Genomic DNA, 113,644 nt, shown 5'->3' with positions numbered 1-113,644 from the left:
GGTGGTGGGGTTACAGGTGGTTAAAAAGACCTGAGCGCCCTTGTCGAGGATCCCCTGCACCAGCGGGATCATTTTCATGTCGAGGTGCATACAGCAGGCCAGGCGCACGCCGCTGAGGTCGGGCAGGGCGGCGACCTGACGCAGGGTACGCGGCATATTCTGGCTGGCCCATGCCACTTCTTTCGCTAAAGAGATTTTATTATTCACTGGGTTATGACCTTCAGTTCGCAAAAGGGGTATCCCCCTGACAGAAAAGGGATTCTATCAGTCCACGCGAGAATTCACAGCCCTGTGCCCTCTGGACGAGATTGCCCACGCTATCCCCCTGTGAAATACAGGGTTGTTAATGTAAGGTTAAAAAAAGAAAATATAAGTAATTCCTATGACCTAAGCGATAAAGCGATGTTGAGTGTCATTTCTGCGGGGCTGTTTTCACGGCTGCGGATTTTCCTTGGGCGCCTGAAGCCGCACGCGCTACCGGTGGCCCGCCGGCATATCGTGCTGGGATCCATTGGCGCCGGCACCGGGCTGGCGGTAACCAGCATGTTCAGCCACTGGCTGCTCGGCGAAGTCAATTTGTGGTTTATTGCCCCCATGGGCGCGTCGGCGGTGCTGTTATTTGGCGTGCCGAGCAGCCCGCTGGCGCAGCCGTGGTCGATTGTCGGCGGTAATGTGCTGTCGGCGCTGATCGGCGTCACGGTGGGCATGCTGGTTCCCCATCCGGCGCTGGCCTGCGGGCTGGCGGCCGCGCTGGCGATCGCCGGGATGTATTTTCTGCGCTGTCTGCATCCCCCCGGCGGCGCGGTGGCTCTGACGGCGATCCTCGGCGGCGCCGGGGTGCACAGCGAAGGCTATCACTTTGTGCTGACGCCGGTGCTGCTCAACTCGCTGATGCTGGCGCTGCTGGCCATCGTGTTTAATAACCTGGTTGGCCGCCGCTACCCCCATCCGCTGGCGGCGGAGGAGGTCAAGCCCCGGGCGGTGCCGCTGGGCATCTCGGTCACCCGGGAGGATATTCACGCCGCGCTGCTGGAAGGCCAGTTCCTCGATATTGATGAAGATGATGTCCAGGAACTGCTGGAGAATATTGAGCAGCAGGCGCGCCAGCGCATCGCGACGGCAGCCCGCCGCTAAAGGGCGCTCTTCGGGCGGCGGGTTACAGATCGCCGGTAAGATACTGCGCGACCCCGCGGCCAAAGCTCCAGTCACCTTTCTGATTACTGATAATCGACACCATCACATCATCGCCGCTCAGACCGCAGTGCTCCGCCAGCTCCTCCTGCAATAGAGCGAAGAAGCGCTGCTTCTGCGCCTCGCTGCGCGGGCTGGTATAGACCCGCACCACCACCAGATCCCGCGTGCGGGTCAGTCCGAGGCCGGTATCGTCAATCACCATATGGTGGGCTTTGTTTTCGTGAACAATCTGGTAGCGGTCGCGTTCCGGTACCTCGAAGGCGCGCAGCACGGCGCGATGGGCGGCATCCAGCAGGGTTCTGATCTCCTGTTCCGTACGGCCTTCAATCAGGTCAAATGTCAGTAATGGCATGCAGGTGTTCCTTATCGTTAGGGAATAATGACGAACTGAACAGGATGCTAGCCGATGCCGTCGCGGGCAAAAACCGCTATAGTTGAATACATTGTTTTTACTGGTGAACAATCACATGAGCGAGAGTCGTCCGGAGAGTTACTGGGCTCATCTGTACTGGCTGACGGTGCTGGAAGAGCAAAAAAGCTATACCCGGGCCGCGGAAAAGCTGGGGATCAGCAAGTCGGCCATCAGCCAGAAAATCAGCGAGCTGGAGCGGGTGACCGGGAAAACCCTGGTCCATCGCACCACCCGCAGCGTCAGCCTCAGCGACGACGGACTGCGGCTGGTGGCGGAGCTCAACGAGCCGTTTGGTCAGCTGCGGGAAATTTTCACCGGCGCCTGCGATGAGGGCGGGCCGCTGCGGGGAACGCTGCGCCTGACCGCGCCGGTGGCCTTTTCCCGCCAGCAGCTGGTCCCGGTGATTGCGCCGTTTTTGCATCAGCATCCCCAGCTGCATTTGCAGCTTGAGGTGACCGACCGGCTGGTCTCTCTGGCCAGCGAAGGGTTCGACCTCGCCATCCGCCACTGTCGGCGCGAGGCGCTCCCGGACACCCACGTCGCCTGGCCGCTGTGTCACACCGCGACGCTGATCGTCGCGTCCGCTGACTATATTCGCCGCCATGGCCGCCCGGAGACCCCCGACGATCTGCGCCACCACCAGTGCCTGACCTATCCCCGTGGGCCACAGCGTCCGCAGTGGACGTTCGCCTCCCGCCAGACGCCCGATGAACGGGTGACCATCAACGTGCAGGGGCCCTTCGCCACGAATAACAGCGAGTCGCTACGCGATGCCGTGCTGGCGGGGCTTGGGGTGGCGCTGCTGCCGGATTTCAGCGCCCGGGAGGCCATTGGCCGCGGGCTGGTGCAGGAGCTGCTGCCGGCGTGGCAGCCGGTGGAGGTGTTCGCCGATCGGCTGTATGTCATCCGGCCATATACTCCGCGCGTGTCGCGCGCGGTGGAAACCTTCAGCCGCTACCTGAAAGCGACCTTCAGCGAGCCGCGTCCAGCTCTCGCGCCAGCGCCTCGCTAAAACGGGGAAGCAGATGGCGCTCGCCGGGAAGGCGCTGCGCGAGGGTGACGGTTTTGTCGGCGCAATAGACCCGCTCGCTGCCGAGCTGCGCTTCAAAGGCGTTCGCCGCCTGATGCGCCGCGGTAAGGTCAGCGTCAATAAGGATCACCGCATGGGCCAGCACCACGTGGCCGCGGCCTGCCGCCAGCGGCCGCCAGTACTGGGCGGTGCCAACAATCTTGCGCGCCTCCTCGCCCTCCCCGCAGGCGAGGTTATACCTGCCATCGCAAAAGGAACCGTTTACCGCCCGGGCGTGGCTGGCAACGCCGAAGCGCGCCAGGGTACGCTGCAGCACCGTGCACAGCGAGAGGTAGATGGGTTCGGCGGCCTCGCCGAGCGACTGCTGCACCGGCCAGGCGAGACTCAGGTTGATAATGCCCGGCCCCTGAGGCACCAGACCGCCCCCGGAGCGGCGAAGCCATACCGGCCAGCCGCGCGCGGCAAAATGCGCGCTGACCGCCGGCAGGTCCGCAAACTGACGATAGCTCCCGGGCACCACAAATCCCTGCGGCGCCTGCCAGAGTTGGGCGACGGCCTCCCCGGCGCTGGCTTTGGCAAACAGCGGCTGTTCCGCCTGGGTGGGGTCCTCGCAAAACTGCAGCGCCAGCGAGGAGGGGGTAAAACGGCGAGGCCAGCAGTCGGCCAGGGACAACAGAGACATGCATTCTCCTTACCGGAGGGCGCGGGTCACGCCCCCCGCAGGTGGGTCAGTGGACGGTCTGTTTTTTCATCAGCAGGGCGGTGAGCGCCGACAGCAGGCATCCCGCGGTCAGATAGAGGGCCACGCTGTGCCATGAACCGCCGGAGAAGGTGACCAGCGCCGCGGCGATAAACGGCGTAAAGCCGCCGCCGACCACGCTCGCCACCTGGTAGCCGACGCCGGCGCCGCTATAGCGATAGCTGGCGCCGAACAGCTCGGTAAACATCGGCTGCTGGACGCAGACCACCATATCATGGGCGATATTGGCCAGCATCAGGGCGAAGAACAGGATCCAGAAGACGGACTGACTCTCCATCGCCATAAAGAAAGGAAACCCGCTCAGGGTACCGATCAGCGCCCCGGTGATATAGATCCGCCGACGGCCATAGCGGTCAGCCAGCCAGGCGAAGCAGGGGATAGTCAGGCAGCTAAGCCCGCCCACCAGCAGGCCGATGTTGAGAAACAGTTCGCGCGGCAGACCGAGGTTTTGCGTGGAGTAACTGAGGGCGAAGGCGGTGACGATATACATCGTCAGCAGCTCGCACAGCCGCAGCGCAATAATCAATAAAAACGCCCCCGGATGGCGGAGCAGCGCTTCCACCACCGGTAATCGCTTCTTCTCTGGCTGAAGGTTGGCCTGGCTCTGCTGTGCTTCAAATTCCTGCGATTCCGCCATGCCGTTACGGATCCATAGCGCAATAAGGACCAGCACCACGCTGAACAGGAACGGTAAGCGCCAGCCCCAGCTGAGGAACTGCTCGTCAGTGGTCAGGCTGCTGATCAGCGAGACCAGCCCGGTCGAGAGCAGCAGGCCGACGCCGTAGCCCACCTGCACCCCACTGCTGTAAAAGGCTTTTTTTCCCTTCGGGGCGTTCTCCACCGAAAGCAGTGCCGCGCCGCCCCATTCCCCGCCGACGGCAAACCCCTGAACCGCCCGCAGGAACACCAGCAGCGCCGGCGCCCACCAGCCGATCTGGCTGAACGAGGGGAGCAGGCCGATGCAGGCGGTGGCGATACCCATCATCCAGACGGTCATCATCAGCATCCGTTTGCGCCCGAGGCGGTCGCCAAAGTGGCCAAAGATAATCCCGCCGAGCGGGCGAAAAAGAAACCCGACACCGAAAGTGGCAAAGGCGGCAAGTGTCCCCATCGCCGGGCCGATCTGCGGGAAAAATTCGCGGTTGAACACCAGCGCGGCGGTAATGCCGTAGAGAAGAAAATCGTACCAGTCGACCACCGCGCCGGCAAAACTGCCCCATGCCGCCCGCCGGGCGCGAAGCAATGAATCTGGCGCCTCGACGGGCTGCACGCTTATTGTTGAATCCATACCCTGTCCTGTCAGTCACGTAATTTGTCGTTATTGGAATGAGACGCTTTTACTATTGCGTCTGCTCTGAGACTACCGCGCAGCGGCCCTGGAGGAAAGTAGTTTGCCTGCTAAGCGGGGAGATGGTGCAAAAAAGAAGCGACGAGAAAGGCGGGCTAAATCACACCCTGTACTAAACATTCTGGCAATTTGCCAGCCAGCTTATACTTTTAATTAAATCAACGGATAACAAAGAGGGACACCTTTTAAGAATTGACGTAAATGGTTTACACTTAACATGTCTCCTTCTCTGGAATGGTGAGTTAAATGCGTCTACTTCTTGCAGTGTTATTTTGTTCTGTCATGTTGCCTTCTGCTTATGCTGAAAAACTGCCTGCGCCGACAGGAAAACCTGTACTGACCATTTCCGGAAAAATCGGGAATACGAACGTCGGTGACAAGGCCGTTTTTGACCTCGCGGCGCTGGAAAAACTGGGGATGAAGACGGTGGAAACCACCACACCCTGGTACACCGGTAAGGTTCGTTTTGAGGGCATTCCCCTTAATAAACTCATGGATTTAGTCGGTGCTAAGGGCAAATCCGCCCGCGTGTTGGCGCTTAACGACTACACCACCATTATTCCGATTGATGATTTTTATAAATTCCCGGTCATTATGGCGTTAAAAATGAACGGCGAATATATGCGTGTTCGCGATAAAGGTCCATTATTTATCGTCTACCCTTACGACAGCAGCGCTGAATTACAAAACCAGATCTATTATTCCCGATCGGCCTGGCAAGTTTCTAAGATTATTATAGAGTAAGGGTTGGATCTTGAATCGAATACTCACGGCTATTATTTTGTCGTTATTTATTGTTACCGGATATATTACTTATCTGGTGCATGAGCGACAGAGTGAGTTGCAAAAATTTACCCGCTATACAGACTCGTGGTCAATGTCGCAGATGGTGTCGGAATATATGCGACTGGAGTCTCGTCTGGCGGGAATGGCGATCGGGGCCGAAGGGGCGGACCACGATGAGGTGCGCCTGCGCCTGGAGATCATGATGAGCCAGATCGAACTCCTGCAGCAGGGCGATCTGGGTAAATTTATTAATAAAAGCGAACAGCGGAAGACGGTGGTCGCGACGCTGATTCGTAATCTTCATCTGCTTGATAAACAAGTTGATACCATGACGCCGGAGCAGGTCAAACAGATCCTGCCGGTGTTGAGTGAACTGGATGGCCCCCTGACCTCAATGGCCGCCGCCACCCTGACGCAAGATATTAATATTGTTAATATCACGCATGATAAAATCCAGCATCTTTATTATATCTATTCGGTGATCTCCATTCTGCTGATCGCCATGTGTATTACTCTCGGTCTGCTGATGCTCCGGCAGAATAATAACCTGCGTCGCGCCCATGTGCGCATGAAGACGCTGGCCAACGATCTGCAGGCCTCGAAAGAGAAGCTGCAGGTGCAGAACCGCCGACTGCAGTACGATGCCTACCATGATTCGCTGACCGGTATGCCGAATCGTCTCTCTTTCTGGCAGCGGCTGCAGGAGATTGTCAACCAGGTGCGTCCCTATCAGGGTTGCGCGGTGGTGATGCTGTTCGACCTCGACAGCTTTAAGGATGTGAACGATACCCTCGGCCATGATGCTGGCGATAAGCTGCTGCAGGATCTGGCCAGCCGTCTCTCTTTTTTCCGCAAAACCTCCGAGACGCTGTATCGCCTTGGCGGCGATGAGTTCGCGATGCTCTCTTACGATCTGACAGAAGAGATGGCTCTCGAGCGCGCCAATGTTATCCGGGAGAAGATCAGCCAGCCCTATCAGATCTACGATGCGCAGATTAATATCGACGCCTGCATCGGGATCGTTATCTCTGACGGCGAAAGCCGGACCGATTATCTGTACAAGTGTGCCGACCTTGCGCTGTACGAGGCAAAAAAAGAGGGTAGCGGTCATGTGCAAATTTTCCGGCCGGGCATGCTGCAGCGCCTGCAGGAGAATAAATCGTTCGAAGATGACCTGCTGCAGGCGCTGGCCCATGACGAATTTAAAGTCTACTACCAGCCGATCGCCGACACCGTCACGCGTGAAATCTACGGCTATGAAGCGCTGGTTCGCTGGTTCCATCCCGTGCGCGGCGCTGTGCCGCCGACGGTGTTTATTCCCGTCGCGGAGAAAATCGGCCTGATCAATACCCTCGGCGAGTGGGTGCTGAAAACCGCCTGCGCCGAAGCGGCCAGTTGGGCGACGCCGCTAAAAGTCTCGGTCAACGTTTCGCCGATTCAACTGATGAACACGTCGTTGACCGATACCATTATCGGCGTGCTGCAGCAGACCGGCCTCGATCCGCGACGCCTGGATCTGGAGATCACCGAGTCGGACGTGTTCAATGAGAATACCCGTTCGCTGGAAATTCTCAGCCAGCTGCGCGAGCAGGGCATTCAGATTTCCATTGATGACTTTGGTACCGGCTATTCTTCTCTGTCGCGTTTAAGCTACTTCCCGTTCGATAAAATCAAAATTGACCGCTCGTTTGTTATCAATATTCCGGAGCAAAAAGACGATTTGGATATCGTTCGCCTGATTATCAGTATGGGAAAGAGTCTGCATATGCGTATTGTGGCGGAAGGCGTGGAAACCGAAGAGCAGTTGACCTCGCTGCAGGCGCTGGGGTGCGACCTGGTCCAGGGGTATTTAATCGGCAAGCCGAGTCCGCTGCGCTAACAAATTTTTAACGCGTTTATTTTTATTCTCCCGGGCGATTTCAGGATCCTGAAATCGCCTTTTTTATTTTACCGCGTCGCTAATCCCTGAGAGGTATAAAAAGGAGTAGACGGTAAAATCAGCAATAAAATAATATCCTTAGCGTTTAAAAGGGGTATATGATATGCATCATATAGGCTATTTCTGACCGTCGGATTTGAGACGGTAAAGTGAGGCACAATCATGCAGCGAATCATTATTCCCACCCATTACGTTCACACCCGCAGCACGCCGCTGTGGACCAAAGAGACCGCCCCGGCCTCTATCTGGCGTCGCCATCTGGATGCTGGCACCCGGCAGGGCGTCTATCCTCGTCTCTCGGTGATGCAGGGGGCGATCCGCTATCTCGGCTATGCCGATGAAACCAGCCCTGATCCTGTTGAAACCCTGACCATTGAAGCCGGGCAGTTTGGCGTTTTTCCGCCGGAGAAATGGCACTGTATTGAGGCGCTCAGCGAGGACACGGTTTTTAATGTCGACTTTTACGTTGATCCGAAAATTCTCATCGAGGGATAACCAGAGATGAACAGTGAAAATAAAGGCTATGCCTTGGCGGTAGAGAACGGCCAGCTTCACGAAAAACGTGAAAAAATATATCTCAAACCGATGGCGCTTTATATTCCGCAGCACGCGGTGGAGGCGGTAAATAGTCTACTGAATGATCTGCCGGGTGGTAACGAAGAAGGGGAGTGGGTGTTAACCGTCACCAATAATAATAACGGCGTCTCGGTTGATAAAACCTTTTCCTCGCTGGCGGCGCTGCGCGACCCGCTCACCGCCGCTGATGCGGTGAAGGATCTGATCAATATCGTTCGCGGCTACGAGTCCGATGAAGAGACCAACGTTTGCGGCTGGTAAGCCCGCTACTCTTCCTCCGGATGGCGACCGTCACCTAATACCATCTGGCCGACCAGCCACTCCCGCAGAGCGATAATATCCGCGCGCTGCGCCGCTGCCTCGGTGGTGACCAGGTAGTAGCAGGCGCCCGGTAATGCACAGCTAAACGGCGCGGACAACACCCCGCGCTGCAGCAGATCCCGCGCCAGCAGTTCGCTGGCGATCACCACCCCCTGGCCGGCCACCGCCGCCTGCAGGGCATGGGTCTCATCGCTAAAGGTTAACCCCGCATCAATATTCAGCGTCGACGGCCCATAGCGGCGGCGCCAGTTCTCCCAGTTTGGCGAGTCGGCCGGCACGCGGCGGTTGGCGACGTGAAACAACGTCACCCGCTGCAGATCTTCATGCCGGGCGAGGCCCAGCGACGGGCTGGCGACCACGATAAAACGATCTTCATACAGCAGCGTGCAGCACAGGTCCGGCTCCGGCGTTTCACGATAGCGAATCGCGGCGTCCACGGTACCCAGTTGCAGATCCACCCGTTCGACGCTGGTGTGCAGACGCAGGTCGATAGCCGGAAAGCGAGCGGTAAAGTCCGCCAGCCGTGGCACCAGCCAGTGGGTGAGAAAATTGGAGGTGGTGGTGACAGTTAAGGATGGCGGCTGACGGGCATGAGCGATCTGGACGACGGCTTGCTCCAGGGCGCTAAAGGCGCGCTGCGTGGCGGCGTAGAGGATCTCGCCATCGGCAGTCAGGCTAACGCCCTGCGCGCTGCGTTCGCACACCCGGCACGCCAGCACCGACTCCAGCAGTTTAATCTGATGGCTGACCGCCGTCGCGCTGACGCCGAGCGACTCGGCGGCCTGTTTAAAACTGCGGTGGCGGGCGACGGCATGAAAGGCGCGCAGCGCCCCCAGCGGCGGTAGACGGGGTGTTCTCATGGCTGAGTTTTTCTCATCTATGGCTGAAAACTATGCGTTTGTGTAAGGCAATATAGTGGCGATAGGCTACGAGCATGTAAAGACAACAACATGAATTAAATTCATGCTGCTTCACCTGTCAGGAGTCAACTATGCACGTTGTAAGCCGCTACACCGCCGCGGACGCGGCGGGGATGATCGAGCCGCGTGGCCGCGCCATCGCCCTGAGCGTGGCTTTTGCCGCCGGAGTCTTGCTGTTAAACATGGTTCCCGTTATCGGCGTGACCGGCATGCTGAGTCTGCTGACGGCGCTAATCGCCGCCTTCGGCGCCGGGTGGGGATCCACACGTGGGCATTCCTGGCTTTATCGCTCGCCCCTGGCGGCGACGCGCTGGGCCTTTCTGCTGTCGGCGGCCGGCTGGCTGCTGGCGCTGGTGGCCTGGTATGGCGGGCAGGACTGGCCCGCCATGCTGCCGGGCGTGGCGTGCGGCGGGGCGGGGGCGGCTGTCGCCTGGTGGATTGCGGCGGGACGGTCGGCGCAGTGTGGGCCCAGAGTCGATGGCGCAACGGTGCTGAGCGTGGTCGTGGTCATCGTGGCGACGCTGTTGGCCCAACACACTGCCGGGGCCGGGCGCAGCGGCGTGTGCTTCGCCTTCGCCGTGCTGCTGGACCTGTCGCTGCTCGGCGCGCTGATCGTGCGTATCAGGCAGCAGGAGAGTGCGGCGTAACGGAGTCCGGCGGCAAATGAAACGAGACGGGGTAACTCACCCGGCGTGGTGACAAATTTCTTCTACACTGTTACAGGCATCACATTCCTGTGCGGTCGGCACTCCTGCCGGCCGCCGTCGGCATTCAGCCCAGGCTCGGGCCTGCAGGCTGGTTATCCTGAAAGAGGAGTCTGTAATATGGCATTTGTCACCACCCAAGACGGCGTCAACATTTACTTCAAAGACTGGGGTCCAAAGGAAGCTCAGCCGATTGTCTTTCATCACGGCTGGCCCCTGAGCGCCGACGACTGGGATAACCAGATGTTGTTTTTCCTTGCCGAAGGTTTCCGGGTCATCGCTATCGACCGTCGGGGTCATGGCCGCTCCGATCAGGTTAGCGAGGGGCACGATATGGACCATTACGCGGCGGACGTTTCGGCGGTAGTGGAACATCTGGATCTGCACAATGCGGTCCACGTCGGGCACTCTACCGGCGGCGGCCAGGTCGCCCGCTACGTCGCCCGCTACGGCCAGCCGCAGGGCCGGGTGGCGAAAGCGGTATTGATCAGCGCCGTCCCGCCGCTGATGGTGAAAACCGAGCAGAATCCGGGCGGTACGCCGATCGAGGTGTTTGACGGTTTCCGCAAAGCGCTGGCGGCGAACCGCGCCCAGTTCTATCTCGACGTCGCCTCTGGCCCGTTCTATGGCTTCAATCGTGACGGGGCAGAAGTGTCGCAGGGGACGATCCAGAACTGGTGGCGACAGGGAATGATCGGCAGCGCCAAGGCCCATTATGAAGGCATCAAGGCGTTTTCAGAGACCGACCAGACGGAAGACCTTAAGTCGATCACCTTGCCGGTGCTGGTGTTGCAGGGGGATGACGACCAGGTGGTTCCCTATAAAAATGCGGCCATCCTGCAGGACAAGCTGCTGCCAAACAGCCAGCTGATCATTTATCCTGGCTTCCCGCACGGGATGCACACCACCCACGCCGATACCATCAACGCCGATCTGCTGGCGTTTATCCGCGCCTGATCTTCCCCCTTTGCCGGGCAGAATGCCGTTAATGGCATTCCGCCAGCGCCCTGGCCGCCAGTCGCCGGGGCACGCTGGTTGACGAGCAGGGGAAATCTGCTTAACTCATGGGATACCTGACGACTATTTTCCCCCTGGCAGGATAAAACGCCGGGTTTCTCTGTAGAAACCCGGCGGAATTCTGCGCAAGAGACAAGAGAGAGACAATGAAATTAGCCGGACTTCATCCCGACGAGCAGCGTCGCCTACAATCGCTACGCTCTTCCGGGCTGTTGAATAGCGGAAAAGAAGAACGCTTCGATCGCCTGACCAGGCTTGCCCGTTCGCTGTATAACCTGCCGGTGGCGTCCATCAGTCTGGTGGGGGAAGATCTCCTGCATATTAAGTCCTGTGCCGGTCTCGATGTGGACACGGTGCCGAGAGATATTTCATTTTGCGCCCATACCATCCTGCAAACCGACCCGCTTATCGTCAACGACATGCAGCAGGACGAGCGCTTTCACGATAACCCGCTGGTCATTGCGGCGCCGTTTATCCGCTTTTACGCCGGGTATCCGGTGCAACTGCCGGATGGCGCGACCGTCGGATCGTTCTGTCTGATGGATCACCAGCCGCGTTCATTTTCCGCCCATGAAATGCAGATCTTAAGCGATCTGGCGGCGATCGTGGAGGATGAGTTCAAGGTGCTGGATGCGGCAACCTCGGATGAGCTGACGGGACTGTTTAATCGCCGGGGATTCCTCACCCTGGCCGAGTATGCCCTGCTGACGGCCCAGCGCCGCCATGAGCCGGTAAGCCTTGCCTTTGTCGACCTCGACCGCTTCAAGCACATCAACGATACCTGGGGACATGAAGAGGGCGACCGCGCGCTGATCGCCATCGCCGATTTGATGAAAGCGGCCTTCCGTGAGTCCGATATCCTCGCCAGGCAGGGTGGGGACGAATTTATCATTCTGTTCGCCAATACCAGCCGCCACGACGCCGCGACAGCGATGGAGACGCTCAGTCACAACGTGGCCCGTTTCAATCAGCAGGCGGCCAACCCCTGGCAGCTGGCGTTCTCCTGGGGCTGCGTCGAGTACGATCCCGCCAGCCACCCCAGTCTCAACGCGCTGGTGGCCACCGCTGACCGGCTGATGTACCAGGCGAAGCAGAAGCAGGGTCGCGAGCGTCGCTAACCTGGCGTGGAGGTGTTCTGCAGGTACCGCTGCGCCTGCTGCCGCTTCTGCGCATAGCTGCTGAGCAGCGCCTGCTGTGATTTGCCTTCGTTATCGTAAAACAGACCGCCTTCGTCGGCGATAAAGCGATAATGCTGTTCCAGCTGGCCTATCACCCAGTCGATACGTTGCAGGGTGAGTAAGGTACACGACTGGCCATGCAGATCGTCTTCGATATCCAGCACGTGGGAGCGGAAAGCCTCCACGGCAAATAACCGGCTCAGCGCGGCTGGGTCCGCCAGCGCCGACACCCAGCGCGCCGTTATCTGCTGAAAATGGGCCTGCACCTGCGGGGCGGCCTGTCGGGCGCGGAGCCAGGCGAGCTTACGCCGGTAGCTTTCGACCGCCAGCCGCTTCAGATCGCGATAGTGCGCCAGCTGCTGCTCCGCGCCGGGAACCTGGGTCATCAGCCAGCTAAAAAAGAAGCGGGTCTCAAAGCGCTCGACAAAGTGAAACAGCGGATCGGCCAGACCGTTGCTGTTGAATTCCCTGAGCGGATCGAAGGGATACATATAGCCAAAATCGAACAGCCACAGCTGCTCCTGACGGTCCACCAGCAGATTTCCACGACAGAGATCCCACTCCATCAGCTCCTGTTCCTCACAGGCTTCCAGGGTCGTAAATAGCTGGGCGATCAGCGGCGGGGTCAACTGGTGGATCAGCTCGCCATCGATCCACGGCGAGAGCAGGATGCCGAGGCGATAATCGGCATACAGCGTCGGAACGATGTGGGTGAAGCGCGGGGCGGTGACCGGGTTATCCTTCAGCCGCTGCAACGCCTGCCGGCGCTGCACTTCATTTAAAAACGACAGCTGGCCGTTGAGGTTGGCGACGCCGGCGACGGCGCGTCGTTTTTTTAAATTGTACTCCTTGCCGGCGATGCGCAGCCGGTAAACCTCGCCGGTCAGTCCCGAGCCGTATACCTGCACTACATAGGGTGAATCGGGGCCCAGCGCGGCGAGGGTTTCGGGTGGCAGCGGGCAGTGGCTGACGTTGCCGACGATAAGGGGTTCTCCGCTGCGATCGAACGCCTGCTGTTGCTGTTGTCTGAGGTTCATGATGCCTCCGGGTGTAACGTTAGACAGCGTGGATAATCCACGCTATCTCACCCGCAAGCGGCAGTGAATTCATCCTACTGGCGGGGGCTTTTTCAGGCTGAGCTGGGAGGCGTTCACGGAGGATACTCGGGGCGTAGGAAGGCGGCAGGGAAGGGCGTTGCACCTGAGCAAATCTGGCCTTCGCGCTACCGCTGATATCCCTCCGGCGCAACCCGGATACGGAAGCTGCGCCGCATTTTGTTTATCTGATTCGCCATAATCTTTTGAACCACAAAAAACGTTTTCTATCATCGGTCTTCTTACGACGAAATCAGTTCTCGCCTGCACACAATGCTTCCTGACCTGCGAGAAGTATCCGATGTATCAGGATGGTTGCCGTTTTACAGGTCATCACACCGCTGAAAACTGGGATCTGTCCTTCGATGGATGACGGTTTATTACGCTAAGGAAACCACCATGAATCTGATGAGTAATTGTGCACAATCCACCCTGAATGTTATATTAAAATATAATATTCGGAGGTCCTCTATGTACAAAACTCGCCTGAAAAGGGTTGGCGGATCCATCATGCTGGCGGTTCCTCCCGCCGTGCTGAAAGCGCTGGAGCTGTCGACAGACAGCGAAGTGGGTATGACTATAGATAATGGCTGCCTGATTATTGAACCGCAGAAACGGCCCCATTATTCGCTTGAGGAACTGTTGGCGCAGTGTGATCCGCACGCCGAAATGAGCGAAGAGGATCGGGAATGGATTGATGCGCCTGCGGTGGGCAAGGAGATCATGTAAATGGACAGAGGGGAAATCTGGCTTGTTTCACTGGATCCGATTGCTGGCCACGAGCAAAGTGGAAAACGTCCGGTACTCATTGTATCGAAGGCATCGTTTAACAAGCTGACCCGACTACCGGTCGTGGTTCCCGTCACCAGCGGCGGACACTTTGCACGTACAGCAGGTTTCACGGTTTCACTGGAAGAAGCGGGGACCAAAACAACAGGTGTTATTCGCTGCGACCAGCCCAGAACTATCGATATGGCGGCCCGGAACGGCAAGCGTCTGGAACGCATACCTGACGCCGTTATCAATGAGGTGCTTGCCAGGCTGGATGCGATTCTCAGTTAACGTCAGCGACGCAAAAAAGCAAAAAGCCTGCTCGAAAGCAGGCTTTTTAAATGTGGCTCCTCTGACTGGGATCGCCTTTGCCATTAACTGGCTAATAAGTAAGCTAAACCTGAATTCCCTTTCTGTCAAGACCACCATAATGACCCCCTTCCGTGAAAGCCGTAATTCAGTAGCAATGTGACTATGGTTTCAGAGAGCGCACTGAAATGTCAGGGAATTAAACGTGGGCTACTGGGTATTACCTCGCTTTTTTTCTATTCGCCTCTTGTAAAGTGTAGCAAAATGTGTGAATTGGTATCTATTTGGAGGAAACAGGATGACGACTTCAAGAACGAAAGGTCAATCTCGAGCCAAGCGTAGAACCGAAGTTCCGGGTCAGGCGTTAGGATACAGCCTTCAATTTACACGACTTACTCATTTGTTGCTTCAAGCACCCGAGGGAAGTTTGTGCAGTTTGGAGCTTCTTGACGATGTAGCCCAAGAGGATGGCGCTGGCGGCGTTATACTGGTTCAGAGTAAAAGCGCACTTACAGCTAATCCTGTGGCTGACCGAGCAAAATCACTATGGAAAACTCTTTCAAATTGGATTGAGCTTGCAGCATCACCAGGGTTTGAAGTAGACAAAGCTATTTTCGAGCTTTATGTTTCTCGCAAAGTTGTAGGGCCGATCGTTGAAAGTTTCGCAAAGGCAAATACTACTGAAAGCGCTAGATTAGCCATCGCACAAGCTCGCACTTTGTTATGGGGGAGTACTCCACATTACGATATGAAGAAAGGAGTCTCCGCAGAAATTGCTCCATACGTCGAAAAGGTGTTTACAGCCGACCCGGCGCTTTTAGAACGACTTATTTGCAATTTTCAACTGACTCAGGGCAGCGGCAGTCCTCAGGCAGATCTTGAGGCGCTAGTTCGAAGTCATCCCGTATCCCCATCTAAGGTTGGCGATATCACCAACCATCTTTGCGGTCAGGTGAAGCGCCACATCGATATGCTGCTAGAGGCGGGAAAGCCTGCTGTCATTGCACGCAATGACTTCCATGTCTGGTACACATCGTTCGTACAAAAAATTGATCGACAAACGGTTCTATCGAGTCGTGCACATCATCCCTCAGAGGAAATATCACGGGAATATCTTCCTGATAATTTCATTCGACAACTAGATATCATTGGTCTGCCATACGAAGAGAAGCTCGGAGCTGTTAGCGATTACTTAATGGCTTCCTTCGATCGGACAGATTGGGCTGTCCGGGGAGAAGTTGATGAGAGCTCTTTTGAAGATCTAAACGATGTCCTTAAGCGTTCATGGAAGAATAAACAGCGGGTTTGTAGGTTGAATTACAGAGAAAGATCCGATCAAGAGCAAGGACAATTTCTTTATTCAGACTGCATGCAGTTCGCTGCTCCAATTCAGGCAATGTCTACACCAGGGCACTTTATTCCTGGTTGCTTTCACATGCTCGCCGATGAGTTGGTTATAGGCTGGCACCCTAACTACGAAACTCATTTAAAGGGCAAGAAGGTGGCGTAATATGTTGGCAAGAGAAGTTCAAAATGTTCAGAATCCGGCACTGGGCGCTGCGATCGTTTGGCGTTTTTGTTGTGGATATGTCGAGACAAATCGCATAAGTGCTTCACCCCCTCTACCTCTTCTATTTCTAGTGCTTCCTATTATTCTTCATCAAGCAACCTCTGAATTTGTGAAACGTACCTTTAAAAGTTCTGGCTTACGGGCGTTTGCAGCAAAGTTCGGGGATTCATCTGTATCCAAACAGGACCTGTTGTTGCAAATTCAAGAGCGTGCTATCCGTTGGCGTAAGCTCAGCTTGCAGTCCATTGAGCTCGCGGTTGCGGGAAAATTGATCAAACTTGAAGAAAACGGCGAAGTGATTTCATTATCGCAGACTAAGGCGAGGTGTCTATCCGATGAGGTGAAGCAACTTATGGATTTGGCAGAAAAACTTGGCGCTTGGTTCGGTGAACTCACCGTGCATGAGGTCGTGACAACATTGAGGGTGAAGCTCTAATGTATTTTCAAATTCGAGGTATCGTGCTTTGGCCGCGGAACAAAAAATTCCAACCTCGCACGTTGCGTTTTGAACTTGGTAAGGTCAACGTCATTAGTGGCGCCTCGCGTACGGGTAAATCTGCGGTCATTCCAATCATAGACTACTGTCTCGGTGCAAGCACTTGCTCTATTCCTGTAAATACCATTCGCAAATACTGTGAATGGTTTGGCATCGTTGTGGCGACCGAGCAAGGTGACAAACTTTTGGCCCGAAAGGAGCCAGGGTCTCAGCGTAGCACCAATGATATGTTCCTGCTGGAAGCAAAGAATATAACTAAGATTCCCAGCCGTCTGAGTAAAAATACAAACGTTATAGCAGTCAAAAGGCTACTTGATGATCTAGCTAATCTGTCTAATCTTGATTTTTCTGGTGGGGAGGATGTCTCGGGGTTCGATGGGCGTCCGGCTTTTCGAGATTTGGCTGCTTTCACATTTCAACCACAGAACGTAGTTGCCAATCCGGATGTTTTATTTTTTAAGACTAACACTTACGAGCACCGCGAAAAGTTGAGGAAGATCTTCCCCTATATACTTGGTGCAGTCACATCAGCATTGATGGCTAAGCAGTTCGAGTTGAACAGAGCCCGTCAACTTCTACGTCGCAAAGAGCGAGAACTCAGGGATGCCGAAGATGTCTCCGCACGGTGGCTTGCCGACTTGAAGTCTAAGTACAGTGAGGCGCAGGAACTTGGTTTGCTCCCCAAGCTGGAGAATGAAATATCGCGAAACCAAATGATCAAACATCTTGACGAAATAATCGCTCGAACAGACCTAACTTTGGCGGTTAGCACATTAACGATCTCAGATGCCCTAAGTGAGCTGAATGACTTGGAAAGTGAAGAGCGAGTTGTTTCGCGCGAACTTACTACGCTCCGTCATCGACTGGAAGAAATGAACCGAATGCGAACTGGTGTGCAGCAGTACCAGACTGCATTATTATTGCAGAGGGGTCGACTTCAACTATCGAGTTGGTTGGTGTCGCATGCAAACGATGAATCGGATTGTCCCATGTGTGGTAGCCACAATGATTCAGCCAAACGAAAACTACGGGTTCTAGCTCATCGTCTTGAAGAAGTAGAGTTGGCTGCGGGCGCAGATAAGGAAAAAGAAGTACCTGCCGCCTTTGATCGAGAGTTTCAGCGCGTTACTGCAGAGGTTGATAGCGTGACCGAGCGACTTAAATCCGTACAAATCCGCAAAAGAGCGTTGACGAGTAGATCTAAGGAAGCTAATGACCAGCAATTTTCTGCGAAGCGTACCGAGCGTTTTATAGGCAACATTGAATCATCATTGGATCTACATCGTAAATTGGGCAGCGACAGCGAACTTGTCGATGAAGTGCGGGTGCTTAAGGAAACCGTACAAACATTGGAAGGGGAACTCCGCGAACAAGATATCGAGGCTCGTAAGCATAAAGCTCTGCGAATGATCAACAAAAACGCTGGGAAGCTTCTCCCTTCTTTAGATGTTGAGAATCCGCACGACCCGATTTCTTTAGAAATCAATGATCTAACAATCAAAGTCCTTGGGGCTGAGCGCGATGACTATCTTTCAGAGATAGGAAGTGGTTCGAATTGGCTTTCTTATCACTTGGCAGTATTGCTCTCTCTTCACCAATTCTTTCTGGGCCAACGAAGCAGCCCTGTACCAGGATTTCTTGTGCTTGATCAACCTAGCCAAGTTTACTTTCCTAAACCCACGGTGCATCAGGACATTGTATTAGACGAAGAACCTAAGGTTCGGGATGAAGACGTGGAAGCTGTCCGGAAAGCATTCGAAGTGATGGGTAGTGTCGTGCTTCAGGAAAATGGAAATCTCCAACTCATCGTTCTAGACCATGCTTCGAGTGTAGTGTGGGGGGAAATTGATGGAGTTGTTGGCTTGCCGGAATGGCGTGATGGTACCAAATTAGTCCCAATGAAATGGTTCAGTGAAATTTAGTAGCAAAATTTCTAGTTGGAAATCTTTCATTCGTGTATACGAACATAGGGTTTAACCATGATGATATGTCGGTGTTTATTCATAGAGCAGGTTTTTTAGGATGCCCACGTAGTTTCTTTCATCTTCTTTAGTCAGTTGGATATCATTTCACTATACCGCTGAACTTTAGGTTGAAACCAATTAAGTTAAGAGGCTATTTTGATCGAATCGTTGATAAAAAATTTAAATCAGGATATTGCTATTCTTCAACTTCGTGTTGAGAGAGATAAGGAGGCGGGCTTTAACGACATGTCACGCCTACTTGAGGCAATTTCTATCCAGTTATTCAAAGCATTAGGTATTGCCAATCTCAAAAGTAAGAATCAGATAAGAGTTAACTTTCCAGCCATTGATGCTGCGGATGATAACAAGAATGGCGGAATAGCTGTCCAGGTTACCTCAGTAGCTAATGCAGTAAAGATAAAAAAAACAATAGAGACTTTCGAGAAAAAGGATAAAAACGGTAAATCCTTGAGGGACAGTTACGCGGTTCTTTACATTTTTGGTTTCTGTAAGATCTCAAAGGGTGTGATAGTTCCAAATTATTGTAAGGTTGTGGATCCGGGTTTTTTCCTTAACAGGCTTATTGACTTTGATGATGAAGAAAAGATACAGGTTGTTATCGATTCTATACGTCGCCATGTAGACTATTCTTCTATCCACCCCTACGATGATATTGACTGTTTGAAAATCATATTAGGTTATGTGAGTCGAAATGCGGTCAGGCACTACATGTCCTGTGAAGGAAGTATTGAATCTATGACAAAAGGCCTCAAGGAAATCTCGGAGCTAATCGGAAAAGGTACTGTTAATGGTAGACAGAAGTCAAAGGCCCACCACGAATTTGAAGATCAGAATATCGCGAGTTTTTTGAGGCAGGTGATAAGCAAAATTGGTAGCATAATTGCGATTATCAATCATGCAAGCCGGGATGGTTTTGTCTACCTTGACGAGCATGATATGAAGAAAATTGATAATCAGAAACGGGAAATGATAATGGCAGCCCAGCATGTAGCTGTTGACTACGGTATTGATATACAATTTGGAATGCATGAAATAGATTGATTTTCGTTGGCGTATATAACAATAAGCTAAGCCCAACTCTAAAGGGGCAGGTCATCTAGATGGTTATATAATAATTTTTGTAGAGGAGAGAATGTTTTTTCTTATCCAAGAAATAGATTATTCTACCTAGGTTTCAATAAATTATAGGGTTTATCTAATGTTCTTTACTGTTATCGAAAAGAATGAAAAGGTATCATATAATAATCCATTAAAAGCGTATCTTTTAGTCGATTATTGGGATGACTGGGCAAAATACAGAACAATGTTCACCCTAATTGTAATCGATGAAAATGGGGATAAGCATACTATTGGTTCAGTAAAAATAGGGCAGAAAGGACTTCTTCCAGCGCAAAAAAAATCAGATAACCATCGCTGTCCAATGCTTGATAAGCATTTTGATATTTTAAGTGATGATTACTTTTCGCTGGGACAAAGCGAAGACTATTATGAATCACTAAATAAATTAAGTGAGTCACTTCGCACAAGAGTTTTTTCAGGATTACGCGATTGTGCAGAGAATTTAACAATATTTGAAAAATATATTAATGAAACTGTTATGGTTGAATCTTTATTGCGGGATATTCGGAAAGAAAATGTGAGAGGGAAATTAAATCGTTTGAGTCGTGGTGATGCTCAATTGACAGAGTATGCTTTCACGTATACATTCCCTGATTTTAATGAAGATAAGCAGCCTAAAATTTTATTTGAGGTCATACCTGAATCCAAACCACCTACTAACGTTCATGTTTTGATCGGGCGTAATGGTGTAGGAAAAACACGAGCTATGAAAAATATAGCTCTATCCATCCTAGGAAGAAAAACAGAAGAAAATACATCACCAGGTTTAATTGAAATGAATCATAGTAGCGCAATAGGAGAAATTGCGTTTTCAGGGTTAATATTGGTTTCATTTAGTGCATTTGATGATTTTGAGTTAAAAGCATCAGAAAAAGACAATTTTATATTTCATCAAGTTGGCTTAACATCTATCATTTCGACAGAATCATTATCCCCATCTAAAAAGGTCAATTCGATAAGCTCCGATTTTGCGAAATGCCTGCAGCGCTGTAAATCGGGTGTTAAAGCACAACGATGGATAAGAGCGATGAAAACGCTGGAGGAAGATGATCTTTTTGCGGAAGCAAATGTTACATCTTTACTAGAAGATGCAGAGTCACCAGCACAATGGCGAGTACGAGCAAGAAAATTATTTAAGAAACTCAGTTCTGGACATTCAATTGTACTTTTAACCATTACTCGATTAGTTGATCTTGTAGATGAAGGTACGCTTGTATTGATTGATGAGCCCGAAGGGCATTTACATCCTCCACTACTCTCATCTTTTGTTAGAACACTTTCAGACCTTCTGATTAGTAGGAATGGTGTGGGTATAATTGCAACTCATTCGCCGGTTGTTTTACAAGAAGTACCGCGCTCATGCGCATGGAAATTACGTCGTAGCCATGCTATTACAGTTGTTGAGCGTCCTTTACTTGAAACATTTGGTGAAAATATTGGGATACTGACGCGAGAAGTTTTTGGATTACAAGTAACCCAGTCAGGCTTCCATAGAATTTTGCGCGAAGAGGTTAATGATGGGAAAAGTTACCGTCAAATTATTCGTGATTTTGATAAACAGCTAGGCGAGGAAGCTAAAGCTATTATCCAAGCATTAATAATACAAAGAGATGGGGAATTGTAATGAGGAAACTACCGATTCCAACTATAATAGCAGTTGATATATTAAGACTATGTTCCTCAAGCATAAGAAATGAGACATTTAAAGTAAACCTTAGTTTAATTGAAGGTGACGTTGACAATGCTGAAGTGGAATATAGGGAGCACGCAATTGCAGAAGAGTTGTATTTAATTAAGCCAAGTGAAAATATTGGAGAGCATTTTACAGGGAAACAGATGGAACGTGTTTATAATAATACATTTGTTAAAAGTAAAAAAACACGTTTTATATATGATCAGCTGAAAAAAGCATGTGAAAATGACATATGCCCCCTTTGTGGGCAGGGAACTGTTTACCAGTTAGATCATTATCTACCAATTTCTTGTTTCCCGATTTATGGGGTTAGCCCAATTAATTTGATACCAGCTTGCGCAGACTGTAATAAACGAAAATCTATCAATGTAGCTGATGCAGCGAATAAACAGACTCTACATCCATATTTTGATGATATAGATAATGAAAGATGGCTTTATGCTTCTGTTATTGAAACACAACCTCCTGCGCTCCAGTTTTATATTGAGCCTCCAGCACATTGGGAGGGCGTTATATCTGAACGTATTTTAGCACACTTCAAAACATTTGGATTAGCCGCGCTTTATGCAACTCATGCTGCTGTGGAAATTACTAACATACGATATTCTCTGCAAAGAATTGCGGTTGGTGAAAATTCTGCAAAAAACGTGAGAGACCACCTCATAGACAAAGCTGAAAGCTGCATGCATGCGCGACTTAATTCATGGCAAACTGCAACTTACTATGCATTAGAAGAATCGGATTGGTTTTGCAATGGTGGGTTTAATGTTACCTAATGGAATTAATTTATTTTTAATGCTCAATTTTTCTCACAAATACTTTTATAAATTATAAGTAAAGGGTTTTTGTTATTGTTCTCATTTATGCTTATGATTTAATTTTGCTGAGTATGGATACGGTCGTTTTACAATCAACTATTAAAGAGCCACATTATTTAAAATAAAGTGACTCTTAAGTTTGAACTGTCCTTTGATTTTTATTTTCCCGGCATCAGTTTAAATATAGTATCACATATATTTTGCACGACGGTTATCAAATGCTGGCATAGTGCCTTCAAGGACATTTACGACCTTATTATTAATCAAATTACACTCTATTGCTCCTGAGGTATATGTAATGTTGTGCCCATTTTTTCGGTCAAACTCGCAGTGAATTATTTGCTCCGCATCGCAAACTACGGCAAGGTTTGGATTATGCGTAACCATAATGATTTGCCTTTTTTGCTTTGCTTCCGTTAAAACAGGTACAAGCAAACTGACAATGGTTTCGTTGTCTAAGTTTTCTTCGGGTTGGTCGAGTATTATGGGAGTATTACCTTTATCCACAAGCAAATAAAAAATTAATAATAATGCACCACGTTGCCCGGGTGAGAGTTGTTCAATTTGCGCATCCTGAAACATTAAGGTATATCTAGGATCAATATATTCTAATCCAAAAATTAGGTCATATACCTCATTGGAGGTACGATCCTTACGTAATAAGGATGCTATACCAACATTATTTTTAGAAGAAGCTTCGAGTTTACGATGAAGTTCATCTATGAAACTAAGTGTAGAATCTATATCGTTTAGATCATGTTTATCTATAAGGTCTTTAATAACTGATAAACTTTCCGACTCACCCCTAAACTCTCCAGAGGTTTGCTTAATGATAGAAAATAATTTGTTATAAATTTGATCGGCTGTGCAACTTAGTTCTGCCATGAACTGTAATTTATATTCGTCACGTATCAATGAGTTATTTTGTATTAATGATTGTACGGGTTCAAAGAGGGCTTCGCGGTTAGCTTTCTGTTCATTTAGTATTAAGAGTATTTGATTAGCTAATGATAATCTTTGTTCCATAAGCTGAAGTCGTTGGTTTGGTAAAGTATCCAATATATTTTTACGATGTTTCAACCCCTCGAGCGTATCTGGTTCATCTTTAGAACCTTGTAAAGATATGATTTTATCTTCCCATAGCTTTAGTTGTTCTTTATATTCTTGAAAAGCCTGCTGTGGTGCATTTAACTTTTCACTAAGGCTTGATTTCTGTTTTAAAAGAGATTCTTCTTCACTGTTCAGATTTATATTGATTTCTTTAATTGAGTTATCATGAACAATCAAACTATCCTCAATCTCATCGATTATGTTCTCGTTGATATCAAGACTGATTAATTGTTGAGGCTTTAAGTTGAGCAACTCTATTGCAGACTCAAACTCTGAATTGAATTGTTTGATCGATCTCTTAACTACTTCGATTCCTTCTCTTATATTTTTGCATGCCTTTTTTTTGGCTGCTATTTTTGTTTGCTCTTCGGTATTAGATTCTTTACTACTAATAGCCTTTTCTAACTGAGTTGTTATAGCTAAAAGTTTATCTGAAACTAATTGTTGCTCAGGTGATAAACTATTGGTTGGCTCAGCTATTTCTGCTGGTTTTATTTTAATGAGCTCTTCTAGAAGTCTTTCTTTTTGAACTAGTTGCTCAGCAAGAGCCTTTTGTGCTTCTTCACTCATTTGGTTTTCAAGAGTTTCGATTTGACGATTAAGTTTATGCAGTTCGCTACGGAAGCTTTCTATTCGACTTCGTAACGGACTTTCTTGTTCTTCAATTAATTGTTCGAAACTAAGTGCACCTAAGCGAATGGCATCACTAGAATGAGAGAAGATTACAGACCTGAGTTCTTTCTCAAAGGCATCTGATTCTCCAGACACGTGAGCGTTGCATAATGACTCAAAGTGCCCTTGAGGTATATATTTTACAAGTTCCACTTTCTCTAAAGCGGGGTTCTCATTCAAATTTTTTGTTAATATTTGCTCATCAGCCCAAGTCACTTTTGCTTCAAAACTTTTAGCTGGTTCACCAACTTTACCCCTAAATCTATTATTTTTAAGGAATGAAAAATGCTGACTTTGTTGGGAGTTACCTAGTAGTGCCGTAATATCAGCTAAAGCGCTTTTACCGCTTCCTTTGTTACCTATTATTGCCACAAGATCATGATTCAAAGTAATAGACGTTTGATCAAGCCATTTATCAGGTATCACTGCATCATTTTTTTTTGATATTTCAAGTTTATCAATAAAAATGCTTCTATTTTCGCTGACTAATTTACGTTTAGGTGGAAGTGCTCCTATATACGAACGTTTTGCTGGCTCTTTGATCGCTTGCTTCAAACCTTCAAATGTTGGATCTGCTTTTATCCACGTAGCTTTTCCCGATGGGTAGTCGCCATATCCTCGGCAATCATTACTGCCTTGTTTGCCATAGTATCGGTGCGCATCACTTCCTGAAACAGCAAGCCTTGGTATATTCTTTAAGGCATGCTGAAAATCTGAAATCCATTTTTTATTTGTATCAGTTTTGACTCCAGAAAAAGCAGCCCACAAATCTGGTGTTCTCGTTTCAAAAATAGGGGAGGTTTCAAATAACCCAAGGACATAGGCATAATGTTCTTGCCATTTTACATCAGCTAATCCATCGTTAGTGTTAAATGGCATAAATCCCAAAGCCATATTATCAGGAACATTTTTTATCGCTTGTTTGTAACTTTCATATGTTATTTCAGCGATTGTTGAACCAGCAAGCAATGCTGTGTCATCAACGCTTATAACTTCCGATTTTTTAAAACCTTTTTCACGTAGTAAATCTTCACCTACTTGACGTGCAAGACATTTTAACGAATATTCAGATAATGGTCGATCAATAAGTGCGACTCTCAATCCAGCAAGAAAATCTTTTAATACTTGATCATTTGTTTCATCTGAAAACAACACATGAGCATTGAGCCGACTCTCCATCGGTGACACTAATCGTAATTCAATCCCAGGGAAGACAGTTTTATTTAATTTAGGTGCGTCCGGATCTAATAAACGTTTTTTTAGGGCAAACCACCCATCAAAAGTCCAGTAATCCATGATCGCAAATACGGCAGGTTCGGCTGTATTCAATGCCTGAATCATTTCATCTATAAGCCGTATATTATCAGCTGGGTTTGGGGTGGAGTTAAATTTTTGTCCTTCCCAATGAAATGATGCAGGAGTGTGGATATGTAAGTCCCATTTACGCCATTCTGAACCACGAGAATAATCATTGCTTTTCACTTTTTCGCTCTCACAATTATTTATGGTTAATCCTAATGCTTTGCTGGTTTGATCATATTTACTTTTTTAGGTTGGTTTACTTCCACATTATCCTTACTTATAGCTGCGTAACGTGTGAACAAACATACACCCTAACTGTTGATAATGAGAAGATACTATTACTACTATATAGGTTCCAGTAGAAATTTTTTAATACATGATTTTTTTGTTGTTAATCAATTGCTTACGTGAGGCATTGGATTGAACAGAGGCGATGTCAGCAATATAGCTCTCCAATCATAGCAATTGCCGCTTCAGAACTTGGTTTTCAGTGTAGATACTGTGTCATGTCTTAAGTCGTCGCTCGTTCCATTGAAAGGCTGAGTCGTGAACATGGACCTACTACGACGATTACATTTCACCGCTACGAACCAAGGGGCGCTACGCTCGACTATGCAGGGTCATTTTTTCTCCCGCGTGATTTATCTTCCCGCATCAGCTTCCGGTTAATCGTTTCCCAACACAACCCGTCCCGCAAGGGTAAATGGCACGCATGCTGCGCCCTTGCAGGACAGAACGATGCCATGAAAGCGAACCGTCAGGCGATACGAAGACGAAAATCACATCACTAACGGAGAAAAATCATGACTATTTCCCTGCATAACAAGACTAGCGCCCCTAACACCGCAGCGGCGACCAGCTTATCCCCGCTGGAGCAGTCAGGCTCCTCAAAAACGAAATTTTCCAAAACCAAAACCGATATTTATCAGATTGTCACTGACAATATCATTTCTGCACTTGAAGCAGGAGTTAAGCCGTGGTCCTGCCCGTGGCAGCGCGCACCTGGTATGTCAGGATTACCTTCAAATTATGCGACAGGTACTGCTTACAGTGGGATGAATATTATGTTGTTGTGGGGCAGTGCGTCAGAGCAAGGATTCAATGATTCACGCTGGATGACCTACAAACAGGCGCAAGCGGAAGGCGGGCAGGTGCGCAAAGGGGAGCACGGCACAACCGCTATTTTCTATTCCACACTGGAGAAAGAAAATGATGCCGGGGAAATCGACTATATTCCGATGCTCAAAACATTCATCGTTTTTAACGTTCAGCAGATCGATGGTCTGCCACTGTTTGCTGAGACTGTGAGTACCGCTGAGACGTTCGAGCCTTTGCCTCAGGTTGAAAATCTTTTCCAGAGCAGCGGCGCAAACATCATTGAGAAAGGAAAAAACGCCTTTTTCCGCCCCACAACCGATGACGTCTGGTTGCCGGACCGTTACCTTTTTTCTGATGCCGCTAATTTCTACTCCACCGGGCTGCATGAACTGGTGCACTGGAGTGGTGGCAAAGGCCGTCTGAATCGTGAGATGAAAGGGAAATTTGGCAGTGAGGATTATGCTTTCGAGGAGTTGATCGCCGAGTTGGGAAGCGCGTTCCTGATGGCGGATTTGGGGGTTGTCGGAGAGGTCCAGCACGAAAGCTATATTGCTTCTTGGCTGAAAGCACTGAAAAATGACAAACGCTATATTTTCAAAGCCGCTAGTGCGGCATCAAAAGCGCATCATTATTTGATGGATAAAGCCTGAGGATAAGGGGAAGAAGCAGCAAAGGAATGTGGCTTTAACCTTACAGGCCATTGAGTAGAGCAAAGCTTGTTTCAGGGGGATATAATTTCCCCTGCAAATTTTCCTGGTATTTGATGCCAGGAAAATTCGCAGGCTGCAGGGCGGGCGGCAAAGAGCCCGCTCATCCCTTTAGATTAATTGGCTTAAACTTGATCTGGCAGTGTTCTCTGTTAGAACACGATTCAACCTGACAGTCGGCAGCGAGCTGTAAATTCAATTGATGGATGCAATACACCAAAGTGGTCGGTCAACATGATTTTTAGTCATGGCTCTGTTATATTCATCGGAAGTCCCTTTCTGGCCTAGCGCAGGCTAGGCTGTAAATTATCACAGAGAAGTCATATGACAGCACCTCCTACATCTATGAAATGCTGTAATATTGCTGCTCTTAAAGCATATCTTGCTGGCTTTCCGCACAAACTAGATTATAAACCTAATGGGCAGAGTATGTACGGATTTGACGATGGGCTTACGCTAAATGTGTATGACACTGGCTCAGTCGTCTTCCAAGGTGCTGGAGCCGCTGGACTACTCGCTGTTCAGATTGCTAATCTTATTAATCTGATCAATAAGCCTATTAATCCTCAAGCGCAGACACAACCCTAACTTTGCATTCAACCAGATGGCATACTGTCGGGTGTTCAACTGAAAGGTTAGGAGCTAGGAGGAGAGATGAAGTCACGTGAGCTATTGACGACACCAGTTCTTATCGTCACTCGATACACAATCGTTTCGCATCAGGATGGTAAGTTTTTGCACAGCTTTACTCCAGAGAGCACAAGTACCGTTTACCAATTTATTGCTAATCGGGAACCGGTTTTTGACCAGAACGAGCGATATAACATTGGCTATACGGTCAAAGATGGTGTGAACTGGGTGGACGTGTCAGCGTCTGCAAAGGCAGATCAGGTAGACCCACACAAAAGTTACTACGTGTCAAAACTACTTGGAGAAGAACTGAGGGAAGTCGAAACTCAAAAGTCTGACGAGAGGGTTCAACACAATGCTCGTGATGGCCGCTATCTAGGGAAGAAATACGCTTGGCGAATCTATGGTATGGCTGTTGCTCGTGACACATTTGATGCGTATATGAAAGACATCGCACATCCAGCGGTTGACTGCTTCACCGAGGGTAGCCCGTCAGTGGCATACAAGGAAGACGGACTTGAAGCGGCGATGGTAGCGCTCATTCAGTCGGCAACCAGAGTAGGCGGCAACCGTTTTAAGTCATCGCTCCTTCCATCAAAGAATTGGTTTCAAATCAAGGGTATCTCCGCCATTACTGATAAGAAGTAGGTCCAAGATAGATTGACCGCTTTTTATTACTGTCAACGCCAGTTGCTGGCCGAAAAGAGCCAGTCATCGAAGGCAGCTTTCGACTGTGAGTTCAACCGATGGATGCCACACAAAGCTGCCTATCAGATTAGGTTATACCTTGAACCATAAAAATGTTAGCTCAAATCTGAGCTAACATGCGTTTAAGGGCATTTAACCCGACTTCAACTATTATTTATTGTGCCTATCTGCATCGCCAGAACGAAACGTGGTGCTCCGTGCTGCCGCAATACGCCCCCGAGCAATTTTCACATAACCCTCTTCTCGCTCAATACCGATGAAATTGAATCCTTCCATCGCCGCAGCTTTGCCAGTGCTTCCACTGCCCATAAAGGGATCAAGTACAGTACCGCCCGGGGGCGTAACCAGACGGCAGAGGTATCGCATCAGTGCTGTGGGTTTTACACACATATGATTGTTACCCACACCACGGTCTTTTTTGCTGGCTTTTGCACAATAAAAGAACCGACTGGGACCACTAATTTCTGCTTGCTGAGTAGTATCTGGGAACATAGCAAGTACTTCATCACTGCCATCATGGATAAGATTGGCAGGCCAGCGACCATCTGGGCTTCCTTGCCTGGCGATACCGCCATCACCTTTATTTCTGCCTCGCCACATGTGGTTAGGATCGGAACCTCCCGGTCCATTTGGATAATCATAAGGTGATTCTCCTTCTGCCAGAGGGATCCTGCATTCGCTGATGTTCAGAACGCCGGTACCATACACGCCTACGTTGGATGCTATGGACCCCCTGAATGGCTTGCGGGCAAGGGTAATCGGCTCCAGTGCTGGTTTTAATGTGTGATGAGATTTAGGAAATCCAGAACCGTATACCCAGCCCAGCATTCCGTCATGTCCAAATGCTGCGTCCAGCAATTTGAGCTGATCCGGAGATAAACTTTCAATAAGGGTCTGAGCAGCATTGCTGGTCTCGTAGAGAAATACAATCATGTCACGTATTTCAAAGCCCGCATCCTCGATACGCGCTGCCATTCGGTGTTGAGTGCGAGAGCCCGCGAACGACAGCAGATGACCACCTGGTTTGAGTACACGCAGACATTCTTTCCAGATGGCTTGTGAAGGAACATCATAGTCCCATGTCTTACCCATGAATTTAATACCATAGGGTGGGTCGGTCACAATGCTGTCCACAGAGTTGTTCGGCATACTGCGCAGAACGTTAAGGCAGTCACCATGAGTCAAAATGTCATGCATGGCGTTCCCTCCCTGCATCGTCACCACATGATGAAGAGGGGGCCCCCTGTTTATCACTGATACTCCCTTCCAGTTCATCAATTGTGCGGAACAGAAACATCTCGCGGTGCTTCGCATCAAACGGAACGGGAACACTGTTTCTCATCACCGTTCTGATGCTGCCAAACAGCCTTACCAGCGATTCTTTCGTTTTATCATCCGGCATAACATACATCGCATAGTGCCAGCGTCCGGCGTCGCTGGCGGCAAGATGACTGTTAATAATGCTGATGTAACGGGCGCGGGTTTTCATCGAGCGCTCTGTTTCCACCGCAACGATGGCACCGCTGCTTAAGGTAATAATACCGTCCGGTCGGTGCCGGATACCTGGGTACCGCGCCAGAAACTCTCCCCGGTCGCCGTTAAGCCAGCCTGTGCCGCCTTTTTCCTCCAGGGCGATCCTGATCAACTGGTTTAACAGGCGATGTTCCAGCGTCGAGTGTCTGAGTTTGCCCGGCTCAAAATAGGCAGGGAAAACCTTGTCATTAGCGCTAACCACCATTGCCAGTCCCTGCATGGTGATCCCCCACAATGATTTTCTCCCGGTCAATACTGGGTATTCATGTTTAATCAGGAAGCCCATCGCAACCACTTTATTGAGCAGTTTATACATCGCATGGTTATGTTTCCCTTTATAGCCGACAACTCTTTTTAAGGTCTGGAAATCAGAGAACGTTTCCTCCTTGAGAAAATACAGCAATGCCCCCATTCTCCGTTTTGCGGCTTCATTTCTTTCAGCAACGTTATGAATAAGCATTGATAGCCTCACAGGTTAATAGAGGGTTTGCGAATCGGATTTTCTTTTTCGGTATGCGGAGGTTTTTTATGCTCAAATGAGAGCAGGTCGATATATTGTTTTTTCGCTGGAATGTGGAAAAGTTTGGTTGCCTTCGCCAGATCATTCTGGGTGAAAACAAAACCAACAAATTGGGGGAGGTTAAGCAACATATTGCTGTCTATATAATATCGTTCAGCCTGACGGATCATCCTGTCCGTTTCTATTTTCTCCGTAAGGGAGATATCCGTTTTCACTTTCCTCATTTCATCGTCTACCAGAATAGAGCCGGTCATCCTTGCCACCCAGTCTGCGGTATCCGGATCGCGAAGGCGGTAAACCAGCATAAACTTGCAGTTCTCAATGACCGAACCGGCAACGGTATCACCCTCCACATCTGCCGGGCAGTCATATAAATCTTTTACCGACTGGTGGGCCATGATGATATGGACACCTTTGTCCCTCGCAGCGCCAAGTCCTTCAAGCGCAGGGCGGGACAGGTGATACTTGAGTTCGTCAAGGAAAATAGCGACCGGACGAGGTTTGTCTTTTATCCGGTCACGGGTTTCAGCTATCTGAATCAGGCGAGTTAAAATCATTCGCTGAGCCGATATGATTTTCTGGTTACGCATCGAGCCGATGATATAACAGCAACCGCCCTCATCAAATATTTTCTTTAGTGAAAATCCCTTATTGGCATTAATGGAATTCACTAAAGCGATTTCCTCAAGCTCGCCATAAAAAGCAGGCACATCTTCATTGAGGGATTTCACAAAGTCAGTGTTGAATAAATCACGTAATGTCATTCCCTTTTCATAAATAGCCGCCGTATTTCTGGCTGCACGGCGATCGGCGATACGGTAAAAGTCAGCACCTTCGCCTTTTTTACCCAGGCTGAAACCAGCATTAAACAGTTCCTCCAGTTGTTCATGAGAAATATCAGCCAGTAAATCAAGCTGAAAATGAAGGTCATTCAGGTTAATAAGAACAAATTTTTTTCCCGTTTTCAGGCAGGCTTCCCGCAGTACATGTGGTGCCCACTCATCATTTTTAGGATCTTCGACAAATACGCCTTCACCTGAAAGTATTGCCTGATAAAGCAGTACACAGGCACTGACTCCTTTACCAGAGCCAGTGGTGCCGATAAGGTCTGCGTGCTGAGTTTGAAATTCTTCGGGGGTGATATATTGCGGCTGATCATCTTTGTCCAGCCCGATAAAGATACCGTTATTCAGGTCAATATAATCCAGCGGATTATACGCAATGCTGTTAGGCAACATGTCCCTAACTTCACGAACATCCGTTCTGACATTTCTTTCCAGTTTACTTTTTTTAATCATCCGGTGTTTCAGACTGTCGACTTCTCCGGACAGCAGCCTTCGGGCAGTAATATGAAAAGCCAGACCGGCAAGCGTAAATCCGACAGTCAGTATCCAGAGTGATAATCTGAGCAGGATGTCATTATCGAGCGCTTTAAAGAAAAAACTCAGCCCCTGAATGGTCAGCGGTGACAGAGTACCGAATATGAGAAAGAAGGTGGATACACCCACTACTGATTTTAACCAGAAGGGGGTATTTTTTCTTTCTTCTCTTGGCAGGTGAAATATAAATGGCAGCGTCAGCCCGGCAAATATGGACAATATTACCGGGTTGTGTTGCAGCCACAGCAGCAAAAAAGAAAAGGCATCCGAAAAGGCATTCAGCCTTTGCATCAGATGAGTTCCCATTGCAGTGATCTCCGGTCTGATTTCGGTGTGGCGGGCGCATCATATGGGCGTCACCGATGGACGTAAAACCCCACGCCCATACGCGACGCTCATTGATGACGCCCATAAAAGGATGAAAAGCACTGAACGCCTCCGGCGCTCATGCCCGTTATCCGCGCCTTCAGATACCAGCCGACCCGTGGTCGTCAGTCCCCTGAAACGCCCGCATGACGGGCAACAGCGTGTTTCCTTTGTCCTGGCTGTACGCCCTGACAGCCGGAAACATGGGGGCAATGTCTTCGCTGAACGCTGCGTCAAAGCCCCCAAGGTCAAGGGCGGCACACCGTCGCACGCTACGCGCGACCAACCCCTTTAAGACGCGCGTTTCGCCTGTTTTTTCTCGCAAGCTCCAAAAAACGGGAACGCTGCTTTAAAGGGGTTGGTCGCGCCTGATCGGCAATATTCCCCGCTGGGGCGGTAAATATTACCTGGCTTGACGGTGTGCGGGGCTTTGCCCCCCAAATAAACCGCTGTCGTGGGCGACAGCTTTTCGCTCGCTGGGGCGGCGAAATTTATTCGGCTCCCCCCGGCCTGCTCAATTCGCTTTGGGCGAATGTTCGCAGGTGGGCGCGGTGCCTGAAAATTGGCAATTTCTGCGAAATTTAATTTTCTGTCCGCGCTCCACATACTTATTTTACGGCTTAACAATTTCTCCGAAATTGAAGCCAAAATAAGCATGCTTTAAAATCGCCGTCTGTCAGTTTGTGGTGTCGTTCGATACATTATCAATGTTTATCATTCACATCTGTTCGCGGGCTATTTCAGCCCGACATACCCGTTCAGCGTTTAATGCCGCACGGTACGTTTCATCATCGGCTTTCGTTCCCTGACTTTCGGCATACCGCCTGAGCTTCTCTGCGTCCGATTTATTAAGCTGTGACAGATGATGCCGCAATAAACCGATAAATCGGCTCTCATATATCTCGTAATAAAGCCCACATCCATGATTGGCTTCTTTTGACAGAAAATCATAGATACACGTGACAGATATTCTGTCGTGATGCGTTGAGTGAATGTTGGCAATAAACAGGTCTTCTTTATCCACTTTTGTTTCTCCATGCAGGGAAATACATTAAGATAACGGCAGTGTTGTATTAGCCTCTGACCCTGCCAAACCTGGACAGGATTTTATTCACCGCCTCCGGGTCAGCACTGGCACATTCTCCCAATAAAGCTTTTCTGGCATTCAGTGTGTGATTGGGTAAAAAACCGTGTTTATTCTTTTTGACGATATTAAAGAAAGCACGTTCCGCAGAACGACATTCACTTCCTCCATTGTTTCCGGTTGCTTTACCATACATACAAAGCACCACTTCGCACGGGTCAGTAGCGAAAGAATAAACAGGCGTCCCGGCAGCAATGCACAGCACTGCCGCCGCAATAATAGAATATTTCATGATGACGTCCTTACGGTGAGGTAAATTTCAGGATGTGAGGGGGAAGATTTAATACGAGAAATAAATGCGGGTGTCGCTGCATGTCAGGCATCCAGAGACTAGCTGATATTCAATAACGCCTTTTGCACCATATTGACGTAGCCAGTCTTTTGCAGTAAAGAATTCTGCGCCTGATGTTGCAGCAACAACAATACGCGCAGAGTGGGCGACCGCGTAAAATACGGCGGGCGTCCAGTGTGTCTCATTAAAATTCCGTGCGTGAATGGATAATAACCATTTATCTTTAATCATTGGAGAAGGAATAATAACCGGGTTGTCTCGCCATTGCGGTAAACCGGTATTGACTGACTGGCCCGGTTTATCCCATTCAACAGGAACCGGTAGCGGGGGTGAAGAACAGCCGGAAAGTACCAACGAAAATAGCAGCATATTGATAACCTTCATCATGCTTTCATCTCCTCAAAAAAGGCGCTGCGGTGCAGTGGCCGGAAATAAATATCATTCATCCGGCGCACATTACCGTCCAGGTCGATACTCACGATAACGTCCAGACTGTCCAGTACCTTGCGTAACATGAAGGTGTATGGGAGTCGGGCACATTGCGGGTTTTCATAACAGCGGGTAATAAACCCGTCTACCGCTTCCATTGCCGAACCGGCATGGATAGAGGTCATACTGCCTTCATGGCCGGAAGCGGTTATCTTAAGAAAATCCCAGGCCTCACCGCCGCGTACTTCGGTTAATAGTATGCGGTCGGGATTCATGCGGTAATTCCAGCGCAGCAGGCTGGCGGGCGTTACAATTGACCCTTTTTCATCTGCCGATTCCGACGGATAAAAAAGGTGGACGTAGTTTTTATGAATAAATAAGGTGATTTCTGGGTTATCTTCAATAGTCGTAATACGCAGATGAAGTGGGATATAACCAATCAGCATCTTCATATAGGTGGTTTTCCCGGTACTGGTTTCCCCGGCCACCGCAATGGTTTTACCGTATTCCACACATTTCTCCATAAAGCGCGGAATGTCCTTCGCATTATATAAGGCCAGTAATTCCTGATCGCGCGTATGCGTTTTTTCCGTGCCCGTTACCCGGTTATAAAACCCGGCGGCGATATAGTCCTGATGCGGGATTTGCACCTGTGAGGGTTTACGCAGGGTAATAGACACCGTGTTACGTTCGCAGGCCGGGGGCACTATAACCTGACAACGTTCGCCGGATTCCAGCGTGGCTGACAGCCCTGGCTTGATATCTTCGATATTGTCGCCGTGATGCTTCGCCAGGCATCTGGCAAAGTTGTAGCAGCCCTCATAATCCAGCGGAACAGTATGCTGTTCCCAGATGCCATCAATTTTGGTGAATAGCTCACCCGGGCGGTTGACGGCGATCTCTGTCAGTCCTCGGTGATCCAGAAAATCGCCAAAAAATTGCTGCTTATAGCGGTCGAGAGAGAGGTTTTTCATGTGATATCCTTGGAGCGGATAAATGTGTGGAGGGAGCATGTCTAAGACGAAGGTACTGTTCGCTTATTGCCATGAAATGGGGCGCTGCTTGTCCATTGATGAAGCGCGAACGGAATTTTTTTCCAGAAAGCCGGAAGAAAGAAAGCGGTTCACTTTTTCCTGTAGCGATCGCAACTGTAATGTCACCATTAGCGGCGTTAACTATCACGTCAAAGCTGAGGATGGCGAAAAATTCAGGGCTGCACACTTCCGTTCCCCCCATCCTCACAAGTTCGGATGTGAATGGATCGCGTTCACCGAGGATGCCGATCAGGACAGACGGCCGGACGAATCAGAGGCTGATTTCACGGAAAGAAAAGCAAAGCAAAAGCTGACGGACTATATCAACTGCTTTGACCCTTCGATTGATGATCCTGAGGGTGAGCCAGCTGATCCCCTGAAGCTTGCCACTCCCGCTCATGTAAAAAAACCTGTCGGGGATGATGAAAAGTCCGGTGCAGATGAAGAGCCACGCTGGAGTCGCTATACGCGAACCAACCAGCTGCAGCGACTGATCGACACATGGCAGGAAGCGAAAGAAACGCTGCCTCAGGATGAGTTCAGGGCATTGAGACTCAGGATCATGCATCACGGTCAGGTCTATCTTCATGAATATATAACGCATATTCAGCGAGGATTGACTAACCCCTACGCGGGCGTCATCTATGGCGGTGGGACCCTGATGCATCGGTATGGCCGGGGTTTTCTTATTAATTTCTTTGATAAATATGAGGGTAAACCTGTTCGCCTGTATGTCAGTAAAGATCTGATGGCGAAAGGGCGATTTGGTCATTATATCGATGAAATTTTGGACACAGAGAACGTCAGGTATTTCCGTGTATTTCTGCTCAATCCGGTTGTTTTTGAAAGGGAAAATAGCGCAGGAAAATCCGTTATCAACCTTGAAATATCAAAGCTGCGCCAACTGGCGATTTACTACGAGCTGAACTCCAGCAGGGTAGATGATTCTCCATCCTCGGAGCAGGAGGGGGACAGTCCGGCATAGCGGGCTAATGTCGTCACAAGAATGATAATATCGGTGATGTCAGGCAGCGATATCTGCTTATGTGCCAGCCGGATATCGTCTGAGGTAAAAGGCGGTACATCCAGAGAACCTTCACCGATGGTGAGGCAGAACGTTTGTTCTTCCCCAAAGTCAATGATGAGCTCTGTCAATGTGCCCCCGGCACGATAACATGTCATGACTATTCTCCTGATCCCGGTAAGGTGTGACATTACGTCGTTGACTACGGCATTGTTGTAATCGTCCCTGACGATGACGTCTGTCGCGGTGACGCCAAACAGAAACTTTCGATTATTCACTCTTCAACCTCAGCGTATAGATGCCGGAAAAATCAATATCCCGCCCTGTGATCAGATTGATGATCTCCCCCTGATTTTTGTCGAGGGTCGGTGGGATATTGATGCTGTTTTCCAGCGTGGTACGTGCCATATCCGCCATGGCCTGACGGCTGTTTTCGGTATAGTCCGTATTACGATCTTTCTGACCAGCACTGTTGGATGCCCATGCACCAATATCAGGGAGCATACCAACCAGTAATGCGCCGCCGAATCGCTCTCTGAAATGCGTGTCGATCCAGCCGTCAACGCCAGCCTCGCCCAGTTCTCCGGCAGCACGGGTATCGACCAGCGGAATATCAAGGTAAGGGGGCTGGCGGGTACGCAGTTTTGTGATGATGAGAAAGGCGCGTTCCTGTCCGTGCGCCATTCCTGTCGCTGCGCCAGTCTGGTAAACGCCTGAAGCCGCAGTCCCTTTTTCAATCAGTTTCGTATTACCGCTTGCACTCCAGATATCTTCGGCGATCGTGCAGCGGATTTTCCCTGCCCGGTCCGAGACAAAGCGGTAATCCAGAGAACAGGGAATGGCGGTATTTTCCGGAACGTACAGGTCCGGGTTGTAAGGAATACGCTGGACCGCTGCAGGAGAGAGTTCCGGTTGTGGCGCAGTGGTATTTTGCCGGGCAGTGGATGACGTTTCTAACGGTTGTCCGTCAGAGGTTGCCTGCGTCATCTCCTGCTGGCGGCTCCGTGCCGGGGCTTGGGTCGCAGCGGCTGACCTGTCGCGACGAACCAGAAAATGAGCTTTATTAAGTTGAGGCGGCATCTCAGCCTCCGGGGCTATCGTAATGCGCGGTCTGTTTCCCGCCGGTACCGATGCTTCGGCTTCGGTATCTTGCGTACCCAGATCGGTACGCTGCCGGTAATCTGTCCGGTTCGTCTGTGGCGCAGAATCCTGCTGCTTCTCTTCACCGGGTTGCCAGAGCAGATTGCGGTATACCCAGTTGCCCGCCCATGCCAGCGCAATCAGCGCAACGGCGGCGAGCGCCAGAAAAGCGGTGGCTTTCCCGCGCCTGCGCTTTTTCAGTTTGTTGACGGCGGGTTGTAGCGGATCATTCTCTTCATCGTCCTGCTCTGTGAGAAGTGCCGCTTCACGCTTTGTACGGGCCTCGCGCTCCAGCGTGGCAATATCGTCATCCGCCTGCGCCGGAGAAGGTCGGGCTCCATCAGACACAGAATGCTGATATTCGTCATTCATCTGCATGGCTCCTTAGTTGTTAGTGGGTTGAGGTTTTTCCACCCGTTCAACCTGTGGAGAAACCGTGGCACCATCAGCGGCCTGGACCCTGCCAAATCCACGATTTTCCAGGCCGACTACGGCGTTACCGGAACGCAGGACCAGACGGGGCGTAACCTCCTGAATGACCAGTACGGTGAAGTCGCCTTTTCTGCGGACACTGCTGTTAATCACATGCTCCTGGCCGTTGAGCTCTTTCGTTACGGAGGGGATGGATTTGGCCGGAGAGAAACCCATGAACGTAAAGCGGCCATCGTCATACGCAAAATCCGGAACAATCCGGGCGCTGTCGCGCCCCGGATATTTGAGGTAGTCCCAGTTGCGTGGCGTCTGCGCGGCATTCAGGGCCTGCTGAATGTCAGTCTGCTGCTGTTTTTGCTCCCGCTCCAGCGCTCTGGCTGCTGTCTCACGGCTGGCCTTCTCCCTGTCTTCGCCCGGATAACGGTAACTCACCTGGAAAGCAGGCTGTTGCGATGACTTATCATCGATGACGTTCAGCTCGATGTTGTACAGCCGCCGGGTGGTGACTACCAGCAGGTTGGTGTGCCAGTCCCGGCTGCTGGGCGGGATAACCATCTGCGTGGTATTACCGTCCGCGCCGGGCGCGCCCTGAACGAGCGCCACCGGACGGATGTTGACCCTGTTGGCGTCCGGTGTGGCTTCCCATGCCTCCTCAAAACCGGGTCTGGCGCTGAGAACTGCCTCATCGATGTCAAAGACCAGCGTGGTCATGAAGCCAGGCCGGGTACTGACGACGGTAACGTTCAGCGGGTTATAGACAACCTGCTGAACGCGGGCATCATAGCGGCTCGCCTGCGGAATGACCGCGCTCCATGCCGTGTCGCACAGCATCAGCGCCAGTGCGATAAGGATGATGCTTTTCATTATTCACCTCCCCGGATTTCACGGTCTGCTTGCCAGCTGGTCACGGTAAAACCGAACGGGTTAATCTCTCGCTCCGTATCGCTCATTTCTTTGCCTGGGTCGGAGAGGAACGTCAGGCGGGCATCCCAGTATTCTGTGCGGGTGCTGTTGTCCGCGAGGCGGCGGATAGTCTTTTTGTATCGGAGAGTTGCGACTTTATCGGGGGCAGTGCCTTCGGTGATCTGGTTTGACAGGATGTCGATTTGCACGGTATGAGCCGCATTCTGCCAGACCTTGTCCGGGGCATCTTTTCCGGCATACAGCGCCAGGTAGTCATCGTTGACTGGGGGACTGTTAAAAACCTGTACTGTTGCATAATCGTCCTGCAGGGAAGGGTACACGTATCGTTCACGCAGTCTGACGTAGCTGGAGGTCATCGCCTTCTGATAAGCGTCCTCGGCCGTCAGGCTGGTCTTTGATACGCGGGTGACGTGCTCCACCCGCCCGGTATGATTATCCACTGTGTACAGTTCAATGACCGTTTGTTTCAGCGGCAACATCAGCACTACGGCGATAAGCGCCAGTGCGGCGAGGAGCAGCCCCGCACCGCCCACCATAAATCCGGCTTTCGTGGCACGTTTGTCCCGCTCAATCATCTGCTGCTCAAAGGTGCGGGAATCCGCAATGAGGGTTTGTTCACTCATGACTGTTTAACTCCGCCATAATCTGAGGGGTGTTCACCGGGATGCCCTGACCACTAAAGGCAGGAGGACGGGGAGACTGTGCACAGCCGGAAAGTGCGCACAGCAAAGCCAGCGCAATCAAGCGTTTCATGGGATTTTTCCTCAGTGAGATCAGTGGAACGAAAACACGGCTGTGTTTTCATAAGGGATGTAACGGGGAGATTTCGACCAGGGATGACAGATTTAACGATGGAATTTTTGAACGGCCGTTTCTCTTGATTGCGCCAGTCGCCGGGCTTCGTTGCGGGCAATCATCTGCTCAATCGCGTTTTTACGCGCCTGAGCCGCACTGTATCCCGGACCACTGCCGGGTTTACCCGCACTGGCATTTCTCCAGCCCTGAATATTGTCCTGAAGGGTGCGGGTAGTCTGCTTACCGGCCCCTGCTACCAGTTTTCCTGCACCAAACGCCGCCGCACCAATACCCACCGCCGCCAGCCCCTGCATGGAGACGGTTGCTCCGGCCCCGGCCAGCGCGCCGGCCAGTTTTGCGGAGAGGTAGACCAGTATTGCAGCACAGACACCGGCCAGACAGACCTGTGCGCCTAACTCCACAATGTTGGATTGTGCTGACAGTTGTGTTGCAATTTCTAACCGCGAGTTTAAATAATTGACGACAATGCGCAGCGACAACGCAGAAAACAGAACCGTTAAGATGGCGGCGAACACATTTTGCAGCCAGTTGTTAAACATAGGGCGTAAAAAGCCATACAGCAGACAAAAGATAAATACGGGAGCTGTAATACTCAGCAGTAAAACCATGACTTCCGCGATCATTGAAATAAAGGCGGTGATAATCATTAAAACGAATATACCGAGCCAGACATAAAATTGAGCCGTCATACCCTCATCTTTTACATAGGTTGAGTTATCCATGTCGTGTAACGTTTTACCCAATATCTTCGCTTTACCCCATAAGCTATCCAGTAACTGCCAGATATTATCGCTGCCGGAAAATCCCTCCTTCAGGCCATTAATGGCATCAATCACCCCATCGAGATAACCGCTGACATTTGCCACAAAAGACAGGATGATTGCCATCCTCATGATGTCCCACGTGACATCCTCCATTGGCGTGGACAACTTACCTGCCAGGGTCTGGTATCCACGCCACATGATATAGAGCGTGGCTGACGTTGCCGCCAGCCCCACCATCATGGAGGAGTATGACATCATCAGTCCCTTTGTGGCGTCAGTAACTCCTCCTATCAGGTATTTTTCAACACCGATAAATACACCACCGGGCATATTAACCTCACTATGAGTTCAGGTCGGGAGTGGGGGCATTTAACTGCTGAATTTGATAATGGGCTTCATTGGCGTTTTTACAGTTATCGGAGGCATCGCCGGTTTTCTGGCATTTCTCATACACCGCTTTTAGCTCATCGGGATGATCTTTGTACCACTGAGTGGTTTTGGCTTCTTCTTTGCAGCCACTGATGATGAATAATAAGGACAAGAAAGAGAGGGTTAATAAACGCATGTGAGACTCCTTTAGCCGTTTAAATCAGGGGTTGGCGCAGTTAACTGTTGCTGATTCCACTGTTTTATACGCACATCCTCCAGTGCTTTTTCGCGCTTTTCTGCTGCCTTCACGCTCATTTCCCACTGGTCAGTGAGCGTGTTCAGCATCACTGATTTTAGCTGAATACTGTTGGCAAGGTCCTGAGACTCCTTTGAGTCTTTGGATAATGCGATACGGTTCGAGAGGCCGTTAATCTCGCCCAGTGTCTGGCTGACCTGATCCTGAATCTCGTCAGTCTGCTCAAGCTGGATTGCCTTATTAATGACCAGCTGTTTGCAGGTATCAGCATAGCGTCCTGACTGTTCGGCATTGCAGGTATCGAAAACCCGGTACTTCGCATATAGCGCATCGAACTGTCCGGAGGTGCCGCCGGAAAATAGCAGATCATTGAGTGTCTGGCCTGGCTTGCGCAGTTTTTCCAGATCCGATTTCAGACTCTTCGCCTGAACCACAAAATCTGCAATATCCCGGACGCCGGTGGCCGTCGCTAACTGATTTTTATACGCCTGGATCTGGCTCTGATAATGTTGCGCGGTCTGCATCCAGCGCTGCGCTTCTTTCAGCCATTCGAGCTCACGCAGCGGGTCAGCATCAACAAGGACAGGAATACCGGCGTGCGCCAGCGGGCTGGCAATGACGCACGCGAAAATCAGGCTATGAAAACGCCTTTTCATCATGGATCTCCTTTGGTTATCAGAGTGCCTGTGCCAGGTAGGATTCCAGCCATTCATGGGGCTGCATCCCTTCACGGTACAGGGAATCAAATATTTCGAGGTTGTCGGCGCTGCCGCTCATCACTCGGGTGTATCTGCCGACACCGGAGAGGTCGAGCGTCACGCGGGCAGCAAAACGTTTTATGTCGCCACGCCTGTACTGATTTTTTACTACCACATACTGGCGGGCCTGAGGATCCAGATTTTTCACCACATCGAACACTTCCGGTTCAAACTTCATCCCGTCAACATAGTGCGCCCGGTCGGCACTGGGGTTGGCTGCCAGGATCTGCGTGCCGCACTGCTCAATAACGGCGGGCGCAATCTCATCCCTGATGATCTCCGCCGGGGACTGGGTGCCCACAACCAGCATCCCGTTGAGCTTACGAATGGTTTTCAGTCGGTTATAGGCGAAATCCTTAAAGATCGGATCCCGGAGCCATTTCCAGAACTCATCCATGAAGATAACCAGTCGTCGACCGTCGAGCAGCGTAGTGATGCGATACAGCAGATAAAAGGAGATCGGCGCACAGACATTGGCATCATCCAGAAACTCTGTGCCGTCAATGCCAAAGTTATTGCAGTGGCTGATATCGAAGGTATCCGATGTGTTATCAAACACCCAGCCAAACTCGCCACCCTGCGCCCACTGCGACAGGCGAATACTCAGGCCGTTCTCTTGTGCCTCCCGGGTGGCAGGCTCTGGCAGATTCTCCAGTAAACGGGTGATCCCATGGATGCGATACTGTGGTTCATTACTCATCACCGCCAGTACGGCGTCATTCAGTCGGCGTTCATCACGGGGCGTGATGGTCGCGCCGTTACGTGTACACAGCAGTTTCATCAACTGACTGATGAAACTGATATTACGTTTCGTGGGCAACAGCGAAAACGGGTTCCAACCCGTGGGGTCGCCATGCGTAATACGGTAGTAACGACCTCCCAGCGCCCGGATATTCATTTCCGCGCCCCGATCTTTGTCCAGATAAACGGTGGTCAGTCGTTTGGTTTTCGCATCCGGAGAAAAACTGTCCTTACGCCCGTATTTCTGCTGCATGTTTTCAAGGAAAGTCATCAGCATGGTTTTACCCGAACCGTTGGTGCCGAGAATGCAGGTACTGGCCGGATTCTTCTCGTTGAACTCGTCCTTGTCCGCCAGCGTGTTATGCAGGTTCAGATAGTAGCCATCCCCTGACGGGGTGCGCAGCAAGGCCATCGCACCCCCCCAGGGCGCTTTATCGCGCTTTCCGGGATAGAAATTGTGCAATGCGGCCAGCTCAACAAAGTTCTGACTGCTCAGCTCTCCCTTTCGGGGTCGCAGGTGATAATTGCCGGGCAGTTGTGCCATATACGCAGCTGAAAGAGAAAGCGCAGCGGGAACCGGTGTAATGCCGAGGTTGTTCAGGGCATTGCTGATTTCACTGGTATCGGCCACCAGGCTGTACAGCGAGCGGGAAAACACCATGATGGATAAATGGTGTTTTCCATAGGCGATTTTCCCCGAGGTCAGCAGGTCAAGCGCCACATCCAGATCCAGTCGCTGTGACACCGCATCATCATCCGAACTCATTAGCAGACGGCGGGTACGTTTGATGGCCTTGCGGGCTTCTTCACGTGACATGCAGGTGTACGACTGAGTGATTATGTAATCGCAGGGAGCGTACAGCAGCGAGTCCATCATCCCTGTCTCGGTCTCCTCCGGGAACTCCTTCACCTCCAGCCCCCGGAAATATTGTGTACCGCTGGCGTGGTTTATCTGCCCGAACTCGCCAGAAAAGAACAGCGCCGCCGACCCCATCATCGAATAGGCCGGAGCGCGGGTGACGCGCACCCTGCGCCACTGGTGCGTCAACAGGTACTCATAAAAGGATAACTGGGAGGAGAATACCGCGTGATCTTCGGTGAACGTGCCAAGAGGACGTGCGGCGTAGCGTGACAGTGCGGTATCGAGCGAGCCTCTGATTTCCAGCATTTCCCGCAGTGCAGCGTCCAGCTCTTTCAGTTTTTTGCCGTCATTCATGCGTCTGCGCCCGGCTTTTTCCAGGCTGACAAACGGACGGTAACAGACAGTCAGAAACAGTCGATTACGGCGAAATGGATCAGCCGCCAGCGAAGCATAATACAGACGGCTGATTTCATCGGCGTAAGCGTTGCCGGATGCCATATGCAGCGAATCGGTAAACGGCTCCCGCACGTTATGGATATAAAAGGTGACCGGCATCCCCTCAAATGAGCGGATGAGTCCGTGCAACTGGTTGCGGTCAATACTGAGGGTTTCGTCTGATTCGCAATCGAACGGGGTCCCCGTCAGTTCCCAGGTGCAATAGAGATCACTGTGTGGTGAGCGAACAACATGTTGATGAATATGCGATGAATACGGAATGTACTTCCTGAGCGTGGCACACTGATTCAGTTTCATGGCGTTGAGAAACTCCGTGATATCAACAGCATCATGCTCGACGGGCATAAATGTTGTTGCGCCAAACAGACGGTTTGCTGCCGGTTTTCCTCTTGCCCTGAGCCAGACGGCAATCAGGCTGAACCGCATGGGTTCATTCCGGGTGACGGATTTCATCACCAGAAATTCAACCGGGAGCAGGGTAAGGAAAGCGACGGAAGTCCAGACAGCGACGATGATGGTGATACCGGTGACACCCAGCAGGGGCACCATCGGCACCCCCCACAATGCAGCCGGGCGTTTCATTGCTTTGAGCAACTTTGCCATAGATGACCTCTCAGCTCATGAGCAGTGCGCCGATCTCACTGCCTCCACCAATCAGGATCCCGCCAATAATGATGTAGGCGCACTGGGACAGGCTTTCGCCTTTCCAGAGGGTCTTGTAACCCACCCAGATCACGGCCACGGTGATGGTGATCGCCGCCAGACCATGAAGACCGGTGGAGACCTTTTCCATCACGGTATTTGCGCGAGTGAAACCATCGGCAAATGCCGGAGTTGTTGAAAAAACCATGAGCACACCTACGGAAACAGCACTGACAGCGGTCTTTAGCTTGCGAAAAAGTGTCATTATTCTTCCTCACGGGGTGACTGAGAGAGGCTGCGACGTACTGACAGCGCGGAGGTCTGTGCGATGGCGATTTTCCCCTGACGGAGTTTTGCGGGGATGCCCCGGACAACTGTCCCCGGCCAGATGAGACGGGGAGGGGATGGCTTATCAGCAGGGATGGCTTCGAGGGGATTCGATGTTGTGGATTTATCCTCGCGGGTGCCCGGTACGGCATAACGGGGAGATGCCGAAACATAACCCATGCGCTGCAGATAGCTGGTCCCGGAAAAAGCCGCTTCCGGCTGTTGTCCGGTACGGAAATTGCCGGAGTAATAGCAGCTCAAGGCTCTTTCAAGAGAACCGCCACGTTGGTAGCAGTCGCTGAGAATGCGTTCAAAAACGGACAAATTGGTGCAAGGATCAAGCAGGTCAGAGGCCGTCACGCCGTAATGATGGAAATTGGTACTGGTGATTTGCATCAGTCCCACAGAGTAACGGCGGCCCTGTGTCACAAGGCGGCGAATAATGAGCTCAGCTTTGTCCCGGCTGGCGGGCTGATGGGAGATAACATTGTTATCTCCGAGGGAGCGAGTTGCCTTCGGAATTATTTCGGCGATGGCATAGGGGTTAAAACCGGATTCCACCCGTGCCACGTCGAGCGCAGTGGACGGATGAATGCTGGCGGCACACTGCATGGCCGCCGCCAGAAAGGCAGTGGTGGAAAGCATGATGGCCTCGGAATTGAAGGCAGTATGCCAGTCAATCGACCCGGCACGCTGCGGAGTATGGAGTAATAAAAAAGGGTTAAAGCGTCGTTTCGCCGGGCTCCGCATTCTGTGGCAGATTGTTATCCTCCCGTGGTTCAAGCAGGACCAGTTTGCCGGAAACCGCAATACCGGGTGTCAGGACAATATTCATACCGGGCTTGCCGTTGTGAGCAAAAGCCACGCCAACCCTGGTCCAGTAAGTGTTTTTTTCACCCAGTGTATCGGGAGGGATTTCCTGAGTGACAAATACGTGGTAGATGGGTTTTCTCATGAATTTTCCTCTCATCAGAACGACAATGAATGAAATAAACGAGTCACATCCCGATTCTGCATTCCGGTTTTAACGGGTCAGCGAGAACATTCAGCGGCACCCTGAATTGTGGTTGCGTGACAGCCCGAAACACATTTTTAAAGAGCAATGCTCGCCTTGGACGATTAAACGCCCATCAGGTGGACCATCGAGTACTGGTGTGTTGAGGATGCTATTTCAGTCAGGGAGTGGATATGTGAAAGTCAAAATGTTGATGAGAGATAAAATAAAGAAAGGGACTCATTGGGATGAGCTTTTATATATGGAGAAATATAAAGACGTGCAAAGAAAATAATTTCCTCACACGTCGTAATGATTATTTTCAGCGATTGCGGCGTTCAAGTATGGACTGACATTTAATACAGGTTGTCACCCCGGGCAATGACAGCCTTCGCTTCTCTGGAATGGGCTTACCGCAGAAACGACAGTGGGATCGTGAGGGTGTGGCAGCCGCTTTGAAACGGCTCTGTTCAATCATTTCTTCCAGTCGCTGCTCATTAAATTCTTGATCGCGGTCGATCTCATCTGGCATGCGATGTCCTCCTGTTCAGTGCTTCTTTCTCACAAAGGGTGATGCGGTTCCAGACGGCGGTGAGGGAAGGCCCTTTTTCCCGAGAAGACAATGATTCAGTGACCTGCATCATCGCTTCCAGCGCTTCAGAAGTATCAAGGTTGTCATGGCGGCTCTTTTGCCATGACAACCAGATTTCGGCATCAATAGTTTCATCAGGGATAGGCGTTCGGCCATAAGGGATAGTGACCCCCAGTAGTCGGCGACGAGTACAGACCTCATTTGAGGTGAGGCCAAAAAAATGATTCAAGAGCGCAATAGACCCTCTTAATCTTATGGCCCGATTAATCTGTTGCTGATGGTGTGCCTCCTCACGTGAAAACGTCAGGATCTGTTTTAAGGCGTCATGATGGACGGTGATTGACATAAATTCTGTGGATGCACGGATGACGATGAACAATTCGTCGACGGACAGCTGATTGAGGGTATTCAATTCGTCGAATGTGAATCCTAACGTTTCACAATAACGAAAGTTGCCTTCCTTGAGGGCGGCAAGGGCATTTGTTAATACCGCATAATTCAGTGAGGGGAACATAGGTACACCTCCCTTCAACGCGTTAAGCGGTTAGCCAATTTGAGGTTAATCCATTCATCAATTTCAGATTCGAGCCAGGCTACGCTGGCAGGCCCAATCTTTATTGAAGAAGGAAAGGTACCTTCTTTCATATACAGGTAGATTTGTGAGCGTTTCAGACCGGTTTTTACTTCCACTTGTTTCAGGCGTAATAACTGATGAGATGTCATAAATACCTCCAGTGCAGAAATGGGATATGCCCGGAGATGACAAAAAAACACAGAGAGGCGGGAATCTAAAGTTGATGAGCCCGTATTGCGGATATCAGTATCCTTAATACGGAACTCAAATTAGATAGAGAATCATTGATTCAATGGCTTATAAGAAGTGTTTGGTGAACCGCGCTCAAGTGCGGTTTTTAGTGTGTCACCACTAAGCCTGTCAGTAATCCCTTCAACTGATGCCCATTGTTCGAAAATAGATATGAGTTTATAAGGCTGTTTGATTAAGGGACTAATAGCCTCATTATGTTTGCAAGCCAGCCATAACAGACGAGAGAGGGGAGTGGATATGCGGGGGGGAGATTCTGGATTGGTTTTATTTCCGATTAATGACATTACTTTTTCGATTTCGTCCCGGCGAATGACAAAACAAGCATCTTTCGGAAAATTATAAACAGGGAAGTATTCTGGTTTGGAGTATTGATTGATGTCTGGTAAGTTAAATATTTCGTCAAAATCAATATTGATTTGATCTGATATGCAACGCAGCTGATCTTTTACTCTTTCTAAACGTGTCTTTTTTTCGAATATTTGAAAAGTATCCCCTGATATTGTTACTGTAAATCCATTGTTGATGCTATTTGCTCCTATAATTGGTTTAGGGATCCCAAGATGATGGGATAATAATTTTTGAATTAGTACATATTCATACCCAAATAAATTCGTATCAAGAACTTGCTGTTCGGGGTATGTGTTTACATCTTCGGTGCTGAAAATAAAATCTTTCCCCTTCATAATTCGGTTTCCATCCAGGAAACATATTCGACTAATGAGTGAGTTGCCAACTGAACGTAACTTGGGTTTTTTGTGGTGACTCAAAATTTTCTTCAAGATGATGGTGATTGGAAATATATAGAAAGTTGAATATCACCAATCAATGCATAACGATAAATGTCGCTCTCGCTTAATTTTTTTTACATGTAAGCTCGATAACTTCTGGTATGGTATTCCAGTCACACATCCTTTTTCTAAATTCAAAATTAGTAGTGATTTTCTTCATGGTACTATCTCCGTTTTTGAACTTAATTGATTTTTTATTGAATGCCTTGATATGATTTTATTTTCTTAAATAAAATATTGAGGCGTGAACAGGATAGACTTGTTTCTTAAATGTAATAAATAATCAGTCTCCAGTAGTGTATTAAGATGTTTGTAAGGGTATGTTTTGAATAACGTATTATAAATGGCTGACAGGTGGTTTTTATTTATTTCCTTTGCTTGGTTTGTCAGTCAAACCAAATTAAAATTTCACTCTAATGGTTTTGGTAAAAGCGGGATGCATATTGCACCCCGTAAAAGACGAACTCTGTGGATTTATTCCTGAACGAGATCAAACTTATTGCCGTCCGGATCAGCAAACGTTGTGTAGCGAAACTGCGGAAGTTCAAATTTCTGCACTAACGTCGCACCTAGCTCAAGTAGGCGTCCGGTTTCACCGTCAAGGTCGGAGGTTTTCAGATCAACATGAACGCGATTGCGCTGTGTCGGTACATCATCGATCTTCTGAAACTGAAATAGAGGGAAAGAATTAGAATCTGCCAGTTGGACGATCTGACCATAGTCATTCGCAACAGCGATCCCTAGGACATGTGACCACCAGGTGGCCAGTTTCTGTGGATGCGCTGTGTCGATGGTGATGGCGTGAATTTTCATATTTATTTCCTTAAACTGAATGGATTAGCGGCCGCTGTCGATGATGAAACCACCATCTGGAGCCAGGCTGGAGCCGGTGATAAATTGCCCGTCTTTACCGGCAAGGAAAAGCAGAACGGGGGCGATATCCTTATCAGGAATGCCATAGCGGCCAGCCACATTATTAGGAAGAGGAATATTGGCTTCGTCAGGCCAGGTCTGCGCCAGCGGTAGCACAGTGTTAACCGTGATCTTGTCGACTCCCCATTCGCGAGCTGCCGTGCGCGTAAGCGCACGAACAGCTTCCTTGGCCATGTTGTAGGGCCCAAAACCCGGTATGCCAAGAATACCGGTGGACGAGGCGAAGTTGATGACCCGGCCATGACCACTTGCCTTCAAGTACGGATAACTGGCCTGCATAAACATCAGTGTCGCGATAGGGCCGGTATCGAAGTTCTTTTGCAACTGTGTGACCGACATATCCGCGATCGATGAGTTCGCCGCGCTGAAGTCGAAAGCGTTGTTAACAAGAATGTCGATGCTTCCGTAAGCCGTCACCACAATATCGACGACATGCTTGATTTGGTCGGTTTGGCCGATATCGCAGGGAATGCCGAGTGCGGTACCACCAGCATCTATGATTTCTGCGACAGCGGCCTGCACTTGGGATGCCGTGCGTGAAACAACTGCAACCTTTGCACCTTCGGCAGCGAAGAGCTTGGCGGTGGCGCGGCCAATGCCGCGGCCAGAACCTGTGATAATGGTTACTTTGCCACTAAGACGACTCATCTTTGTCTCCACATAGTAGAGTGAAAAGGTTTAGCGTGCGGCATCGATGATTGAACCGCCGTCGGGCGTTAGGCTGGAGCCGGTGATGAACTGGCTGTCATCACTCGCCAGGAAAAGCACCACAGGCGCAACATCCTCCTCGGGTGATCCGAAACGAGCGAGTGCATTAGTTGGAGCGGGCGCATTGGCTGCGGCAGCGCCCCAGGTATCAGCCACCGGGAGAACGTTGTTGACGGTAATTCCGTCCGCGCCCCATTCCCGTGCTGCATTACGTGTCAGGGCTCGTACGGCTTCCTTGGCCATGTTGTAGGGAGCATAGCCAACCAGGCCCGTCACGCCTGCCAACGAGCCGAAATTAATGACGCGGCCTGCGCCGCTCGCTTTGAGGTAGGGATAGGCCGCCTGCATGGTGCGTAGATAAGCGATTGGCCCGACATCAAAGTTGCGCTGGAGTTTTTCTACCGTCAGATCAAGTACCGACGAGAATGGCACCGATGAATCGAAGGCATTGTTCACGAGGATATCGATTCTGCCATAGGTGTCTGCGACTTTAGCGATGGCAGCTTTGATCTGATCTGCGTCACTGATATCACAAGGCACACCGAGTGCAGTCCCGCCAAGTGCCTCGATATCGGCGACCACCGCCTGCACATTGGCGGGAGTGATCGAGAGAACAGCGACTTTAGCGCCTTCGGCGGCAAATAGTTTGGCGGTGGCACGACCGATACCGCGACCTGCGCCCGTAATGAGAGCGACTTTTCCGTTGAGTCTGGACATGGTTTTTCCTTTCAGAGTTAGGGGGTGGTTTGCTGCGCTGTCATGACAGCGCCGTACGACGAAGGGGGGTTACGTGCGACGTTCTGGGTGCTGAACGAGATGAACATGAGCACCAGGCCCAGGACGGCAGGAAGCGCACCCTTGGGCTTAAGCACGCCAAGGTGCGCCGAACCGGATAGCAATAGGTGAAAGAAGATACCGGCATATGCCAGATCGCTCAGCGGTACACTGACGCGCGACAGGATTGCGAGCGGCCCCAGCACCTTCACCACTACCATGAGTGGCACAAGGTACGAAGCCGGATAGTTCAATTCAGCAAGGGTCTGGCGTACCCAATCTTTTTTTGCCACGTACAACGTAGCAGACGCCAGATAGAGCAATGTCAGCAATAAAGTGCTAATCCAATAAGCGTAACTCGTGATCATGTGCGGCTCTCAGCTAGAGGTATATCGACTTGGCGTTAGGATGTGCGCTAACATGAAAGTCCGCAAGTAGGATGAAATAATGGTGGTTAGTATGGAAAAACAGACTATTGAGAGTGAAATCAATATGCACGAAGAGATGCGACGTGCTTTTGGATTGCTCGCCGGCAAGTGGAAACTCGAGATCATGTGGCTTCTAAATCAACGTATCTACCGCTTCGGAGAGCTACGTAAAGCCATTCCAGGTATTACACAACACATGCTGACAGCACAGTTGCGTGAGTTGGAAGAAGATGGTTTAGTTTCACGAACCGTGTTCGCGGAAGTTCCTCCACGCGTCGAGTATGAAATCACTCTCAAAGCGAAGGGCTTGGGGCCGACGATGGAAGCACTGACTGCATGGTGGAGACAATATGGCAATACCTTGCCTGTAAAACTGACTTCTCGCGGACGTCGGGCTAAGGCTGTAGAACCTGACTTATAGTTCATAAGGGCCGTTAATTTGTCATTTCATTCTAATAATTCCCATCTACCTCACTCTCGTGCAGTCTGAGGCTTGAAGAAAGCACGTTGAAGATAATCTTCATAGGGCTGTAGCCACAGTGAATCTAACGAAAGCGACGTACTGCGGGTAAAGTGATTGCTAAGTTGGCGATATCTGACACGCGCTAAGAGGAATTTAGAGCGTGGCTCAGTTCCCTTTAATAGACTCACATGTTTTCAAAATAATAAGGGTTGTCAGCGAATCGGTCCCGTTAAAGGAGTGATAGGTGATTGTTGGCCATCCCACGAGATGGTTTCACGCGTAATAGCCATAAAACCTGTTAATGCAGTATTACTTTTTAAACAAAAGATTTAGTTCTGTTGCAGATGGGCTATCAGGAAAGGCGTCGAACCGCCCGTGCTTTGCAGCTACAGCTGAACGCAGAAGTCCTCCCATTGCGGCTCTTGCAAATGCCCCGCCGACGCTAACGCGTCTTACTCCTAATCTAGCAAGCTCATCTAGCGTCAGGTCGGTATTCCCACTGATTAACACGTTGACAGGTTTAGGAGCAACTGCCGCTACAACGGTACTTATCTGTTGACGCGTTTTTAAGCCAGGAGCGTAAAGACAGTCCGCTCCTGCCTCTGCATAAGCCCTGAGACGTTGGATCGTGTCGTCTATATCAAAGTGGCCTACAAAGAAGTTTTCTGCGCGTGCTACAAGCAATGTTTCACCACCTGTAGCATCAATTGCTGCGCGAGCGGCTAGTATCCTGTCCACTGCCTCAGCCATATCTCTTAATGGGGATGTAGAATTTCCAGTTGAGTCTTCAATCGATATACCAGCCACACCAGTTGCGACAGCAAGTCTCACGCTTTCAGCTACACCATCTGCGGTTTCGGCAAATCCGCTTTCAAAGTCCGCATTCACAGGAAGGTCTGTAACGGCCGCCATGTAGCGCATATGTTCTAGTGTTTGAATGCGGTTTAATCCACCATCTGGTCGAGATAATGACCAGGCATATCCTGAGCTGGTTGTGGCAAGGGCTTTGAAACCTAATGACTCCAGCAGACTTGCACTGCCAGCATCCCATGGATTTGGCAATACAAAGCATCCTGATTGATGAAGGAGTTTAAAAGCACGACGCGTGCGTGAAATTTTATCTGAAGACATATCTATTCCTTATGATGGTGGTTAACTTACGGTTCAAGGCTACTGAACCAGTTTGACTATATCAAGATTCAAACCTTTTTATGATTTTATGAGGGTTGATGAAAATAGAGTATGACGAAATTACATCGTGTATGTATATATTATAAAACCTCTCATTTTAAGGGGGGGTTAAAAAATTTACAGCTGGCAGTAGTTGTAGCTTATGCTCTTGATTGATGAGGTTTTGGTGTTCGTGTACATTACTAACTTAATAATTAATATGAAGAACCCTTCAACAACACCGTGTACTATGTGTATAGATGGTTATGAGATTATAGGGAGAAGTGATTTAATGGTGTAAGAAGAACAATTCTCTATTGGTTTATAGTGAGTCAGTGAAAAACTCTAGTTAATTGGCGTCTTGATTATGTGCAAAAAAAAACAAGATTTTTTAATAAAATTGAAGCAAAATATAGAACTGAAAGTATGCAGTTATAAACTGAAATCAAATTTTACGAACTGTAAGGCTTGAATATGACTCCAACACTAAAAGGCTCACTGATCACGCTACGCCCATTGCATTATACAGATGCGCGGGCGCTTGTTGATGCCGCATCCGATGGTGAACTCTGGTCACTGCCATTCACAGTAGTTCCCTCTTTAGAAACCGTTGATGCTTATATAAGCAAAGCTCTGCGAGGAGAGGCTGAAGGGACTGTTATGCCTTTTGCAATTACTCTCACAGCAGATATGAGCATAATCGGTTCGACACGTTTCTGGAAAATCGATCGGGATAATCGAAAGCTTGAAATTGGCCATACCTGGTACTCGAAGTGCTGGCAAAGAACAGCTGCAAATACTGAAAGTAAACTATTACTGCTACGATACGCCTTTGAGCAGCTTAATTGTGTTCGTGTTCAGTTTACAACTGATGAGCTTAATGAACGCTCTCAAGCTGCAATTCTACGTTTGGGGGCAGTGAAGGAAGGTGTTGTCCGTAATGAAAGAATTATGCCAAATGGAAGAAAACGCAATTCTGTAAGGTACAGCATAATTGATGATGAGTTGCCCGAGGTAATCTCACGACTTGAGCATAAACTTTACAATTATAAAAGTTCTTAACATTTAATATTAGAGCGTGAAGAAAGCCATAAAATGTCAGAAATGGCTATGGGCAGATATAAAGGGGGATCATCGATCTATGTCTGATTGATATCACGAGTGATCATGTCGGTAGCCTAATCCTTATTAGAGGTTTTTGGCATGTATTCTTTAGCTTGGGATCATTGGTTTTTTGAACGGAAATAAATTTTTAATTTCCAGTCAAAAAGACTGGTTATTAAAAATAATGAATTTGGATCTAATTACGATATATATTGGTAAGGTTATTGTGTTGTTTACACTTGTTTCTAAAGGCTAACTTGTGGGGCTGTCACTTAACTTTGTGAAGATTCAGTGTATCCCATCTCAGGCCGGATGTTTAAGCCAGCTTTAGAGCTTCATGTTTTTTTTCACCAGCGAAGGTAGCGCGTAGAGTGTTTTTGGAGTTATCAAAATGCGTTATCTTTCTACACCTAGTCGAATTAGATCGAAGGCATTGCTTGATGGCTGAACAAAAATCATTACATTCCACTAATTCGCAAATAGGTACCGTAAGCTGAAATGCAGATTCGGGTATTTATTGTCCAGAGCTAACCTGTGCAGATTAAATACACATTGCACTAATCAGGATAGACAGAGCTTTGACAAGCGTTCTGCCTATTTACTTTCTTTACTCTTTACTAATTCTGTTTATGATTTTCTATCAGACATTGTACCTTTCATTGACAGGAGATAAGGTGGCAGGAATTCAACCCTGCACATGTCCAGATAATTGGCCCACCACTGCATCATACCTTTACGTGCTTCTAGATGCTCTGCTTTATGAATGTATGCTGCCCGCACGCTATTGCGTTCTTGATGGCTCATCTGCCGTTCAACGGCATCCTGCGCCCATAGTCCAGATTCCATCAGTGCACTACAGGCCATTACACGGAATCCGTGGCCGCAAATTTCATCTTTTGTGTCATAGCCCATCAGCCGTAGTGCCTTGTTGACCGTGTTTTCGCACATGGGCTTATACGGATTATGATCACCCGGAAATACTAGCTCCTGATGCCCGGATATTTCCCGTATCTGTTTTAGAATAGTAATGGACTGGCTGGAGAGAGGAACGATATGCGGTGTGCGCATTTTCGCTCCACGCCCGGAATAGCGGACACCGGGGATTGCCTCGCGAGTGGCAGGAATGGTCCAGATTTTGTTTCTGAAATCGATCTCAGACCAACGGGCGAAACGCAGTTCGCTGGAACGGATGAACAGGTGCAGGGTGAGTGATACCGCGAGGCGGGTTAATTCTCGTCCTTGCTGATAGTCCTCTATGCGAGTCAACAGCTCCGATAGTCGCTCCAGTGGAAGGGCAGGGTAGTGTCGTTTAACGGGAGGGGCGATGATACCTTCCAGATTTGCCGCCGGATTGTTATCTATCAGCTCCTGATGCACGGCATGACGCATGATGTTGCACATATGCTGTCGAGTGCGTGCCGCCACTTCCAGCAGACCTTTTTTCTCAATCCCTTTCAGCAGATAAATGAAGTGGCGCGGTTTTAGTTCAGAGACAGGTAAATGCCCAATAATTGGGAAGATATGGTTATTCATGCTGGCGAGCAGACGGGCGGCGTGGTTCTCTGACCATGTTCGATTGCTTTTATGCCACTCGAGTGCCACATGCTTAAAGGTTTTTTCTGGTGAGGAAGTGGTTCTTTCAGCAGAGCGCTGTTGTGCGGGGTTGATATTCTGCGCCAGCAACTTGCGGATACCGTCACGCTGTTGACGAGCGTCGGCTAAAGATACGTCTGGATATGAACCTAGGCTGAGGCGGGATTCTTTTCTATTGATACGGTATTTGAGATACCAGAGACGTGAACCGCCTGGATTAACCAGCAGATACAGACCATGAGAGTCGGAGACTTTGAAGGGTTTTTCGGATGGTTTTAAATTGCGGATTTTTGAGTCGTTAAGAGACATTTGGGGGTCACTCCGTCATCGAACCAACTTGACCCCAAATCTGACCACCAAATTCTCCCGATGCGGAGAGTAAACTGAAAATGCATCGGGAAGACTTTCCACGCTAACTTATTGAATCTGAATCACATAGGGATTCGCAAAGCGGCATGAAAACAAGAATTTGGCTCCTCTGACTGGACTCGAACCAGTGACATACGGATTAACAGTCCGCCGTTCTACCGACTGAACTACAGAGGAATCGTGTGGAGTCGTATCTTAGCGGCGAAAAATCTTTTGTCAAACATCAATTCGCCTGTTCAGGTGCAACTGCCGCTTCCATCAACAATTTGTTGTCATTTCCGACAATTATTCAGGAAAAATACTTTGCAGGATATCCATTTCTCAATCATCATTTGAAATGTTGTTTCAACATCTCTCACTAAGGTCTCTCTTGAACGTCACCTCCGCCGTACGCCAGGCTGTCGAACGGACATCCTGGTTTAAAAAACGTCAGCGTTATCGTGTGCTGTACTGGCGCGAAATCAGCCCTCTCGCTGTCCCCATTTTGCTGGAAAATGCCTGTGTGCTGTTGATGGGGGTATTGAGCACCTTCCTTGTCAGCTGGCTGGGAAAAGAGGCCATGGCCGGGGTGGGGCTGGCCGATAGCTTTAACATGGTGATCATGTCGTTCTTTGCCGCCATCGATCTTGGTACCACGGTGGTGGTGGCTTTTAGCCTTGGCAAGCGCGATCGGCGGCGGGCGAGAGCGGCCGCGCGTCAGTCGCTGGCCATTATGACGCTGTTTTCCATTTTACTGGCGGGAGTGATCCATGCCTTTGGTCAGGAGATTATTGATTTTGTTGCCGGTGACGCCACTGCGCAGGTCAAGGCGCTCGCGCTGACCTATCTGGAGCTGACGGCGCTGAGCTATCCGGCGGCGGCGATAGCGCTGATCGGTAGCGGTGCACTGCGCGGCGCCGGAACCACCAAAATCCCGCTGCTGATCAACGGCGGGATGAATATCCTCAACATCTTAATCAGCAGCGTGCTCATCTATGGCATCTTCTCCTGGCCGGGGCTGGGGTTTGTCGGCGCCGGTCTTGGGCTGACCATTGCCCGCTATATTGGCGCCGTGGCGACTATATGGGTGCTGATGGTGGGACTCAATCCGGCGCTGCGGTTGTCGCTGAAGAGCTACTTCAAGCCCTTTAACTTCGCCATTATCTGGGAAGTGATGGGTATCGGTATCCCGGCCAGTATCGAATCGGTCCTGTTCAATGGTGGCAAGCTGCTGACCCAAATGTTTGTCGCCGGGATGGGTACCAACGTTATCGCCGGCAACTTTATCGCTTTTTCAGTGGCCTCGCTGATTAACCTGCCGGGCAACGCCCTCGGCTCCGCCTCAACGATCATTACCGGCAAGCGACTGGGGAAAGGGCAGATTGGTCAAGCTGAATTCCAGGCCTGGCACGTGTTCTGGCTGTCGACAATCATTCTGACGCTGATCGCCTGGGGTAGCGCCCCGTTCGCCGGTCTTATTGCTTCGTTCTATACCCATGAAGACGACGTGAAAGAGGTGGTGAAGCAGTTGCTGTGGCTCAACGCCCTGTTTATGCCCATCTGGTCGCTGTCGTGGACCTTACCCTGCGCGTTTAAGGGGGCCCGCGACGTACGCTATACCATGTGGGTGTCGATGCTGGGGATGTGGGGCTGCCGGGTGGTGGCGGGCTATACGCTGGGTATCGTGCTGGGGATGGGCGTGATTGGCGTGTGGTTAGGGATGGTGCTCGACTGGGCGGTGCGCGGCGTACTGTTTTACTTCCGCATGGTGAGCGGTCGCTGGCTGTGGAAGTACCCGCGCGTGAAGGCCACGTCGGAGGAAACCTGAGCCGTTTGCGGGGATGAACGCCATTTTTTGCGCAAAGTGAAGAATAATTCGGCAAACGATTCATTTTATTGAAAACAGGCTTTGACAGCGCCGGGCGTCATCGATAATATGCGCCCCGTTCACACGATTCCTCTGTAGTTCAGTCGGTAGAACGGCGGACTGTTAATCCGTATGTCACTGGTTCGAGTCCAGTCAGAGGAGCCAAATTTAAGAAGCCTGCTTTCGAGCAGGCTTTTTGCTTTCCGCCTACCACGCGTCCCAGTGGACGAAGATCCACAGTCATCGCCGGGCCGTTCTTTTCGCTCATCCTTGCACTGACATTCCCCTGCGGGGAACGCCAGCGTGTTTCCTTTCTATCCCTGCATCACCGGTTAACGGAACGGCGGCTCGTTGAAGGTGCGTAGCTTACGCGAGTGCATGTGATCCCCCTCGGCGCGCAGCAGGTCGATCGCCCGGATGCCTATCTGCAGATGCTCGGAGATGGCGCCCTCGTAGAAGCGGTTGGCCTGGCCCGGTAGCTTGATTTCACCGTGCAGCGGTTTGTCCGAGACGCAGAGCAGCGTGCCGTAGGGCACGCGGAAGCGATACCCCTGGGCGGCGATGGTCGCGCTCTCCATATCGATAGCCACCGCGCGGCTGAGATTAAAGCGCAGCGCCGAAGCAGAATAGCGCAGCTCCCAGTTACGGTCGTCGGTGGTCACCACCGTTCCGGTACGCAGCCGCTGCTTCACTTCCTCGCCGGGCATCCCGCTCACCTGCTTGGTGGCGTCATACAGCGCACGCTGCACTTCGGCAATGCTGGGGATCGGAATATCCGGCGGCAGTACCGCATCCAGCACATGATCGTCACGCAGATAGGCGTGGGCCAGCACATAGTCGCCGATAGTCTGGCTTTCGCGCAGGCCGCCGCAGTGGCCAATCATCAGCCAGACATCGGGGCGCAGTACCGCCAGATGGTCACAAATGGTTTTGGCGTTGGCCGGGCCGACGCCAATGTTAATCAGCGTGATCCCCTTGCCGTCGTGGGTGATCAAATGCCAGGCCGGCATCTGATGCTTTTTCCACGCCAGATCGGAAATAGCCTGTTCAGGCGCTTCCGTTTCCGCGGTGATCCAGATCCCGCCGGCGCAGGAGAGGGCGATATAGGGGCTGTCGGGATCGAGGATCTGGCTGCAGCCCCAGCTGACGAACTCATCCACATAGCGGGTATAGTTGGTGAACAGCACGTAGGGCTGGAAGTGTTCCGCCGGCGTGCCGGTGTAGTGTCGCAGACGCGCCAGCGAAAAATCGACGCGGCGGGCGTCAAAGTGTGACAGCGGATAGAACTCGGTAGGGTGGAACAGGCCATCCGCGGTCTCATCGCCAATCTGTGACAGCTCGGTGGTGGGAAAATAGCGCGTCAGACCAGCGCTCATCGAGCGGTCGAGGGTCAGGGTGGAGCCATCTATCACATAAGGATAGGGGATCTCATGCTGCGACAGCTCGACGCTGATATGCGCGCCATAATCCTGATACAGCAGGGTCAGCTGTTCCAGCAAATAGCTGCGGAACAGTTTCGGATTCGTAATGGTGGTGGTATAGCAACCGGCATGGGTAAAACGCCCCCAGGCGCGCGTTTTGAGGGCCTTATGGTCGGCGCCGTCCCAGGAGACCGACAGCTGCGGATAGACAAAAAGGCCTTCCGCACGGGCTTCGGTATCAGGGAGCGTATTATGGTCGATATAGTCGCCGATGGCCTTGCGTAACGCCGTGACCGAGGCTTCATAGCGCGCTTCCAGCTCGGCAAGCGCTTGTTCCGGGGTCAGACTGGCGGCCTTGTGATTCATTATTCGCTCCTTGTTTCAGGTCTGCTGACATTCCCGATAGTATGTCACAGCGCGAAAAGGACGAAGGGGAATTTATATATTGGATGCGAAGATACTGAGACCATAACTGGCTAAGGGCCTGGCGTGTTCTTTATCCGCCGAGGTTGGCCCAGCGCTCACTGCTATAATGGGTGGCTTTGAGGATCTTCAACGTCTGCGCCGGGTTATTATTCAGACAATAACGAGCATTGGCCAGCGGAGTGAGTTTATCGCCTTCCTGCAGGAGGAGGCGACAGGCTTCAATTTCCGCAATCATCTCCAGCGCACCGCTCTGCAGCACGACGCAGCAGGGGCTGGTCATTGAATTTTTTCGTACTTTTTTTACCCACCACTCCATCTATATCTTCCTGTCCTGTTTATGTCCCTGCCGATAATTCATGTTTCCTCAAGGTCTGACAATAAGATTATCCCCTTGGTTTATACAGTGTTTAAAAATACGCGACCGAACGTTGATCTCATCGGTAGGTTTTTTTTCGCCAAACATGAATGATCTGCCGGGTTTAATTTCCCGGAACCGATGACTATGCTGAGAAGCAGACAGTGAAAATAGCCTGTCAGGAATAGGGCAGATGAGTCCGGCTACGCGAAAAATATAAGAGGGAGCGTCATGAAGCATGTTTTACGCCACTGGAGAACGTCGGGCGCCGTGATTGGCTCACTGCTAAAAAAAGGGATCATTGCGGTACTGGTGCTGCTGGTGGTCTTTCTCGCCGGGCGGATCTATGAGTCCCAGCGTGGCCCGGCCCTGCATCGCTGGCATACCTGGAGCGCCAATGAGATGTCGGCCGAAGCGATCGACCAGGCGACCTTTGCCCAGTATCTGGCGCGGGAGAAGACGATTTTCGCCGATCTCCAGCGCGAGGTGACAGAGGCTTTGCCGGAAGAAGATAAAACCCCGGTCAACCGCTTTTATCGTCACAGCCGGGTCTGGCCGGGGCAGTTTAAGCAGGACTGGAATCGTTCTTTTGTGCTGTTGCCGCAGGGCAAGCCGCGCGGCAGCGTGGTGTTGCTCCATGGCCTGACCGATTCGCCCTACAGCGTGCGCTATCTGGCGCAACTCTGGCAGCAGCGGGGTTATGTGGCGGTGGTGCCGCGTTTGCCGGGGCACGGCACCGCGCCGGGAGCATTAACGGCGGTGGACTGGGAGACCTGGCTGGCGGCGACGCGTCTGGCGGTGCGCGAAGCGACGCGCCTGGCCGGGGCGGACGTGCCGCTGCATCTGGTCGGCTACTCTAACGGCGGTGCGCTGGCGCTCAAGTATGCTCTCGATAGCCTGGAGGACAGTCACTTGCGCCAGCCGCAGCAGATTATTCTGCTGTCGCCGATGATCGGCGTGACCGCGTTTGCCCGTTTCGCTGGCCTCGCCGGGCTGCCGTCCATCTTCCCGGCGTTCGCCCGCGCGGCCTGGTTGAACGTGGCGCCTGAGTTTAATCCCTTCAAGTACAACTCCTTTCCGGTCAAGGCGGCAAGACAGTCCTGGTTATTGAGCCAGGCGCTGCAGCAGCAGATTATCCGCGCGTCCCGTCAGGGCGAGCTGAAAGCACTGCCGCCGGTCCTGACCTTTCAGTCGGTGATGGATTCCACGGTCAGCACCCGCGCGGTGGTGGAATCCCTGTACCGCTACCTGCCGGACAACGGCAGCGAGCTGGTGGTGTTCGACATTAACCAGGCGGCGGATCTCCGGGTCCTGTTTCGTCCCGCGCTCTATGCGGCAGTCAATACGCTGCTGCCCCCGGCGCCGCGGGCCTATACCACCACGGTGGTGACCAACGCGACGGCGCACACGCTGCAGACCATCGCCCGTACCACGCTGGCGCAGGAGCGGGATGAGCATCGTTATCCGTTGCATCTCGCCTGGCCGGCGGATATGTACTCTCTGTCGCATGTGGCGGTGCCGTTTCCCCTGAGCGACTCGCTGTATGGTCGCGAGCCGGACGAGAAGAACCGCTACGGCATCAGCCTGGGCACCATTTCACTGCGTGGGGAAACCGGAACGCTGAGCGTGGGGCTGGAGACGTTAATGCGCGTCACCTCCAATCCTTTCTTTCCGTGGATGCTGGCGCGCGTCGATGAGCACATCACCTGCGGCGAGCAGGCGGCGGTGACGGCCTGCCTGAAAGCGCAGGCCAGAGCAGAGGCGTTAAAACAGGATCAGGTGCAGAACGGTACGCAGCAGGATGCCGACGATCGCCGCGGGGACGACAAAGCGAAACAGGCGGACAAACCGTGAGCTGATGCCGAGAAAAATACCGATACCGGGGAGGTCAAAGGTCTGGATCAGCAGGCCTGCCGAGGCGTTGACCTGGCTGACGGTCACTTTGCCCTGCTGGATCAGCTCAGAAATGACGCCAAAGTAGGCGGTGCCCCCGGCGACGCACTTCACCAGCGCCGGCAGAACAAAGTTCTGCGGGATATGCAGCCAGCCAAGTACCGGCTTCAGCGCCTGCTGTAGCAGGTCAATAGCCCCGGCGCCCTGCAGCAGTCCGACAATGGTTAATGACAAGATCAGCATCGGGACTGCGCCGAGCGCCAGGCGGATGGCGTCGGAGCCGGCGCTGTTGATCACCGCCAGAATGCCCTGGCTGTTTTGCTCGGCGTTAGGTAACGCTTCCGCGCGGGGATTCTCGGCGACCGATAAGCGCCGTCCGGTGACGTGCCAGGCGACGGCCGCCGCGCACAGCCCGCCGATCACCGAGATAACGATCGAGGCCAGCCAGTGCAGACCAAAAGGGGTGAGGGGATAAAAGACGTTGCCTTGCCCCATGGCGAACACCATGGCCAGCGTGGCGGCCATTTGCCGGTCCGAGACGCCGCGTTTGTCCATAATCGACAGCGTCGCAAGCGGGGCGGCGAAGCTGACAAAGTTAATCTGGATCAGGGCGAAGGCGCTCATCCCGGTTAAGCCGAAGGGCTTCAGCAGCGGGGCAACCCAGCGAACAATCACATCGAGGATGCCGCGGACCTCCAGATATTTCATGATGATCAGCATGATCACCATAATCGGCAACAGCGTATACAGTGCAACGTCAACGGATGATTTACCCGCCGCCATAATGATGCTTATGACATCCATTTACTTTTTTACCACTCGCAAAGGCATCGGTTCGCGTCATCATAATCCCGTGGGGAAGGAAATGATATGCCTTGATCCTCTCGAAGTCCGGCGCCCCACGGGCGCCGGGAGAAGAGGATTACTGGCCGATATTGACCAGCGTCCGGCCGTGAATCGTGTTGCTGAGAAAATCTGCGGCATACGCTGGCGCCTGCTCCAGCGTGATTTCGGTGGCCGCCTGCTGGTAGTAGCTTTCCGGCAGGAGCTGGGCCAGACGCTGCCAGACGGCGTCGCGTTCAGCGGTCGGCACCATCACCGAGTCCACCCCCTGCAGGCGCACGTTGCGCAGAATAAACGGCATCACGGTGGTCGGTAGATCGAAGCCCCCGGCCAGACCGCAGGCGGCGACGCAGCCGCGGTATTGCGTCTGCGCCAGCACTTTGGCCAGCATCGTGCCGCCAACGGTATCCACCGCGCCCGCCCACAGCTGTTTCTCCAGCGGACGGGTCTCCGCGAAGTCGCTGCGCGGCAGGATCGCATCGGCGCCCAGCTGACGCAGGTAATCGTGCGTCGATTCCCGGCCCGATACCGCCGTCACCCGGTAGCCCAGCGCTTTCAGCAACACCACGGCGGTGGTGCCGACCCCGCCGCTGGCGCCGGTGACCAGGATATCCCCGCTTTCCGGAGTGACGCCCGCACTGATGAGGGCATCCACGCACAGCATTGCGGTAAAGCCGGCGGTGCCGATGATCATCGCCTGGCGCGCGCTGAGCGCCGCTGGCTGGGCAACCAGCCAGTCGCCTTTGATGCAGGCTTCGGTGGCCAGGCCACCCCAGTGATTTTCGCCTACGCCCCAGCCGGTGAGGATCACGGACTGACCGGGAACAAAGCGCGGATCGCGGCTTTCACTCACCCGTCCCGCAAAATCGATGCCAGGCACCATCGGGAACTGACGGATGATTTTGCCTTTGCCGGTGATCGCCAGGGCATCTTTATAGTTGAGACTCGACCAGTCGATAGCGACCCGAACGTCGCCTTCAGCAAGGGCGGGCAGGTCGATCGCTTTGACGGCGGCGACGGTGCGGTTGTCGATCTGGTCCAGAACTAATGCTTTCATGACAGAGTATTCCTCGTCGGAAGGGGGTTATCGGCGCTAACGCCGTCCTGTGCAGGTGTTTTTGTTGTCATACTGTGCGCAAAAAATTCCCAGTACTGGTGAAGCGGTGCGGCGGACTGGCACAGCCTGGCGCGCATCACCGCGCCTTCCCAGCCGATCCAGAACACCTGGGCCAGCGCGTCCGGTGAGGCGTCGCGGGCGATCCCTCCGGCAGCCTGCGCCTCGTGCAGGCAGCGGGCCACGCGCGACTCCCATGCCGTCAGGATCGCTTTTAATCGCCCGGGAAAGGTGTCGGGTAACAGCGGGGCCTCCTGCAGCAGGTTGCCCACCAGGCAGCCGCGGCGAAACTGGTATTTCTCCATCCCCTTGCCGGCATGACGCACAAAAGCCGCCATCCGTTCCAGCGGCGGCACGGCGTCGTCCAGCAGGAATTTATCTAATTTATGCGCAAAAAAGTCGCCATAGGCGCTAAGCACGGCCAGGCCAAAGGCCTCTTTGCTTTTAAAGCAGTGATAAAACGATCCCTTGGGCACATCGATATTCCTGATAACGGCCTCGATACCTGCCGCGAGATAGCCCGTTTCGGTCAGCACTTCCAAGCCTGAGCGAATCAGCGCCTGGCGCGTATCGTCAAACTGGCGATCGACCTTGGGTGGACGGCCGCGGCGGGGCTTCAGGACGGCGGAGGTATCGGGATTCATCATTTAGACCGTGTGGTTTAATTGTCGGTCAGGGTACGCCCAAACCCGGGATGGGGCAAGCGCAGCGTGGCGGAGGAGAGGGATGTCGAACAACCTGGGTCAGGAAAGTGGCCTGGCATGAGCATTTTCTGGCACTGTACGGTTATCACCGTTGTTTTCGGCAGAGAAATATTACTCTGCGAATTCTATTAGGTTGCCTGGTAATATCCGTATTCGAAATACGATAAGAAGAACTAATAATATAAAGAATATATTGATCCGTGATCACGATGAGATGGCATAGACAAGCGCCAGAGATGCCTTCATTACGCTGCCGCAGACGCGGATTGTCAATTATTTGCAGACGATGGCGGATTGACAAAGGCGGTACGATAAAACACATTGTCACCCCTGGTTCGGCATGAGGCGCCACCGTAGTTTAAATAACATCGCCATCATACCGAGATTGCTGACCTCTATTATCGGCGTCTGAAGCAATAAACCGGCGATGAAACAACACCTGCAAGGAAAGGAATAAAAGCGTGATGTACAGAATGAGTATTGCCGTCAGAGGAGGGGGCGAATGTCGCTAATTACTATTGTGTTGGTCTTTATGATGGCCATCGTCGTGACCGTGTTCGTGTCTCATCTTCTGCCCGTTAAGGTGCCGCTGCCGCTGATCCAGATCGCCGCAGGCGCCGCGCTGGCCGCCGGCGGATTTCAGGTCGATTTCGATCCGCATATCTTTTTGCTGCTGTTTATCCCGCCGCTGCTTTTCCTCGACGGCTGGCGGATCCCCAAAGACGCCTTTTTCAGGGACATGAAGCCGATTCTGTCGCTGGCGATAGGCCTGGTGATGGTGACGATCCTCGGCATTGGCCTGTTTATTCACTGGCTGATCCCGGCTATCACCGTGGCCGCGGGGTTCGCCCTCGCGGCTATTCTGTCACCCACCGATCCGGTGGCGGTATCGGCAATGACCGCCAGCTCGCCGCTTCCCTCAAGGATGGCGCATATTCTCGAAGGGGAGTCGCTGTTAAACGATGCTTCAGGCCTTGTCGCCTTTAACTTCGCCATCGCCGCGGTGCTGACCGGCAGCTTCTCCCCGGGAGACGCGGTGGTGAAGTTTTTCCTGATGGCGTTTGGGGGGATCCTTAGTGGCCTCGTGGTGGTGTGGGTCACCGGCAAGTGCAACAACTTTCTCGTGCGCCGCACCCGCGAGGAGCCGGCAATTCAGATCCTGATAAGCCTGCTTATCCCCTTTGCCGCCTACCTGCTGGCCGAGGCGTTCCATGTCTCAGGCATTCTTGCTGCGGTGGCCGCCGGCATTGCGATGCACTATGAGCAGCTGTCGGGTCCCCGACTACCGGCGACGCGTATGAAAAGCAGCGCGGTGTGGACCATGCTGCAGACGACCCTCAACGGCATGATTTTTCTCATGCTGGGCGAGCAGCTGCCGCGCATGCTGAAGACGCTTCCTGCGGTGGCCAGTCAGGCCGGCGTCTCGTCTCCCTGGTATCTGCTGCTGTACGCGGTGGCCATCACGCTGGCGCTTGGCCTGATGCGCTTTGCCTGGGTATGGCTGTCGATGACCCTGACGATTTTCCGCCGTAAGCGCCGGGGCAAGGCTATCACTATTCGTCCGCGATTCAGCATCATGGCCGTCATGGCGCTGGCGGGAGTAAAAGGTTCCGTCACCCTGGCCGGTATCCTGACGTTACCGGTGATGCTGGCGGATGGCTCGCCGTTTCCGGGGCGGGAACTGCTGATCTTTCTCTCAATGGCGGTGATCCTGATGTCGCTCATCGTGGCGGCTGTCGGCCTGCCGTACATGACCCAGTATCTTGCCGATGATTTACCCCATGACACCGGGAAGGACAATATCGGTGCGGTGATGACCGAAGTGGCGATTAACCGCCTGAATGCGCTGCTGGACGAGCCGGTGGACGATCCGAATGAGCAGGCTTTGCGGGTCGATGCGGGCAATATGCTGCTGGAAACGTACCAGCGGCGGCTGCACTATAACGACAGTGACGAGGAGCAGGACGTCGGGCTGGAGCTGGCGAAGCGCGCCAGGCTGGAGAAGTATATGCAAAGAGAGGTCATTATCGCCCAGCGCCAGGAGCTGTTCCGACTGCGGCGCGCCCATAACATCAGTGATACGACCTTTTATGAAGTGCTGCGGGAGATAGACCTCAAGGAAGAAAGCTTGCGCTAACAAACATGGCCGGTGGGTCGGGGCGTAAGCGCTGAAAGGGGCTGGTTCGCCTTCCGGAAGAGGTGTTCTGCCGCTGTATAAAACAAAGCCTGCTGGAAAAGCAGGCTTTTTTTATGTTGGCGGCCTGGACTGGCGAATAGTGGTAGATGGGGCGAGTTGCTCTGAAAGCAAACCTCTGGCTCTACTTATTGCAAGGAACCTGCTTTTCCCCATCTCACTGGGGTTTGACGCCTACAATGCTTGACCAGGCGGGACGCGATGTCACGACTGAGTGAGGTGAGGGGGAGAGAATGCCTTGATTTTTAACTATTTATTCTTTTCAGCTATTGAAAGTCAATAAGGTTATTTGTTTTTAATGTGGGTAATGCATAAAAGTGAGGTAACGCCAAAAAGAATTTTATCGAAGTGCTTTGATGAAGGATATTATTATGCCGGAAGCGGGTGAATTGTATCTCTTGCCGAAAAGAGAAAATAACTGGCATTTAAATAATGTCGTCAATGAATTGCGTCGCGTTCGCCAGGCGTGGCGCGATGAGCACGCGAAGAATAATTATCGTAATAAACGGAGTTTACCTTCCCGGGAAAGCGTTAATTCCGTCGCGGATACATTGATAAAAGTGCTTTATCCGATGCGCTTAGGCGACGTGGACTTACGCAAAGAGGGGGAAGATTATTACGTCGGCCATTTGCTCGGCACGGCGCTGGACAGACTCACCGAAGAAGCGCTTCTGGAACTCTATTATCAGTCGGATGAGCAGGCGGAAAATGAGGTCCTGTTGCAGGAGGCGGTCAGACGCGTTCAGCAGTTTGCCAACCGTTTACCGGTGATTCGTCAGCGTCTTGACGGTGATATCCTCGCCGCTTATCAGGGCGATCCCTCCGCGCGCAGCATGGATGATGTGCTGCTGTGCTACCCGGGAATTCATGCGGTGATGCACTATCGGCTGGCCCATGAACTGCATCAGCTCGACCTTCCGCTGCTGGCGCGCATCATCACCGAAAAGGCGCATAGCCAGACCGGTATCGATATTCATCCCGGTGCGCAGATTGATGATGGGTTCTTTATCGATCACGGAACCGGCGTGGTCATTGGTGAAACCGCCATCGTCGGTAAACGAGTGCGTATTTATCAAGCCGTCACCCTGGGAGCCAAACGTTTTCTCGTCGGTGAGGATGGACAATTGCAAAAAAATTATCCTCGCCATCCTATTATTGAAGATGACGTTGTGATTTATGCCGGTGCGACAATACTTGGGAGAATTACCATCGGGGCGCGCTCTAGCATCGGAGGAAATATCTGGCTAACCCGTGATGTGCCACCGGACAGTAATGTCCAACAGGCGCGAATTCAGCAGAGGCATTTCAGCGACGGCGACGGTATTTAATCATTACAAGAATAAAAGAAACCTACCGTTCCCGTACCACTAAAATAGCAGCGTGATCATTATTATGAATTTACTTGAAACGATTGGCGCGACGCCTTTAATAGCCTTGCCCTCTTTTACTGCAGAATTATCGGGTGTCACACTGCTGGCGAAAGCTGAATTTATGAATCCCAGCGGCTCGGTGAAAGACCGCGCGGCAAAAGCGATGGTACTGGACGGTATTGCGCGGGGATTATTGACGCCGGATAAAACTATTATTGATGCGACCAGCGGTAATACCGGAATTGCTTACGCGATGATCGGCGCCGCGCTGGGGTATCACGTTCGGCTGTATCTCCCGCAGAATACCAGTCCGGAGCGTAAAAAAATAATTCGTCAGTATGGCGCCACGATTGTGGAGACTGATCCGCTTGAAGGTTCCGATGGCGCTTTTCTTGAAGTTCAGGCCCAGGTCGCCGCACACCCGGAGCGCTATTTTTATCCCGACCAGTATAACAATCCCGTTAATCCGCAAACGCATTTCGCGACCACCGGGAAAGAGATCTGGGAGCAGAGCGGAAAGCAAGTCACCCATTTTGTCGCCGGGATGGGTACGTCAGGCAGTTTTGTCGGCACCGCCCGACGGCTGAAATTCGAGGATCCGCGGGTGAAAACCCTCGCCGTGCAGCCCGCTTCGCCATTCCATGGCATTGAAGGGACTAAGCATATGGGCAGCAGCATTAAACCCGGCATTCTCGACGAAACCCTGTTTGATGATGTGATTTCCGTCACCACCGAGGAGGCCTATGCGAGCGCGCGACGCCTCGCCCGGCGGGACGGCATTTTTGTCGGTATTTCATCTGGCGCCAATGTTGCCGCCGCCGCACGGCTGGCCCGCACGCTGCCGGCTGGTTCGGTGGTGGTCACGCTGCTGTGCGATGTGGGCTCCCGCTATTTGACCGACCCTTTCTGGAATGAAACTCATGATTGAATTGACTCGCGAAATCGCCAGACAGATTGGCGCTGAAGGGGAAAAGACCTATCCCAATGAATGCTGTGGTGCGCTTTTTGGCCATTTATCTGCGCAGGGCGATGGCCGCGTGACGGCTATTTTCCCCATCGTCAACGCGCGGGAATCGGAAGAGCAGTACCACCGCTTTGTTATCACTGCCGACGACGCCTTGCGGGCGGAGCGTGCTGCGCTGGCGGACGGTGTGGATGTCATCGGCTATTACCATTCGCACCCCGATCATCCGGCCATTCCATCGGAATTTGACCGTGAACATGCGCTGCCGTTTTACGCCTACATCATCGTGGCGGTCGCGCAGCGGCAGGCGGGGGCGCTGACCAGCTGGCGGCTCACGCAGGACCGTCTGCGCTTTTTGCAGGAGGAAGTGCACATCGTTTCATGACGTGAATAACAGGCACAACGTTGCCGGAAACCAGAGCAAAACACGGAGAGATTATCACTATGGCATCGACATTACTGATCCCCACTGCGCTACGCGCGTTCACCGACGGTCAGGGGAAGGTGACCCTCGAAGGTCACACCGTTGGGCAACTGGTCGCGGCGCTGGCGGCGCGATATCCGGACATTCAGCCGCATCTGTATGACGACGCAGGCGCGTTGCGCAGCTTTATCAATCTGTATGTGGGAGAACACAATATTAAAACTACCGGTGGGCTGGAGACACCGGTTAGCGATGGGGCGGAAGTGCTGCTGGTTCCCGCCATTGCCGGTGGCGTCGGGAAGGCGATATGAGTAGACCGAGTATTATCCCGGACGACCGTCTGACGGAACTGACGCATGCTGAAATTGCCCGTTACAGCCGCCACTTGCTGCTGCCGGAAGTCGGGCTTGAGGGGCAAAAGCGTCTGAAGGCCGCCCGCGTGTTGCTTATTGGCACCGGCGGGTTGGGGGCGCCAGTGGCGCTTTATCTGGCCGCGGCGGGTGTCGGTAAGCTGGGGATTGTCGACTTTGATTTTGTCGATATCTCCAACCTGCAAAGGCAGATTATTCACAGCACCAAAGATATTAACCGGCCCAAAGTCGCTTCGGCGAAAGACAAGATTAAAGCAATCAACCCCGAGATTCAGGTGGAAACCTATAACGCCACCCTGAGCAGTAAAAACGCGCTCGAGATCATCCGCGAATACGACCTGGTGGTCGACGGCACGGACAATTATCCCACCCGGTATCTGATCAACGATGCCTGCGTGTTACTGGGTAAGCCGCTGGTCTACGGCTCCATCTTCCAGTTTGAAGGACAGGCTAGCGTCTTTTATGCCGGGCAAGGACCCTGCTACCGCTGCCTTTATCCCGAGCCACCGCCGCCGGGTCTGGTGCCCTCCTGCGCGGAAGGCGGTGTGGTCGGTGTGTTGCCGGGAATTATTGGCACGATTCAGGCCGCGGAAGCCATCAAGCTTATCGTCGGCGGCAGCGAGAGCCTGATCGGCCGTCTGCTGCTCTTTGATGTGTGGCAGATGAAGCAACGTGAACTGCGGCTGGAGAGGGACCCCGGCTGCCCGGTCTGCGGTGAGCATCCGTCGATCCATGCGCTCATCGACTATGAGGAGTTTTGCGGGCTGAAACCTGATGAATCAGAAGCACCCATTGAAAGCGTCACGGCGCTTGAGCTTCATGCGTGGATAGAGGAGGGAAAACCCCTGCAACTGATCGACATTCGTGAGCCCCACGAAAGAGCGATCGCAAAATTTCCGCAGGCCAAAGTGATGCCGCTGGGCCAGATAGTCAGACGTATCGATGAATTCGATCCGACGGTCGATGCGGTGTTTCTGTGCAAGATAGGGCAGCGCAGTATTTTCGCCATTCGGGCACTCCAGCGCGCAGGTTATCAGGGGCGCGTGATGAATTTAAAAGATGGCCTAAACGCCTGGGCGCGGGATGTCGATACCCGTTTACCGCAGTACTAACCTTCAGCTCCACTCTTTCAAACACTAAGGACTTATCATGGCAGAACAAAAAAGCATTAATGCACTGGGGCGTGAAGCCGCGTATCAGTTAGCGAATGTGACCAAAACGGCGCCGCAATTTGCGGCAATTACTCCGCGCTGGGTCAGTCGTTTTCTCGATTATAAAGGGCTGGAGTCGGGCATTTATCGCGTCAACAAGGTCGTGGAGGGGGAGACGCCGCTGGACGTATTATGCAGCCAGGACCCTTCACGCGTAGAGATACCACAGGGCTATATTGAGTATCAGACCACACCGCGCGAATATCAGCTGGATTCGATCTCGACCATTATTAACGTTGATACCAAAATTGCCGATCTCTACAGTTCGCCCTATGACCAGGCGTCAGAGCAAATTGCGCTGGCGATCGAAAGCCTGCGTGAACGCCAGGAAAGCCAGCTTATTAATAATGATGAATATGGACTGCTGAAAAATATTGATGACTCGCAGCGCATTCAGACCCGCAACGGCCGCCCGACGCCGGATGATCTGGATGAGTTGTTGTCAAAAGTGTGGAAAGAGCCTTCCTTCTTCCTCGCCCATCCGCGGGCCATTGCCGCCTTTCAGCGTGAGGCCACGCGCCGCGGTGTGCCGCCGGTCACGGTGAACCTGCATGGCGGGACTTTTATTCTGTGGCGCGGTATTCCGCTGATCCCTTCCGATAAACTGTTTGTCGACGGACTGAAGAACCCAAAAAGCCAGGGCGGGAAAACTAATATTCTGCTGATTCGCTCCGGGGAAAATAAACGCGGCGTGCTGGGACTTTATCAGGAAGGGCTACCAAACGAGCAGTCTCGCGGGCTGTCGGTGCGCTTCCGCGGGATCGATGACAACGGCGTGGCCTCTTATTTACTCTCACTTTATTGCTCCGCCGCGATCCTGGCCGATGACGCCATTGCCGTGCTGGAAGATGTTGAAGTGGGTGAATATTATGACTACGAGTAATTTATTCACGCTTCCCTATGCGCCAGGCGGATGGCCCGGCGAGGTGGGTGACGCCCCCTCTGCACGCGATTATGGCCTGCCCGACGCGCGGGATCTGCAAGGATTGTTAGGCGATACGCCCGCCCGTCCGCGCGGAGTGGAGGCGGCCTACGCGCCGCGGGTGGTGCCACTGGGCCAGGAGAGCAGGGCGGATATCGCCCCTCGCGGGTTTGCGTCATTGCCTGCTTTCGGCTCCCGGCCTGCGCCAGCGGCGCGGGTTGGGCAGATCCCGGTTGAGCGGATCCGTGCGGATTTTCCGATCCTCGCCGAACAGGTGGAGGGGCATCCGCTGGTGTGGCTGGATAATGCCGCGACGACCCAGCGCCCGAAGCAGGTTATCGATCGCATCAGCCATTATTATTTGCACGAGAACTCGAACGTTCATCGGGCGGCGCATACGCTTGCCGCCCGTTCCACCGATGCTTATGAAGCCGCACGGGAGAAAGTATCGCGCTTTATTGGCGCCCGCGGCCCGGAGAATATCATCTTCGTGCGCGGCACCACGGAGGGACTCAACCTTATCGCGCACAGCTACGTGAAGCCGCTGCTACGCCCTGGGGATGAAATTATTCTCACGCAGCTTGAGCATCACGCCAACATTGTCCCGTGGCAACTTATTGCGCAGGAGACGGGTGCGACGATCCGCGTTGCGCCGGTTGATGAGCACGGACAGCTGATCGTCGAGGAGTATATTCGGTTATTCAACGATAAAACCCGTTTTGTGTCCGCCACTCACGTTTCCAACGCCCTGGGGACCGTGACGCCGGTTCAGGAACTGGTGCAGATCGCCCATCGTTTTGGCGTGCGTATCGCCATCGACGGCGCGCAGTCTATCTCGCATATTCCGACCAACGTCACGGCGCTGGATGCCGATTTCTTCGTCTTCTCCGGGCATAAAATTTTTGGACCTACCGGGATCGGCGTCGTCTATGGCAAGCAGGAGGTGCTGGAAGAGGCGCGCCCGTACCAGGGTGGCGGGAACATGATTGCCGACGTGACCTTTGAACTGACGCGCTATCAGCCTTCGCCGAATAAGTTTGAAGCGGGAACGGGCAATATTGCCGATGCCGTCGGTCTGGGGGCGGCCATCGACTATGTGACCTCACTGGGGATTGAAAATATTGCGCAGTATGAGCATGCCTTACTGGAGTATGGGATTGCGAAGCTGTCGGCTATTCCGGGCCTGACGCTGGTCGGCACCGCGGCGAACAAAACCAGCGTCTTGTCTTTTGTGCTGGCGGGGCATGAAAATGAAGCCGTGGGGCGCTATCTCAGTCAGGTTGGCATCGCTGTGCGGTCCGGGCATCACTGTGCGCAACCGATCCTGCGTCGTTTGGGCTATGAGAGTACCGTCCGGCCTTCGCTGGCTTTTTATAACACGCCGCAGGAAATTGATTTTCTCGCCGAACAGGTTGCCCGATTTGCCGCGCGGCAATGACGCCGCAACCCGCGTAAGGCCGCATGAAAACCGAAAAGCAAAAAGCCTGCTCGAAAGCAGGCTTTTTTAAATTTGGCTCCTCTGACTGGACTCGAACCAGTGACATACGGATTAACAGTCCGCCGTTCTACCGACTGAACTACAGAGGAATCGTGTGAACGGGGCGCATATTAACGATGCCATCCGGCCTTGTCAAAGCCTGATTCAAAGAATTGCGTTCAACTGCTGACAATTTCAACAACCCCTGGCTGGGCGCCGCTTTTTTCACCATTACGCACCGTTGCGGTGCAAAAATACCCCTAATGGGGCATACCACAATCTGCTTACCGGGCAAATAAAAGCTGGATTGTTATCACTATCCCTTATAACACGGCCTCTGGCGGGCAGCGGCAGCGCAATTGAAAAGCTGGCAAGCAAATTGCAGAACCAGTTGCATCATACTTCCAGCGTTGACGCTGGCGTTCCTTACAGGAGGCAAAATGAACTTAAGACGACTGAAATATTTTGTGAAAATCGTCGATATCGGCAGTCTGACCCAGGCCGCTGAAGTCTTGCACATCGCACAACCGGCCCTGAGCCAGCAGGTCGCGACCCTGGAAGGTGAAATGGACCAGCAGTTGCTGATACGCACCAAGCGAGGGGTCACGCCAACAGAAGCCGGTAAAATTCTCTACACCCATGCGCGAACCATCCTGCGCCAGTGTGAGCAGGCGCAGCTGGCGGTCAATAACGTCGGCCAGACGCTGCGTGGTCAGGTCTCGATTGGCCTGGCGCCGGGCACGGCAGCTTCTGCCATTACCATGCCGTTGCTACAGACGGTGCGTAATGAGTTGCCCGAGGTGATGGTCTATCTGCAGGAGAGCAGCGGCACTGCGCTGAATGACAAGCTGCTGGCGGGTCAGCTGGATATGGCGGTGCTGTATGAGCGTTCGCCAGTGGCCGGTATCGTCAGCCAGCCGCTGCTGAAAGAGGATCTCTACCTGGTGGGTACCCGCGACTGCCCGGGACAGAGCGTGGATCTCACGGCGGTGGCGGAGATGAACCTGTTCCTGCCGCGGGATTACAGCGCGGTACGGGCGCGGGTCACCGAGGCGTTCACCCTGCGTCGTCTGTCGGCGAAAATTATCGGTGAGATCGAATCCATTACCACCCTGACCGCGGCTATCGCCAGCGGTATGGGGGCAACGGTCCTGCCGGAATCCGCTGCCCGCTCCCTGTGCGGCGCGGCAAACGGCTGGATGGCGCGGATTAGCACGCCGTCGATGAGCCTGTCGCTGTCGCTGAATATGTCGGCACGCGGCAGTCTGTCGCCGCAGGCGCAAGCGGTGAAAGAGATCCTGCTGTCTCTGGTGAGCCGCCCGTCGCTGGAGAACCGTGAACTGCAGCTGGTTAGTTAGGCTATATTCTCTTAAGGAATAAGTTGCTGGTTTTTATTATTTGTTACCTGGGACAACAGACTTTAACAATAGCAGATACGTTAAGTCCATTGGCCCGGAGGAAAGGGTGAACTTCCAGCAACTGAAAATTATCCGTGAGGCGGCCCGTCAGGATTACAACCTGACGGAAGTCGCGAATATGCTCTATACCTCGCAGTCAGGCGTCAGCCGCCATATCCGGGAACTGGAAGAGGAGCTGGGGATTGAGATCTTTATCCGTCGCGGTAAGCGCCTGTTAGGCATGACCGAGCCGGGTAAAGCGCTGTTATCCATTGCCGAGCGCATCCTCAATGAAGCCAGCAACGTCCGGCGGCTGGCGGATCTCTTTACCAATGATGCCTCCGGCGTCTTAACCATCGCCACCACCCACACCCAGGCGCGCTACAGCCTGCCGCCGGTGATTAAAGCCTTCCGCGAGCTGTTCTCAGATGTTCGCGTCGAGCTGGTGCAGGGCACCCCGCAGGAAATCGAAGCGCTGCTGCATAACGGCGGGGCGGATATCGGTATCGCCAGCGAGCGCCTGAGCAACGACCCGACGCTGGCGGCTTTCCCCTGGTTCCGCTGGCATCACAGCCTGCTGGTGCCGAAGGATCATCCTTTGACGCAGGTTTCTCCTCTGACGCTTGAGGCGATCGCCCGCTGGCCGTTAATCACCTATCGCCAGGGGATCACCGGCCGTTCGCGAATCGATGAGGCCTTCAACCGCAAGGGGTTGATGCCGGATATTGTGCTGAGCGCCCAGGATTCCGATGTCATCAAGACCTATGTCGAGCTGGGGCTGGGCGTCGGGCTGGTCGCCGAGCAGTCCGGGGATGCCAGGGAAGCGGACACCTTTACGCGCCTCGATACCCGCCATCTGTTCGATGCCAATACCGTGTGGCTGGGGTTGAAGCGGGGCCAGCTCCAGCGCAACTACGTCTGGCGCTTTATCGAACTGTGCAATGCCGGACTGTCGCTGGATGAAATTAAGCGTCAGGCGATGGAGCCGGAAGAGGCTGCTATCGACTATCAGATTTAAGTCATGGTGGGTCAGCGGATCGAGGCGAGGAAATAACGCTATAATTCACACACGAGAGTCGCGACTGAGGAAGGGAAAATGACGATGCGGCGTGTGAAATTACTTTGTTCTGCGCTGATGCTGCTCGCCAGCCACGGCGCGCTGGCCGTCAGCTATCCGCTGCCGCCGGAGGGAAGCCGTCTGGTGGGCAGCGCATTTACCATCGCCGTCCCGGAGAACAACACCCAACCGCTGGAAAGTTTTGCTGCCCAGTACGGCCAGGGGTTGAGCAATATGCTGGAGGCCAACCCCGGCGTCGATGTCTATTTGCCGCACTCCGGTTCGACGCTGACTATTCCGCAGCAGTTGATCCTGCCTGACACCGTGCGCGAAGGGATCGTCATCAACGTCGCCGAAATGCGTCTCTATTATTACCCGCCGCTGGGCAATAGTGTGGAAGTGCTGCCAATCGGCATTGGCCAGGCCGGGCGCGAAACCCCGCGTAACTGGGTGACGGCGGTAGAGCGCAAGCAGGAGGGACCCACCTGGGTTCCGACCGCCAATACCCGGCGCGAGTATGCGAAAGAGGGCAAAACCCTGCCGGCGCTGGTGCCGCCCGGGCCTGATAATCCGATGGGGCTGTATGCGATCTACATCGGCAGGCTGTATGCCATCCACGGCACCAACGCTAACTTTGGCATCGGGCTGCGCGTCAGCCAGGGGTGCATTCGCCTGCGCAATGACGATATTAAATTCCTGTTTGATAACGTACCAGTGGGGACGCGCGTCCAGCTGATCGATCAGCCGGTGAAGTACACCGTGGAGCCGGACGGTAGCCATTGGCTGGAGGTGCACGAGCCGCTGTCGCGCAACCGGGCGGAATTTGAATCCGACCGAAAGGTCCCGCTACCGATGACCTCGGCGCTGCGCGAGTTTACCCAGGGGCCGGGAGTGAGTCCTTCGCAGGCCGAGCAAACTCTGCAACGCCGCTCCGGCATGCCGGTGAATATCAGCGCCTCAGCGGTGCAGGGGAGTTTGTAGCGGGTCGTTTAGCCTGATTAACGGTTATTGTAAGAAGGCTCTTTTGCTGTCGATGCATTCAACGTTGTTGGGGATAAGGATCGGGAAACCGATCCTTAACTTATGAGCAGTGGCGGTGATGGCGTTTTAATGAGGGTGCCAGGAGATGCTCAGGAGGAGATGATAAAATCTGCAAATATATCTATGGACTTAATATTGTTACTGAGGATCTTTTTTTTGGCTGCCATTGTCCATGAAAGCGAAGATACCGCTTATGATAGCCAATATCCAGAATATAATACTAATGAGTTTTGCAGAATCCATATTATCAAAACACTCCTGACCACAGCCACTACCGCTGACCCCCATCCCGACGATCATGAAGCTCATCATGCCGCTCAGCAATGCCAGAATCACGAAAATTACAGTGACGATAATTTTTATACCTTTTATCATAAATTAATATCCTTATTTTATTAAATGCAATTTTCTATAATTATAATGAATGGTGCGGGAATGACGATATTAAAGATAAAGTGTACCTCATCGGTAATCCCATGAATACTGTAGTTAGGCAAACAGACTAGTGTTAGGGGAAATATTTCCAACGAGTCCCGAATAGGACGGCAATCCCGCATTATAGTTCTCGGATTCGTTATAAATATTTAAATTGGGAAAACGATTTCTATTATTCACTTTCGTTCAAAACAACGGGAATGATCACCCATCGTCGTTGATAAGCGAATCAGGGAGTTGGGATGTCGTTACTTATTGTTGGTAATGGGGACATGCTGCTGCATCAATTCAACGATCCAGTCAATAAAAACGCGCAGTTTGCCGTTGACATGGCGGTTCGGCGGAAACGCCAGGTGCAGGGGCATTGGGCTGATACGCCATTGTGTAAATAACGGAATCAAAGCGCCAACAGCCTGATGTGCTGCCGCCATATAGATTGGCAGCGCAATCACGCCTAACCCGGCTAATCCAGCTTCGAGGTAAGCATTGCCGTCATCTACGGCAAGCACATAATTGCCCGTAATTTCAATCTGTTCACTCTCACTGCGCAGAACCAGAGGATCAATCTTACGGGTGCGTGAGGAGACGAATCCTACTATGCGATGGTCGGTGTTTTGCAGTTCTCGCGGGTGCGCAGGGGCGCCAAGGCGTTCCACATAATGGGGGGCGACGTAGACGCCGATTTGCAAATCGCCGACATGGCGTGCGATTAGGGACTGGTCGGTGATTTCACCACCGCGCAGAACGCAATCCACGTTGTCGCCGATCAGATCCACCACCCGGTCGCTCACACCCATGTCGAACTGGATATCTGGGTAGCGGGCGTGGAAAGCCGGTAGCGCCGGCACCAGAATAAGGCGGGCCAGCGGGCTGGGTACATCCACCCGTAGCCGTCCCCTGGGCGTCATCGCCGCACTGGACAGGCTGTTTTCAGCATCCTCCATGTCCGCCAGGAGACGGATGATGCGTTCGTAGTAGACCGCGCCATCAGGAGTCACACCGAGTTTGCGGGTGGTGCGATGGAGCAATTTGACGCGCAGGCGCGCTTCCAGCTGCTGAATGAGTTGCGTCACTGTGGTTTTGCTCATATGAAGCGTTTGGGCAGCCTTCGTGAAGCTACCTGCCTCCACCACGCGAGCAAAGGCGCGCATCGCATCGAAACGATCCATTCCTTATCCTCTCTTTTCACCGATTGTTTGGATATTACAAACAATGATGGACAAAGTCGCTTGTTTATCCGCCCGATCTCGCCGCTGTAAAGTGTCTTTATATTCACCGGGCTGATTTCGCCCCACGATAAAGGTACAAACATGACAGCACGCGAAGCCGTTTTTCCCTTCGGTCGGCAGACGCTCTATGAGCGCAATCGCTATTCACCGGCCATCAAATCCAATGGTTTTTTGTTCGTTTCGGGGCAGGTTGGTAGCCGCGAGGACGGCTCGCCTGAGCATGATCTGCAAGCGCAGGCCAGGCTGGCGTTCAATAATCTTAATGCTGTGCTCGCGGCGGCGGGCTGCACGTTTGGTGACGTGGTAGACGTTACCCTCTTTGTCGTCGATCCCGAGTCAAATCTCGACGCTATCTGGAGTATTCTGCCAGAATATTGGGGGGAGGCGCCTTACCCTACGTTGACCGGGATCGGCGTGACCTGGCTTTACGGATTCACGTTTGAGATAAAGGTCATTGCCAGACTGCCCTAAGCGTTATGAGTCTTTCCGCCAGTCGAAAATTCAATAGGGCAGCCTGCGCTGCCTGTGGAGGTCTATGCTGGATCGGGAGAGTTAGCCAGACGGGTGCGGATTAACGGAGGGGACAGAGGACAAATTATGAAAGCAGCGGTTTATGACGTGGCAGGCGCTCCCGGCGTCCTGAAATATGTCGATATCCCCGATCCGATCACCGGGCCTGACGACATCCTGATTGCTGTCGAGGCAATCTCCATTGAAGGAGGCGATCTGATCAACCGCCGTTCAACTCCGCCGCCGCTTCCTTCATGGGTCGTTGGCTACGCGGCCGCGGGCACCGTGGTTGCCGTCGGATCGAATGTCCGTAGCCGTAAGGTTGGGGACAGAGTCGCTGCTTTTCACCTGCAGGGATCACATGCGGAACGTTGGGCGGTACCCGCGGAACACACCTGGCTTATCCCCGATGGCGTGGAGATGCCTGAAGCGGCGGTGATACCGATTTCTTTTGCAACCGCGCATCATTGTCTTTTCACCCGAGGCATGCTCCGACACGGAGAAACCGTCCTTATTCAGGCCGCGGCGGGTGGCGTGGGGCTCGCGGCCGTTCAGCTTGCCTCACAAGCCGGCGCAACGGTCATCGCCGTGGCAAGCGGAACGCAGCGCAGGAGTCGGTTGCTTGAACTGGGTGCCGATCATGTCGTGGATCGTGCCGAGCACAACATCGTAGACCGTGTCCGACAGTACACCCAGGGTACCGGTGTTGACCTCGTCATCGATCCGGTGGGGACGACGCTGCCTGCTTCGCTTTCTGCACTTGCCCCGGAAGGACGTCTCGTCTTCGTCGGTAATGCGGGCGGGGGGAGTCTGACTGTCGACTTGTGGTCGCCAATGCAGTCTAACCAGACACTCATGGGAGTCTTCATGGGCCCCCTTTTTGCAAGGCCTGGCGTGCGGGTCAGTGTGGACGACCTGTTGCAGGCTGTAGCAGCAGGGCGTATCAAGGTGGTCATTGACCGTATCTTCCCCCTGGCTAACGCTGCCGCGGCCCACGAATTCGCTGAGACAGCGAAACCGCTTGGCCGCGTCGTGATGAAGCCATGAGGCGCGTTTGACCAGTACGCGTGCGCCAGGCTAATGACTTGCCTCTGGTATCAAGGCGATTTACCTGACGCATAGCAGGCGTGAGCGCACGGTTAAAAATCGCAGAATATCAAAGGGAGTGGTTTAACATTCTTTTGAGCCAGCGAGTGCTGCGAGCCCACGGCGCTGACCTTGAGTTTGAATAAAAAGCGTTCTTTAGCCCGCCCCTGACTTTCCCATTTTTTCGAAATCTTTATCTCTTTTTCTCATTTGTCAGTAAAAGGCATATGCCCGCAGAATCATGTCTAAGGCAGGGCGGGTGTTGCACTATCAATGATAAAACCCCTCTGATGACCTTGCCTCTTTTGCCACACCTCTTTTGTGGTTTTTACAGGTTTTAACCAGGAAAAGGCTTCTTTATGACGTTATCTAAATTACTGCTTCCTTTGCTGATTGCCGGGAATCTCTCTTCTGCGTGGGCTGCCGGGCAGGTTGTTCCGTCTTCTACCACCTTTCATGTCACCGCTGATGAGGCGCTGAAAAGTAAGCTTCCGCCGGATATCGCCAAACGCGGATATATTGTTGCAGGCACCAATCCGAATACGCCCCCAACCACTTTTTTCCAGGAAGACAATAAAACGCTCGCCGGGCGTGAGATTGATGTGATGAATGCCGTGGCGGCAAGGCTCGGTGTGGAAGTGCGCTGGCAGGATACCGGCGGTTTCGACAATATTATTCCGGGGTTGAAATCGGGTCGCTATGACGTCGCACTATCCAATATCAACGCCACCAAAAAACGTCTCGAGCAGGTCGATTTCGTCAGTTACTACGATGCGTCGCGCCTGGGGGTCATCTCGCGTAAAGACGCCAATATTGCGCCATTTACCTCTTTTGAGGCTGTGTGCGGGCAGGAAGTGGGCGCCGGCGCGGGCACTACGCAGATTGGGCGTCTTGAAGCTGCAAGCAAAATTTGTACTGACGCGGGTAAGCCGCCGATCAAGATTGCCGTATTCCCGGATCGCCCTTCAGGCGTACAGGCCGTGGTCAGCGGTCGCGTACCGATGTTCTTCGGCCCGTATGAAGGTCTGACCTATCAGGTTAGCCAGGTCAAACCGCTGACGCTGACCGGCACTATTCATGTCGATGATGCGCCTGTCTCCGTGGCGTTCCCTAAACAGTCGGGGCTGGAAGAGGCGGTGCAGGCATCCCTGAACTCGCTGATCAAGGACGGGACTTACCAGAAAATCCTCGATAAATGGTCCATCGGTTTTGGCGCAGTCAAAGAGTCAAAACGTAATGAAGAGATTTTCGGATGAGCAGTGAAACACACGATCAGCAGCCGGAAGAACTGCGGATCATCGGTAAAAAATATATCGGGCGCTGGATAAGCGCCCTGATCGTATTGCTGATATTGCTGGCTATAGGGAACTCCATGCTCAGCAATCCGCGTTTTGAATGGTCGGTGATTGCCGAAAACTTTACCGGTCCGTCGATCATTCAGGGCGTACTGATGACATTGCAACTGACCGCAATTTCCGTGATTTTTGGCTTTGCAGGCGGCACGATCCTGGCGCTGATGCGCCTGTCATCCAATCCGGTGCTGGTCGCTGTCAGCTGGGGGTATACCTGGTTTTTCCGCGGGGTGCCGATGCTGGTTCAGTTATTTCTCTGGTACAACATTGCCGCGCTTTACCCGACTATTTCGATTTCGCTGCCGTGGGTTGGTGAAATCTGGAGCGCTTCTGCGAACTCACTGATTAGCCCGTTCAGTGCTGCCGTGATTGCATTAGTCATGCATCAGTCTGCCTATGCCGCAGAGATTATCCGCGCCGGGATCCAGAGCGTCGGTACCGGGCAAGTCGAGGCTGCACGTGCTCTGGGTTATCGCCCGGCACAAATATTCCTCCACACCATTTTGCCGCAGGCGATGCGCGCCATTCTGCCTCCGGCCGGGAATGAAGTGATCGGTCAGTTGAAAACCACAGCGGTTGTCTCGGTGATTTCATTACAGGATGTGCTGTTCTCCGCGCAGATTATTTATCAGCGCACCTATGAAGTGATCCCGCTGCTGCTGGTCGCCACGTTGTGGTACCTGCTGCTGACATCATTGCTTTCAGTGATTCAGTATTACGTTGAACGACATTTCAGCCGCAGTAGCCACCGCAAGGTAAAACGCAAAGCCGGGAAAGCGTCGGCATCCGGCGCGGTCAGTACCCCCAGTATCAGCGCAGGAGAAACCAGCCATGGGTGAAGCCATTGAATTTCGCAAAGTCACTAAGCGTTTCTCCGGTAATACCATTCTGGATGAAATCAGCCTAGATATTCCGGCCGGTTCGGTCACGGTGATCCTCGGGCCTTCCGGTTCAGGGAAATCCACCTTGCTGCGTTGTATTAATCATCTTGAAAAACTGGATGGCGGCACGATCCGTATCGGTGGAGAACTGGTGGGTTATCAGCAGAAAGGGCAGGCATTGTATGAACTGAGCAGCCGCAGAATCGCCGCGCAGCGCAGCCGTACCGGCATGGTATTTCAGCAATTTAACTTGTTTCCGCACCGCACCGTTTTGCAAAATATTACCGATGCGCCTTTGCGGGTGAAGAAGCAAAACCGTGAGCAGGTACTCAGTAAAGCCCGCGCGTTGCTCCGGCAGGTTGGGTTAGCCAGTCGTGAAGATGACTGGCCGCAGCAGCTTTCCGGTGGGCAGCAGCAGCGTGTAGCCATTGCCCGTGCGCTGGCGATGGATCCTGAAGTGATGTTGTTCGATGAACCCACTTCCGCGCTGGATCCTGAACTGGTGGGCGAAGTGTTGCAGGTGATCAAAAAGCTGGCGCACTCCGGGATAACGATGGTGATTGTCACCCACGAAATCGGCTTTGCACGAGAAGTGGCAGATAACGTCATCTTTATGGAGGGTGGCAAGATTGTGGCGTCGGGGCCAACGAAAAGTGTACTCGATGAAACGGAGAACGTCCGTGTCCGTAATTTCCTGTCGACGGTTTTATAATGACGCTGCGTTAATTTGTTTCGCAAATAACATATCAACCAGCCGCGGCAGACTGTCGCGGTTTTCCAGCCTGCTCAGTGCCACCAGCTCCATCCGCTTTGCGTCTGTGAAGTCGGGCAAACAGGCACGCAGTTTTGCCGGTAAATCAAACGGGATCGCCAGGCTTTGCTGCCGCGTGAAGCGCTGTTGCAGCACGCAGCCGTCACGCAAAAACACCGTCACCTGATGAAAACGCGCGGCCGGGTTCAGCTCGTCCGGCGGTGCGGAGAAATCCGGGCAACGCGCCACACTTTCTGCCAGCGCGGCAATATCTGTCGCCACCGGCGCCGATGAGAAATCCTCTAAGCGTAGTTCTCCGCGCAGCAAACATGCCGCAATCACGTATTCCAGACTGAACCTGGCTTCAACGCCGGTGTTGGGTTTTCGCACCGACGCCGCAATATCACCGCCCGGCGGAAAAGACACTTCAATGCGTTCGATGGCTGCGATCAGTACATCCGTGCTATTGCCCGTTTGCAGCCACTCCTGGCGGAGAGCTCGTGCGGCATCGGCAGCGCTATGCGTGCCTCCGCAGGTCGGATAGGGTTTGAATTCCAGACCGGGCGAGATAATCCGCCACGGCGCGCCCCAGCCTGAGATAAGTTTTTCTGGCTGCTGCTGACCGGCGCAATAAGTCGATAAAAAGCTGTCCAGCACGTTGTCCGGCTGGCCGTGAAAGCCTGCCAGCGTGAGCTGTGTGGCAATGACGGCGGTCTGCGCCGCCAGGCCCGCGTGCAACGGTTTGACATCACTGCCGAACTGCGCACGTAAACCCGCAGACTGCGTCGCCGCGATACCCAGAATCACTGCCGTTTGCCTTTCCGTGGCATTCACCAGCCGCGCGCAGGCAGCGGCGGCGGCAATCGTGCCGAGCGTAGCGGTATTGTGAAAACCGAGGGTGTAATGCTGAGAACCGACGGCCAGCCCGAGGCGTCCGGACATTTCCACTCCGGTCACGTACGCATCGAGAAAATGTGCGCCATTGATATCGGGTCTTTGTGAGACCAGCGCCAGAAGCGCGGGCAAAATCACCACGCTGGGGTGACCGCGAAAATCGGGATGGAAATCGTCAAAATCCAGCGCGTGCCCGACATACCCGAGCAGCAACGCGCGGGTCGGCGGATCGTCAGCGCGGTAAACCTGATGCAAACTGTTCAGTCCTGCATCGGGGAAGTTGCCGCGTAAAACCGGCAGGGTAACCGCCAAAAAATCCAGCAACCCTTCCCGTGCTGCTTCACGAGCCGCGGGGGAAGGGGACGAGCTGACGATAAGTTTCGCCAGCGATGGCGTTAATGTCATCGGTGTATTCCCCGTTTCAGGCCTGAGCGACCGGAGATAATAAATTAACGAAAGGTTCACGCTCGCAGAGCGCATGCAGTTGCACCAGCAGGGCGTCTGAAATCGGGTGCCCGTCAAGGGTCAACGATGAGAATCCATGCCTGGCAAGTCGGTGCCTGCTTGTCGATTCATGCGCTTTTATCCTTGCTGTTTATTTCCGCACTGAGAGTGCGCAGCGCTTGTACCGCCAGTTGCGACAGGTAATGTGCAGTCGGAAACAGGGCGCGATCGTCAACGCGAAATTGTGGATGGTGCAGCGCGTAAGGACCGCCGGAGCCGATCATGATGAATGCGCCGGGCAATTTTTGCTGATAGAACGCGAAGTCCTCCCCTATCGGGCTGGCTTCAACGCGACGGGCTTCAAAGCCGGAGCCTTCACCGTGCGCCAGCGCGAAATCCACCCATTTAGCCGTATTGACCACTGACGGCGGGCCGGGCTGCCAGTCGAGGCTGATGTCGGTATCAAATGCCGCAGCGATACCCGTAAGAATCTGCCGCAAACGGCGTTCGATCAGTTCCCGTGTGTCCTGATTAAAGGTGCGGACGGTGCCTTCCAGCCAGGCGGAATCCGGGATCACGTTCCAGGTACTCCCGCTGTGAACCTGTGTGATAGAAACCACCGCGTTGTGTGCGGACGGCACGTTGCGGGCGATCAGGGTTTGCAGCGCGGAAATCACCTGTCCGGCGATAATAATCGGGTCGTTGCCTTCGTGTGGACGCGCCGCGTGGCTGCCGGTACCGGAGATGGCGATCGCAAAGCGATCCACGCCGGCGGTTAATGCGCCGTCTTTGCTGCCGATAACGCCAACCGGCAAAGAGGGATCGTTATGAATGCCGAAAATGACGGCAGCGTTATCGAGCGCGCCGGTGCTAATCAGCGTCGGCGCACCGTGACCGGTTTCTTCCGCCGCCTGAAACAGAATGCGCACCGTGCCGGAAAGCGAATCTTCCTGCGCTTTCAGCAAAATCGCCGCGCCAAGTGCCGCCGAGGTGTGGAAATCGTGGCCGCAGGCGTGCATCACTCCGGGATTTTGCGAGGTGTAATCCACAGCGGATTTTTCTTCAATCGGCAGGGCATCGATATCAGAACGTAGCACCACCAGTTCGCCGGGATTGATGCCGCCAATCTCTGCCACCAGACCAGTTTTGAGCGGCAAATCTATCACGCGGATTTGATACTTCTCCAGTACCGCCCGGATACTGGCGGTGGTGTTAAATTCGTCGTTGGACAGCTCCGGATGGCGGTGCAGGTGGTGGCGAAAATCCTGAATAAACGCCGCCAGTGGCTGATGTTCCTGCGTGATATCTAACATTTAAACTCCTGTAGGTGGCTGACGTTCCAGCCAGCGGGCGTGGCTTTTTTCATCGAGAATTTTTTTCAGGTACAGCGTGATGTGTCCTTTGCCTAGGTCTCTTTCAAAGACCGGCTGAAAACCCAGTTTCAGGTACATATCGCGCAGCCACGGATGGCTGGTGGCGGTGCCGAGTGAGTAAGCCGGGGCTTTCAGTTCGCGGATCAGAATGTTGTCTTCCAGCCAGCCCAACAGTTTTTTGCCGAGGCTCTGACCGGCGTAATCTGGATGCGTGCCAAACCAGCCAATATGCGGCAGGCCCAAAGGGCCGGGCATTGCGCCCCACGGGAAGCGCAGGGTAACCGAAGCCACCATCCGCTGGTCATCAAAGAGCGCAAACACCGCATGATCGTCGAGGTGTTGTGTCACGCGTACCAGATCGGCGGTGGCAGCATCAAACTGAATCCCGAGCGCTTTGATTGGCGCGTAGGCGGCCAGCATCAGTGTCAGATAATCGTGTTTATCATCCAGCGTCAGCCGCCTGAAATATTGTGTCATAACCCAGATCCCTCAGGAGAAGTCAGATGACCGGACTGCTCGGCAAAGCGGATGACGTCATCGACTTTTTGCGCGGCGCAGCCGGTGTAATGAGCCGGATCTAACCAGTGGTCAAGATCCCGTTCAGTAATACAGGCCGCCAGCACCGGATGCGCAAGCAGAACGGTTTTAAAAGCGTGTCGTTTTTCAAACGCCTGCATGGCGCATTCATAAACCAGATGATGCGCGGTTTGTTTACCGAGTTTTTTACCGACCTCAAACATCACTTTTTCGGACAGCAGCAGGCCGTCCTGCATTTGCAAATTCGCAAGCATGCGTGCTTTATTGACCGTCAGGCCGGAGAGAATCGACTGAGCATTTTGCAGCTGTGCAGAGAGATAAATCGAGATTTCCGGCAGGGCGATCCACTCGGCGCGCCAGCTCATCGCATCACGTTCATGCTCCACGTGCATCGACTGATAAATCAGTGATGCGCTGTGCAACAGCGGCTGTGTCAGGCTGGCAAGACCTTCGAGGGCCGCGGGATTGCGTTTGTGCGGCATGGTGGTGGAGCCGATTTTCCCGCTGCTGAACGGCTCTTCGACTTCATTAATTTCGGTGCGCATCAGGTTGTAAAGCTCGTTGCCTATTTTGCCCAGTGTGCCGCTGATCAGCACCGCCACCGAGGCGTATTCTGAAAAGCGGTCACGCGCAGCCTGCCAGCCGATATTCGGCGTACTGAGGTTCAGGCGCGCCAGTGTGCGGCGTTCTACCTCCGGACCCACTTCGCCAAGCGCAGCGTAGGTACTGATCGCGCCGCTGATATTACCGGTCAGCAGACGCGGCGTGATGGCGGCAAGACGGTCGAGATGACGGATAAACTCATCCAGCCAGACGGCGACTTTAAAGCCAAACGTGGTGGGCAACGCCTGCATACCGTGGGTGCGGCCTGTCATCAGCGTGTACTGATGCTCACGCGCCAGCGCTTTCAGCTCATTCGCCACGGCGGTGCTGTCACGGACGATCACTTTCAGAGTTTGTGCCAGCTGTAAAACGGTGGCGGTATCGATGATATCCTGCGTGGTTGCGCCGTAATGAATGTATTCCCCTGCGTCACCGCATTGCTGTTGCAATGCAGTGAGCACCGGCATCAGAGAATGTTTCATCTGCGCGCCGGAGGCGGCGATGTCCTTAATATTCAGCTGGCTGGCATTGGCCAGCTCCGCAATGCTCAGCGCGGCCTGTTGCGGGATCACACCCAGCTCACCTTCGGCCAATGCCAGCGCAACTTCGACATTGATTTGCTGTGTCAGGCGATTTTGCTCTGACCAGATTTCCCGCATTTCGGGTGTGCCAAAATTGTTGCCAAGTAAAAGAAAATCTATCGGATGTGAGGACATAATACTCTCGTCTTATATAAGGGATAATTAACGTTGTTTTAAGGTCGTCATTAAAAACACGATATCGAAATGGCGTATCAGGTATGGGAAGATGCCAGATGCGTCTGTTTTCATTGCGTTAAATTAGCCCTGTCTGACACTATTATTTCTTTGATCCAGCACAGCATGCAAGGGGGTTATAGGCTATAGCAAAAATCAATCTATGCTATTGAGAATAAGTTAATAAGGATCCCCACTTAGCACTTTGTTAATTTTTTCAATTCTCGTAGGATGCTTTTAATAACACTTGAATATATCCCATATCAAATTCCTGTTTAATTACGGGGCGTTTCTCTTTAACCAGACGATAAATACAGGGCATCGATGTGTTCGCCATAAAATCACCGCAGACCTATCATCATCAGCCCGGCCTGCTTTCACGCACCGGTGAGCTACTTGCCGTTCATTCCTCCGATGTCGCGATCATCACCAGCCCGAAAGCGTGGCGGGCGGTGAATCCGCAACTGGAAACCAGCCTGAAGGCAGCCGGTATTCGCTGGCAGATCAATTTTCTCACCACGGAATGTACCGATGCGGCTATCGAAACCCATCTGAACAGCGTGCGGGAACAAAATGCCACGCTGGTACTGGGCATTGGCGGCGGGCGGGTGCTTGATTGTGCCAAAGCGGTGGCGAATCTGCTGTCCCACGTCGGGCTGGTGACCATACCGACCGTTGCCGCGACCTGTGCTGCCTGGTCGCCGGTCAGCATTATTTATAATGAGCACGGCGGGCATGTGCGCAGCCAGCCGTTGTCGCGTATGCCGCTGATGCTGCTGGTCGACACGAATGTGATTGCGCAAAACGATGTGCGTTATCTCAAAGCGGGCATCGTGGATGCGCTGGCGAAATGGTACGAATTCCGCCCGTATAAACAGAAAAGCGACGACAGTCTGGCGCTGAACCTGAAAGTTCAGGCGGCAAAACTGGCGGTGGACGTCTTTCAACAATACGGCGCTCAGGCGGTGCAGGACAACGCCCGCCATGAAGTCACACCGGCGCTGATGAAAGTTATCGACGCCAATATCGCGGTGGCAGGTATGGCTAACAGCATGCGCGATGAAACCCCTGCGCCGGGCGTGGCGCACGCGATCCATAACCGTTTCACCCATCAGCCGGAATTGCATGACTGGCTGCACGGCGAGAAAGTGGGTTTCGGGTTGCTGGTGCAGTCCCTGCTGGAAAGCGATGACGGCCAGCCGGAGGTGCAGTTGCTGTCGTTGTTACGTGAATATGACGCGCCGCTGGCATTGCCGCCACTGAATGGTGACCGGGAGGCGATCATCGCGGCCATGGCCCGCGAAGTAAAATTCTCCGCCGAAAATGCCGCCCGTTTACCGTTTTCAATAGCAGCGGAAAATATCGAAAAAGCCCTGCAGAAAACCGAAACTCACTCTTATTCACAGGGATAACGCCATGACCTCTGATTCATCTTCTGCAAAAAACACCCGTCAATTGCGTCTTGGCCTGTTTGTACAGCCGCTCGGGCATCACGTCAGTGGCTGGCGCTTAACTGAAAACCTGGGTTCGCCGACCGACATCGACTGGCTGACGGGGATCGCCAAAAAAGCCGAAGAGGGCAAGTTCGATATGTTCTTCGTCGGCGATGCTCTGGCGACCAGCGTCTACCGGTTGCCGTCCACCATGGCGCGGCTTGAGCCGCTGACCTTGCTGTCGGCGCTGGCAGTGCAAACACGCCATATCGGGCTGGCCGCCACGGCTTCAACGACATTCAGCGATCCGTTTAATCTGGCACGCAGCTTTTCTTCTCTTGATCACATCAGCCACGGCCGCGCGGCGTGGAACGTAGTGACGTCGTTTTCCACTGACGTGGCGCGCAATTTCAGCCGCGACGATATGCCCACGCATGCCGAACGTTATGCCGTGGCGCATGAGTTTCTCGAGGCGACGTTCAAACTGTGGGAAGGCTGGCAGGAGGGGGCGGTGCAGCCGGACAAGGCCAGCGGCCAGTATTTCGTGAACGAGAAAATCCAGCCGGTGAATCATCAGGGCACGTATTTTCAGGTACAGGGTCCGCTGAATATCACTCGTTCACCGCAGGGGCGTCCGGTCATTATTGAAGCCGGTTCTTCTGCAGACGGCCAGAAACTGGCGGCGGCCACGGCTGAAGTCGTGTTTACTGCGGCCGCCACGCTGGAAGAAGCGCAAACGTTTTACCGTGCGCAGAAACAGCAGGTGATAGAGGCTGGACGTAATCCAGATCACGTGCTGATTTTGCCAGGCGTAATGCCCATCGTGGGCCGCACGCTGGAAGAAGCGCATGAAACCTGGCGTGAACTGAATTCGCTGGTGGATATTGATAACGGCATCCGCCAGCTTTCCACCCGTTTTAATATGGATCTGAGTGCGTTTCCGCTTGATGGACCGGTGCCGGATGTGCCTGCTGGTGAAGGTAATCAGAGCCGAGTGAAACTGCTGACCGATCTGGCGTATCGCGAAAATCTGACCCTGCGTGAACTGGCCGCGATTGCTGCCGGTTCGCGTGGGCACCGCGTACTGGTCGGTACGGCGGACGTTATCGCCGATGATTTCCAGCACTGGCTTGAAGAAGGCGGGGCAGACGGTTTCAACATCATGCCTGCGGTGATGCCGGAACAGCTTTCGCTGTTTGTTGAGCTGGTGATCCCCGAATTGCGCCGTCGCGGGTTATTCCGTGAAGAATATGAATTCAGCACGCTGCGTCAAAACCTTGGTCTGCCTGAGCCTGACTTTAACCGCCCGTCTTAACTTTAGCGTTGGAACATTACGATGACGATTTCTTTGTCAGACCGCGTTCAGCGCGTGTCACTTTCCGCCAATGCAGCGGCGAAACAGCGTACCAATGACCTGAAAAAAGCTGGGGTGGATATTTTGGATCTCACCACCGGTGAGCCGGATTTTGATACGCCCGCTCACATTAAACAGGCGGCATACGAGGCGATTGCGGGTGGTGAAACCAAATACACGCCGACGCCGGGCATTCCAGCGCTGCGTGAGGCGGTGCGACAGAAATTGCAGCGGGAAAACCGGCTGCCATTCGCTGTTGCCGGCATTATGATTGCCAACGGTGCCAAGCAGGTCATTTTCAATGCCTTTGCCGCTACGCTCAATGATGGCGACGAAGTGATTGTGCCGGTTCCGTACTGGCCGACGTTTCCGGACAGCGTGCGTTTTAATGGTGGCACACCGGTTTTGGTCGAATGTCATCTGGAGCAGGGTTACAAACTGACGCAGGAACAGCTGGCCGCCAGTATTACGCCGCGCACCCGCTGGCTGGTGCTCAATAATCCAGGTAATCCGAGCGGCGCGGTATATTCCGCCGCAGAATTGCAGGCGCTGGCCGCCGTCCTGCGCGGACATCCGCAGGTGCTGATCATGCTCGATGACTTATATGAGCACATTCTGTTTGATGGCTGTGAACACCAGAATCTGCTCAACGTAGCCCCTGATTTACAGGGGCGCAGTCTGCTGGTGGGCGGTGTATCCAAAACTTATGCGATGACCGGCTGGCGGATTGGTTTCGGTGCCGGGCCACAAGCGCTTATTGCCGCCATGACCGTAGTGCAGTCGCAAATCAGTTCCGGTGCCAGTTCGGTGAGTCAGGCGGCTGCGCTGGCAGCCTTTAACGGCGGGCTGGATTTTATTGCGCCACAGGTGGCGGCTTATCAGCAACGGCGCGATGTGATAACCGACATTCTGGCGAATATTGACGGGCTGGAGTTGCGGGTGCCGCAGGGCGGTTTCTTTGTCTTTTGCCGCTGCGCCGGATTAATCGGACGTTACCGGCCGGACGGGGCGAAAATCGAAAACGAAGCTGACGTGCTGGATTATCTGCTGGAAAGCGGCGTGTCCGGCGTTGGCGGCAGCGCATACGGCTTGTCGCCCTATTTCCGATTATCGATTGCCACAGACAACGTCACGGTAGCTGAAGCCGGACGGCGCATTGCATCGGCCTGTGCGAAACTCAGTCCCGCTGAGTAAACGTAAAAAGTTTTTCGGTAGGCTTGAAACTGCGGCGTTTGGTGTCGCAAAAAGACATAGGATGGTCACCGCAAAATCGAACTGAAATGACCCCGAATATTGCCTGATGCGGAGGAAGGAATGAAAATGCATCAGGAAAACTTCTCACGCTAGCTTGTTGAATCTACATCGTATAAAGATTCGTGAAGAGGCATGAAAACCGAAAAGCAAAAAGCCTACTCGAAAGCAGGCTTTTTTAAATTTGGCTCCTCTGACTGGACTCGAACCAGTGACATACGGATTAACAGTCCGCCGTTCTACCGACTGAACTACAGAGGAATCGTGTGAACGAGGCGCATACTACTGGCCTCGTATTTTTGTGTCAACACTAAAATTAACCTGCTGATTCAAATGGCTAAATTTAGCTCAAGGCGTTGTTTTAGTGAACAATGCGCCGATCGTCTTCATCCTGCAGGCCATTCTCACGTATCCGCTTCAGCGGATCTTGCTGGTAAAAGTGGCAAAAACGCTGCCACAGGGCGGGGAAGCGGGGCGCGAACAACTCGGGCGCGCTGAAAAAATATTCCGAGAGGACGGCAAAGCACTCCGCAGGATCGGTGGCGGCATAGGCGTCAATGCTGGCAGCGCTTTCCCCCACCAGGTCTATCTCATCCTGAATATTATTCATTGCCGCATGGAGATCGTGTTCCCAGCCAGCGACCTCGCGTAGCGGGATAAGCGGCACGCCGCTGGCCCGATCGCCATTCCTCGCATCCAGCTTATGCGCCACCTCGTGCACCACGAGGTTAAAGCCTGACGCATCAAAGGAGTCCTGAATATCCAGCCAGTTCAGCACCACAGGCCCCTGCTGCCAGCTTTGTCCTGATTGCACCACCCGCTGGTTGTGGACCAGACCAATATCATCCTCCCATTCATCATCCACGACGAACGGGGCAGGGTAGATCAGCACTTCATGGAAACCGTCCAGCCACTCTATTCCCAGCTCAAGCACCGGCAGACAAAAGAGCATGGCAATGCGTGCCTGATGCAGCGGGGTGAGCTCCAGCCCCTGGAGGGCCACCAGACGTTTTTGCTGTAAGAAACGGGCAGCCATCTGAGTAAGCTTGCGCTGCTCAGTGGGTGAAAGATGGGCTAAAACCGGAATGGCAAGCGCTTGCTCCCAGGGCATCTCTGCGTTGCCGGACTCATCATCTGCTTTCCAGGGCCATTTAAACATCATATCGCTCGCAAAGTCGTCACTTGAACACGATTACCGAAACGGGAGCTATTAAAATGCCAAAGATCCTGGCATTATAGCAACCACAACAGCGGAGAGATGCCGGAGCGGCTGAACGGACCGGTCTCGAAAACCGGAGTAGGGGCAACTCTACCGGGGGTTCAAATCCCCCTCTCTCCGCCACTTTTCTCTTTATGACCATTCCCCTTCAATCACACCGTTAGCTTCAGGTATAACGCCTGCGCTGGGGTATCGCCATCATCATCGTCCTGGTTTCAGCGTAGAGCCGCGGTTGCGCGCGTTATCCTTTTAGGACCTTATCGCCGATTTTTGCCCGAACGAGCTTAAACGCATCATAAAGAGGGAAGGTACGCCTGGAAAGCGGCAATGTCGAAAAGAGTGATCTCAACGGAGCGGGAACATAAAAAAGCCCGCTGAACGCGGGCTTTGACGGGCATCAGAACTGGTAAACCAGACCGAGGGCGACGATATCATCGGTCGCGATACCGCTGTTTTTGTAGAAGCGGTCGTCTTCATCCAGCAGGTTGATTTTGTAATCCACATAGGTGGACATATTTTTGTTGAAGTAGTAGGTCATGCCCACGTCGACATACTTGACCAGATCCTTGTCGCCGTAGCGAGAATAGGTGTAGAGATCTTTACCCTTCGACTGCAGATAGGCGATAGACGGACGCAGCGGTAAATTGTAGTCGTCGAACTGGTACTGCGCGACCACTTCGAAGTTCTGCGTTTTGTTGGCAATCCCACCAAAACTATCGTTGCCGTAGAAGGTCATGTTGCGGGTTTCAGCATACATGGCGGCCAGATAGATGTTGTTGGCGTCATATTTCGCGCCGACGGTCCAGGCATCGGCTTTATCGCCATTGGCGTAGCGCTGGCTGCTACGAGCCTCTGCCAGCTGGTTATGGGTGCGGTCAGAAGACGAATACGCTGCCCCTACGCTGATCCCCATATCGAGGTCATAGTAGCTGGAGATACCGAAACCGTCGCCATTTTCCCGCGCCAGCTTACGTTTGCCGCCGTTATTAGTGCCTTCGCCAGAACCGGCGTTTTCATTATTACCCTGATACTGCAGGGCGAAATGCAGACCGTCGACGAGGCCGAAGAAGTCGCTGTTACGGTAGGTTGCCACGCCGTTGGTACGGCCGGTCATGTAGACGTCGGTCTGGGTGTAGGTATCGCCGCCGAATTCCGGCAGCATATCGGTCCAGGATTCGATGTCGTACACTACGCCGTAGTTACGACCGTAATCCAGTGAGCCGTAGTCGGCAAACTTCAGCCCGGCGAAGCCAAGACGGGTCCAGGAGTTTGCGCCTTCTTTTTCAGTGGTATTTGCCTGAATATTGTATTCCCACTGACCGTAGCCGGTTAATTCTGAGGTAATCTGCGTTTCGCCTTTCAGGCCAAAGCGAACATAGGTCTGATCGCCATCCTCTGAAGCGTCGTCAGAGAAGTAGTGCAGGCCGTCAACTTTTCCGTAAAGGTCCAGTTTGTTGCCGTTGTTGTTATAGATTTCCGCGGCATTAACGGCATTGGCCATTAATAATGCCGGAACCATGAGTGCCAGTACTTTTCTTTTCATTATATATTCCCTTTTAATGATAATTTCTATGAATTATGACAATCCCTCCGGAATGACTATCAGATACTAACGACTAAGTTCATTTTTATTTAAAATAAAAGATGTAAATAAATAATGTAAAATATTTCAATTTATTTCTATTTGATTCTTTATATTTTTTATGAATGATTTTGAGTGAGGTATTATTTTGTTATATAGCAATAGGATATGGTGTCATTTGATAGATTTTGTTAACTCAATGAAATGGGTTGTATGAATTAACATCAAGGCATCATTCATCACGAAAATTGCTTTTAGGCTGGGAAAAATAATCAATACATTATCAATACAATAAGCGACCTCCCGCGACGGAATAAACTTTTTGCATGGGGAGAAGAATAAATAAAGCACTTCAGCGCCCGCTCACCGGCAGCATAAGTCGCAGGTTGACGCAGAAGATGGGGATGAAACTGCTGCCTGCTGCGCAGGTTGACGGTATAATGTGACGCTTGTCACGTTTTGAGTGGCGGTAGTGTGTTGTGTCACGGAGAGGAATGAGATGGAAGAGCAGGCAAAACGCAGCCCCGGAGGGAAGCTCGCGTTATGGGCGTTGTATGCTTTTTGCGGATATTGTGTCTGGGTCATTGTGCGTTACTGGTGGGTGGTCGGAAAAATTCAGAGCGTTCCCGGCGCCAGCGTGGAGGGCGATTTTGGAACCACGGCAGGTAAATGGCTTGGTGCGCTGTTGGGGATGTTAGTGCTTGCGGGCATTGGCGCGATCCTCGGGGCGGTCGTCTGGTATACCCGGCCGTCTCGCGGCGAGCAGGATCATCAGCGGTAAAGTTGCTATGCTCGAGGCTGACCTTCACATAAAGGAAAGCCTATGGACCTGGTTGACTGGCAGCAACGATTTGAGCACTGGATACTGATGCATTACGCGCAGGATGATGCCGCACACGATCTGTCCCATTTTCGTCGCGTCTGGGCCACGGCTACCCAGTTGGCCGCCGGGGAGGAAGTCGACCGACTGGTGCTCCTCACGGCCTGCTATTTTCATGACATCGTCAGCTTGCCGAAGAATCATCCGGAGCGCAGCCGTTCCTCGATGATGGCCGCCGAGAAAACCCTCGCGATCCTGCAGTCCTCTTTTGCCGATTTTCCCGTGGAGCGTTACGCGGCGGTCAGCCATGCCATCGAGGCGCACAGCTTCAGCGCGTCGATCCCCCCGCGTACGCTGGAGGCGAAAATCGTCCAGGACGCCGACCGTCTTGAGTCGCTGGGGGCGATTGGTCTGGCGCGCGTCTTTGCCGTCGCCGGCGCCCTTAATACCATCTTGTTTGATGCTGAAGATCCTTTTGCTGACCGGCGGGCGCTGGATGACCGCAGATATGCCCTTGACCATTTCCAGTGCAAACTCCTGCGCCTGCCGGAGACCATGCAGACGGCCAGAGGAAAAGAGATGGCGCAGCACAATGCCCGCTTCCTCGTCGAATTTATGGCCAAACTCAGCGCCGAGCTGCAGGGGGAGCCGCAGGCGCTGGATGAAGCGGTTTTGCGCCGCTTTGCACCGCAGGCGTCAACCGACCAGTGATTTATGGTACTCTCTGCAAAAATCGTCCGCGCTGGTTGAGGATATGCCGCAAAAGTTAATTAAGGAAAACAGGTCGTTGCCGCTGGCAGAGCAGGCCGGGGAAGAGGCTCAGGCGCTGCTGCGTCAGCTGATGACGATCTATGATGTGAAAACGCTGGTCGCCGAACTGGTAAGCGTCGGCGAACAGCACTGGAGCGCGGCGATCCTCAAACGCGTGGCGGCGCTCCCCCGCGCGGCGGGGCGTTTGCGTCCGCAGGAGATCGCCCATCTGGCGACGCTGCTGCCGGCGCCGCCAGTTCATCACCCGCATTATGCGTTCCGCTTTGTCGATCTGTTTGCCGGTATCGGCGGGATCCGCAACGGTTTTGAAGCCATCGGCGGGCAGTGCGTCTTTACCAGCGAGTGGAACAAGCACGCGGTGCGTACCTACAAGGCCAACTGGTACTGTGATCCGCAACAGCATCGTTTTAATGAAGATATCCGCGATGTCACGCTCAGCCACCGCCCCGACGTCAGCGATGACGAAGCGGCGCAGCATATCCGCGAGACTATTCCTCAGCATGATGTCTTGCTGGCCGGCTTTCCCTGCCAGCCTTTTTCACTTGCCGGCGTCTCCAAAAAAAATGCCATGGGCCGCGCGCACGGCTTTGCCTGCGAAACCCAGGGGACACTGTTTTTTGATGTGGTGAGAATCATCGCCGCGCGTCAGCCGGCGATTTTTGTGCTGGAGAATGTCAAAAACCTCAAAAGCCACGATCAGGGGCGCACCTTCCGCATCATCATGCAGACGCTGGATGAGCTGGGGTATGAGGTGGCCGATGCCGGGCATACCGGGCCGGATGACCCTAAGGTCATCGACGGGCGCCATTTCTTACCACAGCACCGGGAGCGCATCGTGCTGGTGGGTTTCCGCCGCGACCTGCAGCTGCATCAAGGATTTACGCTGCGCGATATCGCTGCGCTCTATCCGGCGGTGCGGCCGACGTTTGGCGAGCTGCTGGAGCCGACGGTGGATGCCAAATTTATCCTTACGCCGGTGCTGTGGAAATATCTCTATCGTTATGCCCGCAAGCATCAGGCGCGGGGTAATGGCTTTGGTTATGGCCTGGTAGACCCCGGTAATCCCCACAGCGTGGCTCGAACGCTGTCTGCCCGCTACTATAAAGACGGTGCCGAAATTCTCGTCGATCGCGGCTGGGACCGGCCGTTGGGCGAGCAGTATTTTGACGATCCGCAGAACCAACAGCGGCGGCCTCGCCGGTTGACACCGCGCGAATGCGCACGGCTGATGGGCTTTGAATCGCCCCAGGGTTCGCGTTTCCGCATTCCGGTGTCGGATACCCAGGCCTATCGTCAGTTCGGCAACTCGGTGGTGGTTCCGGTCTTCGCCGCGGTGGCGAAGCTCCTGGCGCCGCGTATCGCCCAGGCGGTGGCGCGTCGCGAAGCGGATGATAACGATGGCGGATGTTCACGATAAAGCCACGCGCAGTAAAAATATGCGGGCTATCGCTACGCGCGATACGGCGATTGAAAAGCGGATAGCGGCGCTGCTGACCGGGGCGGGATTCACCTTTGTCGCCCAGGATCGCGCGCTGCCGGGACGCCCCGATTTCGCCTTGCCCGACTACCGTTGCGTTATCTTTACTCACGGCTGTTTCTGGCATCACCATGACTGTTATCTGTTTAAGGTACCGGCCACCCGGACGGCGTTCTGGCTGGATAAAATCGCCGGCAACGTGGCGCGTGACGCCCGCGACCGGCAACAGCTGGCTGAGCAGGGCTGGCGGGTGCTTATCATCTGGGAATGCGCTCTGCGCGGCCGGTTGAAACTAAATGATGAAGCGCTCACCGAGCGTCTGGAAGAGTGGATCTGCGGCGCCGGGCACGACGCGCAGATCGATACGCAGGGGATCCGCGAGCTGGCGTTTACTTCGACGCCTTACAAGGAGTAGCCTCGCTGCGAGCGGGGAAGAGATATTTTCCCAGCGTCACCAGCACTACGGCGAAAATAATCACCGCCAGCGCCAACCATTCAATGAGCGACAGGCTTTCACCGCCAAACCCGGTGCCGAGCAAGACGGCCACCACCGGGTTAACGTAGGCATAGCTGGTGGCTACCGCCGGGGTGACGTTACGGATCAAAAACATGTAGGCGTTGATGGCGATTAGCGAGCCAAAGATAGCCAGGTAGGCCAGGGCGGCGATCCCGGACCATGAGGGGACATGGGTTAACGTCTCACCGGTCAGCCATGACGCGACCAGCAGGACGATCCCGGCGGCGAGCATCTCGATAGCCCCCGCCATCATGCCGGTTGGCAGCTCAATCCGCGACCCGTAAACCGAACCGAACGCCCAGCTTAGCGAACCCACCAGGATCAGCAGTGCGCCCCACGGATTACCGTTTAAATTGCCACCGCTATTGAGCATCACGATACCCGCCAGGCCAATGGCAATGCCCAGCCATTCCAGTTTACGGGTGGCGATGCCGAAAAAGCGGCTGAAACACAGGGTGAACAGCGGCACGGTGGCGACCATCACCGCCGCGATCCCTGACGGAACGTGCTGATGTTCGGCGAGAGTGACGAAGCCGTTGCCGACGGCAAGCAGCAAAACCCCGATCAGCGCGGCGTTAAGCAACGGCCGGCGCGCTGGCAGCTTATGGCCGGTGGCCAGCAGCCAGCCCAGCAGTAGCACGCCGGCAGAGAGAAAGCGAATACCGGCCATCATCAGCGGCGGCCAGCTGGCGACGCCGACGGCGATGGCAAAATAGGTAGAGCCCCAAATGATATACAGCGCAAACAGCGCCCCGATAAGCGGTAACAGCTGACGGGTAGACATACTTCCTCACGACGGTGCAGAGATAGAAAGGGGACATATAGTAAACGTGAAAACTATCGTGCTGGCGAGCGCTTAATTTGCGCGAGTTTGTTAAATTTATATTGACTAATTGTACCTTGGGCACCGGCCGTTTTTTAACGCATACTCGAGGGAGACATTGATGAAAAGAGAAGGAAATTATTTTGGCAGGAAGTAGTCTTTTAACGTTACTCGATGATATCGCCACGCTACTGGATGATATTTCCGTGATGGGCAAGCTGGCGGCAAAAAAAACAGCCGGGGTATTGGGGGACGATCTGTCGCTCAATGCTCAGCAGGTGACCGGCGTGCGAGCGAATCGTGAACTGCCGGTCGTCTGGGGCGTGGCGAAAGGTTCGTTCGTTAATAAAGTGATCCTCGTGCCGCTGGCGCTATTGATCAGCGCTTTTATTCCCTGGGCGATTACGCCGCTGTTGATGCTGGGAGGCGCGTTCCTCTGTTTTGAAGGGGTGGAGAAGGTGCTTCACAGCCTGGAGGCGCGCAAGCACAAAGAGGATCCTGCGCAACGGCAGCAGCGTCTTCAGGCGCTGGCGGAACGTGACCCGCTGGCCTTTGAGCGTGACAAAGTGAAAGGGGCGATTCGCACCGATTTTATTTTGTCCGCGGAAATTGTCGCCATCACCCTCGGCATTGTGGCGGAAGCGCCGCTGCTCAATCAGATCCTGATCCTCTCCGGGATCGCGATTCTGGTCACTATCGGGGTCTATGGTCTGGTGGGCGTGATCGTTAAGCTGGACGACATGGGCTACTGGCTGGCGGAGAAACGCGCTGCGCTGGCGCAATGGCTGGGCAAAGGATTGTTAGTGGTAGCCCCCTGGCTGATGAAAGTGCTCTCCATCGTTGGGACGCTGGCGATGTTCCTTGTCGGCGGCGGAATTGTGGTTCACGGCATTGCGCCACTGCATCATGCCATTGAGCACTGGAGCGCGGGGCTGGGCGGGATATTGGCTTCCCTGCTGCCGGTCATTGCCAACCTGGTGCTGGGTTTTGTCATTGGCGCAGTGGTGCTGGCGGGCGTGAAAGTGGTGAGCAGCCTGCGCCGGTCGGTGAAGTAGTGTGGTTGCATACAGCGCGACGGCGCTGCGTCGTCTACGCTAAAAGCGCGCCCGGCATCGACAGAACCCGGGGCGCTGACATCGTCAGGTTTGCGCTACGTACTGCGAGAGAATGATGGATAAGCCACTTCGGTTGAAGATGAAAAAGCTCCGCCACCTGACTCGCCCGGCGCATGTGGTTAACGTTTGTTTTATCGTGGTGCTTTTTTTCTCCACGGTACTGATCTGGCGTGAAATCAACGTCCTGGAAGAGGCCTACGTGGCCAATCAGCGTAATAATCTGGCTAATGTCGCCCATGAAATGGATGGACTACTGCAGTTCAACATCGACCGGATGATGTTTTTTCGCCACGGCATGGAGTCTGCGCTTGAACAGCCGCTTGATATCGACGTATTGCGTAGTGCCAGCCAGCGCTATCTGAGCCAGCGTCACCAGGAGGCCTGGCGTGTGGCGCTGCCGAACCGTCGTACGCTGCCGGTGTTTGGCGTCTCGGGCAGCGTCGTCGGCAACAACCCTATGCTGCTGAAAGACGATCCGCTCGCGGCTGATGAACTGATGGCGACGCTGGAGTTGGGGTATCTGTTGAATCTGACGCAACATAACCGCGATTTCGCTGAGCGAATGCAGTATATCTCCCGCAGTGGTTTTTTCACCTCGACCCTGCCGCTGCGGGACGAGTCACAGGTGATGACCCACTATTCGCAAGCCATCGGCGCCCTCTGGTTTACCCGACAGAGCCAGCGGAATAATCCGGGGCGGGGCGTTATCTGGCAAACCTTTCCTGACGACGATCCACAGCTGGAAGAGCAGGTGGTCACCGCCTCGATACCGCTGGATTTCGCCGGCTACTGGCGCGGGGTGCTGGCGATGGACTTCTCGGTCAGTGAAATAAAAGCGTTTTTGGTCAGCGCCATGCAGGGGGGGCAGGAGGGGGAGTACCAGCTTTATGATAGCCATTTGAACCTGCTGGCCTCTTCCGCGCCGGGGAATGTTCTGACCCTATTGTCCCCCCGTGAACAAGAACTGCTCAGCCGTGCGTTTGTCCATGATAACCAGGGGGGACTGCGCTTGCTGACGCGCTATATCAGCTGGGCCAAACTGCGCAATTTTGACGGCGTGCTGCTGCGGATCCACACTCTGCGGGAAGGCGTGCGGGGCAATTTTGGTACCATCACCATCGCTCTGACCCTGATGTGGGTGCTCTTCACCTTGATGCTATTGCTCTCCTGGCTGGTGATCCGCCGCATGGTCCGCAATATGAGCGTCCTGCAAACCTCCCTCGAATGGCAGGCATGGCACGATGCCTTAACCCGTCTGCTCAATCGCGGGGCGCTGTTTGAACAGGCGATGGCGGTAGCCAGCGCCTGCCAGCGCAGTGGACGACCGCTGGCGGTGATCCAGCTCGATCTGGATCACTTCAAACGCATTAACGATCGCTATGGTCATCAGGCGGGCGACAGAGTGCTGTCGACGGTGGCCAGTACCCTTGCCAGCACCGTTCGTGAGGGCGATTTGCTGGGCCGCGTGGGTGGGGAGGAGTTTTGTGTCGTGATGCCGGATACCACGCTTCAGGAAGCGGCGGTGGTGGCAGAGCGGCTACGCCTGCGTATCCAGCGCCGGGAGGTCTTTTTGCATAACAATGTGACGCTGCGGGTCAGTGCCTCACTGGGGGTCAGTGCCAGTGAAGAGCAGGGGGAGTATCAGTTTGAAGCCTTGCAGTCGGTAGCCGATCGTCGTCTCTATCAGGCAAAGCAGAACGGCCGCAATCAGGTCTGCTTTGACAGCGAAGCGTGAGCAAAACGTTTCGCCAGAATCAGCTAAAATGAGATTTTTCTTAAAGTGTTCGACAGGGATCGCGCTATCGAATGAAACCGGTTTGCGGCGAAGCCTTCTCGCATCAGCTTTGTAGCCCTGTTCCTTGCAAAGCGCCAACATTCTCAATAATTTGCGCCATGAATATCTCTTGTCATGCAAAATAATTGAGGATAATGTTTTAACGCATCGGATTTCCCGGTGTAACGAATTTTCAAGTGCTTCTTGCATTAGCAAGTTTGATCCCGACTCCTGCGAGTCGGGATTTTTTTCGCCCACCGTTAGCGGTTGACTTCACTGGCGCTGAAATCGTGAATATCGAGCTCGAATGCCTCCGCCAGTTCGCGCCAGGTATGGGCTCCTCGACCATCAATACTGGCACGATGCGGGTCATCCAGTGTGCGATGGACCTCGCTTTCGCTAATCTCATTAATCGCTGCCAGCAGAGCATCAACATTGATATCAATGTCGTTCCCGGCCTGGCCTGTCAATCGATTCTTCATCATTACCCCCTCGCTGAGCGTCGCTCAAGCCTCTTTAAGTATAGTCAGTCTAAAAAAACACCAGTCATGGGCCGCAACGCTGCGAGTTGCGTGGTTTTGTTCTACACTGGCTGAAAAATAGAGGAGATTGAATATGCAGGTGAACGATCGTGTCACGGTGAAGACCGACGGTGGCCCACGTCGATCGGGGGTAGTGCTGGCAATTGAGTCGTTTAGTGAAGGGACGATGTATCTGGTTTCGCTGGAAGACTATCCTTTAGGGATCTGGTTTTTCAATGAAGTGGGGCACCCGGATGGGATCTTCGTCGAAAAAGAAACCTCATAAAACGGGACTGGCGGAACCACCGCCAGTTTGTTTCAGCGCAGGTTCACCTGAATACCTGAAGTGACGTTTTCGGTAAGCCGAACGATATGGTAAATCACCTGTTTATTGTGCGTCTGTATTTTCTTTTTAATATTGCCTTTATGTGACGATACCGTCTTCGCTTTGATGTTCATTTGCGTTGAAATTTGCGACGTGCCATGCCCGGCCATCCACATTTGCAGCATATTGGATTCAGTCTTACTCAGCGATAAAGTCGGTAAATTTAATTGCCCCAGACTGCTGTTTTTGTATTTAAGATAATTAACCAGAATAACATCAAGGTCTTTTGGCGTTATCGATTTAGAACTGATCAGCAGGTTTTTCCGTACCCGCAAATAGCGGTCAAAATGAATGTTTGCCAGCGACATAAAGATAACAAACAGCGTCGCCGGGTTTTGCGTAATGATCTGGCGAATAATGCCATTACTTTCATCATCATGCACGAAGCAGTCTTCATTAAGAAACACCACTGCCGGACAGCACGAGGCGCAATGTTTTTGCAGATCTACCGCGCTATGGACCTCAACGATTTCCTGTTTTTTAATTCCCCGACTGGTCAGATAACCCGTTAAGCCTAACCGGGTATAGCTGCACAAATCCATAATCATCGTTGACATGACCCATCCTCAATCAACACGTAACGATATTCACTTCACACTCACTTTGTGAAGCAGTCCTTGCGAGCGGTATATAGTAGGTTTAAGAAAGAACCCATTAGTTCCATTAAACTATTCCGCATCTATGCATATAATTTGCCAGGAAAACTCTTAAAGTAAAGTCGAGAACCGGTAGTGTGAGCGGATTAAAAACAAAAAGTGCCCACAGATGCTATGGTTAGGCCCCAAACAATATTTTATTTTCGGAATTTCCTTATTTCAAATGAAGGTCAGATTGCCGGCTTCTGTCTTGCCCGGTTTTTCCGCCGGGGGCGGGGGTGGAAGGCTTAACGCTTTAATGCCACAATACTTTTTTATCGGCTTGTGGGATGAATGATGAAACAGTTAGTTTTTGCTGGCATGGTGTTGGCGCTAGCCGGATGTGTGCAGGTTGATCATTACGATGACGTCGTTAAAGCGCCGGCGCCGGCTGGCCTTGAGGGCTACTGGCAATCGAAAGGGCCGCAGAGTGAAATGATGAGCCCTGACGCGATCGCCAGCCTGATCGTCACCAAAGAAGGGGATACCTTCGACTGCCGCCAGTGGCAGCGCGTGATCGCGCAGCCGGGTAAACTGATGAACCGCGATAACCAGATCTACAATGTTACGGCTTCCCTGGATATCTATCCGATCGAGCGTGAGGGTAATACCCTCTCCTACGACCGTATGACGTTGACCCGCGTTGAACGCCTCACCCCTGAGTGCGAAAAGGCGTGGGCCAAAGCGCGTACGACAGGGACCGTCAGCGCGCCGGCTTCCGCGCGCTGAGGTTCCGGCGGGCCCGTTCGGCCCGCCAGGTGCATCGCCTGCTGACTACAGCACGGCTTCCATCACCCACACGCTCACGCTACCCCCGTTGCAGGTAAAGATCGCGCTACCCTCAGCGTCGGTTTCGACAATCTCTTCCCGGTTGCCGAGAAAATCCCGCCAGCGTTTATTGCCATAGTTCTCGCCCAGCGTCAGGGTCTTTTCTCCCTCATCACCATTGGACATCACTACCACGCAGCCGGGATCCTCGTCGGTGCCGCTTCGGCTGAAGGCAATACAGTTGGGGTGATCGAACCACAGCGTTTGCACGCCGTGAGCAAAGCGCTGACGGGCGTCGATCAGTTCATGCAGTTGTTCGATAACGGGCATCTCAATGGCGTAAGTTTGTCCATCGCCGCCGGTATCTTCATAGGATGCGCCGAAAAGATCGGCATAAAAGACCGACGGCACGCCATTTTCACGCAGCAGGATCAGCGCATAGGCAAGGGGCTTGAACCAGGGTTCAACCGGCGCCTCAAGGGCCTGCAGCGGCTGCGTATCATGGTTTGTCACCAGCGTCACAGCGTGAAAAGGGTCGGCTTCCACCAGCGTGCCGCTGAAGATCTGGCTCATGTCATAGTCGCGTCCCTGGCGCGAGGCTTCATGAAATTTCATCTGCAGCGGGGCATCGAACAGCATCGTCTTGCCCTCGACCAGGTCGATATACTGCTGGAGCTTTTCCACCTCATGGGACCAGTACTCCGCGACAATAAACAGCGGCTGCGGCGCCACCTCCTGGACGTGCTCGATCCACACTTTGTAAAACCAGGCGGGGATATGCTTCACGGCGTCAAGACGAAAACCATCGCAGCCGGTCTGCTCCATGACCCAGCGCGCCCAGTATTTGATCTCCTCGGTAACGGCGTGATTACGAAAATCAATGTTGGCACCCATCAGGTAGTCGAAGTTGCCAAGCTCATCGTCGACCTGCTCGTTCCAGCCTTCGCCGGTGTAATCGTTGACGATTTTAAACACGCCATCTTCCGTCGGGTTCTCAATGTGGTCGATGCCGCTAAAGCATTTATAGTCCCAGACAAATTGCGAATACTGCCCGGCTCGCACCGGAAAGGTATAGCGAGTCCATGCCTCGCATTCAATGATCTCCTCGGCAATCTGGGTGCGATCCTGCTCATCGACGCGCTGCACCTGCAGGGTTTCTTTTTCATCGGCGCCCATTTTGTGGTTCACCACCACATCCAGCAGCACGGCGATATCATGCTCTTTTAGAGCCTTCATCGCCGCCAGCAGCTGCGCTTTATCGCCATATTTGGTGGCGACTGAGCCCTTTTGATCAAACTCACCAAGGTCGAAGAGATCGTAGGTGTCATAGCCGACGGAATAACCACCCGAGGCGCCTTTATAGGCGGGCGGCAACCAGACCATATTGATGCCGATTTCATTCAGACTGGGGGCCAGCGCTTCGACTTCACGCCACAATTCGCCGCCGGCGGGGTAGTACCAGTGAAAACATTGCAACAAAGTGGGGTTTTTCATCTTCCATGCTCCAGACGTCAACAGGCTGACCTTTGCAGTATGGGAGATATCCCGCAAAACGGGTGAGGAAAGCCCTGATTTTCGCTATACCCTAACAGGGATCATATATAATAAATTGGCATAAGATGTAGCGTAACGATGTTGGTGTCAGGCTGTTAAGCGCCTTACACTACAGGAAAATCCTAACCTTCGGGGTATCTATGAAATTAGCACTTCTGGGTCGTCAGGCGCTGATGGGCGCGATGGCCGTTGTTTTGATGGCTGGCGTTAGCGTGAAAACTTTTGCAGCGGAAAACCTGCTCAATCAGGTTAAAGAGCGCGGTACCCTGCGTGTGGGCCTCGAAGGCACCTATCCTCCTTTTAGCTTCCAGGGTGATGACGGCAAGCTGACCGGATTTGAAGTGGAGTTTGCCAACGAGCTGGCGAAACATCTTGGTGTGAAAGCCGATCTCAAACCGACCAAATGGGACGGTATGCTGGCTTCGCTGGACTCCAAACGCATCGACGTGGTGATTAACCAGGTCACTATCTCCGATGAGCGTAAGAAGAAATACGATTTCTCAACCCCGTACACCATCTCTGGCGTGCAGGCGCTGGTGAAGAAAGGTAACGAAGGCGCGATTAAAACCGCGGCGGATCTGAAAGGCAAGAAAGTCGGCGTCGGACTGGGCACTAACTATGAAGAGTGGCTGCGTCAGAACGTCCAAGGCGTTGATGTCCGCACCTATGATGATGACCCGACGAAATACCAGGATCTGCGCGTAGGCCGTATTGACGCCATTCTGGTTGATCGTCTGGCCGCGCTGGATCTGGTGAAGAAAACCAACAACACGCTGGCAGTAACCGGTGATGCGTTCTCCCGTCAGGAGGCTGGCGTGGCGCTGCGCAAAGGCAACGACGATCTGCTGAAAGCGGTAGACGCCGCGATTGCGGATATGCAGAAAGATGGCTCCCTGAAGGCGTTGTCAGAGAAATGGTTTGGCGCTGACGTGACGAAATAACGGTCAGTGGTGAAAAAAGGCGCTCCTGGAAGCGCCTTTTTTTATTTAGCGCGTAACTGTGTGCATAATGAAGCATAACTGAGTCAGGAGGGGCCATGTCACTGCAAAATTTAACCCGCTTTCCGCGTCTGGAATTAATTGGCGCACCGACGCCGCTGGAGTATCTGCCGCGTTTGTCCGATCACCTTGGGCGCGAGATTTTTATCAAACGCGATGATACAACGCCGCTGGCGATGGGGGGCAACAAACTGCGCAAGCTGGAGTTTCTCGCCGCCGATGCGCTGCGCGAAGGGGCGGATACCTTAATCACCGCCGGCGCGATCCAGTCCAACCATGTGCGTCAGACGGCGGCGGTCGCCGCGAAACTGGGGCTGCACTGCGTGGCGCTACTGGAAAACCCCATCGGCACTCGGGCGGAGAACTATCTGAGCAATGGCAACCGCCTGCTGCTGGATCTGTTTAACACCCAGGTTGAGATGTGCGATGCCCTTTCCAATCCTGCCGCTCAGCTCGACGAGCTGGCGACCCGCATCGAGGCGCAGGGATATCGCCCCTACGTCATCCCGGTCGGCGGATCCAATGCGCTCGGGGCGTTAGGCTATGTGGAAAGCGCGCTGGAAATTGCCCAGCAGTGCGAAGGCGCGGTGGAGATCTCATCGGTGGTGGTGGCTTCCGGCAGCGCCGGTACGCATGCCGGGCTGGCTGTGGGGCTCGAACAGTTGATGCCGCAGGCGGAACTGATTGGGGTGACGGTATCGCGCTCTGTAGCTGACCAGCTGCCAAAAGTGGTGGCGCTGCAGCAGGCCGTGGCCAACAGCCTCGAGCTGCAGGCGAAAGCCGACATCACCCTGTGGGATGATTACTTTGCCCCAGGCTACGGTACGCCGAACGAGGAAGGCATGGCCGCCGTGAAGCTACTGGCGGAGCTGGAAGGTATTTTGCTCGATCCGGTCTATACCGGCAAAGCGATGGCCGGGCTTATCGACGGCATTACGCAGAAGCGTTTTAAGGATGAAGGACCGATTTTGTTCGTCCATACCGGCGGGGCGCCGGCGCTGTTTGCCTATCATCCTCACCTCTAATACAGAAACGACAGCATGCAAGAAAGTATCCAACTGGTCATCGATTCCGCTCCTTTTCTGCTCAAAGGGGCCGTCTTTACGCTGCAGCTGAGCATTGGCGGGATGTTTTTCGGCCTGGTGCTGGGCTTTATCCTGGCGCTGATGCGCATGTCGCCCCTCTGGCCGGTAAAATGGCTGGCGCGCATGTATATCTCCATTTTTCGCGGCACGCCGCTTATCGCCCAGCTGTTTATGATCTACTACGGCTTGCCGCAGTTTGGCATCGAGCTTGACCCGATTCCGGCGGCGATGATCGGCCTGTCGCTCAATACGGCGGCCTACGCGGCGGAAACCCTGCGCGCGGCCATCGCCTCGATCGACAAAGGGCAATGGGAAGCGGCGGCCAGTATCGGCATGACGCCGTGGCAGACAATGCGCCGGGCCATCTTACCCCAGGCGGCACGGGTCGCTTTGCCGCCGCTGTCCAACAGTTTTATCAGCCTGGTAAAAGATACCTCGCTGGCAGCGACGATCCAGGTGCCAGAGCTGTTCCGTCAGGCGCAGCTTATCACCTCCCGAACCCTGGAGGTCTTCACCATGTATCTGGCGGCCTCTCTGATCTACTGGGTGATGGCGACCGTCCTCTCCTCGCTGCAGAACTATTTTGAAAACCAGCTGAACCGCCAGGAGCGTGATCCGAAATGAGTGCGATAGAAGTGAAAAGCCTGGTGAAGAAATTCCATGGCCAGACGGTGCTCCACGGTATCGACCTGGAGGTACAGAAAGGGGAAGTGGTGGCGATCATCGGCCCCAGCGGCTCGGGTAAAACCACTCTGTTGCGCAGCATCAACCTGCTGGAGCAACCGGAGAGCGGCACCATCCGCGTTGGCGATGTGACCATCGACGCCGGTCGCAGCCTGGGGTCGCAGAAAGGACTCATCCGCCGACTACGCCAGCATGTTGGCTTTGTCTTCCAGAACTTTAATCTGTTTCCCCACCGTACGGTGATGGAGAATATTATTGAGGGGCCGGTCATCGTAAAAGGTGAAGATAAGCAGGAGTCGATTGTGCGGGCGCGCGATCTGCTGGCGAAAGTGGGTCTCAGCGGTAAAGAGAATAGCTATCCGCGTCGCCTCTCCGGCGGTCAACAGCAGCGGGTGGCTATTGCTCGCGCGCTGGCCATGCGTCCGGACGTGATCCTGTTTGATGAACCGACCTCAGCCCTCGATCCTGAGCTGGTGGGGGAGGTGCTCAACACTATCCGGCAACTGGCGCAGGAGAAACGCACCATGGTTATTGTGACCCATGAAATGAGTTTCGCCCGCGACGTTGCCGATCGGGCCATCTTTATGGATCAAGGGCGCATTGTCGAGCAGGGAGAGGCAAAAGCGTTGTTCGCCTCCCCGCAGCAGCCGCGTACTCGCCAGTTCCTCGAAAAATTTCTGATGCAGTAAACCATGTGCTGGCGCGGCGGCTTTCCCGGGGGAGGGCCGCCGCGTACAGCCTGTCTTCCCTGCGGCGCGCCACGCTCGTCGTCACCTCTTTGTGCGATTTCTCCCGGTGGCCGTATACACCGCTTCCCATCCCCCCTTTGTAGGGTGTAGAAAATGACAAGAGAGTGGGCACGAGGTTCTGCGCTGAGAACGGGAAAAAGGCAAGCCTTCAGACTAATAAATGCGACGGCGACAATATTTTATACATATAAATAAGATTTATGTGTTAGTTTTCTGTATTTATAATAATGATTATCAATCAGGAGTTATTTGCACAGCTATGAGGGACAATGATTTTTTCAGCTGGCGGCGGGATATGCTGCATCAATTTCAGTCCGTGGCTGCTGGTGAGGAGGTTTATAATCTCCTGCAACGAGAAACCGAAGCGCTGGAATATGATTACTACACGCTTTGTGTACGCCATCCGGTGCCTTTCACTCGCCCCCGCGTCACCTTCCAGTCGACCTATCCCCGCGCATGGATGTCGCACTACCAGGCCGAGAACTATTTCGCGATAGATCCGGTATTACGCCCGGAGAATTTTATGCGTGGTCATCTGCCATGGGAGGATGGGCTGTTTCGCGATGCGGCGGCATTATGGGACGGCGCCCGCGATCATGGTCTGAAAAAAGGGGTGACCCAGTGTCTGACCTTGCCCAACCATGCGCAGGGTTTTCTCTCCGTCTCCGCGAATAACCGTTTGCCGGACGCTTATCCTGAAGATGAACTGGAGATGCGCCTGCGCATGCTGACAGAGCTAAGCTTGTTGACGCTCCTGCGTCTGGAAGATGAGATGGTGATGCCGCCGGAGATGAAGTTCAGCCGCCGTGAACTGGAAATTCTGAAATGGACCGCGGAAGGGAAGACCTCGGCGGAGGTGGCGATGATTCTTTCTATTTCGGAAAATACGGTGAATTTCCACCAGAAGAATATGCAACGGAAATTTAATGCGCCGAACAAAACGCAGATAGCCTGTTACGCGGTGGCGACAGGGTTAATCTGAGAGCGCCTGTCGTTCTGCGTGCCAGACGTGACACCGGCTGTCAGGGATACTTTCAGCCGGCACAGGATTATTGACGGTAAGCTTGTTTAATTTGCTTAACGGTGCTGGAGAATACGGCGGCCTGAGCCTCATCTTCCATCTGCGCGATCTGCTTTTCCATTTTAATAATCACGCGACCCGCATCCGCCTGGCCCATCGCCTGCAGCATCAGCGTTATCAGCGCTTTCATGCAGGAGACTTCCTGCGCCAGTTCTTGATTATTTTCTGCAGTGGAAAAATCTGGTGTGCTCATCGATATCCTCGTTTACTCGCTGCGCTAATGCGCCTTACCCAATGTGAAGGCCGCGCAGTATACCACAAGCGGCGGAAAAAAAAGGAGTGCTTAATTTCTGTTCTCTCATCTGAGCTGTGAATGATTCCGTGCTTCGGATAATACGTAATAGCCGCCAGACTGCCATTAATTTATTCCATTTATTTAGCACGTTAATATTTGTTACATATTTTGCCTCCTATTTATGCGCTACGTAATCTGTTGTGTTTTTTGTGCTTTCTGTATGAGGATTGTTAAAAAATAAGACCATGGCAACTGACTGTTCTCAATGACTTTCCACTGTGTGTGCACAGACATTGCCATAAATGAGAGTCAAATCGAGGCGAGGGCATTTTTTTGCCTTTTAAATTAGCAATAAAACCCGGTAATATGTGGGAGATAAAGTATCAGTAGCGTTATCCCTCATTCTGGAGATTATTCCTTTGATCAACGTTCTTCTTGTTGATGACCACGAACTGGTGCGCGCAGGGATACGACGCATTCTGGAAGATATAAAAGGGATTAAAGTCGCTGGCGAAGCCTGTTGCGGCGAGGACGCCGTGAAGTGGTGCCGGGCTAATTCCGCAGATGTCGTCCTGATGGACATGAACATGCCCGGGATCGGTGGTCTTGAAGCCACGCGCAAAATCGCGCGCTCCGTGGCGGGCACGAAAGTGATCATGCTCACCGTGCATACCGAGAATCCTCTACCTGCCAAGGTCATGCAGGCGGGGGCGGCGGGCTATCTCAGTAAGGGGGCAGCGCCGCAGGAAGTGGTGAATGCGATCCGTTGCGTGGCGTCCGGACAACGTTACATTGCTTCCGATATTGCTCAGCAAATGGCGCTAAGTCAGATTGAACCGGAAAAAACGGAATCGCCGTTTGCCAGTTTGTCTGAACGCGAATTGCAGATTATGCTGATGATCACCAAAGGTCAGAAGGTGAATGAGATCTCAGAGCAGCTCAATCTGAGTCCCAAAACGGTTAACAGCTATCGCTACCGAATGTTCAGCAAATTAAACATTCATGGCGATGTGGAGCTGACCCACCTGGCAATTCGCCATGGCCTGTGTAATGCGGAGTCGTTAGCAAGCCAGTGAGTGATGTTTTTGACGCAAAAGCTTTCCTGAAAACGGTGACCAGCCAGCCCGGTGTGTATCGGATGTATGATGCTGGCGGGACCGTCATCTATGTTGGCAAAGCTAAAGATCTGAAAAAGCGGCTCAGCAGCTATTTCCGCAGCAATCTCGCGTCGCGTAAAACCGAAGCGCTGGTGGCGCTGATTGCGCAGATTGACGTGACCGTCACCCACACCGAGACGGAAGCGCTGCTGCTGGAGCACAACTATATCAAGCTGTACCAGCCACGTTACAACGTGCTGTTGCGCGATGATAAGTCTTATCCTTTTATTTTCCTCAGCGGTGATACTCATCCACGTCTGGCGATGCATCGCGGCGCCAAACATGCGAAAGGCGAGTACTTTGGTCCTTTCCCCAACGGCTATGCCGTGCGGGAGACCCTGGCGCTGCTGCAGAAAATTTTCCCTGTTCGCCAGTGTGAAAATAGCGTCTATCGCAACCGCTCGCGTCCCTGCCTGCAGTATCAGATTGGCCGCTGTCTGGGGCCGTGCGTGGCGGGGCTGGTCAGCGAAGAAGAGTATGCTCAGCAGGTTGAATATGTACGGCTGTTCCTTGCCGGCAAGGACGATCAGGTCCTGACCCAGCTCATCGCCAGAATGGAGAAAGCGAGCCAAAGTCTGGAGTTTGAAGAGGCCGCGCGCATTCGCGACCAGATTCAGGCCGTGCGCCGGGTGACGGAGAAACAGTTTGTTTCTAACACCGGCGACGATCTCGACGTTATCGGCGTCGCCTTTGAGTCCGGAATGGCCTGCGTCCATGTGCTGTTTATCCGCCAGGGCAAAGTGCTGGGCAGCCGGAGCTACTTCCCGAAAGTCCCGGGCGGCACTGAGCTGGGAGAGGTCGTGGAGACGTTTGTCGGTCAGTTCTACCTGCAGGGTAGCCAGATGCGCACCCTGCCGGGCGAGATTTTGCTCGACTTCAACCTCGGCGATAAGACGCTGCTGGCCGATTCGCTGTCGGAGCTGGCGGGGCGCCGAATCAATGTGCAGACTAAACCGCGCGGCGACCGGGCGCGTTACCTTAAGCTGGCGCGCACCAATGCCGCGACGGCGTTAACCACCAAGTTGTCTCAGCAGTCGACCATTCATCAGCGTCTGCAGGCGCTGGCCACCGTGCTGGAGCTGCCGGCCGTGAAGCGGATGGAGTGCTTTGATATCAGCCATACTATGGGCGAGCAGACCGTGGCGTCCTGCGTGGTATTTGACAGCAATGGCCCACTGCGTGCGGAGTACCGCCGCTATAATATCACCGGCATCATCCCAGGGGATGACTATGCGGCGATGAATCAGGTCCTGCGTCGACGCTATGGTAAAGTGATTGATGACAACAAAATTCCGGATGTGATCCTGATCGACGGCGGAAAAGGGCAGCTGGCACAGGCGAAAGCGGTGTTTGCCGAACTGGACGTTCCCTGGGATAAACATCATCCGCTGCTGCTGGGCGTGGCGAAAGGCAGCGATCGTAAAGCCGGCCTGGAAACGTTATTCTTTGAACCGGAAGGTGAGGGGTTTAGCCTGCCGCCGGATTCGCCCGCCCTGCACGTAATCCAGCACATCCGCGATGAATCGCACGATCATGCGATTTCCGGACATCGTAAAAAACGGGCGAAAGTGAAGAGCACCAGCTCGCTTGAGACTATCGAGGGAGTGGGGCCGAAGCGTCGCCAGATGCTGCTGAAGTATATGGGTGGGCTGCAGGGGCTGCAGCAGGCCAGCGTCGAGGAAATTGCCAAAGTACCGGGCATCTCTCACGGTCTGGCAGAAAAGATCTTCTACTCGTTGAAACATTAGGGGCTCTGTAGCAACATAGGGCTAATTTTTACTTACAACAGATAGTTACCCGTCACTATGCAATTTAATATCCCTACGTTGCTTACTCTGTTTCGCGTCATCCTGATCCCGTTCTTTGTGCTGGCGTTTTATCTCCCCTTTAGCTGGGCGCCGTTTGCCTGCGCGCTGATTTTCTTTGTCGCCGCCGTGACCGACTGGTTTGATGGTTTTCTGGCCCGTCGCTGGAATCAGAGCACCCGGTTTGGCGCCTTCCTGGATCCGGTGGCGGATAAAGTTATGGTGGCTATCGCCATGGTGCTGGTTGCCGAGCACTATCACACCTGGTGGGTCACGCTGCCGGCGGCGACCATGATTGCCCGTGAAATTATTATTTCGGCACTGCGCGAATGGATGGCTGAGCTGGGGAAACGCAGCAGCGTGGCGGTCTCGTGGATTGGCAAAGTCAAAACGACCGCACAGATGGCCGCCCTGGTATGGATGTTGTGGCGTCCTTATCCGTGGGTAGAGTGGGCCGGGATCGCGCTTTTCCTCGTGGCGGCGGTGCTGACGCTGTGGTCGATGCTGCAGTATCTGAACGCAGCGCGCGGCGATTTGCTTGATCAGTGATCGTTTCGCCGTTATTTTCAGCAAACGATGCAAAGTTGCGAAAAATACCGTTGACTCACCGCGAGAGATAAGTAGAATGCAACGCATCGAACGGCAGCACAGTCTTCCAGACGATAACAAAATCAAGTAATTAGCAAATAACTTGATAATGCGGGAATAGCTCAGTTGGTAGAGCACGACCTTGCCAAGGTCGGGGTCGCGAGTT

At 52.9% G+C, this 113,644-nt stretch carries 114 protein-coding genes, 5 tRNA genes and 2 pseudogenes (1 of these 121 cut by a window edge); 63 read left to right on the top strand and 58 right to left on the bottom strand.

Going from position 1 to position 113,644, the window contains the following annotated elements; all coding sequences use genetic code 11:
- A protein-coding gene (locus CWM61_RS04855; protein WP_074385350.1) for an adenosylhomocysteinase crosses the window boundary here: on the bottom strand, positions 1-207 show its 5' end (the start). The gene continues 903 nt to the left of window position 1, outside the view; only the first 207 of its 1,110 coding nucleotides appear in the window; the start codon lies at positions 205-207; the stop codon falls past the left edge of the window.
- A gap of 195 nt (positions 208-402) precedes the next feature.
- Between CWM61_RS04855 and CWM61_RS04850 the strand changes: the two genes are divergently transcribed.
- A complete protein-coding gene (locus CWM61_RS04850; protein ID WP_061153966.1) occupies positions 403-1,134 on the top strand; it encodes an HPP family protein in 732 nt (243 codons plus the stop codon).
- A gap of 22 nt (positions 1,135-1,156) precedes the next feature.
- Here the strand turns inward: CWM61_RS04850 and CWM61_RS04845 are convergent, their stop codons facing one another.
- Complete coding sequence (locus tag CWM61_RS04845; RefSeq protein WP_008804146.1) at positions 1,157-1,546, bottom strand: tautomerase family protein; 390 nt, start codon at positions 1,544-1,546, stop codon at positions 1,157-1,159.
- A gap of 115 nt (positions 1,547-1,661) precedes the next feature.
- Between CWM61_RS04845 and CWM61_RS04840 the strand changes: the two genes are divergently transcribed.
- Entirely contained in the window at positions 1,662-2,618 is a 957-nt protein-coding gene (locus CWM61_RS04840) for a LysR family transcriptional regulator (RefSeq protein ID WP_074385351.1), read from the top strand.
- On the opposite strand, the gene CWM61_RS04835 is transcribed toward CWM61_RS04840, so the two are convergent.
- Both CWM61_RS04835 and shiA read right to left on the bottom strand, forming a co-directional pair.
- The gene (locus CWM61_RS04835) at positions 2,578-3,318 is read right to left on the bottom strand and encodes a lipoyl protein ligase domain-containing protein (protein ID WP_074385352.1); all 741 of its coding nucleotides are present in this window, start codon (positions 3,316-3,318) and stop codon (positions 2,578-2,580) included. The genes CWM61_RS04840 and CWM61_RS04835 overlap by 41 nt on opposite strands.
- Positions 3,319-3,364: 46 nt before the next feature.
- Positions 3,365-4,684 carry a shikimate transporter gene (shiA, locus tag CWM61_RS04830; RefSeq protein WP_100630811.1) on the bottom strand — a complete coding sequence of 440 codons (1,320 nt, stop codon included), beginning with the start codon at positions 4,682-4,684 and terminating at the stop codon, positions 3,365-3,367.
- 306 nt (positions 4,685-4,990) lie between these two features.
- Between shiA and CWM61_RS04820 the strand changes: the two genes are divergently transcribed.
- The gene (locus tag CWM61_RS04820) at positions 4,991-5,488 is read left to right on the top strand and encodes a molybdopterin-dependent oxidoreductase (RefSeq protein WP_061153970.1); all 498 of its coding nucleotides are present in this window, start codon (positions 4,991-4,993) and stop codon (positions 5,486-5,488) included.
- Positions 5,489-5,498: 10 nt separating this feature from the next.
- Positions 5,499-7,409: a putative bifunctional diguanylate cyclase/phosphodiesterase gene (locus CWM61_RS04815; protein ID WP_012967625.1), complete on the top strand. Its 1,911-nt coding sequence runs from the start codon at positions 5,499-5,501 to the stop codon at positions 7,407-7,409.
- On the opposite strand, the pseudogene CWM61_RS29655 reads toward CWM61_RS04815, so the two are convergent.
- Positions 7,406-7,534 (bottom strand): annotated as a pseudogene (locus tag CWM61_RS29655) (hypothetical protein). The gene CWM61_RS04815 and the pseudogene CWM61_RS29655 sit on opposite strands and share 4 nt — an antisense overlap.
- Positions 7,535-7,631: 97 nt before the next feature.
- Here CWM61_RS29655 and CWM61_RS04810 point away from each other — a divergent pair.
- Together CWM61_RS04810 and CWM61_RS04805 are read left to right on the top strand one after the other, a co-directional pair.
- Entirely contained in the window at positions 7,632-7,964 is a 333-nt protein-coding gene (locus tag CWM61_RS04810; protein ID WP_061153971.1) for a DUF1971 domain-containing protein, read from the top strand.
- Between the two features lie 6 nt (positions 7,965-7,970).
- Positions 7,971-8,306 carry a DUF1869 domain-containing protein gene (locus tag CWM61_RS04805; protein ID WP_074385354.1) on the top strand — a complete coding sequence of 112 codons (336 nt, stop codon included), beginning with the start codon at positions 7,971-7,973 and terminating at the stop codon, positions 8,304-8,306.
- A 5-nt stretch (positions 8,307-8,311) separates the two neighbouring features.
- On the opposite strand, the gene CWM61_RS04800 is transcribed toward CWM61_RS04805, so the two are convergent.
- Positions 8,312-9,226, bottom strand: coding sequence for a LysR substrate-binding domain-containing protein (locus tag CWM61_RS04800; RefSeq protein ID WP_100630810.1), 915 nt, complete (start codon positions 9,224-9,226; stop codon positions 8,312-8,314).
- A 131-nt stretch (positions 9,227-9,357) separates the two neighbouring features.
- On the opposite strand from CWM61_RS04800, the gene CWM61_RS04795 reads away from it, so the two are divergent.
- From CWM61_RS04795 to CWM61_RS04785, 3 genes are all read left to right on the top strand, one after another.
- Complete coding sequence (locus CWM61_RS04795) at positions 9,358-9,933, top strand: hypothetical protein (RefSeq protein ID WP_100630809.1); 576 nt, start codon at positions 9,358-9,360, stop codon at positions 9,931-9,933.
- A gap of 177 nt (positions 9,934-10,110) precedes the next feature.
- Positions 10,111-10,947, top strand: a complete 837-nt coding sequence (locus tag CWM61_RS04790) for an alpha/beta fold hydrolase (protein WP_064323654.1) — start codon at positions 10,111-10,113, stop codon at positions 10,945-10,947.
- 206 nt (positions 10,948-11,153) lie between these two features.
- Positions 11,154-12,125 carry a sensor domain-containing diguanylate cyclase gene (locus CWM61_RS04785; RefSeq protein ID WP_061153976.1) on the top strand — a complete coding sequence of 324 codons (972 nt, stop codon included), beginning with the start codon at positions 11,154-11,156 and terminating at the stop codon, positions 12,123-12,125.
- Here the strand turns inward: CWM61_RS04785 and CWM61_RS04780 are convergent.
- Positions 12,122-13,222, bottom strand: a complete 1,101-nt coding sequence (locus CWM61_RS04780; protein ID WP_100630808.1) for a phosphotransferase — start codon at positions 13,220-13,222, stop codon at positions 12,122-12,124. The genes CWM61_RS04785 and CWM61_RS04780 overlap by 4 nt on opposite strands.
- 528 nt (positions 13,223-13,750) lie before the next feature.
- On the opposite strand from CWM61_RS04780, the gene CWM61_RS04770 reads away from it, so the two are divergent.
- The 8 genes from CWM61_RS04770 (at position 13,751) to CWM61_RS04735 (ending at position 21,998) form a co-directional block, all read left to right on the top strand.
- Entirely contained in the window at positions 13,751-14,008 is a 258-nt protein-coding gene (locus CWM61_RS04770; RefSeq protein WP_100630806.1) for an antitoxin, read from the top strand.
- Positions 14,009-14,341, top strand: coding sequence for a type II toxin-antitoxin system PemK/MazF family toxin (locus CWM61_RS04765; protein WP_074385360.1), 333 nt, complete (start codon positions 14,009-14,011; stop codon positions 14,339-14,341).
- Between the two features lie 316 nt (positions 14,342-14,657).
- Complete coding sequence (locus CWM61_RS04760) at positions 14,658-15,869, top strand: ABC-three component system protein (protein WP_100630805.1); 1,212 nt, start codon at positions 14,658-14,660, stop codon at positions 15,867-15,869.
- A 1-nt stretch (position 15,870) separates the two neighbouring features.
- Complete coding sequence (locus CWM61_RS04755) at positions 15,871-16,365, top strand: three component ABC system middle component (protein ID WP_100630804.1); 495 nt, start codon at positions 15,871-15,873, stop codon at positions 16,363-16,365.
- Entirely contained in the window at positions 16,365-18,347 is a 1,983-nt protein-coding gene (locus CWM61_RS04750; RefSeq protein WP_100630803.1) for a DUF3732 domain-containing protein, read from the top strand. The genes CWM61_RS04755 and CWM61_RS04750 overlap by 1 nt, the downstream gene beginning before the upstream one ends.
- Positions 18,348-18,545: 198 nt before the next feature.
- Positions 18,546-19,451, top strand: a complete 906-nt coding sequence (locus tag CWM61_RS04745; protein WP_100630802.1) for an SMEK domain-containing protein — start codon at positions 18,546-18,548, stop codon at positions 19,449-19,451.
- Between the two features lie 157 nt (positions 19,452-19,608).
- Positions 19,609-21,153, top strand: a complete 1,545-nt coding sequence (locus tag CWM61_RS04740) for an AAA family ATPase (RefSeq protein WP_100630801.1) — start codon at positions 19,609-19,611, stop codon at positions 21,151-21,153.
- Positions 21,153-21,998: an HNH endonuclease gene (locus tag CWM61_RS04735; protein ID WP_100630800.1), complete on the top strand. Its 846-nt coding sequence runs from the start codon at positions 21,153-21,155 to the stop codon at positions 21,996-21,998. The genes CWM61_RS04740 and CWM61_RS04735 overlap by 1 nt, the downstream gene beginning before the upstream one ends.
- A 231-nt stretch (positions 21,999-22,229) precedes the next feature.
- Here the strand turns inward: CWM61_RS04735 and CWM61_RS04730 are convergent, their stop codons facing one another.
- Positions 22,230-25,304, bottom strand: a complete 3,075-nt coding sequence (locus CWM61_RS04730) for a TrlF family AAA-like ATPase (RefSeq protein ID WP_100630799.1) — start codon at positions 25,302-25,304, stop codon at positions 22,230-22,232.
- 623 nt (positions 25,305-25,927) lie between these two features.
- Here CWM61_RS04730 and CWM61_RS04725 point away from each other — a divergent pair.
- The 3 genes from CWM61_RS04725 to CWM61_RS04715 all read left to right on the top strand — a co-directional run bounded on the left by CWM61_RS04725 (position 25,928) and on the right by CWM61_RS04715 (position 28,207).
- Complete coding sequence (locus tag CWM61_RS04725; protein ID WP_100630798.1) at positions 25,928-26,872, top strand: ArdC family protein; 945 nt, start codon at positions 25,928-25,930, stop codon at positions 26,870-26,872.
- 381 nt (positions 26,873-27,253) lie between these two features.
- On the top strand, positions 27,254-27,517 hold the full coding sequence (locus CWM61_RS04720; RefSeq protein WP_206054233.1) for a hypothetical protein: 264 nt from the start codon (positions 27,254-27,256) through the stop codon (positions 27,515-27,517).
- 66 nt (positions 27,518-27,583) lie between these two features.
- Positions 27,584-28,207: a hypothetical protein gene (locus tag CWM61_RS04715; RefSeq protein WP_100630796.1), complete on the top strand. Its 624-nt coding sequence runs from the start codon at positions 27,584-27,586 to the stop codon at positions 28,205-28,207.
- Between the two features lie 210 nt (positions 28,208-28,417).
- Here the strand turns inward: CWM61_RS04715 and CWM61_RS04710 are convergent, their stop codons facing one another.
- From CWM61_RS04710 to virB11, 8 genes are all read right to left on the bottom strand, one after another.
- A complete protein-coding gene (locus CWM61_RS04710) occupies positions 28,418-29,464 on the bottom strand; it encodes a DNA-methyltransferase (protein WP_100630795.1) in 1,047 nt (348 codons plus the stop codon).
- Positions 29,457-30,260 (bottom strand): MobC family replication-relaxation protein, encoded by an 804-nt coding sequence (gene mobC / locus CWM61_RS04705; RefSeq protein WP_100630794.1) that lies wholly within the window; start codon positions 30,258-30,260, stop codon positions 29,457-29,459. The genes CWM61_RS04710 and mobC overlap by 8 nt, the downstream gene beginning before the upstream one ends.
- An 8-nt stretch (positions 30,261-30,268) precedes the next feature.
- A complete protein-coding gene (locus CWM61_RS04700; RefSeq protein ID WP_100630793.1) occupies positions 30,269-32,005 on the bottom strand; it encodes a type IV secretory system conjugative DNA transfer family protein in 1,737 nt (578 codons plus the stop codon).
- Positions 32,006-32,356: 351 nt separating this feature from the next.
- Entirely contained in the window at positions 32,357-32,722 is a 366-nt protein-coding gene (locus CWM61_RS29055) for a hypothetical protein (protein WP_227521372.1), read from the bottom strand.
- A gap of 61 nt (positions 32,723-32,783) precedes the next feature.
- Positions 32,784-33,089: a dpoa decarboxylase gene (locus CWM61_RS04685; RefSeq protein WP_100630791.1), complete on the bottom strand. Its 306-nt coding sequence runs from the start codon at positions 33,087-33,089 to the stop codon at positions 32,784-32,786.
- Between the two features lie 49 nt (positions 33,090-33,138).
- Entirely contained in the window at positions 33,139-33,441 is a 303-nt protein-coding gene (locus tag CWM61_RS04680) for a TrbM/KikA/MpfK family conjugal transfer protein (protein WP_100630790.1), read from the bottom strand.
- A 48-nt stretch (positions 33,442-33,489) separates the two neighbouring features.
- A complete protein-coding gene (locus CWM61_RS04675; RefSeq protein WP_100630789.1) occupies positions 33,490-33,888 on the bottom strand; it encodes a cag pathogenicity island Cag12 family protein in 399 nt (132 codons plus the stop codon).
- Positions 33,885-34,904 (bottom strand): P-type DNA transfer ATPase VirB11, encoded by a 1,020-nt coding sequence (gene virB11, locus CWM61_RS04670; RefSeq protein ID WP_100630788.1) that lies wholly within the window; start codon positions 34,902-34,904, stop codon positions 33,885-33,887. Before virB11 ends, CWM61_RS04675 begins: the two co-directional genes overlap by 4 nt.
- A gap of 37 nt (positions 34,905-34,941) precedes the next feature.
- Here virB11 and CWM61_RS04665 point away from each other — a divergent pair, with 37 nt between their 5' ends.
- Entirely contained in the window at positions 34,942-35,949 is a 1,008-nt protein-coding gene (locus tag CWM61_RS04665) for a hypothetical protein (RefSeq protein WP_100630787.1), read from the top strand.
- Positions 35,950-36,258: 309 nt separating this feature from the next.
- Here the strand turns inward: CWM61_RS04665 and virB10 are convergent, their stop codons facing one another.
- From virB10 to CWM61_RS04570, 19 genes are all read right to left on the bottom strand, one after another.
- Entirely contained in the window at positions 36,259-37,500 is a 1,242-nt protein-coding gene (gene virB10 / locus CWM61_RS04655; RefSeq protein WP_100630785.1) for a VirB10/TraB/TrbI family type IV secretion system protein, read from the bottom strand.
- Positions 37,501-37,512: 12 nt separating this feature from the next.
- A complete protein-coding gene (virB9, locus tag CWM61_RS04650) occupies positions 37,513-38,424 on the bottom strand; it encodes a P-type conjugative transfer protein VirB9 (RefSeq protein ID WP_133122454.1) in 912 nt (303 codons plus the stop codon).
- On the bottom strand, positions 38,424-39,107 hold the full coding sequence (locus tag CWM61_RS04645) for a virB8 family protein (protein ID WP_072440286.1): 684 nt from the start codon (positions 39,105-39,107) through the stop codon (positions 38,424-38,426). The genes virB9 and CWM61_RS04645 overlap by 1 nt, the downstream gene beginning before the upstream one ends.
- Positions 39,100-39,237, bottom strand: a complete 138-nt coding sequence (locus CWM61_RS29050) for a hypothetical protein (protein WP_165785245.1) — start codon at positions 39,235-39,237, stop codon at positions 39,100-39,102. The genes CWM61_RS04645 and CWM61_RS29050 overlap by 8 nt, the downstream gene beginning before the upstream one ends.
- Before the next feature lie 92 nt (positions 39,238-39,329).
- Positions 39,330-40,394, bottom strand: coding sequence for a type IV secretion system protein (locus CWM61_RS04640; protein WP_100630783.1), 1,065 nt, complete (start codon positions 40,392-40,394; stop codon positions 39,330-39,332).
- 10 nt (positions 40,395-40,404) lie between these two features.
- Positions 40,405-40,629, bottom strand: coding sequence for an EexN family lipoprotein (locus CWM61_RS04635; RefSeq protein ID WP_039356896.1), 225 nt, complete (start codon positions 40,627-40,629; stop codon positions 40,405-40,407).
- A gap of 11 nt (positions 40,630-40,640) precedes the next feature.
- Positions 40,641-41,345 (bottom strand): type IV secretion system protein, encoded by a 705-nt coding sequence (locus tag CWM61_RS04630; protein ID WP_100630782.1) that lies wholly within the window; start codon positions 41,343-41,345, stop codon positions 40,641-40,643.
- 19 nt (positions 41,346-41,364) lie between these two features.
- A complete protein-coding gene (locus CWM61_RS04625) occupies positions 41,365-44,109 on the bottom strand; it encodes a VirB3 family type IV secretion system protein (RefSeq protein ID WP_100630781.1) in 2,745 nt (914 codons plus the stop codon).
- 10 nt (positions 44,110-44,119) lie between these two features.
- Positions 44,120-44,413: a TrbC/VirB2 family protein gene (locus CWM61_RS04620; RefSeq protein ID WP_039356906.1), complete on the bottom strand. Its 294-nt coding sequence runs from the start codon at positions 44,411-44,413 to the stop codon at positions 44,120-44,122.
- Entirely contained in the window at positions 44,413-45,120 is a 708-nt protein-coding gene (locus CWM61_RS04615) for a lytic transglycosylase domain-containing protein (RefSeq protein WP_100630934.1), read from the bottom strand. The genes CWM61_RS04620 and CWM61_RS04615 overlap by 1 nt, the downstream gene beginning before the upstream one ends.
- Positions 45,121-45,196: 76 nt before the next feature.
- Positions 45,197-45,430: a hypothetical protein gene (locus CWM61_RS04610; RefSeq protein ID WP_100630780.1), complete on the bottom strand. Its 234-nt coding sequence runs from the start codon at positions 45,428-45,430 to the stop codon at positions 45,197-45,199.
- Positions 45,431-45,791: 361 nt separating this feature from the next.
- On the bottom strand, positions 45,792-46,001 hold the full coding sequence (locus tag CWM61_RS04605; RefSeq protein WP_100630779.1) for a TraR/DksA family transcriptional regulator: 210 nt from the start codon (positions 45,999-46,001) through the stop codon (positions 45,792-45,794).
- A complete protein-coding gene (locus CWM61_RS04600) occupies positions 45,991-46,575 on the bottom strand; it encodes a DUF2857 domain-containing protein (RefSeq protein WP_100630778.1) in 585 nt (194 codons plus the stop codon). Before CWM61_RS04600 ends, CWM61_RS04605 begins: the two co-directional genes overlap by 11 nt.
- Positions 46,576-46,589: 14 nt before the next feature.
- Positions 46,590-46,784: an AlpA family transcriptional regulator gene (locus CWM61_RS04595; protein ID WP_005967095.1), complete on the bottom strand. Its 195-nt coding sequence runs from the start codon at positions 46,782-46,784 to the stop codon at positions 46,590-46,592.
- Positions 46,785-46,916: 132 nt separating this feature from the next.
- On the bottom strand, positions 46,917-47,570 hold the full coding sequence (locus tag CWM61_RS04590) for a hypothetical protein (RefSeq protein ID WP_227521371.1): 654 nt from the start codon (positions 47,568-47,570) through the stop codon (positions 46,917-46,919).
- A 579-nt stretch (positions 47,571-48,149) separates the two neighbouring features.
- A complete protein-coding gene (locus tag CWM61_RS04585; protein ID WP_100630777.1) occupies positions 48,150-48,488 on the bottom strand; it encodes a VOC family protein in 339 nt (112 codons plus the stop codon).
- A 24-nt stretch (positions 48,489-48,512) separates the two neighbouring features.
- Complete coding sequence (locus tag CWM61_RS04580) at positions 48,513-49,256, bottom strand: SDR family NAD(P)-dependent oxidoreductase (protein ID WP_100630776.1); 744 nt, start codon at positions 49,254-49,256, stop codon at positions 48,513-48,515.
- 30 nt (positions 49,257-49,286) lie between these two features.
- The gene (locus CWM61_RS04575) at positions 49,287-50,033 is read right to left on the bottom strand and encodes an SDR family NAD(P)-dependent oxidoreductase (RefSeq protein ID WP_100630775.1); all 747 of its coding nucleotides are present in this window, start codon (positions 50,031-50,033) and stop codon (positions 49,287-49,289) included.
- A gap of 17 nt (positions 50,034-50,050) precedes the next feature.
- Positions 50,051-50,458 carry a DoxX family protein gene (locus CWM61_RS04570; protein WP_100630774.1) on the bottom strand — a complete coding sequence of 136 codons (408 nt, stop codon included), beginning with the start codon at positions 50,456-50,458 and terminating at the stop codon, positions 50,051-50,053.
- Between the two features lie 91 nt (positions 50,459-50,549).
- On the opposite strand from CWM61_RS04570, the gene CWM61_RS04565 reads away from it, so the two are divergent.
- Positions 50,550-50,939: a winged helix-turn-helix transcriptional regulator gene (locus tag CWM61_RS04565; protein ID WP_100630933.1), complete on the top strand. Its 390-nt coding sequence runs from the start codon at positions 50,550-50,552 to the stop codon at positions 50,937-50,939.
- 351 nt (positions 50,940-51,290) lie between these two features.
- On the opposite strand, the gene CWM61_RS04560 is transcribed toward CWM61_RS04565, so the two are convergent.
- Positions 51,291-52,112 (bottom strand): isocitrate lyase/PEP mutase family protein, encoded by an 822-nt coding sequence (locus CWM61_RS04560; protein WP_100630773.1) that lies wholly within the window; start codon positions 52,110-52,112, stop codon positions 51,291-51,293.
- A 513-nt stretch (positions 52,113-52,625) separates the two neighbouring features.
- Between CWM61_RS04560 and CWM61_RS04555 the strand changes: the two genes are divergently transcribed.
- On the top strand, positions 52,626-53,213 hold the full coding sequence (locus tag CWM61_RS04555; protein WP_100630772.1) for a GNAT family N-acetyltransferase: 588 nt from the start codon (positions 52,626-52,628) through the stop codon (positions 53,211-53,213).
- Between the two features lie 669 nt (positions 53,214-53,882).
- On the opposite strand, the gene CWM61_RS04550 is transcribed toward CWM61_RS04555, so the two are convergent.
- Complete coding sequence (locus CWM61_RS04550) at positions 53,883-55,157, bottom strand: tyrosine-type recombinase/integrase (protein WP_100630771.1); 1,275 nt, start codon at positions 55,155-55,157, stop codon at positions 53,883-53,885.
- A gap of 161 nt (positions 55,158-55,318) precedes the next feature.
- Positions 55,319-55,394 (bottom strand) — tRNA-Asn (locus CWM61_RS04545).
- Between the two features lie 5 nt (positions 55,395-55,399).
- On the opposite strand from CWM61_RS04545, the gene CWM61_RS30090 reads away from it, so the two are divergent.
- From CWM61_RS30090 to CWM61_RS04535, 3 genes are all read left to right on the top strand, one after another.
- On the top strand, positions 55,400-55,579 hold the full coding sequence (locus CWM61_RS30090) for a DUF5951 family protein (protein ID WP_219163281.1): 180 nt from the start codon (positions 55,400-55,402) through the stop codon (positions 55,577-55,579).
- An 8-nt stretch (positions 55,580-55,587) separates the two neighbouring features.
- Positions 55,588-57,024 carry an EmmdR/YeeO family multidrug/toxin efflux MATE transporter gene (locus CWM61_RS04540; RefSeq protein ID WP_165784170.1) on the top strand — a complete coding sequence of 479 codons (1,437 nt, stop codon included), beginning with the start codon at positions 55,588-55,590 and terminating at the stop codon, positions 57,022-57,024.
- Between the two features lie 128 nt (positions 57,025-57,152).
- A tRNA-Asn gene (locus CWM61_RS04535) sits at positions 57,153-57,228 on the top strand.
- A 167-nt stretch (positions 57,229-57,395) separates the two neighbouring features.
- On the opposite strand, the gene CWM61_RS04530 is transcribed toward CWM61_RS04535, so the two are convergent.
- Complete coding sequence (locus CWM61_RS04530; RefSeq protein ID WP_061153980.1) at positions 57,396-58,850, bottom strand: AMP nucleosidase; 1,455 nt, start codon at positions 58,848-58,850, stop codon at positions 57,396-57,398.
- A gap of 130 nt (positions 58,851-58,980) precedes the next feature.
- Positions 58,981-59,226, bottom strand: coding sequence for a signal transduction protein PmrD (pmrD, locus tag CWM61_RS04525; RefSeq protein ID WP_074385364.1), 246 nt, complete (start codon positions 59,224-59,226; stop codon positions 58,981-58,983).
- Positions 59,227-59,496: 270 nt separating this feature from the next.
- Here pmrD and CWM61_RS04520 point away from each other — a divergent pair, with 270 nt between their 5' ends.
- Positions 59,497-61,119, top strand: coding sequence for an alpha/beta hydrolase (locus tag CWM61_RS04520; protein ID WP_100630770.1), 1,623 nt, complete (start codon positions 59,497-59,499; stop codon positions 61,117-61,119).
- Here CWM61_RS04520 and CWM61_RS04515 read toward each other — a convergent pair.
- The 3 genes and pseudogenes from CWM61_RS04515 to CWM61_RS04505 all read right to left on the bottom strand — a co-directional run bounded on the left by CWM61_RS04515 (position 61,030) and on the right by CWM61_RS04505 (position 63,759).
- Positions 61,030-61,962 carry a nucleoside recognition domain-containing protein gene (locus CWM61_RS04515; protein ID WP_012967638.1) on the bottom strand — a complete coding sequence of 311 codons (933 nt, stop codon included), beginning with the start codon at positions 61,960-61,962 and terminating at the stop codon, positions 61,030-61,032. The genes CWM61_RS04520 and CWM61_RS04515 overlap by 90 nt on opposite strands.
- A 118-nt stretch (positions 61,963-62,080) precedes the next feature.
- Positions 62,081-63,058: an MDR family oxidoreductase gene (locus CWM61_RS04510; protein WP_100630769.1), complete on the bottom strand. Its 978-nt coding sequence runs from the start codon at positions 63,056-63,058 to the stop codon at positions 62,081-62,083.
- A pseudogene (locus tag CWM61_RS04505) lies at positions 62,979-63,759 on the bottom strand (TetR family transcriptional regulator C-terminal domain-containing protein). The gene CWM61_RS04510 and the pseudogene CWM61_RS04505 overlap by 80 nt, the downstream one beginning before the upstream one ends.
- 562 nt (positions 63,760-64,321) lie before the next feature.
- Here CWM61_RS04505 and CWM61_RS04500 point away from each other — a divergent pair.
- The 8 genes from CWM61_RS04500 to CWM61_RS04465 all read left to right on the top strand — a co-directional run bounded on the left by CWM61_RS04500 (position 64,322) and on the right by CWM61_RS04465 (position 72,713).
- A complete protein-coding gene (locus CWM61_RS04500) occupies positions 64,322-65,956 on the top strand; it encodes a Na+/H+ antiporter (RefSeq protein ID WP_061153985.1) in 1,635 nt (544 codons plus the stop codon).
- A gap of 455 nt (positions 65,957-66,411) precedes the next feature.
- Complete coding sequence (gene epsC, locus CWM61_RS04495; RefSeq protein WP_008804177.1) at positions 66,412-67,341, top strand: serine O-acetyltransferase EpsC; 930 nt, start codon at positions 66,412-66,414, stop codon at positions 67,339-67,341.
- Positions 67,342-67,405: 64 nt separating this feature from the next.
- Positions 67,406-68,311 (top strand): PLP-dependent cysteine synthase family protein, encoded by a 906-nt coding sequence (locus CWM61_RS04490; protein ID WP_074385418.1) that lies wholly within the window; start codon positions 67,406-67,408, stop codon positions 68,309-68,311.
- The gene (locus CWM61_RS04485; protein WP_100630767.1) at positions 68,304-68,732 is read left to right on the top strand and encodes a Mov34/MPN/PAD-1 family protein; all 429 of its coding nucleotides are present in this window, start codon (positions 68,304-68,306) and stop codon (positions 68,730-68,732) included. Before CWM61_RS04490 ends, CWM61_RS04485 begins: the two co-directional genes overlap by 8 nt.
- A gap of 59 nt (positions 68,733-68,791) precedes the next feature.
- Complete coding sequence (locus tag CWM61_RS04480; RefSeq protein ID WP_008804180.1) at positions 68,792-69,082, top strand: MoaD/ThiS family protein; 291 nt, start codon at positions 68,792-68,794, stop codon at positions 69,080-69,082.
- Positions 69,079-70,254, top strand: a complete 1,176-nt coding sequence (gene moeB / locus CWM61_RS04475) for a molybdopterin-synthase adenylyltransferase MoeB (RefSeq protein WP_100630766.1) — start codon at positions 69,079-69,081, stop codon at positions 70,252-70,254. The genes CWM61_RS04480 and moeB overlap by 4 nt, the downstream gene beginning before the upstream one ends.
- Before the next feature lie 37 nt (positions 70,255-70,291).
- Positions 70,292-71,236 carry a family 2A encapsulin nanocompartment shell protein gene (locus CWM61_RS04470; protein WP_074385369.1) on the top strand — a complete coding sequence of 315 codons (945 nt, stop codon included), beginning with the start codon at positions 70,292-70,294 and terminating at the stop codon, positions 71,234-71,236.
- Positions 71,223-72,713 carry a cysteine desulfurase gene (locus CWM61_RS04465; protein WP_100630765.1) on the top strand — a complete coding sequence of 497 codons (1,491 nt, stop codon included), beginning with the start codon at positions 71,223-71,225 and terminating at the stop codon, positions 72,711-72,713. Before CWM61_RS04470 ends, CWM61_RS04465 begins: the two co-directional genes overlap by 14 nt.
- Before the next feature lie 73 nt (positions 72,714-72,786).
- Here CWM61_RS04465 and CWM61_RS04460 read toward each other — a convergent pair.
- Positions 72,787-72,862, bottom strand: a tRNA-Asn gene (locus tag CWM61_RS04460).
- Positions 72,863-73,192: 330 nt separating this feature from the next.
- Here CWM61_RS04460 and nac point away from each other — a divergent pair.
- From nac to ldtA, 3 genes are all read left to right on the top strand, one after another.
- Entirely contained in the window at positions 73,193-74,110 is a 918-nt protein-coding gene (gene nac / locus CWM61_RS04455; protein WP_002911729.1) for a nitrogen assimilation transcriptional regulator NAC, read from the top strand.
- A gap of 106 nt (positions 74,111-74,216) precedes the next feature.
- Positions 74,217-75,167, top strand: a complete 951-nt coding sequence (gene cbl, locus CWM61_RS04450; RefSeq protein WP_004180456.1) for an HTH-type transcriptional regulator Cbl — start codon at positions 74,217-74,219, stop codon at positions 75,165-75,167.
- A gap of 78 nt (positions 75,168-75,245) precedes the next feature.
- On the top strand, positions 75,246-76,187 hold the full coding sequence (gene ldtA, locus CWM61_RS04445) for a L,D-transpeptidase (protein ID WP_061153989.1): 942 nt from the start codon (positions 75,246-75,248) through the stop codon (positions 76,185-76,187).
- A gap of 198 nt (positions 76,188-76,385) precedes the next feature.
- Here ldtA and CWM61_RS04440 read toward each other — a convergent pair whose 3' ends face one another.
- Positions 76,386-76,622, bottom strand: coding sequence for a hypothetical protein (locus CWM61_RS04440; RefSeq protein ID WP_074385370.1), 237 nt, complete (start codon positions 76,620-76,622; stop codon positions 76,386-76,388).
- Positions 76,623-76,930: 308 nt separating this feature from the next.
- Complete coding sequence (locus CWM61_RS04435; RefSeq protein WP_100630764.1) at positions 76,931-77,851, bottom strand: LysR family transcriptional regulator; 921 nt, start codon at positions 77,849-77,851, stop codon at positions 76,931-76,933.
- A gap of 141 nt (positions 77,852-77,992) precedes the next feature.
- On the opposite strand from CWM61_RS04435, the gene CWM61_RS04430 reads away from it, so the two are divergent.
- From CWM61_RS04430 to CWM61_RS04410, 5 genes are all read left to right on the top strand, one after another.
- Positions 77,993-78,382, top strand: a complete 390-nt coding sequence (locus tag CWM61_RS04430; protein ID WP_074385372.1) for a RidA family protein — start codon at positions 77,993-77,995, stop codon at positions 78,380-78,382.
- A gap of 126 nt (positions 78,383-78,508) precedes the next feature.
- Positions 78,509-79,468: a quinone oxidoreductase family protein gene (locus tag CWM61_RS04425; protein WP_100630763.1), complete on the top strand. Its 960-nt coding sequence runs from the start codon at positions 78,509-78,511 to the stop codon at positions 79,466-79,468.
- Positions 79,469-79,866: 398 nt separating this feature from the next.
- Positions 79,867-80,763, top strand: coding sequence for an ABC transporter substrate-binding protein (locus CWM61_RS04420; RefSeq protein WP_008804189.1), 897 nt, complete (start codon positions 79,867-79,869; stop codon positions 80,761-80,763).
- Positions 80,760-81,698, top strand: coding sequence for an amino acid ABC transporter permease (locus CWM61_RS04415; protein WP_074385374.1), 939 nt, complete (start codon positions 80,760-80,762; stop codon positions 81,696-81,698). Before CWM61_RS04420 ends, CWM61_RS04415 begins: the two co-directional genes overlap by 4 nt.
- Positions 81,691-82,452 carry an amino acid ABC transporter ATP-binding protein gene (locus CWM61_RS04410; RefSeq protein WP_008804191.1) on the top strand — a complete coding sequence of 254 codons (762 nt, stop codon included), beginning with the start codon at positions 81,691-81,693 and terminating at the stop codon, positions 82,450-82,452. The genes CWM61_RS04415 and CWM61_RS04410 overlap by 8 nt, the downstream gene beginning before the upstream one ends.
- On the opposite strand, the gene CWM61_RS04405 is transcribed toward CWM61_RS04410, so the two are convergent.
- From CWM61_RS04405 to purB, 4 genes are all read right to left on the bottom strand, one after another.
- A complete protein-coding gene (locus CWM61_RS04405) occupies positions 82,447-83,790 on the bottom strand; it encodes an MmgE/PrpD family protein (protein WP_100630762.1) in 1,344 nt (447 codons plus the stop codon). The two genes, CWM61_RS04410 and CWM61_RS04405, sit on opposite strands and share 6 nt — an antisense overlap.
- A 167-nt stretch (positions 83,791-83,957) precedes the next feature.
- Entirely contained in the window at positions 83,958-85,142 is a 1,185-nt protein-coding gene (locus CWM61_RS04400) for an amidohydrolase (protein ID WP_100630761.1), read from the bottom strand.
- Positions 85,143-85,679, bottom strand: a complete 537-nt coding sequence (locus tag CWM61_RS04395; RefSeq protein ID WP_100630760.1) for a GNAT family N-acetyltransferase — start codon at positions 85,677-85,679, stop codon at positions 85,143-85,145.
- Positions 85,676-87,058: an adenylosuccinate lyase gene (gene purB, locus CWM61_RS04390; RefSeq protein WP_049156838.1), complete on the bottom strand. Its 1,383-nt coding sequence runs from the start codon at positions 87,056-87,058 to the stop codon at positions 85,676-85,678. Before purB ends, CWM61_RS04395 begins: the two co-directional genes overlap by 4 nt.
- Before the next feature lie 365 nt (positions 87,059-87,423).
- On the opposite strand from purB, the gene CWM61_RS04385 reads away from it, so the two are divergent.
- Genes CWM61_RS04385 through CWM61_RS04375 form a run of 3 tightly spaced genes read left to right on the top strand, consistent with a single transcriptional unit; the run spans position 87,424 to position 91,078 of the window.
- Complete coding sequence (locus tag CWM61_RS04385; RefSeq protein ID WP_100630759.1) at positions 87,424-88,509, top strand: iron-containing alcohol dehydrogenase family protein; 1,086 nt, start codon at positions 87,424-87,426, stop codon at positions 88,507-88,509.
- A gap of 4 nt (positions 88,510-88,513) precedes the next feature.
- On the top strand, positions 88,514-89,845 hold the full coding sequence (locus tag CWM61_RS04380; RefSeq protein WP_100630758.1) for an LLM class flavin-dependent oxidoreductase: 1,332 nt from the start codon (positions 88,514-88,516) through the stop codon (positions 89,843-89,845).
- A 21-nt stretch (positions 89,846-89,866) separates the two neighbouring features.
- A complete protein-coding gene (locus CWM61_RS04375; protein ID WP_100630757.1) occupies positions 89,867-91,078 on the top strand; it encodes an aminotransferase class I/II-fold pyridoxal phosphate-dependent enzyme in 1,212 nt (403 codons plus the stop codon).
- A 242-nt stretch (positions 91,079-91,320) separates the two neighbouring features.
- On the opposite strand, the gene CWM61_RS04370 is transcribed toward CWM61_RS04375, so the two are convergent.
- Positions 91,321-91,396: transfer RNA gene (locus CWM61_RS04370), tRNA-Asn, on the bottom strand.
- Positions 91,397-91,496: 100 nt separating this feature from the next.
- Complete coding sequence (gene mtfA, locus CWM61_RS04365) at positions 91,497-92,297, bottom strand: DgsA anti-repressor MtfA (protein ID WP_162677286.1); 801 nt, start codon at positions 92,295-92,297, stop codon at positions 91,497-91,499.
- Positions 92,298-92,387: 90 nt separating this feature from the next.
- Here mtfA and CWM61_RS04360 point away from each other — a divergent pair.
- A tRNA-Ser gene (locus tag CWM61_RS04360) sits at positions 92,388-92,477 on the top strand.
- Positions 92,478-92,751: 274 nt separating this feature from the next.
- Here CWM61_RS04360 and ompC read toward each other — a convergent pair.
- On the bottom strand, positions 92,752-93,897 hold the full coding sequence (ompC, locus tag CWM61_RS04355) for a porin OmpC (RefSeq protein WP_100630756.1): 1,146 nt from the start codon (positions 93,895-93,897) through the stop codon (positions 92,752-92,754).
- A 538-nt stretch (positions 93,898-94,435) separates the two neighbouring features.
- Here ompC and drpB point away from each other — a divergent pair.
- The 4 genes from drpB to CWM61_RS04335 all read left to right on the top strand — a co-directional run bounded on the left by drpB (position 94,436) and on the right by CWM61_RS04335 (position 97,419).
- Complete coding sequence (gene drpB / locus CWM61_RS04350) at positions 94,436-94,717, top strand: cell division protein DrpB (RefSeq protein WP_061154030.1); 282 nt, start codon at positions 94,436-94,438, stop codon at positions 94,715-94,717.
- A 42-nt stretch (positions 94,718-94,759) separates the two neighbouring features.
- A complete protein-coding gene (locus tag CWM61_RS04345; protein WP_074385425.1) occupies positions 94,760-95,467 on the top strand; it encodes a phosphohydrolase in 708 nt (235 codons plus the stop codon).
- Positions 95,468-95,543: 76 nt separating this feature from the next.
- Positions 95,544-96,944 (top strand): DNA cytosine methyltransferase, encoded by a 1,401-nt coding sequence (locus CWM61_RS04340; protein ID WP_165784175.1) that lies wholly within the window; start codon positions 95,544-95,546, stop codon positions 96,942-96,944.
- Positions 96,925-97,419, top strand: a complete 495-nt coding sequence (locus CWM61_RS04335) for a very short patch repair endonuclease (RefSeq protein ID WP_044649871.1) — start codon at positions 96,925-96,927, stop codon at positions 97,417-97,419. The genes CWM61_RS04340 and CWM61_RS04335 overlap by 20 nt, the downstream gene beginning before the upstream one ends.
- Here CWM61_RS04335 and yedA read toward each other — a convergent pair.
- Positions 97,394-98,305 carry a drug/metabolite exporter YedA gene (gene yedA, locus CWM61_RS04330; protein WP_061154034.1) on the bottom strand — a complete coding sequence of 304 codons (912 nt, stop codon included), beginning with the start codon at positions 98,303-98,305 and terminating at the stop codon, positions 97,394-97,396. The two genes, CWM61_RS04335 and yedA, sit on opposite strands and share 26 nt — an antisense overlap.
- Before the next feature lie 182 nt (positions 98,306-98,487).
- On the opposite strand from yedA, the gene CWM61_RS04325 reads away from it, so the two are divergent.
- Both CWM61_RS04325 and dgcQ read left to right on the top strand, forming a co-directional pair.
- Positions 98,488-99,399, top strand: coding sequence for a DUF808 domain-containing protein (locus tag CWM61_RS04325; protein WP_074385427.1), 912 nt, complete (start codon positions 98,488-98,490; stop codon positions 99,397-99,399).
- Between the two features lie 115 nt (positions 99,400-99,514).
- Entirely contained in the window at positions 99,515-101,194 is a 1,680-nt protein-coding gene (dgcQ, locus tag CWM61_RS04320; RefSeq protein WP_074386162.1) for a cellulose biosynthesis regulator diguanylate cyclase DgcQ, read from the top strand.
- Positions 101,195-101,493: 299 nt separating this feature from the next.
- On the opposite strand, the gene CWM61_RS04315 is transcribed toward dgcQ, so the two are convergent.
- Complete coding sequence (locus tag CWM61_RS04315) at positions 101,494-101,715, bottom strand: YodD family protein (RefSeq protein ID WP_165785252.1); 222 nt, start codon at positions 101,713-101,715, stop codon at positions 101,494-101,496.
- 133 nt (positions 101,716-101,848) lie between these two features.
- On the opposite strand from CWM61_RS04315, the gene dsrB reads away from it, so the two are divergent.
- Complete coding sequence (dsrB, locus tag CWM61_RS04310) at positions 101,849-102,040, top strand: protein DsrB (RefSeq protein ID WP_061154037.1); 192 nt, start codon at positions 101,849-101,851, stop codon at positions 102,038-102,040.
- Between the two features lie 32 nt (positions 102,041-102,072).
- Here the strand turns inward: dsrB and rcsA are convergent, their stop codons facing one another.
- Positions 102,073-102,696, bottom strand: a complete 624-nt coding sequence (gene rcsA, locus CWM61_RS04305; RefSeq protein ID WP_074385429.1) for a transcriptional regulator RcsA — start codon at positions 102,694-102,696, stop codon at positions 102,073-102,075.
- A 372-nt stretch (positions 102,697-103,068) separates the two neighbouring features.
- On the opposite strand from rcsA, the gene yedD reads away from it, so the two are divergent.
- The gene (gene yedD, locus CWM61_RS04300; protein ID WP_165784168.1) at positions 103,069-103,503 is read left to right on the top strand and encodes a lipoprotein YedD; all 435 of its coding nucleotides are present in this window, start codon (positions 103,069-103,071) and stop codon (positions 103,501-103,503) included.
- Between the two features lie 45 nt (positions 103,504-103,548).
- Here yedD and amyA read toward each other — a convergent pair whose 3' ends face one another.
- Positions 103,549-105,036 (bottom strand): alpha-amylase, encoded by a 1,488-nt coding sequence (amyA, locus tag CWM61_RS04295; RefSeq protein ID WP_074385431.1) that lies wholly within the window; start codon positions 105,034-105,036, stop codon positions 103,549-103,551.
- A 200-nt stretch (positions 105,037-105,236) separates the two neighbouring features.
- On the opposite strand from amyA, the gene tcyJ reads away from it, so the two are divergent.
- The 5 genes from tcyJ (at position 105,237) to sdiA (ending at position 109,594) form a co-directional block, all read left to right on the top strand.
- Positions 105,237-106,037: a cystine ABC transporter substrate-binding protein gene (tcyJ, locus tag CWM61_RS04290; RefSeq protein ID WP_061154041.1), complete on the top strand. Its 801-nt coding sequence runs from the start codon at positions 105,237-105,239 to the stop codon at positions 106,035-106,037.
- Between the two features lie 95 nt (positions 106,038-106,132).
- Complete coding sequence (gene dcyD, locus CWM61_RS04285) at positions 106,133-107,119, top strand: D-cysteine desulfhydrase (protein WP_061154042.1); 987 nt, start codon at positions 106,133-106,135, stop codon at positions 107,117-107,119.
- Between the two features lie 15 nt (positions 107,120-107,134).
- Positions 107,135-107,803 (top strand): cystine ABC transporter permease, encoded by a 669-nt coding sequence (gene tcyL, locus CWM61_RS04280; protein WP_008804215.1) that lies wholly within the window; start codon positions 107,135-107,137, stop codon positions 107,801-107,803.
- Positions 107,800-108,552, top strand: a complete 753-nt coding sequence (gene tcyN, locus CWM61_RS04275) for an L-cystine ABC transporter ATP-binding protein TcyN (RefSeq protein WP_074385433.1) — start codon at positions 107,800-107,802, stop codon at positions 108,550-108,552. Before tcyL ends, tcyN begins: the two co-directional genes overlap by 4 nt.
- Positions 108,553-108,871: 319 nt before the next feature.
- Complete coding sequence (gene sdiA, locus CWM61_RS04270; RefSeq protein WP_074385434.1) at positions 108,872-109,594, top strand: transcriptional regulator SdiA; 723 nt, start codon at positions 108,872-108,874, stop codon at positions 109,592-109,594.
- A 67-nt stretch (positions 109,595-109,661) separates the two neighbouring features.
- Here the strand turns inward: sdiA and CWM61_RS04265 are convergent, their stop codons facing one another.
- A complete protein-coding gene (locus CWM61_RS04265) occupies positions 109,662-109,886 on the bottom strand; it encodes a DUF2594 family protein (RefSeq protein WP_061154045.1) in 225 nt (74 codons plus the stop codon).
- 461 nt (positions 109,887-110,347) lie between these two features.
- Between CWM61_RS04265 and uvrY the strand changes: the two genes are divergently transcribed.
- The 3 genes from uvrY to pgsA are packed head-to-tail and all read left to right on the top strand — an operon-like array spanning position 110,348 to position 113,439.
- Positions 110,348-111,004 carry a UvrY/SirA/GacA family response regulator transcription factor gene (gene uvrY / locus CWM61_RS04260; RefSeq protein WP_002911539.1) on the top strand — a complete coding sequence of 219 codons (657 nt, stop codon included), beginning with the start codon at positions 110,348-110,350 and terminating at the stop codon, positions 111,002-111,004.
- Positions 111,001-112,833, top strand: coding sequence for an excinuclease ABC subunit UvrC (uvrC, locus tag CWM61_RS04255; protein ID WP_100630755.1), 1,833 nt, complete (start codon positions 111,001-111,003; stop codon positions 112,831-112,833). The genes uvrY and uvrC overlap by 4 nt, the downstream gene beginning before the upstream one ends.
- 57 nt (positions 112,834-112,890) lie before the next feature.
- Entirely contained in the window at positions 112,891-113,439 is a 549-nt protein-coding gene (gene pgsA, locus CWM61_RS04250) for a CDP-diacylglycerol--glycerol-3-phosphate 3-phosphatidyltransferase (protein ID WP_008804219.1), read from the top strand.
- The last annotated feature ends 205 nt before the right edge of the window (positions 113,440-113,644 follow it).

Source organism: Klebsiella sp. K-Nf6 (genome assembly GCF_002806655.1).
Taxonomy (GTDB): Bacteria; Pseudomonadota; Gammaproteobacteria; order Enterobacterales; family Enterobacteriaceae; genus Klebsiella; species Klebsiella variicola.
The sequence above is the reverse complement of the archived record's forward strand: the minus strand, read 5'-3'. Positions and strand labels throughout refer to the sequence as shown.

Bases quoted from the DNA above. Each gene is read 5' to 3' on its own strand.
- dcyD (WP_061154042.1), top strand. From the start codon at position 106,133: ATGTCACTGCAAAATTTAACCCGCTTTCCGCGTCTGGAATTAATTGGC.
- mtfA (WP_162677286.1), bottom strand. From the start codon at position 92,297: ATGATGTTTAAATGGCCCTGGAAAGCAGATGATGAGTCCGGCAACGCA.
- CWM61_RS04840 (WP_074385351.1), top strand. From the start codon at position 1,662: ATGAGCGAGAGTCGTCCGGAGAGTTACTGGGCTCATCTGTACTGGCTG.
- nac (WP_002911729.1), top strand. From the start codon at position 73,193: ATGAACTTAAGACGACTGAAATATTTTGTGAAAATCGTCGATATCGGC.
- CWM61_RS04625 (WP_100630781.1), bottom strand. From the start codon at position 44,109: ATGGCAAAGTTGCTCAAAGCAATGAAACGCCCGGCTGCATTGTGGGGG.
- CWM61_RS04805 (WP_074385354.1), top strand. From the start codon at position 7,971: ATGAACAGTGAAAATAAAGGCTATGCCTTGGCGGTAGAGAACGGCCAG.
- CWM61_RS04585 (WP_100630777.1), bottom strand. From the start codon at position 48,488: ATGAAAATTCACGCCATCACCATCGACACAGCGCATCCACAGAAACTG.
- CWM61_RS04490 (WP_074385418.1), top strand. From the start codon at position 67,406: ATGAATTTACTTGAAACGATTGGCGCGACGCCTTTAATAGCCTTGCCC.
- CWM61_RS04630 (WP_100630782.1), bottom strand. From the start codon at position 41,345: ATGAAAAGGCGTTTTCATAGCCTGATTTTCGCGTGCGTCATTGCCAGC.
- CWM61_RS04500 (WP_061153985.1), top strand. From the start codon at position 64,322: ATGTCGCTAATTACTATTGTGTTGGTCTTTATGATGGCCATCGTCGTG.
- CWM61_RS29055 (WP_227521372.1), bottom strand. From the start codon at position 32,722: ATGCTTATTTTGGCTTCAATTTCGGAGAAATTGTTAAGCCGTAAAATA.
- tcyJ (WP_061154041.1), top strand. From the start codon at position 105,237: ATGAAATTAGCACTTCTGGGTCGTCAGGCGCTGATGGGCGCGATGGCC.
- CWM61_RS04380 (WP_100630758.1), top strand. From the start codon at position 88,514: ATGACCTCTGATTCATCTTCTGCAAAAAACACCCGTCAATTGCGTCTT.
- amyA (WP_074385431.1), bottom strand. From the start codon at position 105,036: ATGAAAAACCCCACTTTGTTGCAATGTTTTCACTGGTACTACCCCGCC.
- CWM61_RS04520 (WP_100630770.1), top strand. From the start codon at position 59,497: ATGAAGCATGTTTTACGCCACTGGAGAACGTCGGGCGCCGTGATTGGC.
- CWM61_RS04485 (WP_100630767.1), top strand. From the start codon at position 68,304: ATGATTGAATTGACTCGCGAAATCGCCAGACAGATTGGCGCTGAAGGG.
- pmrD (WP_074385364.1), bottom strand. From the start codon at position 59,226: ATGGAGTGGTGGGTAAAAAAAGTACGAAAAAATTCAATGACCAGCCCC.
- CWM61_RS04755 (WP_100630804.1), top strand. From the start codon at position 15,871: ATGTTGGCAAGAGAAGTTCAAAATGTTCAGAATCCGGCACTGGGCGCT.
- CWM61_RS04480 (WP_008804180.1), top strand. From the start codon at position 68,792: ATGGCATCGACATTACTGATCCCCACTGCGCTACGCGCGTTCACCGAC.
- CWM61_RS04635 (WP_039356896.1), bottom strand. From the start codon at position 40,629: ATGCGTTTATTAACCCTCTCTTTCTTGTCCTTATTATTCATCATCAGT.
- dsrB (WP_061154037.1), top strand. From the start codon at position 101,849: ATGCAGGTGAACGATCGTGTCACGGTGAAGACCGACGGTGGCCCACGT.
- CWM61_RS04575 (WP_100630775.1), bottom strand. From the start codon at position 50,033: ATGTCCAGACTCAACGGAAAAGTCGCTCTCATTACGGGCGCAGGTCGC.
- tcyN (WP_074385433.1), top strand. From the start codon at position 107,800: ATGAGTGCGATAGAAGTGAAAAGCCTGGTGAAGAAATTCCATGGCCAG.
- CWM61_RS04440 (WP_074385370.1), bottom strand. From the start codon at position 76,622: ATGATAAAAGGTATAAAAATTATCGTCACTGTAATTTTCGTGATTCTG.
- CWM61_RS04345 (WP_074385425.1), top strand. From the start codon at position 94,760: ATGGACCTGGTTGACTGGCAGCAACGATTTGAGCACTGGATACTGATG.
- CWM61_RS04335 (WP_044649871.1), top strand. From the start codon at position 96,925: ATGGCGGATGTTCACGATAAAGCCACGCGCAGTAAAAATATGCGGGCT.
- CWM61_RS04645 (WP_072440286.1), bottom strand. From the start codon at position 39,107: ATGAGTGAACAAACCCTCATTGCGGATTCCCGCACCTTTGAGCAGCAG.
- moeB (WP_100630766.1), top strand. From the start codon at position 69,079: ATGAGTAGACCGAGTATTATCCCGGACGACCGTCTGACGGAACTGACG.
- CWM61_RS04835 (WP_074385352.1), bottom strand. From the start codon at position 3,318: ATGTCTCTGTTGTCCCTGGCCGACTGCTGGCCTCGCCGTTTTACCCCC.
- CWM61_RS04795 (WP_100630809.1), top strand. From the start codon at position 9,358: ATGCACGTTGTAAGCCGCTACACCGCCGCGGACGCGGCGGGGATGATC.
- CWM61_RS04550 (WP_100630771.1), bottom strand. From the start codon at position 55,157: ATGTCTCTTAACGACTCAAAAATCCGCAATTTAAAACCATCCGAAAAA.
- CWM61_RS04555 (WP_100630772.1), top strand. From the start codon at position 52,626: ATGACTCCAACACTAAAAGGCTCACTGATCACGCTACGCCCATTGCAT.
- CWM61_RS04615 (WP_100630934.1), bottom strand. From the start codon at position 45,120: ATGCTTTCCACCACTGCCTTTCTGGCGGCGGCCATGCAGTGTGCCGCC.
- CWM61_RS04605 (WP_100630779.1), bottom strand. From the start codon at position 46,001: ATGCCAGATGAGATCGACCGCGATCAAGAATTTAATGAGCAGCGACTG.
- CWM61_RS04720 (WP_206054233.1), top strand. From the start codon at position 27,254: ATGACAGCACCTCCTACATCTATGAAATGCTGTAATATTGCTGCTCTT.
- drpB (WP_061154030.1), top strand. From the start codon at position 94,436: ATGGAAGAGCAGGCAAAACGCAGCCCCGGAGGGAAGCTCGCGTTATGG.
- yedA (WP_061154034.1), bottom strand. From the start codon at position 98,305: ATGTCTACCCGTCAGCTGTTACCGCTTATCGGGGCGCTGTTTGCGCTG.
- CWM61_RS04510 (WP_100630769.1), bottom strand. From the start codon at position 63,058: ATGAAAGCATTAGTTCTGGACCAGATCGACAACCGCACCGTCGCCGCC.
- virB11 (WP_100630788.1), bottom strand. From the start codon at position 34,904: ATGAAAAACCTCTCTCTCGACCGCTATAAGCAGCAATTTTTTGGCGAT.
- CWM61_RS04470 (WP_074385369.1), top strand. From the start codon at position 70,292: ATGGCAGAACAAAAAAGCATTAATGCACTGGGGCGTGAAGCCGCGTAT.
- ompC (WP_100630756.1), bottom strand. From the start codon at position 93,897: ATGAAAAGAAAAGTACTGGCACTCATGGTTCCGGCATTATTAATGGCC.
- CWM61_RS04820 (WP_061153970.1), top strand. From the start codon at position 4,991: ATGCGTCTACTTCTTGCAGTGTTATTTTGTTCTGTCATGTTGCCTTCT.
- CWM61_RS04430 (WP_074385372.1), top strand. From the start codon at position 77,993: ATGACAGCACGCGAAGCCGTTTTTCCCTTCGGTCGGCAGACGCTCTAT.
- CWM61_RS04410 (WP_008804191.1), top strand. From the start codon at position 81,691: ATGGGTGAAGCCATTGAATTTCGCAAAGTCACTAAGCGTTTCTCCGGT.
- CWM61_RS04565 (WP_100630933.1), top strand. From the start codon at position 50,550: ATGGAAAAACAGACTATTGAGAGTGAAATCAATATGCACGAAGAGATG.
- CWM61_RS29050 (WP_165785245.1), bottom strand. From the start codon at position 39,237: ATGAAACGCTTGATTGCGCTGGCTTTGCTGTGCGCACTTTCCGGCTGT.
- tcyL (WP_008804215.1), top strand. From the start codon at position 107,135: ATGCAAGAAAGTATCCAACTGGTCATCGATTCCGCTCCTTTTCTGCTC.
- CWM61_RS04715 (WP_100630796.1), top strand. From the start codon at position 27,584: ATGAAGTCACGTGAGCTATTGACGACACCAGTTCTTATCGTCACTCGA.
- CWM61_RS04760 (WP_100630805.1), top strand. From the start codon at position 14,658: ATGACGACTTCAAGAACGAAAGGTCAATCTCGAGCCAAGCGTAGAACC.
- CWM61_RS04785 (WP_061153976.1), top strand. From the start codon at position 11,154: ATGAAATTAGCCGGACTTCATCCCGACGAGCAGCGTCGCCTACAATCG.
- CWM61_RS04680 (WP_100630790.1), bottom strand. From the start codon at position 33,441: ATGAAATATTCTATTATTGCGGCGGCAGTGCTGTGCATTGCTGCCGGG.
- CWM61_RS04770 (WP_100630806.1), top strand. From the start codon at position 13,751: ATGTACAAAACTCGCCTGAAAAGGGTTGGCGGATCCATCATGCTGGCG.
- CWM61_RS04735 (WP_100630800.1), top strand. From the start codon at position 21,153: ATGAGGAAACTACCGATTCCAACTATAATAGCAGTTGATATATTAAGA.
- CWM61_RS04790 (WP_064323654.1), top strand. From the start codon at position 10,111: ATGGCATTTGTCACCACCCAAGACGGCGTCAACATTTACTTCAAAGAC.
- CWM61_RS04530 (WP_061153980.1), bottom strand. From the start codon at position 58,850: ATGAATCACAAGGCCGCCAGTCTGACCCCGGAACAAGCGCTTGCCGAG.
- CWM61_RS04265 (WP_061154045.1), bottom strand. From the start codon at position 109,886: ATGAGCACACCAGATTTTTCCACTGCAGAAAATAATCAAGAACTGGCG.
- CWM61_RS04425 (WP_100630763.1), top strand. From the start codon at position 78,509: ATGAAAGCAGCGGTTTATGACGTGGCAGGCGCTCCCGGCGTCCTGAAA.
- CWM61_RS04640 (WP_100630783.1), bottom strand. From the start codon at position 40,394: ATGCCCGGTGGTGTATTTATCGGTGTTGAAAAATACCTGATAGGAGGA.
- CWM61_RS04465 (WP_100630765.1), top strand. From the start codon at position 71,223: ATGACTACGAGTAATTTATTCACGCTTCCCTATGCGCCAGGCGGATGG.
- CWM61_RS04725 (WP_100630798.1), top strand. From the start codon at position 25,928: ATGACTATTTCCCTGCATAACAAGACTAGCGCCCCTAACACCGCAGCG.
- CWM61_RS04515 (WP_012967638.1), bottom strand. From the start codon at position 61,962: ATGGATGTCATAAGCATCATTATGGCGGCGGGTAAATCATCCGTTGAC.
- CWM61_RS04740 (WP_100630801.1), top strand. From the start codon at position 19,609: ATGTTCTTTACTGTTATCGAAAAGAATGAAAAGGTATCATATAATAAT.
- CWM61_RS04780 (WP_100630808.1), bottom strand. From the start codon at position 13,222: ATGAACCTCAGACAACAGCAACAGCAGGCGTTCGATCGCAGCGGAGAA.
- mobC (WP_100630794.1), bottom strand. From the start codon at position 30,260: ATGCTTATTCATAACGTTGCTGAAAGAAATGAAGCCGCAAAACGGAGA.
- CWM61_RS04750 (WP_100630803.1), top strand. From the start codon at position 16,365: ATGTATTTTCAAATTCGAGGTATCGTGCTTTGGCCGCGGAACAAAAAA.
- dgcQ (WP_074386162.1), top strand. From the start codon at position 99,515: ATGGATAAGCCACTTCGGTTGAAGATGAAAAAGCTCCGCCACCTGACT.
- CWM61_RS04590 (WP_227521371.1), bottom strand. From the start codon at position 47,570: ATGAAGGGGAAAGATTTTATTTTCAGCACCGAAGATGTAAACACATAC.
- shiA (WP_100630811.1), bottom strand. From the start codon at position 4,684: ATGGATTCAACAATAAGCGTGCAGCCCGTCGAGGCGCCAGATTCATTG.
- CWM61_RS04810 (WP_061153971.1), top strand. From the start codon at position 7,632: ATGCAGCGAATCATTATTCCCACCCATTACGTTCACACCCGCAGCACG.
- CWM61_RS04610 (WP_100630780.1), bottom strand. From the start codon at position 45,430: ATGAGAAAACCCATCTACCACGTATTTGTCACTCAGGAAATCCCTCCC.
- pgsA (WP_008804219.1), top strand. From the start codon at position 112,891: ATGCAATTTAATATCCCTACGTTGCTTACTCTGTTTCGCGTCATCCTG.
- CWM61_RS04315 (WP_165785252.1), bottom strand. From the start codon at position 101,715: ATGAAGAATCGATTGACAGGCCAGGCCGGGAACGACATTGATATCAAT.
- CWM61_RS04560 (WP_100630773.1), bottom strand. From the start codon at position 52,112: ATGTCTTCAGATAAAATTTCACGCACGCGTCGTGCTTTTAAACTCCTT.
- sdiA (WP_074385434.1), top strand. From the start codon at position 108,872: ATGAGGGACAATGATTTTTTCAGCTGGCGGCGGGATATGCTGCATCAA.
- CWM61_RS04700 (WP_100630793.1), bottom strand. From the start codon at position 32,005: ATGGGAACTCATCTGATGCAAAGGCTGAATGCCTTTTCGGATGCCTTT.
- CWM61_RS04595 (WP_005967095.1), bottom strand. From the start codon at position 46,784: ATGACATCTCATCAGTTATTACGCCTGAAACAAGTGGAAGTAAAAACC.
- CWM61_RS04620 (WP_039356906.1), bottom strand. From the start codon at position 44,413: ATGACACTTTTTCGCAAGCTAAAGACCGCTGTCAGTGCTGTTTCCGTA.
- virB10 (WP_100630785.1), bottom strand. From the start codon at position 37,500: ATGAATGACGAATATCAGCATTCTGTGTCTGATGGAGCCCGACCTTCT.
- purB (WP_049156838.1), bottom strand. From the start codon at position 87,058: ATGTCCTCACATCCGATAGATTTTCTTTTACTTGGCAACAATTTTGGC.
- CWM61_RS04405 (WP_100630762.1), bottom strand. From the start codon at position 83,790: ATGACATTAACGCCATCGCTGGCGAAACTTATCGTCAGCTCGTCCCCT.
- ldtA (WP_061153989.1), top strand. From the start codon at position 75,246: ATGACGATGCGGCGTGTGAAATTACTTTGTTCTGCGCTGATGCTGCTC.
- CWM61_RS04600 (WP_100630778.1), bottom strand. From the start codon at position 46,575: ATGTTCCCCTCACTGAATTATGCGGTATTAACAAATGCCCTTGCCGCC.
- virB9 (WP_133122454.1), bottom strand. From the start codon at position 38,424: ATGAAAAGCATCATCCTTATCGCACTGGCGCTGATGCTGTGCGACACG.
- CWM61_RS04710 (WP_100630795.1), bottom strand. From the start codon at position 29,464: ATGCATGACATTTTGACTCATGGTGACTGCCTTAACGTTCTGCGCAGT.
- CWM61_RS04375 (WP_100630757.1), top strand. From the start codon at position 89,867: ATGACGATTTCTTTGTCAGACCGCGTTCAGCGCGTGTCACTTTCCGCC.
- CWM61_RS04665 (WP_100630787.1), top strand. From the start codon at position 34,942: ATGTCTAAGACGAAGGTACTGTTCGCTTATTGCCATGAAATGGGGCGC.
- CWM61_RS04435 (WP_100630764.1), bottom strand. From the start codon at position 77,851: ATGGATCGTTTCGATGCGATGCGCGCCTTTGCTCGCGTGGTGGAGGCA.
- CWM61_RS04420 (WP_008804189.1), top strand. From the start codon at position 79,867: ATGACGTTATCTAAATTACTGCTTCCTTTGCTGATTGCCGGGAATCTC.
- CWM61_RS04400 (WP_100630761.1), bottom strand. From the start codon at position 85,142: ATGTTAGATATCACGCAGGAACATCAGCCACTGGCGGCGTTTATTCAG.
- CWM61_RS04395 (WP_100630760.1), bottom strand. From the start codon at position 85,679: ATGACACAATATTTCAGGCGGCTGACGCTGGATGATAAACACGATTAT.
- CWM61_RS04845 (WP_008804146.1), bottom strand. From the start codon at position 1,546: ATGCCATTACTGACATTTGACCTGATTGAAGGCCGTACGGAACAGGAG.
- CWM61_RS04765 (WP_074385360.1), top strand. From the start codon at position 14,009: ATGGACAGAGGGGAAATCTGGCTTGTTTCACTGGATCCGATTGCTGGC.
- CWM61_RS04570 (WP_100630774.1), bottom strand. From the start codon at position 50,458: ATGATCACGAGTTACGCTTATTGGATTAGCACTTTATTGCTGACATTG.
- yedD (WP_165784168.1), top strand. From the start codon at position 103,069: ATGATGAAACAGTTAGTTTTTGCTGGCATGGTGTTGGCGCTAGCCGGA.
- CWM61_RS04675 (WP_100630789.1), bottom strand. From the start codon at position 33,888: ATGATGAAGGTTATCAATATGCTGCTATTTTCGTTGGTACTTTCCGGC.
- CWM61_RS04415 (WP_074385374.1), top strand. From the start codon at position 80,760: ATGAGCAGTGAAACACACGATCAGCAGCCGGAAGAACTGCGGATCATC.
- CWM61_RS04800 (WP_100630810.1), bottom strand. From the start codon at position 9,226: ATGAGAACACCCCGTCTACCGCCGCTGGGGGCGCTGCGCGCCTTTCAT.
- CWM61_RS04580 (WP_100630776.1), bottom strand. From the start codon at position 49,256: ATGAGTCGTCTTAGTGGCAAAGTAACCATTATCACAGGTTCTGGCCGC.
- rcsA (WP_074385429.1), bottom strand. From the start codon at position 102,696: ATGTCAACGATGATTATGGATTTGTGCAGCTATACCCGGTTAGGCTTA.
- CWM61_RS04850 (WP_061153966.1), top strand. From the start codon at position 403: ATGTTGAGTGTCATTTCTGCGGGGCTGTTTTCACGGCTGCGGATTTTC.